Annotated in this window: 68 protein-coding genes and 1 riboswitch; of the genes, 35 read left to right on the top strand and 33 right to left on the bottom strand. The window is 72.4% G+C overall.

All coding sequences use genetic code 11. The annotated features are described in order from the left end of the window. Positions 1-95: 95 nt before the first annotated feature. A complete protein-coding gene (locus ACFWBN_RS26520; protein WP_385179738.1) occupies positions 96-740 on the bottom strand; it encodes a TetR family transcriptional regulator in 645 nt (214 codons plus the stop codon). 184 nt (positions 741-924) lie between these two features. Here ACFWBN_RS26520 and ACFWBN_RS26525 point away from each other — a divergent pair, with 184 nt between their 5' ends. Then, on the top strand, positions 925-2157 hold the full coding sequence (locus ACFWBN_RS26525; RefSeq protein WP_385179916.1) for an acyl-CoA dehydrogenase family protein: 1233 nt from the start codon (positions 925-927) through the stop codon (positions 2155-2157). A 240-nt stretch (positions 2158-2397) separates the two neighbouring features. Here ACFWBN_RS26525 and ACFWBN_RS26530 read toward each other — a convergent pair whose 3' ends face one another. Beyond that, on the bottom strand, positions 2398-3129 hold the full coding sequence (locus ACFWBN_RS26530; RefSeq protein WP_385179741.1) for a hypothetical protein: 732 nt from the start codon (positions 3127-3129) through the stop codon (positions 2398-2400). Positions 3130-3192: 63 nt separating this feature from the next. After that, on the bottom strand, positions 3193-3630 hold the full coding sequence (locus tag ACFWBN_RS26535) for an SRPBCC family protein (RefSeq protein ID WP_385179744.1): 438 nt from the start codon (positions 3628-3630) through the stop codon (positions 3193-3195). A gap of 155 nt (positions 3631-3785) precedes the next feature. Here ACFWBN_RS26535 and ACFWBN_RS26540 point away from each other — a divergent pair, with 155 nt between their 5' ends. Next, positions 3786-3971: a DUF5999 family protein gene (locus ACFWBN_RS26540; RefSeq protein WP_385179745.1), complete on the top strand. Its 186-nt coding sequence runs from the start codon at positions 3786-3788 to the stop codon at positions 3969-3971. A 156-nt stretch (positions 3972-4127) separates the two neighbouring features. Here the strand turns inward: ACFWBN_RS26540 and ACFWBN_RS26545 are convergent, their stop codons facing one another. Both ACFWBN_RS26545 and ACFWBN_RS26550 read right to left on the bottom strand, forming a co-directional pair. Next, on the bottom strand, positions 4128-6224 hold the full coding sequence (locus tag ACFWBN_RS26545) for an ATP-binding protein (RefSeq protein ID WP_385179748.1): 2097 nt from the start codon (positions 6222-6224) through the stop codon (positions 4128-4130). Positions 6225-6286: 62 nt separating this feature from the next. Continuing rightward, positions 6287-7243: a fibronectin type III domain-containing protein gene (locus ACFWBN_RS26550; RefSeq protein ID WP_385179751.1), complete on the bottom strand. Its 957-nt coding sequence runs from the start codon at positions 7241-7243 to the stop codon at positions 6287-6289. A gap of 194 nt (positions 7244-7437) precedes the next feature. Between ACFWBN_RS26550 and ACFWBN_RS26555 the strand changes: the two genes are divergently transcribed. From ACFWBN_RS26555 to ACFWBN_RS26585, 7 genes are all read left to right on the top strand, one after another. Next, entirely contained in the window at positions 7438-9030 is a 1593-nt protein-coding gene (locus tag ACFWBN_RS26555; RefSeq protein ID WP_385179753.1) for an ABC transporter substrate-binding protein, read from the top strand. 50 nt (positions 9031-9080) lie between these two features. Continuing rightward, entirely contained in the window at positions 9081-10046 is a 966-nt protein-coding gene (locus tag ACFWBN_RS26560; RefSeq protein ID WP_385179919.1) for an ABC transporter permease, read from the top strand. Further along, on the top strand, positions 10039-10902 hold the full coding sequence (locus ACFWBN_RS26565) for an ABC transporter permease (RefSeq protein WP_385179755.1): 864 nt from the start codon (positions 10039-10041) through the stop codon (positions 10900-10902). The genes ACFWBN_RS26560 and ACFWBN_RS26565 overlap by 8 nt, the downstream gene beginning before the upstream one ends. Before the next feature lie 47 nt (positions 10903-10949). Continuing rightward, complete coding sequence (locus tag ACFWBN_RS26570) at positions 10950-11840, top strand: ABC transporter ATP-binding protein (protein WP_385179922.1); 891 nt, start codon at positions 10950-10952, stop codon at positions 11838-11840. Further along, positions 11833-12492, top strand: coding sequence for an ABC transporter ATP-binding protein (locus tag ACFWBN_RS26575; protein ID WP_385179758.1), 660 nt, complete (start codon positions 11833-11835; stop codon positions 12490-12492). The genes ACFWBN_RS26570 and ACFWBN_RS26575 overlap by 8 nt, the downstream gene beginning before the upstream one ends. Before the next feature lie 99 nt (positions 12493-12591). Further along, the gene (locus ACFWBN_RS26580; RefSeq protein ID WP_385179762.1) at positions 12592-12786 is read left to right on the top strand and encodes a hypothetical protein; all 195 of its coding nucleotides are present in this window, start codon (positions 12592-12594) and stop codon (positions 12784-12786) included. A 165-nt stretch (positions 12787-12951) separates the two neighbouring features. Beyond that, on the top strand, positions 12952-14529 hold the full coding sequence (locus tag ACFWBN_RS26585; RefSeq protein WP_385179765.1) for a hypothetical protein: 1578 nt from the start codon (positions 12952-12954) through the stop codon (positions 14527-14529). 52 nt (positions 14530-14581) lie between these two features. Here ACFWBN_RS26585 and ACFWBN_RS26590 read toward each other — a convergent pair whose 3' ends face one another. The 9 genes from ACFWBN_RS26590 to ACFWBN_RS26630 all read right to left on the bottom strand — a co-directional run bounded on the left by ACFWBN_RS26590 (position 14582) and on the right by ACFWBN_RS26630 (position 26967). Beyond that, positions 14582-15199, bottom strand: coding sequence for a cytochrome b/b6 domain-containing protein (locus tag ACFWBN_RS26590; protein WP_385179768.1), 618 nt, complete (start codon positions 15197-15199; stop codon positions 14582-14584). Continuing rightward, positions 15183-15836, bottom strand: coding sequence for a molybdopterin-dependent oxidoreductase (locus ACFWBN_RS26595; RefSeq protein ID WP_385179924.1), 654 nt, complete (start codon positions 15834-15836; stop codon positions 15183-15185). Before ACFWBN_RS26595 ends, ACFWBN_RS26590 begins: the two co-directional genes overlap by 17 nt. 145 nt (positions 15837-15981) lie before the next feature. Further along, complete coding sequence (locus tag ACFWBN_RS26600; protein WP_385179772.1) at positions 15982-17112, bottom strand: LLM class flavin-dependent oxidoreductase; 1131 nt, start codon at positions 17110-17112, stop codon at positions 15982-15984. Between the two features lie 11 nt (positions 17113-17123). Continuing rightward, a complete protein-coding gene (locus ACFWBN_RS26605) occupies positions 17124-18170 on the bottom strand; it encodes an LLM class flavin-dependent oxidoreductase (protein WP_385179776.1) in 1047 nt (348 codons plus the stop codon). Further along, positions 18167-19546 carry an NtaA/DmoA family FMN-dependent monooxygenase gene (locus tag ACFWBN_RS26610; RefSeq protein WP_385179779.1) on the bottom strand — a complete coding sequence of 460 codons (1380 nt, stop codon included), beginning with the start codon at positions 19544-19546 and terminating at the stop codon, positions 18167-18169. Before ACFWBN_RS26610 ends, ACFWBN_RS26605 begins: the two co-directional genes overlap by 4 nt. A gap of 53 nt (positions 19547-19599) precedes the next feature. Further along, entirely contained in the window at positions 19600-20787 is a 1188-nt protein-coding gene (locus tag ACFWBN_RS26615) for an LLM class flavin-dependent oxidoreductase (RefSeq protein WP_385179782.1), read from the bottom strand. Between the two features lie 148 nt (positions 20788-20935). Continuing rightward, positions 20936-21952 carry an ABC transporter substrate-binding protein gene (locus tag ACFWBN_RS26620; RefSeq protein WP_385179785.1) on the bottom strand — a complete coding sequence of 339 codons (1017 nt, stop codon included), beginning with the start codon at positions 21950-21952 and terminating at the stop codon, positions 20936-20938. An 83-nt stretch (positions 21953-22035) separates the two neighbouring features. Further along, the gene (locus ACFWBN_RS26625) at positions 22036-23004 is read right to left on the bottom strand and encodes an amino acid ABC transporter permease (RefSeq protein ID WP_385179788.1); all 969 of its coding nucleotides are present in this window, start codon (positions 23002-23004) and stop codon (positions 22036-22038) included. A gap of 165 nt (positions 23005-23169) precedes the next feature. Next, entirely contained in the window at positions 23170-26967 is a 3798-nt protein-coding gene (locus tag ACFWBN_RS26630) for a helix-turn-helix domain-containing protein (RefSeq protein ID WP_385179790.1), read from the bottom strand. Between the two features lie 275 nt (positions 26968-27242). On the opposite strand from ACFWBN_RS26630, the gene ACFWBN_RS26635 reads away from it, so the two are divergent. Continuing rightward, a complete protein-coding gene (locus tag ACFWBN_RS26635; protein ID WP_385179793.1) occupies positions 27243-28307 on the top strand; it encodes a nitrous oxide reductase family maturation protein NosD in 1065 nt (354 codons plus the stop codon). Positions 28308-28342: 35 nt separating this feature from the next. Next, positions 28343-29404 carry a methyltransferase gene (locus tag ACFWBN_RS26640; protein WP_385179796.1) on the top strand — a complete coding sequence of 354 codons (1062 nt, stop codon included), beginning with the start codon at positions 28343-28345 and terminating at the stop codon, positions 29402-29404. Between the two features lie 94 nt (positions 29405-29498). Here ACFWBN_RS26640 and ACFWBN_RS26645 read toward each other — a convergent pair whose 3' ends face one another. Both ACFWBN_RS26645 and ACFWBN_RS26650 read right to left on the bottom strand, forming a co-directional pair. Continuing rightward, a complete protein-coding gene (locus ACFWBN_RS26645; protein WP_385179799.1) occupies positions 29499-29759 on the bottom strand; it encodes an acyl carrier protein in 261 nt (86 codons plus the stop codon). Positions 29760-29772: 13 nt separating this feature from the next. Further along, positions 29773-30891, bottom strand: a complete 1119-nt coding sequence (locus ACFWBN_RS26650; protein ID WP_385179802.1) for a SchA/CurD-like domain-containing protein — start codon at positions 30889-30891, stop codon at positions 29773-29775. Between the two features lie 148 nt (positions 30892-31039). Between ACFWBN_RS26650 and ACFWBN_RS26655 the strand changes: the two genes are divergently transcribed. Both ACFWBN_RS26655 and ACFWBN_RS26660 read left to right on the top strand, forming a co-directional pair. Further along, positions 31040-32734, top strand: coding sequence for an FAD-dependent oxidoreductase (locus ACFWBN_RS26655; protein WP_385179806.1), 1695 nt, complete (start codon positions 31040-31042; stop codon positions 32732-32734). 195 nt (positions 32735-32929) lie between these two features. Further along, on the top strand, positions 32930-33619 hold the full coding sequence (locus ACFWBN_RS26660; RefSeq protein ID WP_385179809.1) for a TetR/AcrR family transcriptional regulator: 690 nt from the start codon (positions 32930-32932) through the stop codon (positions 33617-33619). Here ACFWBN_RS26660 and ACFWBN_RS26665 read toward each other — a convergent pair. Then, positions 33586-34227 carry a TetR/AcrR family transcriptional regulator gene (locus tag ACFWBN_RS26665; protein WP_385179812.1) on the bottom strand — a complete coding sequence of 214 codons (642 nt, stop codon included), beginning with the start codon at positions 34225-34227 and terminating at the stop codon, positions 33586-33588. The two genes, ACFWBN_RS26660 and ACFWBN_RS26665, sit on opposite strands and share 34 nt — an antisense overlap. An 85-nt stretch (positions 34228-34312) precedes the next feature. Next, on the bottom strand, positions 34313-36376 hold the full coding sequence (locus tag ACFWBN_RS26670) for a discoidin domain-containing protein (protein WP_385179815.1): 2064 nt from the start codon (positions 36374-36376) through the stop codon (positions 34313-34315). A gap of 191 nt (positions 36377-36567) precedes the next feature. Here ACFWBN_RS26670 and ACFWBN_RS26675 point away from each other — a divergent pair, with 191 nt between their 5' ends. The 3 genes from ACFWBN_RS26675 (at position 36568) to ACFWBN_RS26685 (ending at position 39575) form a co-directional block, all read left to right on the top strand. Further along, positions 36568-37794, top strand: a complete 1227-nt coding sequence (locus ACFWBN_RS26675) for an MFS transporter (protein WP_385179818.1) — start codon at positions 36568-36570, stop codon at positions 37792-37794. Between the two features lie 115 nt (positions 37795-37909). Then, on the top strand, positions 37910-38158 hold the full coding sequence (locus ACFWBN_RS26680) for a hypothetical protein (protein ID WP_385179821.1): 249 nt from the start codon (positions 37910-37912) through the stop codon (positions 38156-38158). A gap of 28 nt (positions 38159-38186) precedes the next feature. Then, positions 38187-39575: an NADP-dependent succinic semialdehyde dehydrogenase gene (locus ACFWBN_RS26685; RefSeq protein WP_385179824.1), complete on the top strand. Its 1389-nt coding sequence runs from the start codon at positions 38187-38189 to the stop codon at positions 39573-39575. 25 nt (positions 39576-39600) lie between these two features. Here the strand turns inward: ACFWBN_RS26685 and ACFWBN_RS26690 are convergent, their stop codons facing one another. From ACFWBN_RS26690 to ACFWBN_RS26700, 3 genes are all read right to left on the bottom strand, one after another. Beyond that, positions 39601-41256 carry a thiamine pyrophosphate-binding protein gene (locus ACFWBN_RS26690; protein WP_385179827.1) on the bottom strand — a complete coding sequence of 552 codons (1656 nt, stop codon included), beginning with the start codon at positions 41254-41256 and terminating at the stop codon, positions 39601-39603. Positions 41257-41318: 62 nt separating this feature from the next. Next, the gene (locus ACFWBN_RS26695) at positions 41319-42068 is read right to left on the bottom strand and encodes a class II aldolase/adducin family protein (protein WP_385179829.1); all 750 of its coding nucleotides are present in this window, start codon (positions 42066-42068) and stop codon (positions 41319-41321) included. Between the two features lie 14 nt (positions 42069-42082). Beyond that, on the bottom strand, positions 42083-43570 hold the full coding sequence (locus ACFWBN_RS26700) for a sodium:solute symporter (RefSeq protein WP_385179832.1): 1488 nt from the start codon (positions 43568-43570) through the stop codon (positions 42083-42085). A gap of 175 nt (positions 43571-43745) precedes the next feature. Here ACFWBN_RS26700 and ACFWBN_RS26705 point away from each other — a divergent pair, with 175 nt between their 5' ends. The 5 genes from ACFWBN_RS26705 (at position 43746) to ACFWBN_RS26725 (ending at position 49826) form a co-directional block, all read left to right on the top strand. Further along, positions 43746-45350 carry a helix-turn-helix domain-containing protein gene (locus ACFWBN_RS26705; protein ID WP_385179835.1) on the top strand — a complete coding sequence of 535 codons (1605 nt, stop codon included), beginning with the start codon at positions 43746-43748 and terminating at the stop codon, positions 45348-45350. 175 nt (positions 45351-45525) lie between these two features. Beyond that, positions 45526-46509: a hydroxyacid dehydrogenase gene (locus ACFWBN_RS26710; protein ID WP_385179927.1), complete on the top strand. Its 984-nt coding sequence runs from the start codon at positions 45526-45528 to the stop codon at positions 46507-46509. Positions 46510-46627: 118 nt separating this feature from the next. Further along, positions 46628-47935 carry an ABC transporter substrate-binding protein gene (locus ACFWBN_RS26715; RefSeq protein WP_385179839.1) on the top strand — a complete coding sequence of 436 codons (1308 nt, stop codon included), beginning with the start codon at positions 46628-46630 and terminating at the stop codon, positions 47933-47935. Between the two features lie 194 nt (positions 47936-48129). Next, positions 48130-48945: a carbohydrate ABC transporter permease gene (locus ACFWBN_RS26720; protein WP_385179930.1), complete on the top strand. Its 816-nt coding sequence runs from the start codon at positions 48130-48132 to the stop codon at positions 48943-48945. Next, positions 48942-49826: a carbohydrate ABC transporter permease gene (locus ACFWBN_RS26725; protein WP_385179842.1), complete on the top strand. Its 885-nt coding sequence runs from the start codon at positions 48942-48944 to the stop codon at positions 49824-49826. Before ACFWBN_RS26720 ends, ACFWBN_RS26725 begins: the two co-directional genes overlap by 4 nt. Positions 49827-49849: 23 nt before the next feature. Here ACFWBN_RS26725 and ACFWBN_RS26730 read toward each other — a convergent pair whose 3' ends face one another. Together ACFWBN_RS26730 and ACFWBN_RS26735 are read right to left on the bottom strand one after the other, a co-directional pair. Next, positions 49850-52264 carry a polysaccharide lyase 8 family protein gene (locus tag ACFWBN_RS26730; RefSeq protein ID WP_385179844.1) on the bottom strand — a complete coding sequence of 805 codons (2415 nt, stop codon included), beginning with the start codon at positions 52262-52264 and terminating at the stop codon, positions 49850-49852. Positions 52265-52481: 217 nt separating this feature from the next. Next, entirely contained in the window at positions 52482-53585 is a 1104-nt protein-coding gene (locus tag ACFWBN_RS26735; RefSeq protein WP_385179847.1) for a substrate-binding domain-containing protein, read from the bottom strand. A gap of 230 nt (positions 53586-53815) precedes the next feature. On the opposite strand from ACFWBN_RS26735, the gene ctaD reads away from it, so the two are divergent. Together ctaD and ACFWBN_RS26745 are read left to right on the top strand one after the other, a co-directional pair. Further along, positions 53816-55483 (top strand): cytochrome c oxidase subunit I, encoded by a 1668-nt coding sequence (gene ctaD, locus ACFWBN_RS26740; RefSeq protein WP_385179850.1) that lies wholly within the window; start codon positions 53816-53818, stop codon positions 55481-55483. Continuing rightward, on the top strand, positions 55480-55869 hold the full coding sequence (locus tag ACFWBN_RS26745) for a cytochrome c oxidase subunit 4 (RefSeq protein WP_385179853.1): 390 nt from the start codon (positions 55480-55482) through the stop codon (positions 55867-55869). The genes ctaD and ACFWBN_RS26745 overlap by 4 nt, the downstream gene beginning before the upstream one ends. 77 nt (positions 55870-55946) lie before the next feature. Here ACFWBN_RS26745 and ACFWBN_RS26750 read toward each other — a convergent pair whose 3' ends face one another. Continuing rightward, complete coding sequence (locus ACFWBN_RS26750) at positions 55947-57638, bottom strand: cytochrome bc complex cytochrome b subunit (RefSeq protein WP_385179855.1); 1692 nt, start codon at positions 57636-57638, stop codon at positions 55947-55949. A gap of 177 nt (positions 57639-57815) precedes the next feature. Continuing rightward, positions 57816-58916: a hypothetical protein gene (locus tag ACFWBN_RS26755; RefSeq protein WP_385179858.1), complete on the bottom strand. Its 1101-nt coding sequence runs from the start codon at positions 58914-58916 to the stop codon at positions 57816-57818. Positions 58917-59121: 205 nt separating this feature from the next. Between ACFWBN_RS26755 and ACFWBN_RS26760 the strand changes: the two genes are divergently transcribed. Continuing rightward, entirely contained in the window at positions 59122-60567 is a 1446-nt protein-coding gene (locus tag ACFWBN_RS26760; protein ID WP_385179861.1) for a glyceraldehyde-3-phosphate dehydrogenase, read from the top strand. 86 nt (positions 60568-60653) lie between these two features. Here ACFWBN_RS26760 and ACFWBN_RS26765 read toward each other — a convergent pair whose 3' ends face one another. Both ACFWBN_RS26765 and ACFWBN_RS26770 read right to left on the bottom strand, forming a co-directional pair. Continuing rightward, positions 60654-64151 carry an Ig-like domain-containing protein gene (locus ACFWBN_RS26765; protein ID WP_385179864.1) on the bottom strand — a complete coding sequence of 1166 codons (3498 nt, stop codon included), beginning with the start codon at positions 64149-64151 and terminating at the stop codon, positions 60654-60656. Between the two features lie 323 nt (positions 64152-64474). Beyond that, positions 64475-65539 carry a DUF2235 domain-containing protein gene (locus ACFWBN_RS26770; protein WP_385179867.1) on the bottom strand — a complete coding sequence of 355 codons (1065 nt, stop codon included), beginning with the start codon at positions 65537-65539 and terminating at the stop codon, positions 64475-64477. 89 nt (positions 65540-65628) lie between these two features. Here ACFWBN_RS26770 and ACFWBN_RS26775 point away from each other — a divergent pair, with 89 nt between their 5' ends. From ACFWBN_RS26775 to ACFWBN_RS26790, 4 genes are read left to right on the top strand one after another with little or no spacing between them, the layout of a single operon-like run. Beyond that, a complete protein-coding gene (locus ACFWBN_RS26775) occupies positions 65629-66807 on the top strand; it encodes a caspase family protein (protein ID WP_385179870.1) in 1179 nt (392 codons plus the stop codon). Continuing rightward, a complete protein-coding gene (locus tag ACFWBN_RS26780; protein WP_385179872.1) occupies positions 66804-68093 on the top strand; it encodes a hypothetical protein in 1290 nt (429 codons plus the stop codon). The genes ACFWBN_RS26775 and ACFWBN_RS26780 overlap by 4 nt, the downstream gene beginning before the upstream one ends. Next, positions 68093-69133 (top strand): ComEC/Rec2 family competence protein, encoded by a 1041-nt coding sequence (locus ACFWBN_RS26785; RefSeq protein WP_385179875.1) that lies wholly within the window; start codon positions 68093-68095, stop codon positions 69131-69133. Before ACFWBN_RS26780 ends, ACFWBN_RS26785 begins: the two co-directional genes overlap by 1 nt. Positions 69134-69188: 55 nt before the next feature. Further along, positions 69189-71291 (top strand): FUSC family protein, encoded by a 2103-nt coding sequence (locus ACFWBN_RS26790; protein WP_385179878.1) that lies wholly within the window; start codon positions 69189-69191, stop codon positions 71289-71291. Between the two features lie 6 nt (positions 71292-71297). On the opposite strand, the gene ACFWBN_RS26795 is transcribed toward ACFWBN_RS26790, so the two are convergent. Beyond that, on the bottom strand, positions 71298-72251 hold the full coding sequence (locus ACFWBN_RS26795; protein ID WP_385179880.1) for an FAD binding domain-containing protein: 954 nt from the start codon (positions 72249-72251) through the stop codon (positions 71298-71300). Then, positions 72248-74812, bottom strand: a complete 2565-nt coding sequence (locus ACFWBN_RS26800; RefSeq protein ID WP_385179883.1) for a molybdopterin-dependent oxidoreductase — start codon at positions 74810-74812, stop codon at positions 72248-72250. The genes ACFWBN_RS26795 and ACFWBN_RS26800 overlap by 4 nt, the downstream gene beginning before the upstream one ends. Before the next feature lie 262 nt (positions 74813-75074). Between ACFWBN_RS26800 and ACFWBN_RS26805 the strand changes: the two genes are divergently transcribed. Both ACFWBN_RS26805 and ACFWBN_RS26810 read left to right on the top strand, forming a co-directional pair. Then, complete coding sequence (locus ACFWBN_RS26805) at positions 75075-79001, top strand: Pls/PosA family non-ribosomal peptide synthetase (RefSeq protein ID WP_385179886.1); 3927 nt, start codon at positions 75075-75077, stop codon at positions 78999-79001. 101 nt (positions 79002-79102) lie between these two features. After that, on the top strand, positions 79103-80425 hold the full coding sequence (locus tag ACFWBN_RS26810; protein ID WP_385179889.1) for a M1 family metallopeptidase: 1323 nt from the start codon (positions 79103-79105) through the stop codon (positions 80423-80425). Between the two features lie 49 nt (positions 80426-80474). On the opposite strand, the gene ACFWBN_RS26815 is transcribed toward ACFWBN_RS26810, so the two are convergent. The 4 genes from ACFWBN_RS26815 to ACFWBN_RS26830 all read right to left on the bottom strand — a co-directional run bounded on the left by ACFWBN_RS26815 (position 80475) and on the right by ACFWBN_RS26830 (position 85008). Then, positions 80475-81659, bottom strand: coding sequence for a cytochrome P450 (locus tag ACFWBN_RS26815; RefSeq protein WP_385179891.1), 1185 nt, complete (start codon positions 81657-81659; stop codon positions 80475-80477). After that, positions 81649-82356: a tRNA-dependent cyclodipeptide synthase gene (locus tag ACFWBN_RS26820; RefSeq protein WP_385179894.1), complete on the bottom strand. Its 708-nt coding sequence runs from the start codon at positions 82354-82356 to the stop codon at positions 81649-81651. The genes ACFWBN_RS26815 and ACFWBN_RS26820 overlap by 11 nt, the downstream gene beginning before the upstream one ends. A gap of 209 nt (positions 82357-82565) precedes the next feature. Continuing rightward, complete coding sequence (katG, locus tag ACFWBN_RS26825) at positions 82566-84797, bottom strand: catalase/peroxidase HPI (protein ID WP_385179896.1); 2232 nt, start codon at positions 84795-84797, stop codon at positions 82566-82568. Further along, positions 84790-85008, bottom strand: a complete 219-nt coding sequence (locus ACFWBN_RS26830; RefSeq protein ID WP_385179899.1) for a hypothetical protein — start codon at positions 85006-85008, stop codon at positions 84790-84792. Before ACFWBN_RS26830 ends, katG begins: the two co-directional genes overlap by 8 nt. A gap of 128 nt (positions 85009-85136) precedes the next feature. Between ACFWBN_RS26830 and ACFWBN_RS26835 the strand changes: the two genes are divergently transcribed. From ACFWBN_RS26835 to recQ, 5 genes are all read left to right on the top strand, one after another. Next, on the top strand, positions 85137-85547 hold the full coding sequence (locus tag ACFWBN_RS26835; RefSeq protein ID WP_385179902.1) for a Fur family transcriptional regulator: 411 nt from the start codon (positions 85137-85139) through the stop codon (positions 85545-85547). A 44-nt stretch (positions 85548-85591) separates the two neighbouring features. Then, positions 85592-86482: a S41 family peptidase gene (locus ACFWBN_RS26840; protein ID WP_385179904.1), complete on the top strand. Its 891-nt coding sequence runs from the start codon at positions 85592-85594 to the stop codon at positions 86480-86482. A 350-nt stretch (positions 86483-86832) separates the two neighbouring features. Continuing rightward, complete coding sequence (locus tag ACFWBN_RS26845; RefSeq protein WP_385179907.1) at positions 86833-88296, top strand: globin domain-containing protein; 1464 nt, start codon at positions 86833-86835, stop codon at positions 88294-88296. Next, positions 88293-89120, top strand: coding sequence for a pyridoxamine 5'-phosphate oxidase family protein (locus tag ACFWBN_RS26850; RefSeq protein ID WP_385179910.1), 828 nt, complete (start codon positions 88293-88295; stop codon positions 89118-89120). Before ACFWBN_RS26845 ends, ACFWBN_RS26850 begins: the two co-directional genes overlap by 4 nt. 62 nt (positions 89121-89182) lie before the next feature. Then, positions 89183-91261 (top strand): DNA helicase RecQ, encoded by a 2079-nt coding sequence (gene recQ, locus ACFWBN_RS26855; RefSeq protein ID WP_385179913.1) that lies wholly within the window; start codon positions 89183-89185, stop codon positions 91259-91261. A gap of 108 nt (positions 91262-91369) precedes the next feature. Then, positions 91370-91485: riboswitch (cobalamin riboswitch) on the top strand. The last annotated feature ends 188 nt before the right edge of the window (positions 91486-91673 follow it).

The raw sequence follows: 91673 nt of genomic DNA on the forward strand, positions 1-91673 counted from the left end.
GGCGGAGCCCCAGGAACCCGGCTCCGCCGGGCACCGGGCTCCGCCCGGACCCGCGCCTCAAACGCCGGCGAGGCTGACTTTGGCTCCGGCGGGGCTCAGAAGCCCGGGCCGTCCTCGCGGTTGCCGGCGGTGGCCAGGCGGCCCCAGAGGAGGTCGGTGAGGCCGGTGACGAGTTCCGCGCGCTCGCAGGGGCGTTCGCCGAGCCACCAGTCGCCCGCGGCGTGCATCATGCCGACGATGCCGTGGCCCCAGACGCGGGCCAGGCGTTCGCCGCCGGGGCCCAGGTCCACGCGTTCGCCGATGACCTTGGCCAGCTCCTCGCCGAGGCGTCGCAGCAGCGGGGCCGAGTGCAGGCCGACGTCGAAGCCGCGCTCGGCGCTCTGGGAGTCCTCCGCCGGGTGCATCAGGAAGCGGTAGACCTGGGGGCGGGCCTCGATGGCGGCGAGGTAGGTGTCGAGGGTGGACTCCACCCGGCGGCGCCGCTCGGCCGGGGCGTCGAGCGCCGCCCGCAGGGAATCGAGCAGGGCGTCCGTGTGCCGGACGGCGAGGGCCTGGTAGAGGCCGGCCTTGTCCCCGAAGTGGCGGTAGAGGATGGGCTTGGTGATGCCGGCCTCGGCCGCGATGGCGTTCATGGAGGCCTTGGGGCCGTCCCTGAGCACGACCCGGTCGGCCGCTTCGAGCAGCTCCCGCCGCCGGCGCTCGGCCGCTCCCGGCTCGCCTGCGTGCTGCGTGGTCTCCATGATGTGTTTCTCTCCCCGCCCGTGCGATGTGCGTGACGCCCACGCAACGTAACACCCCGCACACCTCGACCAGCGAAACCGGCAGTGCTTGACAGTGCTTACTGACCGGTAACACACTGTGGTCATCGTGCAGGTTACCGCTAGTAACCTGCGCATGGACGAGCACAGAACAGGTGGAGGGGACATGGCGGAGTTCACCATGGAGCTCAACGACGACCAGAAGCAGGTACAGGACTGGATCCACGGCTTCGCCGCCGATGTCATCCGTCCCGCCGCCGCGGAATGGGACGAGCGCGAAGAGACTCCCTGGCCCGTCATCCAGGAAGCGGCCAAGGTCGGCATCTACTCGCTGGACTTCTACGCCCAGCAGTTCTTCGACCCCACGGGCCTCGGCATCCCGATGGCGATGGAGGAGCTCTTCTGGGGCGACGCCGGCATCGCCCTGTCCATCGTCGGCACCGGGCTCGCGGCCATCGGCGTCGTGGCGAACGGCACCGAGGAGCAGATCGGCACCTGGATCCCGCAGATGTACGGCACCCCGGACGACGTGAAGGTCGCCGCCTTCTGCTCCTCCGAGCCGGACGCGGGCTCCGACGTCGGCTCCATGCGTACGCGGGCCGTCTACGACCAGGCCAAGGACGAGTGGGTGCTCAACGGCACCAAGACCTGGGCGACCAACGGCGGTATCGCCAACGTCCACATCGTCGTCGCCGTCGTCGACCCGGAGCTGGGCACCAAGGGCCACGCCTCCTTCATCGTGCCGCCGAACACCCCGGGACTGTCCCAGGGCCAGAAGTTCAAGAAGCACGGCATCCGCGCCTCGCACACCGCCGAGGTGGTGCTGGAGGACGTACGGGTCCCCGGCTCCTGCCTGCTCGGCGGCAAGGAGAAGCTGGACGAGCGGCTGGCGCGGGCCCATGAGCGGGCGCGCAGCGGCGGGGCGGGCGAGCGCGTGAAGAACGCCGCCATGGCCACCTTCGAGGCCTCCCGGCCGGCGGTCGGGGCGATGGCGGTGGGCACCGCGCGCGCGGCGTACGAGGTCGCCCTGGACTACGCGAAGACGCGGACGCAGTTCGGCCGGCCGATCATCGACAACCAGGGCGTGGCCTTCCAGCTCGCCGACATGCGGACGCAGATCGACGCGGCGCGGCTGCTGGTGTGGCGGGCCTCCTGGATGGCGGTCGCGGGCCGGCCGTTCACCTCGGCGGAGGGCTCCATGTCCAAGCTCTTCGCGAGCGAGGTCGCGAAGAAGGTGACCGCGCAGGCGGTCCAGATCCTCGGCGGGAACGGGTTCACCCGGGAGTACCCGGTGGAGCGGATGCACCGCGACAGCGCGATCTACACGATCTTCGAGGGGACGAGCGAGATCCAGCGGCTGGTGATCGCGCGGACGATCTCCGACATGCCGATTCGCTAGGCGCTGTGCCTTGGGGGTTGGGGGTTGGGCCCGGCCCCGGGTTCCGGTGGTTCGGGTGCGGCGCCGTTGCGGGGGCTCCGCCCCCGAGCCCCCGCGCCTCAAACGCCGGCGGGGCTGGATGTGGGCCCCCGCGCCTCAATCGCCGGCGGGGCTGGATGTGGGCCCCCGCGCCTCAAACGCCGGCGGGGCTGGTAGTGGTCCGGGGCGGGGCTGGAGGTGGCTCGGGTGCGGCGCCGCACCTCAGTGCAGGGGTGCGAGGCAGTTCGTGGCGGTGCCGTTCGGGCCGTACTTGAGGTCGGCGTAGTACTCGCCGTCCGCGCAGGTCGTCCCGGGCTGGAGCAGGCGGGTGACGCGGTACTCCGCATCCGCCGAACCGCAGGGCGCGACGACCAGCTGCTGGTCGCTCCAGTCGCCCACGTTGCGTACGCACTGCCCCACCGTCAGCGTCGTCGGCTCGTCGTCACCGGCCACCAGGCCGATCACCAGGAGCGCGGGCAGCGCGAGGAGGACGAGCAGTGCCGGCACGAGGGCGAGCAGGGCCGGGGTCCGGCGCCACAGCGGCTTGCCCGGGTCGAGCGGTGGTCGGAAGCCGCCCACCGGAGGCGCGAGCCTGCGGAAGGCCGCGCGCGGGCCGAGGTTCACCAGCAGGGTCACCGGCGTGATGAACAGGGACAGCGGACCCCACCAGCCCTGCCACAGCGTGTCCGAGGACATGCGGCGGTAGGTGCTGAGTCCGCAGTCGCGGCAGAACGGCCCGCGCAGGCTCAGGAACCGCATCAGCACGATCATGCCCTGGTGGCCGCGCACGGTCGCGGGTGCGGCGGGCCAGGCCCCGCACAGACGGCAGCCGGGCGGCCCCGGCTGCGGGTGGGTGCCGTACGCGCCCTGCTGCGGGACGGGCGGGACCGGCGGGACGGCGTACGGGTTCGGGTACGGGCCGGCGCCCTGCTGCGGCGGTGGCGGAGTGGCCACGGAGATCTCCTCGGTCGCGTAGTGATCACCGGCGCGGCGATCACGGCACCCTAGCCCGCGGCTTCAGGGGGCCAGCAGCCGGGCGACGGCCCGCCCGAAGAGGAACCGTCCCGCCGCGGCGACCGCGGGATCCAGGGCGCGGGGGAGGCCGCGCAGGCGCAGGTCCTCGCGCCAGTGGACCTCCGAGCCGTCCGCCGCGAGGGGGCGGATCTCGATCTCCGCCCAGCCCGTCACCGCGCGGCCTCGTTTCTCCAGGCGGACCAGACCCGGGGTGTCCGGCGCCGGCGGGCGCCAGACGGTGACTTCCATCGGGTCGTCGAATGTGATCCTGCCCACGCCCGTGCGCGCCGTGAAGATCGTCCCGACGCCCGTCGGAGGCGGCGTCGCGATGATCGTCCGCGTGAGGGGGACCTGCGCCCCGTGGCGCTCCCAGTCCGTCAGCCGCAGCCACGCCTCGGGAGCCGGCAGGCGGGTACGGTGAACGATCCGGATAGCGGGCATGAGCGCATGGTAATCGGGCATACACACCCTGAACTGGACCGCGAATATGGGTTCCGTCCGGGGGTGGCGATCAGCAATACTCACCGCCACCGTGGATCGCGGATTCGACCGGGTGACCACCGGCCCTCCCGCCCCACTTTGCGAGGAGGTGCGCCATGTGCTCCCACCAGCCCCCCTGCCCTGCCGCAGAGAGCCCAGACCACGATGCCGCCCGCACCGTGGCCTCCCACCCCGAACAGGGTTGGAGCCTGCTCTGCAACGGTGTGGTGATCTTCGACGACACCGGTGAACTGCTCCCCGAAGGCCGAACGGTGGAACCCCGCCGCCCGGCCCTGGTCTGAGCGAGGAGGCAGCATGCGCCAGCAGCTGATCCGCAAGCCCGTTCCCAAGCCCGCCCCCCGAGACCTGGACCTGCGCACACCGTCGGGCAGACCCCTCCCGTACTGACGGGAGGCCAGGTGTCGGACCAGGAGTTAATGACGTCCACCGGCTGCTGTTCAGCCGGTGGACGAAGCCGCCCCGCCCCGGAACGCCGTCTCGTAGGCGGCGTCGCCGATCGCCGCCCGGGCCTGCCGTTCGCCCTGGTCGCGCAGGGCCGTCAGCGAGGGTGAGCCCATCTGCGGCCGGCCCACCGTGCGCCACCAGGCGTGCCCGGTGCCCAGCAGGCGCGCCGCCAGTTCCCCGTCGCCCAGCGCGGCCACCGCCGCCGCCAGCAGGTCCAGGCCCAGGGCGATCCCGAAGCGGTCCCCGAGCAGCCGCTTCCCCGACAGCATGGCCCGCACGTGCCGGGCCGCCTCCCCGTGCTCGCCCAGGCCCAGCGCGGCCACCGCCAGGACGTAGTCGGCGTAGGCGCGCAGCCAGCGCTCGCCCAGCTCCGCGCAGGTCTCCCGCAGGGCTCGCGCCTCCTCCATCGCCTCCTCGAAGCGCCGCAGGTCGCACAGGGCGTAGGCGGTGGCCAGCTTGCACAGCAGCCAGCCGGGAGCGCTCGTCCGGCCGCCGTGGCCCGCCCGCGCCCGTGGACCCGCCAGCGCGAGGGCCCGTACCGGATCGCCCGGCATCAGCACCGACACGGCCTGCAGATAGGCCGCGCGCAGCTCCCGCTCGGGATCCGCCAGCCGGGCCGCGCCGCGCGTGCACTCCTCGCCGACCCGCCCGGCGGCGGCCATGTCGCCCTGGAGCAGGGCCGTGAGGCCCAGCGCCCACAGGGCCTGGTTGTACGCGGCTCCCGTGGGCGGGGAGGCCCGCAGCGCCCGTTCCAGGAAGCCCCGGCCCTCGTGCACGTGCCCGCACGCGAACCAGTAGAACCACAGCGCCCCGGCCATCTCCAGCGCCACCGCCGGGTCGGAGCCCAGCAGGTGCTCCAGGGCCGTGCGCATCTGCGCGTGCTCGGCGGTCATCCTGCGGTACCAGTCCACCTGCCCCGGCCCCAGCCAGCCCCGGTCGGCGGCCTGGGCGAGCGCGGTGTACCAGTGGGCGTGCCGGTCGGCGACGATCCGTGTCTCGGCGAGCTCGTCGAGCCAGTCGTGCCCGTACTCGCGGATCGTGTCCAGCATCCGGTAGCGGGCCCCGGCGCCCCGCTCCTCGGTGCGGCGGACCACGGACTTCGCGACCAGGCCCGCCAGCACCCGTTCCACCCGGGAGGCGGGCAGCGGGCCGCCCGCGCACACGGCGCGGGCCGCGGCGACGTCGAAGTCCCCGGTGAAGACCGACAGCCGGGCCCACAGCAGCCGTTCCAGCGGCTCGCACAGCTCGTGGCTCCAGCCGATCGTGGTCCGCATCGTCTGGTGCCGGGGCAGCAGGGTGGACCGGGTGTCGGACAGCACGTCGAAGCGCGCGCCGATCCGCTCGGCCATCTGCTCCAGCGACCAGAGCCGCATCCGGGCTCCGGCGAGTTCCAGGGCGAGCGGGATGCCGTCGAGGCGGCGGCACAACTCGGCCGCGACCGAGGTCTGTTCCGGGTCCTCGAAGCAGGCCGCCGCCTGCGGGGTCGCGGCCAGGGCGCTGCTGCGGAAGAGGGCGAGGGCGTCGCTGTCGGGTCCCTCGCAGGGCAGCGGGCGGATCTCGACGACCTCCTCGCCGGGTGAGCCGAGCGGCTCCCTGGAGGTGACCAGGACCGTCAACCCGGGAGCGGACTGGAGGAGTTCACCCACCAGGTGGCGGCATTCGGCCACCATGTGCTCGCAGGTGTCCAGGACGAGGAGGAGGTTCTTGTCGGCCATCCATGCGCACAGCTCCTCGTCGAGGGGGCGCGGGGAGTGGTCGGCGAGACCCACGGTGTGGGCGACGGTCGCGGTCAGCAGGCCGGGGTCGCGCAGCGGCGACAGCTCCACCCACCAGACGCCGTCGGGCCGCGCCTGGCCGGCGGCGGCGACGGCCCGCAGGGCGATCCGGGACTTGCCGACGCCGCCCACGCCGGTGAGCGTGGTCAGCCTCCGGTGGCGCAACAGGTCGTCGAGGTAGGCCAGTTCGTGCTCCCGGCCGATGAATCCGGCCGGTTCTGGCGGCAGGTTTCCCGGCGTGGCGCCGGCGGCCGGCGCGAGGTCGCCGTCCGAGGAATCTGCCTGATTGTTGTTGACCGAGTACTCACCGAACACGGATGTATTGTGCGTGATCTTCTTTCCCGGCAGGGGCGTTCAGGCCAGATCGTTGCGCGGGCTCACGCCACGAGGGTGATCCGGCGCTCCGCCGAGAAGGCCCCCCAGTTGCCGTCGGGCAGGCGTGCGCGCAGTTTGACGGCCCAGACGGTACCGGTGGGCTCGGTCACGGTGAGCCGGTGCTCGGCCCGGCCGCCGGGTACGGCGCCGGCGCCGAACTGGATGACGGTGGTGGCCTTTCCGTTGACGTACAGCTCGTACTCGCTGGTCTCGCGGCCGGTGTCCGGGGCGGTCCAGGCGAGGGTGACCGCGCCGGGGGAGGCGGTGGCCGTGAACTCGGCGGGCGCGGTGTTCGGGCCGTCGCCGGAGGCGGGCGGGGTCGTCACGTCGACCGGCGGGCCGTCGGGGGAGGAGTTGTCCGCGCCGTCGCGGGCCCGCACGGTGAAGGTGTACACGGTGTCCGGCTGGAGGCCGCCCAGCGCGGTGCCGCTCTCGCCGGGGCCTGCGGTGTGGATCCGGACGCCGCCCTGGTAGACGTCGTACGCCGTCACGCCCGTGTCGTCCGTCGCCGCCGACCAGGACACCCAGGCGGACCGGGGTCCGGTCGCCCGGGCGGTGGTGGCGGCAGGGGCGGTGGGGGCCCGGAGGTCCTCCGCCTTGGCCGCGAGGGTGGTGGCCCGGGCGGCGGGGGCGGCCGCGGAGAGGTTCCCGGCGGCGTCCTCGGCCTTGACGGTGAAGGCGTAGCCGGTCTGCGGGGTGAGGCCGGTGATGTCCACCATGGTCTTGTCGGCCGGGAGTTCCCGTACCAGGCGGTCGCCCTCGAAGACCTGGTAGCCGGTCACCCCGTCGCGTTCCGCGGCCGCGTTCCACATGACGTGCACGGTGGAGGCGCTGCCGGCCTGCGCGGTGAGCCCGGCGGGGGCGGGCGGGGGCTCGGTGTCGGGCGCGGTGCAGGCGGCCGGGCCGCCGAGGGCCAGGCAGAGCAGGAGCGTCGGTGCGGTGTGTCGGGCGTGGTGCACGGGGTGCCTTCCTCCGCTTCCGCGTAAAGGTCTAGACATGTATGGCACGAGGGGGCCGGGCCGGGCAAGCCCCGTGCGGCGGGCCCGGGCCGAGGTGCGGGTGATGTGGGCCGGTTCGTCTTCCTATCGGCCTGTCTGGCATTATTGCGAGCTCTTTGCAATAACAGTTGATCATAAACAGGGATGTGCGCAGCATGACGGCCCGGACAGCACGGGGAGTGGCCGCGGCGACGCTGGCGGCCGCACTCATCACGGGCGTGGCGGCCTGCTCGAACCCCCACCCCGCGGGAGGCGGCCCGGCGGATTCCGCCGTCGTCGGCATCGCCACCGAGCCGGAGAGCCTGAGCCCCCTGCTCGGCTACGGCAAGGACGGCAACTCCAAGATCTTCGACGGGCTGCTCGCGCACGACGCCGGCATGAAACTGAAGCCCGCCCTGGCCGAGGCCCTGCCGGAGGTCTCCGCGGACGGGCTCGCGTACACCTACAAGCTGCGCCAGGGCGTGAAGTTCAGCGACGGAGCGCCCTTCTCCGCCAAGGACGTCGTCTTCACCTACCGGACCATCCTGGACGCGAAGACGAACAACGCCTCCAAGACCGAGCTCGACGCGGTCGCGGGCGTCGAGGCGCGCGGCGAGGACACGGTCGTCTTCACCCTGAAGTACCCCTACGCCCCGTTCGCCGAGCGAACCGTGCTGCCCATCGCCCCCGAGCACATCGCCGGCCGGCAGGACGTGAACAGCGGCGACTTCGCCACCCACCCCGTCGGCACCGGCCCGTACGTGCTCACCGGCTGGTCCAAGGGCGAGAAGCTCAGCTTCAAGGCGAACCCCGGCTACTGGGGCGGCGAGCCCGCGGTGAAGAGGTTCACCATGGCCGTCATCAAGGACGACGACGTCCGCGCCACCCGGCTGCGCTCCGGCGAGCTGGACGGCGCCATCCTGCCGCCCAACCTCGCCGAGACCTTCGCGAAGGACGCGGCGCGCGAGGTCCTCGCCGCCAAGACCTTCGACTACCGCAACGTCACGCTGCCGACGCACCACCCCGTCACCGGCGACGTGGCGGTCAGGCGGGCGCTCGACATCGCCGTGGACCGCGAGGCCATGGTCGACAAGCTCCTGGAGGGCGCCGGCAAGGCCGCCTACGGCCCGGTCCCGACGGACAGTCCGTGGTTCACCGCCGGCACCGAGCGCCCGTACGACCTCGACCGGGCGAAGAGGATCCTCGACGACGCCGGCTGGAAGAGCGGCGAGGACGGCATCCGCGTCAAGGACGGGGTCCGCGCCTCCTTCCCGCTCTGGTACACCTCCGGCGACAAGATCCGCCAGGACCACGCGCTCGCCTTCGCCTCCGACGCCAAGAAGGCCGGCATCGAGGTCAAGGCCGAGGCCGGTACCTGGGAGGTCATCGAGCCGCGGATGAAGACCGACGCCGTCCTCGCGGGCGGCGGCTCGCCGGCCGACCCCGACTTCGACCAGTACCAGCTGCTCACCTCCTCGCTCGGCGGCGACGGCTTCAACAACATGGCCCGGTACGAGAACCCGGCCGTCGACGCCGCGCTCCTGGACGGGCGCAAGAGCGGTGACCCGGCGGCGCGCAAGGCCGCCTACGACACCGTGCAGCGCGAGCTCGTGAAGGACCCCGGCTACGTCTTCCTCACCCACATCGACCACCTGTACGTCGTGAACGACAAGTGGGAGGGCCTCACCACCCAGGTCGAGCCGCACGACCACGGCCTCGGCTCCGGCCCGTGGTGGAACGTCGAGAGCTGGAAGCCGAAGCAGAAGTGAGCCGTGTGAGCCGCGTGAGCCGCGTGAGTCGTGTGAGCCGCGCCGGGCCGATGGCGCGCATGGCCGGGCGGCGGGCGCTGTTCGCCGTCCCGGTCCTGCTCACCGTCACCTTCGGGGTGTTCGCCATCGCCGCGCTGTCCCCCTTCGACCCCGTGAAGGCCTACGCCGGCACCGCCGGACTCACCGCCTCGCAGGCCGAGCTCGACCAACTGCGCGCCAACCTCGGCGTGGACCGGCCGCTGGTCACCCGGTGGTGGGACTGGCTCACCTCGGCGCTCACCGGCGACCTCGGGACCTCCTCCGTCCTGCGCGCGCCCGTCGCCGACGTCATCGCCGAGCGGGTGGGCTGGTCGGCGCTGCTCGCCGGCTGCGCCTTCGCGGTCGCCGTGCTCGCGGGCACGGTGCTCGGGGTACTGGCCGCGCGCCGGCCGGGCGGGTGGCTGGACCGGGGCGCGACCTCGCTCGCCTACACCCTGGAGGCCGCCCCCGCCTTCTGGCTCGGGCTGCTCGCCATCTGGTTCTTCTCGGTGCGCCTCGGCGTGCTGCCCGCCGGCGGACTGACCGACGCGGGCAGCGACGTGGTCACCTTCGGGCAGGTCGCCCCGCACCTGGTGCTCCCCGCGCTGGTCCTCGGAGTCTCCCAACTCCCCTGGTTCTTCCTGTACGTGCGCCAGGGCGTGGCCGAAGCGCTGGAGGAGGACCCCGTACGCGGCGCCCGCGCGCGGGGCCTCGCGGAGCGGACCGTCCTGCTCGGGCACGGGCTGCGCTCCGGCATGCTGCCGATGCTGACGCTGATCGGCTCCCGGGTGCCGGAACTGATCACCGGCGCGCTGCTGGTGGAGACCGTCTTCAGCTGGCCCGGCATCGCGGCCGCGACCGTACAGGCCGCCACCTCGGTGGACTTCCCGCTGCTGGCGGCACTGACCGTGCTGGCCACGGCGGCGGTGCTCGCCGGGAACCTGCTGTCCGACCTGCTGTACGGGCTGGCGGACCCGAGGGTGGGTTTCGATGGCTGACACCGTGTGGCGGCCCGCCGGGCGGGCACGGCGCTCGACGCGGACCCTGCGCGTGCGGACCTCGGCGGCCGTCGTGGCGCTGATCGTGCTGGCGGTCCTGCTGGTCCCGCCGCTGGCCCAGCTGGACCAGCAGGCGGTCGACTTGTCGGCAAAACTCCAGCCGCCCTCGTGGGCCCACCCCTTCGGCACCGACGACGTCGGCCGCGACCTGCTGCTGCGCTGCGTGTACGGACTGCGGGTCTCGCTGCTGGTCGGCCTGGTGGCGGCGCTGGTCGCCACCGTCATCGGCACGGCCGTGGGGGCGGCCGCGGGCGCGCTCGGCGGCTGGACGGACCGGGTGGTCATGCGGGCGGTGGACACGCTGTCCTCGATCCCGCACCTGCTGCTCGGCATCTTCATCGTGGCGATGTTCCGCCCGGGCGTCTGGCCGGTGGTGGCCTCCGTGGCCGTCACCCACTGGCTGTCGACGGCCCGGATCGTCCGCGCCGAGGTGCTGTCGCTGCGCGGGCGCCCCTACGTGGACGCGGCCATATCCGGCGGCGCCTCGCGGTGGCGGGTCGCCGTACGCCACCTGGTGCCCGGGATCCTCCCGCAGGCGGGCCTGGCCGCCGTGCTGATGATCCCGCACGCGATGTGGCACGAGTCGGCCCTGTCCTTCCTGGGGCTGGGCCTGCCCGCGCACCAGGCCAGCCTGGGCAACCTCGTCCAGACGGCGCGCGGTTCCCTGCTCGCCGGCGACTGGTGGCCCACCCTCTTCCCCGGGCTGCTCCTGATCGTCCCGACGCTCGCCATCGCCGGCCTCGCGGGCGCCTGGCGCGACCGCATCAACCCCCGCCGCCCGGAGCCGACCCTGTGACCCCCGCCCCCGTCCTGACCGTCGACGGGCTGTCCGTCCGCTTCCGCATGCCGGCGGGCCGGTACGTCGAGGCCGTCACCGACGCCCGCTTCCGCCTTTCTGCGGGCGAGTGCCTCGCCCTCGTCGGCGAGAGCGGCTGCGGCAAGTCCGTGCTCGCCTCCGCCCTGCTCGGCCTGCTCCCCGGCAACGCCCAGACCGCCGGGTCGGCCCGGCTCGCCGACGGGCTGGACCTGCTCGCCGCCGACGAGCGCACCCTCGCCCGGACCGTACGGGGCCGCCGCGTCGGCCTGGTCCCGCAGAGCCCGGCGGCGCACCTCACCCCGGTCCGCACCGTCCGGGCCCACCTGGAGGAGACCGTCCGCGCGCTGACGGGCGTCCGCGGGAGCGGCCTGCGCGAGGCGGCGGAGGCCGCGGCCGAGCGGGCCGCCTTCCCCGCCACCCACCTCGACCACCACCCCCACCAGCTCTCCGGCGGCCTCGCCCAGCGCGCCGCCACCGCCCTCGCCCTCGTCGGCGACGCACCGCTGCTGCTCGCCGACGAGCCGACCACCGGCCTGGACCGGGACCTCGTCCACCGCACCGTCGACGAGCTGCGCGCCCACACCCGCGACGCCGGCCGGGCCCTGCTGCTGATCACCCACGACCTCGCGGCGGCCGAGCGGATCGCCGACACCGTCGCCGTCATGTACGCCGGGCGGATCGTCGAAATCGCCCCGGCCGAGGCCTTCTTCGGCACGCCCGGACCCCGCCACCCCTACGCCCGCGGCCTGCTCGACGCCCTCCCCGAGCGCGCCTTCACCCCCATCCCCGGCGCCCCGCCCGAGCTCGGCGCGCTCCCGGCCGGCTGCGCCTTCGCCGCCCGCTGCGCCTCCGCGGACCGGACCTGCCGCGCCGAGCGGCCCGCGCTCACCGAAGGGGTGGCCTGCCACCATGCTTGAGCTCAAGGACATCACCGCGGGCTACGACCGCCGCGCCCCCGTCGTCCGCGGCGCGCACCTCACCCTGCGGCCCGGCGAGTCCCTCGGCCTGCTGGGGCCCAGCGGCTGCGGCAAGTCCACCCTCGCCCGGGTCGCCGCATTGCTGCACCGTCCCGACCGGGGGACCGTGGCCCTCGACGGCCGCGCCGTGACGGCGTTCGCCCACCGGGCCCCGCGCTCCCTGCGCATCAGCGTCGGCCTCGTCTTCCAACAGCCCCGACTCTCCGCGGACCCCCGCCTCAGGCTGCGCGACCTCGTCGCGGAACCCCTCCGCGCGACGGGCCGCCGTAAGGAAGTGGAAGCCAGGGTCGCCGAGTTGACGGAACGTGTCGGCCTCGGCCGTGATCTGCTCACCCGCCGTCCCCACGAGGTCAGCGACGGCCAGCTGCAACGCGCCTGTCTGGCCCGGGCCCTGGTGCTGCGGCCGCGCTGGCTCGTCTGCGACGAGATGACCGCGATGCTCGACGCCTCCACCACGGCCGCCCTGGTCGGGGTGGTCGAGGAGTACCGCGCCGAGACCGGCGCCGGGCTCCTCGCCGTCGGTCACGATCCGGTCCTGCTCGGCCGCTGGTGCGACCGTACGACCCACTGGGACGAGATCGTCAAGGACTGACCGCCCGTCACGGACGGTCAACACCCGTACGGCGGACACGTCTTTCGCCCGGAGCCACCCCTCCCTGCGCCACCATGGGCGCCGAGTAAGGAGGTTTCGATGGTGATTTCGCTCTCCGTGGTCGTCCTGCTCCTCATCCTCGCCTGGATCTTCGTACGCAGCGGCGGCCTCAAGTTCTCGCACGCCGTCGTCTGCGTGCTGCTCGGCTTCTACCTGGCGAGCAGCAGCATGGCCGCGACCATCCACGACGGCCTGACGGCCACCGCGAACGTGGTCTCGGGACTGAGGCCGTAGGGGGTGCGCCGGGGGTCTCCACCCCCGAAACCTTGATCAACTGTTGCGCCTTCGTGAATCATCCGGCTCTTCCATGGACTCCTCGGGCAGTGCGATCTAGCGTCTGGCGGCGGCGCGATGTCATACGCACTGTCAATACAACTGAAGAGACAGGAGGAAGCCCGGATGTTCCGAAGAGCGCTGAACTGCGCTGTGGTACCGGTCATCGCCGCCTTCACGGTGATCTACGGAGTCTCGCCGGCCCAGGCCGACGAGATACCCAAGGCCCCCGGCCACCGCCTGGTCGGCCACTACGACGGCAGCCCCGCGGCAGCCGCTGCGCTGCCCGGCGAAGCACCGCCGCAGCACCCCTTCCTCGCGCCCAACGGCCGCAGCGGCATGCACTCCGACGCGGCGGGCAGCGCCACCTCGCCCTGGTCCGGGCCGCTCGGCAAGGACCTCCGGGTGACCAGCGAGAAGATCGCCGCGCTCGGCGGCGAATGCGCCACCGCCACCTTCGACACGGCCGGCCGCCTGGTCACGGTGTGCGGCACCTTCTCGGGCTTCAAGGTCAAGCTCCTGGAGCCCCGTACGCTCGCCACGCTCGCGGAATACCAGCTCCCGCAGCGTTCCTCGACGGTCGAGGCGATCACCTCGCTCGACTTCGCGAAGATCTTCAAGGACACCTCGGGCGGCGCCTACTTCTACCTGGACAACCAGGACCGCGCCGTGCTGGCCGACTCCCGCCAGCACATCCTGCGCCTCGCACACTCGTGGACCCCCGATGAATCAGGCGGCAGCTGGAAGTTCACGGTCGACAACGACTGGGACCTCACCGGCCAGGTCCCGCACGACTGCGTCAGCTGGACCAACCTGCGGCCCAGCGGCACCTGCGACCCCGTCACCTCCGTCATGCCCGACTGGAACGGCCGCATCTGGTGGGTCACCCGCCAGGGCCGCGTCGGCACCGTGGACCCGGCGACCTCGCAGATCCGCTCCATCCGGCTGGAGGGCGAGGAGATCCAGAACTCCTTCTCGGTTGCCGAGGACGGGGTCTCCATCGTCTCCGACCACGCGCTCTACAGCTTCCGCGCCGCCGCCGACGGCACCCCCGAGGTGCAGTGGCGCCAGACGTACGACCGCGGCACCGGCACCAAGCCCGGCTCCGTGAACCAGGGTTCGGGCACCACCCCGGACCTCTTCGGCAACGGCTACGTCGCCATCACCGACAACGCCGACGACCGGATGAACGTCCTGGTCTACAAGCGGGGTGCGAGCGTCCCGGCGGACCAGCGGCTCGTGTGCAAGGTGCCCGTCTTCGGCTCCGGCGCCTCGACCACCGACAACTCCCTGATCACGTGGGGCAACAGCATCGTCGTCGAGAACAACTACGGCTACGAGAACCCCACCAGCCTGCTGCTCGGCAAGTCCGTCGTCGGCGGCGTCAGCCGCATCGACGTCCGCGCCGACGGCAGCGGCTGCGACACGGTGTGGGAGAGCGCGATCCGTGCTCCCTCCGTCGTCCCCAAGCTCTCCACCGCGAACGGGCTGCTCTACTTCTACGAGAAGGAGCCCAACCGCTGGGGCATCGACGCCTGGTACCTCACCGCGGTGGACTTCCGCACCGGTGAGCGCCGCTGGCGGCAGCTGACCGGCACGGGCCCGCTGTACGACAACAACTGGGCGCCGATCACCCTCGGCCCCGACGGTACGGCGTACGTCGGCGTCTTCAACGGCATCGTCGCGGTCCGCGACGGCGGCTGATCCCGCCCGCCGCCACCCTCGGGGGGACGAACCCCCGCCGCACGGCGGGGGCTCAGTCCTCGGGCCGCCACAGCGGGTGCTCGCGCTCGGCCCACTCCCGCCGGACCGAGCCGGTGCGCATGCCGCGCCGGGCCTCCGGATCGGCCAGGGCCTTGCCGATGTGCCCGGCGAGCACGATGCCGAGGACCAGGGCGAGCCAGTCGTGGACGAAGGTGGCGGCCGTCCGCCAGACGAGCGGGGCGAGCCCGGTGAACCACATCGGCAGCCCGGTCCCCAGCATCACCAGGACCGCTCCGGCCAGCCAGCCCGCGTACACCTTCTGCCCGGCGTTGAACTTCCCGGCGGGCCGCGGCCCCGTGCGGTCCCGGCGCAGTGCGGCCCGCAGCCACTGCCGGTCGTGCGGCCCGAAGCGGTTCAGCCGCCGCAGGTCGGCGCGGAAGGCGGGGGAGGCGAGGCCCAGCAGGAAGGGGAGCGGCAGCAGCAGCCCGGACCACTCGTGCACGACGACCACCAGGTGCCGGCGGCCCACCAGTTCCGCGAGCGGCGGCAGGTAGAGGCAGGCGGCGCCGGCCAGGCACACCAGGGCGAGCGCGGCCGTGGTCCGGTGGACCAGGCGCTCGGCGCGGCTGAAGCGGCGTACGCGCGCGGCGCGTTCAGACAGTAGGGGCATCGTCGCGTCCGTTCGACCGGCCGACCCAGGCGTCGACGTCATAGCCGAGTTCCTCCCAGTAGCCCGGCTCGACCTTCTCGGTGAGGGTGATCCCGGAGAGCCACTTGGCCGACTTGTAGAAGTACATCGGGGCGACGTACAGCCGGACCGGACCGCCGTGGCTGTGGCCCAGCGGCCGGTCCTGCATCCGCAGCGCCACCAGGACGTCGTCGCGGCGGGCCTGCGGGAGGGTGAGGCTCTCGGTGTACGTGCCGTCGAAGCAGTCGAAGCGGATGGCCCCGGCCTCGGGCCGCACCCCGGCGGCGTCCAGCAGCCGCCACAGCGGGACCCCCTCGAAGGGGGTCCCCGGGACCCGCCAGCCGGTCACGCACTGGACGTCCCGGACCACCCGGGTCTGCGGGAGCGCCCGCAGCGCGTCGAGGGTGTACTCCGCCGGGCGCTCGACGAGCCCGCCGACGGTCAGGCGGTAGTCCTCGGGGCCCCGTTCGGGGACGGAGGAGGCCACCGAGTAGTAGCGGAACCCGCCGCCGTTCGGCAGCAGCCCGCTGAGCCCGGTGGGGTCCTTGTCGGCGACGGCCTCGAAGCCGTGCTGCAGGTAGGGGGCGGTGACCAGCCCGGCCGCGCCGAGGCCGAGCATCCCCAGCACCAGCCGCCGCCCGACCGGGGTGCCCCGCCCGTCGGGGTCCGCACGCTCTTCTGTACTCACCCGCCGATTCGACCACCGCCGGTCCCCGGGCACCAGGGGCCGCGGCGGGACGTCAGACTTCCGTCACATCCGCCGGTCAGCGGCGGCGCTGCCACTCCTCGGCCAGGAGGCGGTACGAGCGCACCCGGTCCGCGTGGTCGTGCGTGATCGTCGTGATCAGCAACTCGTCCGCCCCGGTGGCCTCCTGGAGCCGGTCCAGGTGGTCGGCCACGGTCCGCGCGGAGCCCACGAACTGGGTGTCCACCCGGTCGGCGACGAGCGCCCGGTCCGCGTCCGACCAGGGCAGGGCGCGGGCCTCGGCCGGAGTGGGGTACGGGATGGCGCCCTCGGCGGTGCGGATGCTGCGCACCCACGGCGCGTACCCGGTGGCCAGCTTGCGGGCCGTCTCGTCGTCCTTGGCGACGACCACGTCGGCGGACACCGTCAGATACGGCCGGTCCAGCTCCGCCGACGGCTTGAAGGCGGCCCGGTACCCCTCGGCGGCCTCCAGCACCGAAGCCGGGCTGACGTGGTAGTTGGCCGCGAAGCGCAGCCCGTTGCGGCCGGCCGTCTCCGCGCTCACCCCGCCGCTGCTGCCCAGGATCCACACCTGTACGTCGGCCCCCTCGCCGGGAACGGCGTGCGCCTCCACCCCCTCCGGGGTGCGGTACTCGCCGCGCAGCAGGGCGAGGACGTCGTCGACCTGCTCGGCGTAGTCCTGCGGCTGGGCGCCGGGCAGGTTCAGCAGCTTCTGCTGGAGGGCCACCCGGGGATGGCCCAGCAGGTGCGCGAAGGAGAACCGGTCGGGGATGCGCAGCCCGTTCGGGGTGTATCCGCCGACGACCGGGGTCGCGGGCGGTGCGGGCTCGCCCGAGCGCGGCTGGGGCCGCCCCGCCGAGCGGCCCAGGCCCAGGTCGATGCGGCCGGGGTGCAGGGCGTCGATGAGCCCGAACTCCTCGACCGTCGACAGCGCGGTGCGGTGCCCGAGCTGCACGGCGCCGGAGCCGAGCCGGATGGTGCCGGTCGCGGAGGCCGTCAGGGCCAGGACGACCGCCGGGGAGGTCCCGGCGACCCCCGGATTGAGGTGGTGCTCGGCGAACCAGTAGCGCGCGTAGCCGAACGCCTCGGTCCGCCGGGCGAGGTCGATGCTGTTCCCGAGGGCCTCGGCGGCGGTGGAACCGGACGGGACCGGGACGAGGTCGAGGACCCCGAGGGGGATGCCGGACATGGCCGGGCTCCTTAAAGGTCGGTGAAGGAGGGGTCGGGGATCGCGCGGCGCAGCACCGGGGCGATCTCCGACTGGAACAGTTCGAGGGAGGCGCGGTGCTGCGCGTGCGTGAGCCCGCCCGGCTCGGCCTGGAGGTGCAGCGCGGTGTGGCCGAACTCCTCGTGGTAGCGGTGCACCTTCTCGATCACCTGTTGGGGGCTGCCGATCAGCGCCGAGCTCCGCTCGACGAAGTCCTCCAGGGTCGGGAAGACGGGGTCGACGCCCTGGGCCCGGTGCGCGGCGAGGTACCGGGCGAAGGCCGGCCGGTACGCCGCGACCGCCTGCTGGGAGGTGGGCGCCGCGTGGTAGCCGGCCGTGCCCGCGCCGACGACGGCGTGCGCCGGATCGTGCCCGTAGTGCTCCCAGCGCTCCCGGTAGTGACGGATCAGCGCGGCGTACGGGCCGATCGGATGGGTGACGTTCGCCGAGAAGAGCGGGTCCCCGTAGCGGGCGGCGAGGTCCACGGACTCCCGGCTCGTGGCACTGCCGTGCCAGACGCGGATCCTCGGCTGGAACGGCCTCGGCAGGACCTCGGCTCCGTCCAGCGACGGGCGGAAGCGGGGCTCGGCGCTCACCTTGTCCTCGCGCCAGATCCGCCGGAACAGCTCGTAGCCCTCGGCGTTGCGCTCCCACTGGTCCTCGGGGGTCACGTGGAACAGCTCGCGCTGGGCGGTTCCGTTGCCCTTGCCGATCATCAGCTCCAGACGGCCGTCGGACAGGTGGTCCAGCGTCGCGTAGTCCTCGTACGCCCGTACCGGGTCCAGCAGGCTCAGGGTGGTGACGGCGGTGAACAGCCGGATCCGGCGGGTCAGCGCGGCGATGTGGCCGAGCACCACGGGCGGTGAGGACGACAGGAACGGCCGCTCGTGGCGCTCGCCCACCCCGAAGCCGTCGAAACCGAGCTCCTCCGCCAGCAGCGCGCTGTCGACGACCTCGCGGAACCGGTCACGGGTGGGCGTGTGGGCCCCGGTCACCGGGTCCGGGGAGTCCGTGATCAGGGTGATGGCCAGGAACTTCACGAGCCCGCGGCCTGTCGGGCGGGCGCCGCGCCGGGCACGGCGAGACCGAGGTGGTCGCGCAGGGTGGTGCCCTCGTACTCGGTGCGGAAGACGCCCCGCTCCTGGAGCAGCGGGACGACGGTGTCGGCGAAGGCGTCGAGGCCGCCCGGGGTGATGTGGGGGACGAGGATGAAGCCGTCGGCCGCGTCCGCCTGCACCAGCTCGTTGATCGACCCGGCGACCGTGGCGGCGGAGCCGACGAAGGTCTGGGCGCCGGTGGTGGCGATCACGAGCTCCCGGATCGACAGGTTCTTGGCCTCGGCGAGCTCGCGCCACTGCCGGGCGGTGTCGAGCGGGTCGCGGAACTGGCGGACGCTCGCCCGGCCGAGGGCGATGGTGTTCTCGCCGACCTCGGGATCGATGTCGGGCAGCGGGCCGTCCGGATCGTAGGCGGACAGGTCCCGGTTCCAGACGTGCTCCAGGTACTTGATCGCGGTCTGCCCGCTGACCTGCAGGCGCCGCACCTCGTGGGCGGTCTCGTGCGCCTCGGCGTCGGTGTCGCCGAGGATGAAGGTGGCCGCCGGCAGGATCTTCAGCTGGTCGTGGGTACGGCCGTACGCGGCCAGCCGGCGCTTGACGTCGGCGTAGAACTCCCGGCCCTCGACGAGGGTCCCGTACCGGCCGAAGATCGCGTCGGCGGAGGCCGCGGCGAACTCGCGGCCCTCGTCGGAGTCGCCCGCCTGGAAGATCACCGGCCTGCCCTGCGGGCTGCGCGGCACGTTGAACCGGCCCTCGATGTCGAAGTGCTGCCCCCAGTGGGAGAAGGCCCCGGCGCGGGCGTCGCGCAGGAAGGCGCCCGAAGCGGCATCGGCGAGGATCTCGCCGCCGTCCCAGGAGTCGAAGAGCTCGGTGGCGGTGGCCAGGAACTCCTGGGCGCGGGTGTAGCGGTCCTCGCGCGGCAGGAATCCGCCGCGCCGGAAGTTCTCGCCGGTGAAGGCGTCCCAGGAGGTGACGACGTTCCAGGCGGCGCGGCCTTCGGAGAGGTGGTCGAGGGTGGCGAACTGGCGGGCCACCTCGTAGGGCTCGTTGAAGGTGGAGTTGATGGTGCCGGTCAGGCCCAGGCGCTCGGTGACGGCCGCCAGGGCGGCGAGCACCGTGAACGTGTCGGGACGGCCCACCACGTCCAAGTCGTATATCTGTCCGCCCTGTTCGCGCAGCCGCAGACCCTCGGCGAGGAACAGGAAGTCGAACTTCGCGCGCTCGGCGGTCTGCGCGAAGTGGCGGAACGAGTCGAAGTCGATGTGGCTGCCGGCCGCCGGGTCGCTCCACACGGTGGTGTTGTTGACGCCGGGGAAGTGGGCCGCGAGATGGATCTGCTTGAGCGGCTTGGTGCTCATGGTTCGTCCTTCCGGAAGGTCCGGGGTTCCGGCTTCGGGTCCGGGGGCTCGGGTCAGGCGGCGGGGCGCGCGGCGTAGCGGTTGGCGGGCCGGGCCAGTCCCAGCAGGCCGCGCAGGGTGTCCGCCTCGTACGCCCGGCGGAAGGCACCGCGCCGCTGGAGCTCCGGCACCAGCCCCCGGGTGAGGGCGGGCAGGTCGTGGGCGAGCACGCCCGGCCGCAGCCGGAAGCCCGACAGGCCCGCTTCCCGGCGCTCCTGGAGCAGGTCCGCCAGCTGCGCGGGGGTCCCGGCGAAGACCGCGGTGCCATCGGCGTACGCCGCGTCCGCGTCCGCGTCCGCGCCCGTGCCCGCGAGCGCGTCGAGGCGGCCCAGGCGGTCGCCGGCCGCCGCGTGGTCGTCGTCCAGGAATACGGTCAGCTCCCCGAACAGGTGCAGGGGTTCGGCCGAGAGCCCGGCGGACTCCCTGGCCTGCCGGATCGCCGTGACGGCGGCCCGCGCCTCCCCGGTGTCGCGGGCGGCGACGTATCCGACATCGGCGGACCGGGCGATGAGCCCGTACGCCGCGCCGCCGTCGCCCAGCGCGCTCACCAGCGGCTGCCCCTGCGGCGGGCGCGGGGTGATGGAAGGCCCCCGAACGGCGAAGTGGCGGCCCTCGAAGTCGATGTGGTGCAGCTTGTCGCGGTCGACGAACCGGCCCGTGGCCACGTCGCGGATCTCCGCCTCGTCCTCCCAGCTGTCCCACAGCCGCCGGATCACCTCGACGTGGTCGGCGGCCTCCTCGTACAGCGCTGCCTCGGGGAGGGGGACGGGGCGGCGGCCGAAGTGCCGTGCCTCGTACGGGAGTCCGGAGACCTGGATCCGCAGGCCGGCCCGGCCGCGGCTCACGTGGTCCAGGGTGGCGATGGCCTTGGAGATGTGGAAGGGCTCGGTGTGCGTGGCGGTCACGCTCGGGACCAGCCCGATGTGCCGGGTCAGCGGCGCGACCCGGGCGGCGGTCAGCACCGCGTCCAGCCGCCCGCGGACCCGGTCCGCCCGTCCGTCGGGCCCGTCCGGGGAGGAGGACTGGAGGGCGAGGCCGTCCTCGAAGGTGACGAAGTCGAGCAGGCCGGCCTCGGCCTCGGCGACGAGACCGGCCCAGTAGCGGGCGGTGAACAGTTCGGCGGGCCGGGCACCCGGCTCCCGCCAGGCAGCCGGGTGCGCGCCCGCGCCGTCGAGGGCGACGGCGAGATGGAGTTCGGACACGGCGAAAACCGCCTTCCTGATCGGGCGTGAGGAAAAGGGAAAAGGATGCGGGAACGCGGAAAGGGACCTTTTCGACGACGCTACGCCCGATGGCGGGGCCATACAATGACCGGAATATTAAGGGAATTTGGCGACCGTGTTGCCCGGCTCACGAGTTGGTCGACGGCAGGCCGGGCGGGTTCACCTCGGAGGTGGTGACGGCCTCGTCGGACAGGTTCCAGGCGGCCAGCAGCTTCGCGTACTGGCCGTCCTTGATCAGGTGGTTGATCGCCTCGGCCACCGGCTTGGCCAGCCCGCTGTCCTTCTTGGCGGTCGCCGCGATCAGGCCCTGGAGCGTCTCGCCCGCACCCGAGAAGGAACCGGCGCTGCGGGTCGGGGCGTTGCCGCTCGCGGTCTGGGTGAGGTGGTACGCGATCGACGGGTTGGGGCCGAAGTTGAGGTCGATCTTCTTCCCGCTCAGGGCCAGATAGGTGCTGTTGGCGTCAGGGAAGTACTTGACGGTGATGTCCTTGCCCTCGGCCTGGAGCTTCTTCTGCCACTCCAGCAGGATCTTCTCCTGGTTGGTGCCCGAGCTGACGGCCACCGTCTTGCCCGCGAGGTTGCGGTAGTCGCCCCCGAAGGTCCAGGGGTCGTCCTTCAGCGCCTCGAAGGCCAGGTTGTCCTGCCGGTAGGAGGCGAAGTCGTACTTCTTCTTGCGCTCCTCGGTGACCGTGACGTTGGTGAACGCCACGTCCACCTTGCCGCTGTCGATGCCCACGAAGAGGTTCTCCCAGGTGGAGTTCTTCACCACGGGCTTGAGCCCGAGGGCCGCGGCCACCAGGCGGCCGAGGTCCGGCTCCGCGCCGGTGAGCGTCTTCTGGTCGGTGCCGACGTACGCCAGCGGCGGGAAGCCGGCGGGCAGCGCGCCGACCCCGATGACGAGCTCGCCGCGCTCGCGGACGTCCGCGGGCAGTTGGGCGCGCAGGGACTCGACGACCGGGACGGACAGTTCGGCCTGCTGCGCGGCGCCGTTGGACACCGTGCCGACGGTGACCTTGCCGGAGCCCGGTCCGGTGGCCTCGGCGTCACCGCCGCACGCGGTGAGGCCGGAGGCGAGGGCCACGGTGGCGGTCGCGGCGCCGAGGCCGCGGACAAATCTGGTGCGCAGGGCGGAAGGGCGTCGCATCGTGTTCCTTTTCATGTTCATGTTCGTGTTCGTGTTCACAGGGAGGGGCAGGAGGAGGGAAATGAGCGCGGGGAGGCGGGAGTTCAGGGCGCACGGAGGCGGCCGCGCAGGGTGCGCAGGCCCGCCCGGGCCCGCTGGAAGGGGGTGGGCGGCAGGGTGCGCAGGGCGCCGCGCGCGTAGTACCGCTCCACGTAGAACTGGACGACGGAGACGAGGCTGGTGAGGACCACGTACCAGACGGTGGCCACCAGCAGCAGCGGCACCACGTCGCCGGAGTAGGTACTCGCCAGCCCCTGCACCGAGCCGAACAGGTCGAGCAGGGACACGTAGAAGACCAGCGAGGTGGCCTTGACCAGCCCGATCAGCAGGTTGACGTACGCGGGGACGATCGCCCGCAGTGCCTGCGGGAAGACGATCCGGGCGAACTGGTGCCGCTTGGGCAGGCCCAGCGCGGCCGCTGCCTCGTGCTGGCCCTGGTCGACGGAGAGCACGCCCGCCCGGACCACCTCGGCCGCGTACGCCGCCTCGGCCAGGCTCAGCCCCACGACCGCCACGACCATGTCGGTGGCCAGCCGGGATTCGTCGAAGCTGACGAAGGCCGGGCCGAAGGGGACCCCGATGCTCAGCGTGGGGTAGAGCGCGCTGAGGTTGTAGAGGAAGAGCAGGACGACGATCAGCGGCACGGAGCGCAGCAGCCAGATGTACGTCCAGCACACCCACCGCAGCACCGGGTTGGCGGACAGTCGCCCGAGGGCGAGCAGCACCCCGCCGGCCAGGCCGAGGACCGCGCTGTACGCGGTCACCTGGAGGGTGATCCACAGCCCGTCCAGGATGGCCGGCCGGAGGAACCAGTACGCGAAGCGGTCCCATTGGTAGAAGGGGTTGGTGAACAGCCCGTGCGCGGCCTGGGAGACCAGGACCAGCACGACGGCGCTGCCGATCCACCGTCCGGGCCGGCGGAGCGGGAGGACCCGTTCGGGCGGCCCGGGCGGCCCGGGCGGCCCGGAAGGGCCGGCGGGCGCGGCGAGGGGGAGTGATTCTCTCAGGGACACGGCAGCAGCCTGGATTCGCCGGAGAATCGCTGTCAACGGTCCGGATATCGATATCCGTGCGAGCGTGCGCATTTTCATCCGCCGTACACACAACGCCTCTTGGTGAAATAAAACCGGGCTTTCGTTTACAGCCGGCGAGGAGTTCCGGGCGCCGGGCGAGGCGGCTCAGGTACCGTCCCGCAGCCGGTCGATCGCCGACAGGCGGGCTCCGACGTCCAGGCCCCACAGGCGGACGGTGCCGTCGGTGCTGCTGCTCGCCACCGTGCGGCCGTCGGGGGAGAAGGCCACGCTCCACACCGCGTTCGCGTGGCCCGTCAGCGCGGCCACCGGCCGGCGGGCCGTCACGTCCCACAGCCGCACCGTACGGTCGTTGCCGCTGCTGGCCAGCGTGCGGCCGTCGGGGGAGAAGGCGATGCCCCGCGCGGAGCCGGTGTGGCCGGTCAGCGATGCCTCCGGACGGTGCAGCCGGGCGTCCCACAGGCGGACGGTGCCGTCGTTGCCGCTGCTGGCGAGGGTCCGCCCGTCCGGGCTGAAGGCCACGCCCCGTACCGCACCCGTATGGCCCGTGAGCGCGGCCAGCGGCCGGCGGCCCGCCACGTCCCACAGCCGGACCGTCAGATCGTCGCCGCCGCTGGCGAGGGTGCGGCCGTCGGGGCTGAACACCACGTCGTTCGCGAAGTCCGTGTGGCCGGTCAGCACGGCGAGCTGCCGGCGCGCCGGCACGTCCCACAGCCGGACCGTGCCGTCCGAACCGGCCGAGGCCAGCGTGCGCCCGTCCGGTGAGAAGGCCACCGAGAACACCGTCCCGCCCTGGCCGGTGAGGGTGGCCGCCGGTGCGCGCGCCGCCACGTCCCAGAGCCGGATCGTGCCGTCGGAGCCCGCCGACGCCAGCAGCCGCCCGTCGGGGGCGAAGGCCACCGCGAAGACGGTCTCGGAGTGCCCCGCGAACGCGGCCACGGCCCGGCGCCCGGCGACGTCCCACAGCCGCACCACGTGATCCGCCTCCGCGGTGGCCAGCAGTCCGCCGTCCGGGCTGTAGGCGGCGTGCCAGACCTCGGTGAACGGACGCGACGTCAGCACCGCGCCGCGCAGGTCCCACAGGACCACCGACTGGTCGAAGCCGGCCGTGGCCAGCACCGCGCCGGCGGAGTCCACCGCCACCCCGAGCACGTAGTCGGTGTGCCCGGCGAGCGTCGCCGTCAGCCGGCCGCCGCGCACGTCCCACAGGCGGGTGGTGCCGTCGCCGCTCGCGCTGACGACCGTGGTCCCGTCCGGGGTGTAGGCGACGCCGTTGACGTCGTCGCTGTGGCCCGTCAGGGTCGCGGCCGGCCGCCGCTCCGCCACGTCCCACAGCCGTACGGTCCGGTCGACGCCCCCGGTGGCGACCGTCCGGCCGTCCGGGGCGAACGCGGCTCCCAGCACCTCGTCCGTGTGCCCTTCCAGCACGGCCAGCTGCCGGGCCTCCACGGGGTCCCACAGCCGTACGGTGCGGTCGGCTCCGGCCGAGACCAGCGTCCGGCCGTCCGGGGCGTACGCCAGGGCGTTGACCTTCCCGGCGTGGCCCGTGAGGGTTCCCAGGGCCCGGTGACCGTCCCCGGCCTCCCAGAGCCGGACGGTCCCGTCGGCGGCCGCCACGGCCAGGGCCCGCCCGTCGGGGGCGAAGGCCACGGCCCGGGCGCCGGCGGTGCTCGCCGGGAGGACCCCCGCCGTCCCGTGGCCCACGGTGTCCCACAGCCGCGCCGGGCCGTCCGTGGACACGGCCGCGAGGGTGCGGCCGTCGGGGCTGAAGGCGACCGCCCGCACCCGCCCGGCCAGGGTGAAGGTGGCGAGCGTCCGCCGGTCGGCCACCCGCCGCAGGGTCACGGTCCCGTCCGAACTCGCCGTGGCGAGCGTGCCGTTCCCCGGGGCGAAGGCCACCGCGTTCACCGGTCCGCCGTGCCCGCCGAGCCGGGCGACGAACGGCTGGGCCTGGGTGCTCAGCAGCGCGCCCCGGGCCTCGGTCGTCACGGCCGTCCGGTACGCCTCCCCGGCGAGCAGCATCGACGCCTCCGGCTGGCCCGCGGCCAGCGCCGTGGACTGCAGCGCCAGCGCCCGCGAACGGGCGACACGCTCCTGCCCCAGCGCACCCGCCCGCTGCTGGTACGCCAGCCCGCCGGCGCCCACGGCGAGGACCAGCAGGACGACGAGCGTGGCCAACATCCCCTGCCGCAGCCGCACCTGGCGCCGCGCCTGCCCCGCCCGGGCCGCCTCGCCGGCCCGGCTCGCCCGGAGGAAGGCCGCCTCCAGCGGGGCGAGCCGGCTCCGGCCGCCGAGTCGATCGGTCGCTCCGGTCGCTCCGGTCGCACCGATCGCACCGGCCGCACTGGCTCCATCGGCTCCATCCGCCCCATCGGCCCAGGACAGGGCGGTGTCCAGCCGGGTGCCGCGGTACAGGGCGGAGGGATCGCGGCCCTCGCGCTCCCATTCGGCGGCGGCGTGGGACAGCTGCTGGTGGATCAGGAGGCCAGCCCGGTCGGCGTGGATCCAGCCGCGCAGCCGCGGCCAGGCATGCAGCAGAGCCTCGTGGGTGATCTCGACGGCCTCGCTGTCCATGGTGATCAGCCGGGCCCGCACGAAGGCGTCGAGCGCGGCCGCGGCCCGCTCCGCGTCGGCGAGCTGTTCCATCAGCGCGGTCCGGCTCATCCGGCGGCGGGTGGCGCCCGTACCGTCGGCCACGTGCACCAGCCGGACCAGGATCCGGCGGATCGTCCGCTGCTCGGCCGGGTACAGGCGGGCGAAGACCTCCTCGGCGGTGTGCGCGATCGCGCCCTGGATGCCCCCGGTGTGCTCGTACCCGGCGACCGTCAGGGTCGCCCCCGTGCGCTGCCGCCAGGTGCTCATCAGCGCGTGCGAGACCAGGGGCAGCGCGCCGGAGGGCGTTCCGGCGTCGCGCAGGAGCAGGGGGACCAGGCCCGGTTCGAGGGTGAGCCCGGCGAGCTCCGCCGGGCGCGTGATCGATTCCCGCAGCTCCGCCACGGACATCGGGGGCAGCACGAACAGTCCCTCGGTGAAGACCGAGGCGAGCTCCGGGAGGTCCAGGCAGTTCCCGGAGAAGTCGGCCCGTACGCCGAGCACCACCACTGCCGGGTGGTCGGGCCCGCCGCCCGCCGGGCAGGAGGCGGCCAGCGCCGAGAGCACCCGTACGAAGGCGCGCCGCTCGTCCTCGTCGGAGCAGAGGGTGAACAGCTCCTCGAACTGATCGACGATCAGCACCGGCCGGGCGGGCGGAGACTCCCCGTCCCGCCCCCCGTCCCACAGCCGGCGGACGGCTTCGAGCAGCACCCGGGGCCGCTCCCGCACCTCCCGCACGCCGATGCCGGTATCGCTGCCCAGCACCTTCGCGGTGCAGTCCAGCAGCTCCTCCAGCGGATGCGCCGTGGGGGTGAACCTCACCACCGGCCAGGTGTAGGCGCCCGCCATGGGGAAGCCGCCGGGGCGCCGCAGGGCCGGTACGAGGCCCGCGTTCAGGAGGGAGGACTTGCCGGCGCCGGAGGGGGCCACCACCATCAGCGGGCCGCGCCCGGTCCGTTCGAAGACCCGCTCGACCAGCTCGGCCGTCGCCCGCTCCCGGCCGAAGAACCAGCGGGCGTCCTGCGCCGTGAAGGCCGGCAGACCGCGGTACGGGCACGCGCCCTCCGGCGGCGGCTCCGTCTCGTGTGCCATCCGCAGCAGTTCGCCGCCCGCCCCGAGCACCTCGTCGCAGCGGCGCGCGACATCGGCCGTCACGGGCTTCGCACCGGTCTCGATCTTGCTTAGATAGCCCTTGCTGTAGTGCGTCCGCCGGGCCAGGTCGGCCAGCGACATTCCCCGTTGCACCCGCAGACGCCGCAACTGCGCGGGGAAGGGCGGGACGGTCGTGTCCGCTGATTCGAGCTGGTGATCGGTATTCCGCCGGCGGTCCGGATCCCCCACAGCGTCCCCCATGGCACGGAGCCGCCCGGGCAGCGGGACGGCAGGCCCAGGTTACCGCGAGGGTCGGACGTACGGCCCGGTCTCGGGAGCGGTATGGCGAAAAGAGGAACCTCCGGTGCCGCTGGGGACGACGGCCCCGTTGGAGCCGGTCCACAGCTTTGCGGTCGCACCGCCGGCGACGGCCGTACACTCCGACGGCCCTCAGAATGAGGCCGTTTGCCCACCGGAGGTATCCATCCGCTCACCTAATGTGGCGAGAGGCGGTGATCGCCCATAACTTCGGGATCGTGACGAACCGACAGTTCACGGTCCTCGCATGCATCTCAGTCGTCATGGCCGCAGGCCTCGGCGTGGCAACGCCGCCCGCCGCCGCGGCGGCCAGACACGTGGTGCATCCGGGAGAATCGATCCAGGAAGCGGTGGACGCCGCACAGCCGGGAGACAGCATCACCGTGCTCGCCGGCACCTACCACGAGAGCGTGCACATCACGAAGCCCCTGACCCTGCGCGGGTCCGGAGCCAAGACCGTGATCACGCCGCCGGTCGCGCCCGTGCGCGCCGACAACGCCTGCGCACAGTCGGGCAACGGTATCTGCGTCATAGGGACCGCCGAGAAGACCGTCGACCGGGTGACGATCCGGCAGCTGAAACTGACGGGCTTCAAGAAGAGCGGCATCTGGGCCTCCTACACCGACCGGCTCAGGGTCGAGCGGGTGACCGCCGAGAAGAACGGGACCTGGGGCATCGCCCAGGAGCGCTCCACCCGCGGGGTGTTCCGGCGCAACCTGGCCCGCGACAACGCGGAGTCCGGCATCTTCCTCGCCAACACCATCCAGCGCGAGGGCGGCGCCACCGACACCCTGGGCGCGGTGGTCGACGACAACATGATGACGGGCAACCGGATCGGGGTCACGGTCCGGCGGGTGCGGAACCTCTCCGTCACCGACAACATCCTCACCGGCAACTGCGGCGGGGTGTTCGTCGTCGGCGACGAGGGCGAGCCGGGCGCCGGGGACATGACCATCAGCGGCAACGAGATCCACGAGAACAACAAGTTCTGCAAGGGCAACACCCGCCTCCCCGACATCCAGGGCGTCGGCATCGTCCTCACCGGAGCCGAGGAGACGACCGTCCGTTCGAACTCCATCCGGGGCAACGTGGGCTCCTCGCCGCTCTCGGGCGGAATCCTGCTCTTCAAGAGCTTCGTGGGCGCCACGAACACCGACAACGTCATCCAGGACAACGACGTACGCGACAACCTGCCGGCCGACCTCGCCAACACGGGGACCGGATCCGGCAACAGGTTCCTCGACAACCGGTGCGTGACGTCCCAGCCCGCAGGGATGTGCTGACCCGTGCTCCCCCTCCTCAGGCGAATCGAGGCCGAATGACCACGGTAAGTCCGACCCCCACACCCATCCCCACCCCCACCACCCCGGACGCCCAGCCGGCCATGCGGCTGCGCGAGCTGGTCTTCGGTGCGGCCTGCGCCGCCGCCGTACGAGCGGCGGCCCGCCTCGGCGTGGCCGACGCGCTGGGCGAGTCGCCCGCCACGGCGGACGAGCTCGCGGCGGCGGTGGACTGCGAGCCGCAGCCGATGCGCCGGCTGCTCCGCGCCCTGTCCTGCTACGGGATCTTCGCGGAGACGGCGGACGGAGAGTTCGTCCACACCGAGATGTCACGACTGCTGCGCGAGGACGATCCGCACAGCCTGCGCTACATCTCCCTGTGGTGCACGGAGCCCTGGACCTGGCAGGCCTGGCCCCGGCTCGACGACGCGGTCCGCACCGGCGGAAGCGTGTTCCACGAGCTCTTCGGCAAGGGGTTCTTCGACTACCTGCACCAGGACGCGCACGAATCGGCCCACGTGTTCAACCGGGCCATGACCACGTCCAGCATGCAGTCGGCCCTGGACGTCGCGGAACTCCTCGACCTCACCGGCGTCTCGGTGGTCGCGGACATCGGCGGCGGCCAGGGGCACGTACTGGCGAGCCTGCTGGAGAAGCACCCGGCCGTACGGGGGGTCCTCCTCGACCTGCCGGGAGTGGCGGCCAAGGCCGACCCGCGGCTGCGGGAAGGCGGTCCGCTCGCCGACCGCGCCGTCATCGTGCCCGGGGACTGCCGCGAGGCGATCCCGGTCGAGGCCGATCTGTACATCATCAAGAACATCCTGGAGTGGGACGACGACAGCACCCGCAGGACCCTGCGCAACGTCATCGGGGCGGCCCGCCCCGGGGCCAGGGTCGTCGTCATCGAGAACCTGGTGGACGACACCCCGTCCATGAGGTTCACCACGGCCATGGACCTGATGCTGCTGCTCAACGTGGGCGGCGCGAAGCACACCAAGCACAGCCTGGTCAGCCGGATCGCGGACGCCGGACTGGTGGTCGGCGAGATCCGGCCGGTCAACGCCTACCTGCACGCGTTCGAGTGCGCCGTGCCCGGCTGATCCCGGCGCCCATCACATCGCACGCCGCACGCCGCACGCCGAACGCCCCCGAGACCGGCCCGGAGCCGGTCTCGGGGGCGTTGCGCGGGTGGCGTCAGGTCGTGCCCGTCATGAGGCTGTTGTTGACGAGGTCGAGGAACTCCCGCGGCGACTTGCACCGGTCGGCGTCGGCGGGGAGCGGCCGGCTGTGCCGGGTCTCCAGCTCCCCGACGATGCCGAGGAGCCCGAGGGAGTCGAGGCCCCACTCGTCGAAGCCCGAGTCGGGGCGGCTCGCCATGGCGGCGGGATCGACGGTGATGCCGGCGCCCTTCTTCATCAGGGCGGCCAGTTCTTCCATCGTCAGTCGAGCGGTCATGACGGCCATCTCCTCAGTCTTTCACCGGCGTACGCCGGTCGGTGATCAGACGCATTTCGGAGCGCGCGAGGAACTGCGAGATCTCCAGGTCGGTGGTGGGGACGCCGTCCTTGGCGCTGTCGAGCAGCCGGGCGAGCACGGCCGCCTTGTGGCCGCCCTCGACGCCGAGCGCCAGGGCGGGCCGGGCGGCGAGCGGACCGCGCATGTCGAGCAGCCGGACGACGAAGTCGTCGCGCTGGAAGACGGTGCTGGCCTCGATCGGACTCTCCGGGTCGTCCACGGCCGCCTCGTCCTGGTCGGCCAGCAGCCGGGCGAGCGCCATGCCCGACCCGTCCTTGGCCGGGTAGAAGAGCGCGTGCCGCCGGATGTTCGCGGACTCGGGGCCGCCGGCCGCCACGTGGTGGACGGCGGGGAGCGCCGCGCGGGTGAAGAACAGCCGGGCCGATGCCGGATCGGCCAGGTCCCGGTCCTGCTCCAGGTACGGGTTGATCGCCTCCTCCAGAGCCCTGACCTCGGGCTGTAGGGCCACATGGCGCAGGGCCGCGAGGAGGTCGCCCTCCACCTCGACCGCCCGCACGACGCGGTTGCCGTGCATGAAGAGGGAGGTGCGGCGCAGCCGGGTCTTGTCGTCGACCCGGGCCTGCGGGGAGGTGTAGCCGGCCAGCAGCTCCGCGACGACGGACTCGCTGCCGGGCTTGACGGTGAAGGTGAGGGCGTGGCGTACGACGCCGTCGCCCTGCCGGGGGGCGGGTGCCGGGGCGAGGGAGGCCAGCCGGTCGGGTGCCGGGGTGTTGCCGGTCACCCGCATCACGCTGAACCGAAGCGAGCGGGTGTCGCGCACACAGCCGTGCAACGGCTGGACCGAGGCGACGTGGTCCTCGCTGTTCAGCCACGCGAGGAAGCGGGGGGCGCTCTCCCATTCGCTGGTGATGAGCCACTGCGAGGGGTTCTCGATCGACTGGCACAGCTCGTCGCTGATGTGCCCGGGGACGGACGCCACCTGATTGCGCAGGCGTTCGTACACCTGCAGGAACTGGTTCTGAGCCCCGTCGTACAGGTCCAGCAGCAGTACGACCCGAAGCCTCGAGCCGTCGAAGGCGGACTGGGATATCCGTTCAGACAAGGTTGTCATCGTTCACACTCCTTCGAGACTTCGCGGTCGCCAGGGGGCGACGCCACCCGAACCCGATCGTTGTCCGGTACTGCCATCGGCGCGAGAGGGGAGCACCAAGCGGGTGAACGGGCGAGGGAAGAGCCCTCGTAGAGGGCATGGAAGAGCCATGAAGGAAAACGTCGACCACCGCGTCCCTGTCCTCATCGTGGGCGGCTCGCTGGTGGGCCTGTGCACCTCGCTCTTTCTGGGCCGGCATGGCATCAGGCACATGCTGGTCGAGAAGCATGCGGGCACCTCTTCGCACCCGCGCGGACGCGGTATCAACGTACGGACCATGGAGCTGTTCCGGGTCGCCGGTGTGGAGGCCCGGATCCGTGAGGCCGCCTCGGTCCTGGCGGACAACCACGGAATCATGCAGGGCGGCTCACTGACCGGCGACGACATGGAGTGGCTGTTCGAGGAGATCGACCCCGGGGGCGCGCTCGCCCGCTTCAGCCCGTCGGCGTGGTGCCTGTGCAGCCAGAACGACATCGAGCCGGTCCTGATGTCCGTGACCCCCACCCTCGGGGCGGAGCTGCGGTTCTCCACCGAGCTCCTCTCCTTCGCCCCCGACGACACCGGTGTGACCGCGATCGTGAAGAACCGGGAGACCGGGGAGCACAGCACGGTGCGCGCGGACTACCTCGTCGCCGCCGACGGGCCGCGCAGTCCCGTCCGGGAACAGCTGCGCATCGGCCAGAGCGGCCACGGAGACCTCTTCCACAACGTGAGCATCACCTTCCGGTCCCGCGGCCTCGCGGAGGTGGTCGGCGACCGGCGCTTCATCGTCTGCTACCTGACCAAACCCGACGCGGACGGGGCCCTGCTGCCCGTCGACAACCGTGAGCGGTGGGTCTTCCACGCGCCCTGGCACCCCGACCGGGGCGAGACGATGGAGGACTTCACCGACGAGCGCTGCGTCGCGCACATCCGGCGGGCCGTCGGCGCGCCGGACCTGGACGTCGAGATCACCGGCAAGGCTCCGTGGCACGCCGCGGAGCGGGTCGCCGAGCGGTACGGGGCCGGGCGGGTCTTCCTCGCCGGCGACTCCGCCCACGAGATGTCCCCCACCGGGGCGTTCGGCTCGAACACCGGCATCCAGGACGCGCACAACCTGGCATGGAAGCTGGCCGCGGTGCTGAACGGCACGGCGGGCCCGGGACTGCTGGAGACCTACGAGGCCGAGCGGCTGCCGGTCGCGCGGGCGACGAGCGAGCGCGCCTCGGCCCGCTCGGCGGAGCACAGCCACCCCGGGTACGAGCCCGCCCCCGACCCGGCCGGCGACGCGGCCACCGGCTCGGTCAACGGCTCGGGCAGCGGCTCCGCACCCGCCGCGCGCGGCGGCGGACGGCAGGGCGGGGTGCTGTCCGTGGCCATGGGCTACCGCTACCGGGAGGGCGCCGTCCTGGGCACCGACCCGGAACTGCCCGTCGTCCCCGAACGGATGAGGCTCGTCGGCGATCCGGGCACGCGCGCTCCGCACATGTGGCTCACCGAGGCCGGCGAGCGCAAGTCAACCGTGGACCTCTACGAGCGGTCCTTCGTCGTGCTCAGTGCCGATGGCACCCCCTGGCGGGCGGCGGCGCGGTCCGTCGGCAAGCGGCTGGAGATGGACCTGGGCGCGTACGCGATCGGCACCGGCCCGGAAGCCGACCTGGTGCCGCAGGACGGTGCCGACTGGGCCGAGGTCCACGGCACGACGCCGGCCGGCGCCGTCGTCGTCCGCCCGGACGGCTTCGTGGCCTGGCGCTCGGAGGACGCGGTGGACGATCCGGAAACCGTCCTCCACAAGGTCATGACCACGCTGCTGGCCCGGACCTGACCTGGCCTGCCCCGCCCCTCCTTTCGATCCCCCTGCACCGCCGGAGCGCGGGCGGCGCAGGGGGATCGGCCGTTTACGGCGTCAGGAGGGGCGGTGCACATCACTGAACCGGTTGGTTCAGCTTGTCGACGGAACGGTTCAGTTCATATACTGGCGCCCCTCGCCCGCGACGCAGCAGATTCGAAGGACACCCCCATGGACGCCGAGACGACGAACGCCACGGACGAGTTCGGGATCCCGATCATCCCCGGCCCCTCCGACGCCGCCCAGCGCAAGCGGCAGGCGATCATCGACGCGGCGGTCACCGAGTTCCTGGCCGAGGGCTACTCCGCGGCCTCCATGGACGCCATCACCAGCCGCTCCGGCGTGTCCAAGGCGACGATCTACAAGCACTTCGGCAACAAGGAACGGCTCTTCCTCGCGGTCATCGCGGGCATCCTGCCCCAGACGTACGCGGGCCTGGAGCCCTGCAGCTCCACCCTCGCCGAGGCCCCCGACCTGCGGGAGGCGCTGATCCGGCTGCACACCGACTGGGCCGCGGTGCTGCTGCGCCGCGACATCATGTCCCTGCGCCGCCTGGTCATCGGCGAGACCGAGCGCTTCCCGCAGCTCGGACAACTCTGGTACCGGGTCACGTTCGACATGAACAACGGCCCGCTGACCGAGGCCGTGGTCGAACTCAACGAGCGCGGGCGGCTGGACACCCCCGACCCCGCGCTCGCCGTCCAGCAGCTGGTCGCCTCCACCGTGGGCGTGCTCCAGCTCGTCCACACCTTCGCCCCCGGCTCGGAGGTCGACGAAGCCGAGCTCACCCGCGTCATCTCCTCGGGCGTGGACCTCTTCCTGGCGCGCTACGCCGTCCCGCCCGCGACCTCCGTGCTCTGACGCGCCGGCTCGTCGCCGACGAGGCTCGCGACGTGCTCGGTGATCGTGTCCAGGATGTCCGCCGAGGCCGGGACGGCGTCCTTGCCGAGGACGAGCAGGCTCAGGGTCAGCCCGTCGGTCATGGCCGCCAGATAGCGGGCCAGCGTGGGGGCCGGGACGCGCAGCTCGAAGTCCATGCTCCGGCCCAGCTCCTCGATGAGCCCGGTGTAGGTGTCGGCGTACAGCTCGTACTGGCGCCGCGCGAGGTGCTCGAAGCCCGGCTGGCGCAGCGCGTACTGGGTGAGCTCGTAGGTGAGCATGTGCTCGCCGGGGTGCGCGTGCACGTGGTCCCAGTACGCCTGGAAGCCGGCCCGGACGGTCTCCCGGAGGGTGGCCCGCGGCCGGATCGCCTCCTTCACCACCGTGATGTAGTGCTCCGTGATCGCCTCGATGACCGATTCCAGCAGGACCTGCTTGGAGTCGAAGCAGTAGTGGAAGACGCTCAGGGACACGCCCGCCTCGGCGGCGATGGACCGGGTCGTCGTCCTGGCGACCCCGTCGCGGGTCATCGCGCGGATCGCGGCCTCCGTGAGCTGCCGGCGCCGCTCGGCCAGGGACTGCCGTGCCATGGGGTTCCCTTCGCGGATCGGGGGAGGCGGCCGGGGAAAGCGGCCGGGGGCGGGGAACCTGCCCCCCGCCCCCGGCCGCCCGCGGTCAGCTGCTGTACACGCCGACCTCGTGGAGCGAGTAGCCCCACTGCGTGGCGCGCTGGACCCCCTGGACGCGGACGTAGCGGGCCGACACCCCCGGGAACCGGGCCGTGTCCAGGCCGCCGTCACTGGCCGTCGTGGACCATACGTTCTGCCAGTTGGTGCCGTCGGTGGAGACCTCGATCCGGTACGCCTTCCCGTACGCCTGTTCCCAGTCGAGGGTGATGCGGCCCACCAGGCTCGCGGAACCGAGGTCGACCCGCAGCCACTGGTTGTCGTTCCACTCGCTGGCCCAGCGGCTGCCCGAGTCGCCGTCCACGGCCCGGCCGGGGGAGTAGTCGACGAACGGGTTCCACCACTGGCTGGTGGAGGCCGACGCGGACGAGCCCGTGGCGAGGTTGACCCCGGCCTTGTGCTTCTCGGACTTGCCCCAGGTGGTCAGGTAGGACTCGGCGCCCTTGAACAGGTCGTCCACCACGCCCTGGCCGCCGACGATCCGGATGTCCTCGATCCAGTCCGGGACCAGGCCGTAGTGCGAAGCGCCGTCGGTGTTGAGGTCCCAGGTGCGCGAGCCGGTGGTCTGCTTGTCGATGACCGATCCGCCGTCGGTGCTGCGGAAGGGGTAGCGCACCGGGTTCGGGGTGTCCGCGCCGCGCGGGCCGGGCCAGCCGCCGACGCCGTTCATGTCGGTGCCGTAGCCGTAGCCGACGTTGTACTTCTCGCGCAGGGCGTCCGTGCGCTTGGCCTCGGCGCTGAACCCCTCGGCGCCGCTCATGTAGCTGGCGACGAACCCGCCGAGCTTGTAGACCCGCTCGGTCCAGTCGAGGTCCATCCAGCTGTGCGAGGAGATCACGCCCGGGTACGACTCGGATTCCAGGATGTCGAAGGCCCGGCCCGCGGCCTTGACGCCCATGTGGTCGATCTCCAGCATCATCTTGCGTTTCATCAGGCCGCGCACCGCGTACTCGCCGAGCTCGGTGAGGCCGCGGGAGTTGCACCGCGCGTCCGCGGCGTACGAGGGGACCGACACGCCCTGCGGGAGCTCCTTCTGCGCTTGGGGAGCCGCCGCGAGCCCGATGGGGTTGTCGTGCTGCGGGCCCGTGCACTGCTCGGTCTGCCAGAACGTGCCGGTCGACAGGAACTGGCCCACGTTGATCGCGGTGCCGAGCGCGCCCTCGTCGAAGCGGACCCCGCACAGGGCGTTGTCGAACTTGTGGCACAGGAACATGCTGCGCACGCCCAGGCGGTGCAGTTCGTCCAGGCCCTTGTCGATGTCCGCCTTGCTGCACTGCCCGACGTCCAGGATCTGCTTGCAGCCGAAGGGTTCGGAGGTCTCCACGCCCAGGATGACGGCCAGCTTGCCCTGCTGGATGACGTCGCGGGCCTGCGCGGAGTCGGTGACGATCCGGAACCAGCCCTTGCCGGGGCCGCCGTACATCTTGTCGATGAACGCCTGCATGTCGTACGTCTTCTGCGCCTCCAGGCGGATGGCGGTCATCTCGTCGCAGCTGCGGTCCTTGAAGAAGTAGACCGAGCAGATCACCCCGTTGGTGACGAGGTCGTTGACGAGGACGCGCTGGCCGCCGCGCCAGGCGCGCTCCACCCAGGCGTAGTAGTTCTGCTGGTGGGTGAGCGAGTCGTGGGCGGGCCAGTCCTTGAAGGTGGGCCAGCCGTTGGGGTCGTGCTTGCCGTCACCGCCCTTGGTGATCATGTCGAAGACGGCGAGGGTGCCGTCGGGGTAGTGCTCGGGGCAGTCCTTGAGCGCCTCGGCGACCCCCTGGTCGGAGAACGGCTTGCCGCAGATGAGGCGGCCGCCGAAGCCCTCGTTGGACATGATGTGGTCGTGGGCGTCGACGAAGCCCCGCACCTTGCCCTGGGCGTCGGTCCCCTTGAAGGGCTCGCCGGTGACGTTGATCTGGGAGTCGGGCGCCGGCCGCGCGACCGGGTTCCACCAGCCGGGGTCGGAGGCGGCGGAGCTGGGCACGGGGCCGAGCATCATGGCCACCACGGCGACGAGCAACGACAGGACCGCGAGCGGCTTTCGCCTGCGGTGTGGGGGTCGGGTCATGGTCATCACTCACGTCTTCGGCTGGATTGTCATGGACCGCGCAACTGTGGGACGAGGATGGCTACCGCAGGTAACACAGTCAAGAGTCCGGGACGGTTGACCTGATGGCCCGTCATGCGCCCCTCCTGTGAGCAGTCTCGACATGCGAAACATCTCGTCTCACATGTCGGTGCGCTGACTAGGGTGAGGTCATGAACGAGCAGCGGATACCGCGCAGTTGGCTGATGCTCGCCCTGGGTACCGGCGGGCAGACCGCGAGCACCACGGCGCTCTACGGGATGCCCTTCCTGGTTCCCGCCTTCCAGCGGGAACTCGGGCTCTCGCTCGCCGGCGCCGGCGTCCTCGTCTCCTGCCCCGTCATCGGGATCCTGCTCGGCCTGATCGGCTGGGGCGTGGTCGCCGACCGGTACGGGGAGCAGAAGGCCCTCGCCGTCGGACTGCTCGCCGCCGCCGGGGTGATGGCGGGCGCCGCGGTCGTGCACGGGGTGTGGGTGACGGGCGTGCTGCTCGTCCTGGCCGGGGCCGTCGGATCCTCCGTCCACTCGGCCTCCGGGCGCCTGGTCATCGGCTGGTTCCCGCCCGACCGGCGGGGGATCGCGATGGGTGTCCGACAGGCCTCACAGCCGCTCGGCATCGCAGCGGCCGCCGCGGCCCTGCCGCCGGTCGCCCACCACGCCGGCCTGTCCGCGGCCTTCGGCCTCTGCGCCGCGCTGTGCGGGGCCGCGGGGCTGGCGATCGCCCTGTTCGCCGTCGATCCGCCGCGCCCCGACCGGCCGGCCGGCGGGGTACGGACCCCCGCCCCGTACCGCGGCGGCCACCTGTGGCGGCTGCACGGCGCGGCCGCGGTGCTGTGCGTGCCGCAGTTCGTGGTGACGGGATTCTCCCTGCTCTTCCTCACCGAGGCGCGCGGCTGGTCACCGGGCGCCGCCGGCGGGGTACTGGCCGTGGCCAACCTGGCAGGGGCGGGGGTACGGCTGCTGGCGGGCTGGTGGTCCGACCGCGCGGGAAGCCGGATCCGGCCGATGCGGCTGCTCGCGGCGGCCACGGCGGCGAACCTCGTCCTGCTCACGGCCGGAGCCGCCTGGGACTCGGCCTTCGCCACGGCGGCCCTGCTGCTCGCCTCGGGCCTGACGGTCAGCACCAACGGATTGCACAACACGGCCGTCGCCGAGTACGCGGGCCCCGACTGGGCGGGCCGCGCCCTGGGGGTGCACGGCATGGGCCAGCATGCCGCGGTGGTCCTCGTACCGCCGCTGGCCGGCGCCCTCATCGCCGACCGGGGCTACACCCCGGTCTTCGCGCTGGCCGCGCTGTTCCCCGTACTGGCGGTGGTGCTCCTGCCGGCCGCCGACCGGGCCGCGTACTGGCCGGGGCCGCGCGCCGCGGGCCGTACCCCTCCGGCGGAGGTCCCACGGTGACCGGCCGGGACCTGCCCGGCGGGCGGTCCGCCCCCGATCGCGCCCCTCGGGCCCGCGGCGCGCCGTTCGGACCGTCGATGCGGCGAGTCTCCCCGCGGCGGCCTACCGTCGAGGTATGAGCGGGATCCTCGTGGTGTACGAGCTGTCACGTGACGACGCACGGTCGGTCCTCCGCGTGCACGCGGTCCCCGCCGCCCCGGGAACGACCTCGGTCCCCGGCCCGAGGACCTTCTGCGGCAAGGACACCTTCGCCATGCAAGCCGCCCCGGCCGAGCCGCACGCGGACCCCGGGGCCCCGTGGTACGCCCCGGAGCACGCGAGCCGGATCTGCCCCGCCTGCGACGACGCGGTGGGCAGCGGCTGACCACCCCCCTGCACAGGAAGGCCGCACCATGCCCATCGCCACCGTCAACCCGACGACCGGCCAGACGCTGCGCACCTTCGACGCGCTCGACGCGGCCGGCATCGAGCGGTGCCTGGCGGACGCCGCGCAGACGGCCGCCGCGTACCGGCGCACCACGTTCGCCGAACGGCGCGAGCTCCTGACCCGCGCGGCCGCGCTCCTGGAGGAGGACACGGAGGACATCGCGCGGACCATGACCACCGAGATGGGCAAGCCGCTGGCGGCGGCCCGCGCCGAGGCCGCCAAGTGCGCGAAGTCCATGCGCTGGTACGCCGACCACGCGGAATCCCTCCTCGGCGACGAGCACCCCGGCGCCGCCGACGTGAGCGACGCGGGCGCTTCCGCCGTCCGCGTCACCTACCGGCCGATCGGGGTGGTCCTCGCCGTCATGCCGTGGAACTTCCCGCTCTGGCAGGTCGTCCGGTTCGCCGCGCCCGCCCTGATGGCCGGCAACGTGGGACTCCTCAAGCACGCCTCGAACGTGCCCCAGACCGCCCTGTACCTCGGCGACCTCTTCCACCGGGCCGGCTTCCCCCGCGGCTGCTTCCAGACCCTGCTCATCGGCTCGGCGGCCGTGGAGGGAGTGCTGCGCGACCCCAGGGTGGCGGCGGCCACCCTGACGGGCAGCGAGCCGGCGGGCCGCGCGGTCGCGTCCGTGGCCGGGGACGTGGTCAAGAAGACCGTCCTGGAGCTCGGCGGCAGCGACCCCTTCGTCGTGATGCCGTCGGCCGACATCGCCCAGGCCGCGCGCACCGCGGTCACCGCCCGCGTACAGAACAACGGACAGTCCTGCATCGCCGCCAAGCGCTTCATCGTCCACACCGACGTCCACGACGAGTTCGCCGAACGCTTCACGGCTGGCATGGCGGCGCTCGCGGTGGGCGACCCGATGGAGGAGGCCACCGACGTGGGCCCGCTGGCCACCGAGGCGGGCCGGGCCGACCTGGAGGAGCTGGTCGACGACGCCGTGGAGCACGGCGCGACGGTCCTGTGCGGCGGCCGGCGCCCGCCCGGGTTCGAGCACGGCTGGTTCTACGAGCCGACGGTCCTCGCGGACGTCACCCCGGCCATGCGCATCGACCAGGAGGAGGCCTTCGGCCCCGTCGCCACCCTCTACCGGGTGGGCAGCCTGGACGAGGCCGTCGAGCGTGCCAACGACACGCCCTTCGGCCTCAGTTCCAACGTCTGGACCCGCGACGAGGCGGACATCGCCCGCTTCGCGGAGGACCTTCAGGCCGGCGGCGTCTTCGTCAACGGCATGACCGCCTCACACCCGGCCCTCCCCTTCGGCGGCGTCAAGCGGTCCGGCTACGGCCGCGAGCTGTCCGGCCACGGCATCCGGGAGTTCTGCAACATCACCACGGTCTGGCAGCGCTAGTGCTGTGACCGGCAAACCTTGCCGGTCACAGCGCTAGGCCGCCGGATTCCCGGTCCGCGTCGAGGTGGGTGGGCGCGAACATGCGGAGCACGGCGGGGAGGACCACGACGCTCGGGCCGGGGGAGGCCAGGGCCGCGGCGAGGTCGCGTTCCACGTCGGGAAGGCCGGTCAGCGTGGCCGGGACCCCGAAGGACTCGGCCAGGCGGACGAAGTCCGGGCGGGCGAGTTCGGTGGCGGTGGCCTCGCCGAAGGTGTCGGTCATGTACTCGCGCAGGATGCCGTACCCGCCGTCGTCGACGATCAGCCAGGTGACGTTCAGGCCGAGTTGGCGGGCGGTGGCCAGCTCGGCGATCGAGTACATCGCCCCGCCGTCCCCGGAGACGGCGAGCACCGGGCGGTCCGGGGTGGCGACCGCCGCCCCGAGCGCCGCCGGGAATCCGTAGCCGAGGCCGCCGGCGCCCTGGGCGGAGTGCATCGTGTTCGGTTCGCGGGCGTCGAAGGCGGACCAGGCCCAGTAGCCGAGGATGGTCATGTCGAAGAAGACCGGGGAGCCGTCGGGCAGGGCGCGCCGCAGCGAGGCCAGCAGTTCCCGCTCCGGGTCCAGCCCTTGCCCGTCCAGTCGGGCCCGGACCCGCTTGAGGAGGCCGGCCGCCACTTCCTCGGCGCGGCCGTCGGGTTCCCCGGCCGGGACGGAGTCGTGCAGCGCGGCCAGGGCGAGCCGGGCGTCGGCGTGGATGCCGAAGGCGGGGTGGTTGGACTCCAGCTTGCCGAGGTCCGCCTCGATCTGGATCAGCCGGCCGCGCGGGGCGAACGTGTGGTAGTTGCTGGAGAGTTCACCGAGGCCGGAGCCGACCACCAGCAGTACGTCGGCCTCCTCCAGAAGGTCGGTGGTGTGGCGGTCCTCCATCCAGGACTGCAGGGAGAGCGGGTGCTCCCACGGGAAGGCGCCCTTGGCGCCGTAGGTGGAGGCCACCGGGGCGCGCAGCAGCTCGGCGAGCCGGAGCAGTTCGGCGGTCGCGCCCGAGCGCACCACTCCGCCGCCCGCCAGGATGACCGGCCGCTGGGCCCGCGCCAGGAGCAGGGCCGCCTCGGCGATCAGCTCGGGCCGGGGGGCCAGGGGGCGGGCCTCGGCGCGCAGGCGGGTCACCGGGGGCACGGTGGTGGGGGCGAGCAGGACGTCCTGGGGGACCTCCACCCAGACCGGGCCGAACGGCGCGGTGAGCGCGGACTCCCAGGCCGCGGCCAGGGCGGAGGGGATCTGCGAGGCGGTGCGCGCGGTGTGCACGGACTTCACCACGTCGCGGAAGCTGGCCTGCTGGTCGACGAGTTCGTGCAGGTAGCCGCGGCGGCGGCCGCCGAGCCCGGCCGAGGGGATCTGGCTGGACACGGCGAGCACGGGGACCGAGGCCGCGGCCGCCTCCTGGAGGGCGGCGAGCGAGGTGAGGGCGCCCGGTCCGGTGGAGAGGAACAGGGGGGCGACGGTTCCGGCGGTGCGGGCGTAGCCGTCGGCGGCGAAGCCGGCGTTGTTCTCGACCCGCAGGCCCACGTAGCGCAGCGGGGAGCGGCGCAGCGCGTCGAAGAGGCCCAGGGCGTGCTGGCCGGGGAGGCCGAAGACGGATGCGGCGCCGAGTGAGGAGAGGGATTCGACGACGAGGTCACCGCCGTTGCGGACGTGGGTCACCGGACGCCCTCCGCACGGGGCGTGGCGATCGGGGCGCGTGTTTCGGTACTCATCGGCGTCTCTCAGTTGGCGTAGTCGGGGGCGGTGCGCTCGACGAGGCGGAGCAGGGCGGCCCAGGCCAGCTCGTACGCCAGGTCGTCCTGGAGGTCGGAGCCGTGCCGGTCTCCGGAGAGCTGGCGGGCGGTCAGCTCGCAGACCTCGGGGGCGGGGATCCGCAGGGCCGCGCCGCCCGCCATGGCCGTGGTCTGGATCCGGCAGGCGTTCTCCAGGTAGTGCATGCGCAGGAAGGCCTGGGCCGGGCTCGTGCCGACGGTCAGCAGGCCGTGGTTGCGCAGGATCATCGCGGGGTGCCCGCCCAGGTCGGCGACCAGGCGCTGCTGCTCGTCGAGGTTGAGGGCGACGCCTTCGTAGTCGTGGTAGCCCAGCCGGTCGTGGAACTCCATCGACATCTGGTTCAGCGGCAGCAGCCCGCCCTCCTGGGCGGCGACGGCGCAGCCCGCCTGGGTGTGGGTGTGCAGGACGCAGTGGGCGTCCTCGCGGGCGCGGTGGATCGCGCTGTGGATGACGAAGCCCGCGGGGTTCACGGGATGGGGGCTCGGCTCGACGGCATTGCCGGCCAGGTCGATCTTCACCAGGCTGGAGGCGGTGATCTCCTCGAAGAGCAGCCCGTACGGGTTGATGAGGAAGTGCTGCTCGGGGCCGGGGAGCCGGGCCGAGATGTGGGTGAAGATCAGGTCCGTCATCCTGAAGTGCGCGACCAGGCGGTAGACCGCGGCGAGTTCGCGGCGCAGTTCGCGTTCGGTGGTGTCCACGGAGGGCCGTCCCGTCAGTGGGCGGAGGCCGCGGTGGCGGCGACGGCGGATTCTTCGGCGTGTGCGGTGTCCTGGCCGGCCAGGCGGCGGCGCCACTGTTCCAGGATCCCGGCATCCGTGGGCCGGGTCGCGAGGCTGACCGCCAGGTAGGCGACGAGGCTGACGGCGAGGCCGTAGTAGATGGGCTCGTTGGCCAGGACGCCCTTGGCGACCATCAGGGCGATCACGGTGAGACCGCCCGCGGTCATCGCGGCGAGAGCGCCCTGGAGGTTGCCGCGCCGCCACAGCAGGCCGCCGAGGATCGGCACCAGGAGGCCGCCGACCAGCAGGTTGTAGGCGACGGTCAGGGCGGCGAGGACATCGTCCAGCAGACAGGCGATGACGATCGAGACGATGCCCAGGACCACGATCACCACCCGGTTGGAGCGGACCTCGTCGTGGTCGTCGGCCGGTCCCCGGGCCGCGCGTCCCCCGAGGGCGCGCACCCGGGCCCAGATGTCGTTGTTCGCCACCGTCGCCGACGCGATCAGGGCGCCGCTGGCGGTGGACATCATCGCGGACAGCGCCGCCGCGAGGACCAGGCCCTTGATACCGGTCGGCAGCAGGTTCTTGACGATGGTGGCGAAGGCGCTGTCCGCGCTTTCGAGCGTCGGGTAGAGGGTCTTGGCTGCCATGCCGATGAAGGCGCCGGCCAGGGCGTAGACCAGGCAGTACACACCGGCCACGGTGCCGCCGTAGGAGGCGACCTTGTCGGTGCGGGCGGTGAAGATGCGCTGCCAGATGTCCTGGCCGATCAGCATGCCGAAGGTGTAGATCAGCACGAAGGTGAAGATGGTCTCCCCGCCGATCGAGGTGAAGGAGAAGTAGTCGTCCGGGAGCCTGTCCTTCATCTCCGCGAAGCCGCCGGCCTTGACCACGGCGATCGGCAGGAGCAGCACCAGTACGCCGACGCTCTTCACCACGAACTGCACCATGTCCGTCAGGGTGATGGACCACATGCCGCCCATGGCCGAGTAGCCGACGACGATGGAGCCGCCGATCACCACGGCCGCCCAGCGCGGCACGTCGAACAGCACGTCGAAGACGGTCGCGTAGGCGATGGTGGAGGTGACGACCAGCATCAGCGTGTAGATCCACATCACCAGCCCGGAGATGATGCTCGCGGCGTCGCCGTAGCGCAGCGAGAGCATCTCGGCGACGGTGTAGACCTTGAGCCGGGCGATGCGGGCGGAGAAGAACACGCTCAGGGCGAGCAGGCCCAGGCCGATGGCGAAGACCATCCAGGCGCCGGAGATGCCGTGGGTGTAGCCGAGGCGCACACCTCCGATGGTGGAGGCGCCGCCGAGGACGACGGCCGCCATGGTGCCGGTGTACATCAGGGGGCCGAGACGGCGGCCGGCGACGAGGAAGTCGCTCTTGGACGCGGCGCGTCTCTTGCCCCACCATCCGACGCCGACGATACCCAGCAGGTATCCGATCATCACCACGTAGTCGAACGTCATGAGGGTCCTCCGGTACGGGGGGACAGCGGCCGCCGGCCACGGGGCGCGGCGACGGCGGCACAGCTGGTGAGGCGGGAATGAGGGTGACGGTATTCCGCTTGTGGACTCCAGAGAAGAGCAGGTTTCATCCAATGTGATCGGGCAGAATGGATGAACCATCCAACGGACGGACGGCATGACCACTCCCCACGACCCCGCACCCGGGTCTCCCGCCCTGCCCCTCGCCACGCTCCTCGCCGACCCCGAGCTGGGTCTGGAACAGATCGCGGGCCCCGTCGACGACCGGCTGATCGGCACCGCCGGCACCACCGAGGTCGAGGATCCCGCGCCGTACCTGATCGGCGGCGAACTGCTCCTCACGGCCGGCGTGCGCCTGCCGCAGACCGCCGAGGGCATCGACGCCTACGTCCGCGGCGTGGTCGGCGCGGGAGCCGCCGCGCTGGGATTCGGCGTGGCACCGGTCTACGACGAGGTGCCGCCGGACCTGATCACCGCCTGCGAGCGGCACGCCCTGCCCCTGCTGCGCGTCCCGGTCGCCACCCCGTTCGTCGCCATCGGCCGCTCCCTCTACGGTTCGATGGCCGAGGCCAGCACCCGCGACCTGCGGCAGATCTCGCAGGCGCAGTCGGGCCTCGCCTCCGCCGCGGCCCGCCCCGAGGCGATTCCCGCCGTCCTGCAGCAGCTCTCCACCCACCTCGGCGCCTGGACCGTACTGATCGACGCGCACGGCCGGGAGTTGTTCAGCGCCGGCGCCCGGCCGGACCCGGCCGTCCGGCAGCAGCTGCTCGACCTCGCCGTACGCACCATGGCTCGGTCCCGGCTCACCAAGGCGGGGCGCGCCCAGCCGCCGACCGCCGCCGCCGAACACCATGCGGGCAGCCGGCTCACCGTGCACACGCTCCCCGGCCGGGACGGCCGCGCCGGGCCGCTCGTCGTGGGCATCGCCGCCACCGCGCAGCCGACGGTCGTCCACCGCTCGGTGACCGGCGTCGCCACCGTCCTTCTCTCGCTGCTCACCAGCCCGCGGCACGCCCTCGGCACGGACACGGCCGGCGCCGGCGCGCTGGTCCGCCTGATGCTCGGAGCCCCGCCCGCCGCCGTCGCCCCCGCCCTCCTGCCCCCCGACGCGCCGCGCGGCGGACGCTGGGTCGTCGTCCACGGCCACCGCGCCCGGCCGGAGGCAGGCCCGACAGCCGCGGGCGACGGCGACCCCGTCCAGCTCGCAGCCCTCGGTACCGCCCTGGGCACCTCCTACCTCGACCTGGACGGCGACGCGCTGCGCGCCCTGGTCCCCGGGGGGCGTGCGATCGAGGCCGAAGGGGAGGCCGCGGCCCGGCTGGGCTGGACCCTCGGCTTCAGCGCGCCCGTGGCCACCATCGACCTGCCCGTCGCCGACACCCAGGCCGAACGCGCACTGCGGCGCGCCCTCGCCGCCCGCGAGCCCGTCGTCCACCACCGTGTCGAGGAGCAGAGCGTCCACGGCATCGTCAACGCCGCCGACGCGACGGCCCTCGCCCGCGCCCGCTTCGCCCCGCTCGACAGCGCCCCGCCGCCCGGTCCGGCCGTCCTGCTGGCAACGCTGCGCACCTGGCTTTCCCTGCACTGCAGTTGGGACCAGACGGCCGCGGCACTCCAGGTCCACCGCAACACCGTGCGCCACCGGATCGGCCGCGTGGCCGAGCTCCTCGAAACCGATGTCCAGGACCCCGACGTCCGGATGGAACTCTGGTTCGCGCTCCACTGGCTGCCCGGCGAACGGCTCGGCGGGGCAACGGACTGAGAGCGCCTCCCTGTCGGCCTTCCCGGAGCACATGGCGCGATCGTATCGATCGTATCGAGCTATATGAGTGTTAGATCTTGACGATCGAATTCTTGCTCCATAGAGTCGGCGCGGCCTCACCCAGCCGCAAGGAGCACCCCACATGTCTGTGCGCCGCCCGCGAACCCTGCTCGCGATGGCCCCCGAGCTTCTTCCCCGCCTGCTGGACGACGCCGGCGCACGCCGGCTCCACGAGGTGGCCGCGCTCGACCCGGAATGCGTCGCCGACGACTTCGGCAGACCCGAGGTGGCGGCCGCGCTGGCGGAGGCCGAGGTCCTGCTCACCTTCTGGGGCGCCCCGGCCGTCGACGCGCGGGCGCTCGCGGCCGCACCTCGGCTCAAGGCCGTCGTGCACGCCGCCGGTTCCGTAAAACACCTGGTCACCGACGCCTGTTGGGAGCGCGGCATCGCCGTCTCCTCCGCGGCCCTGGCCAACTCCCTGCCCGTGGCCGAGTACACCGTCGCCATGGTGCTGCTCTCCAACAAGCACGTGCTGGAGCTGCGCGAGGAGTACCGCAGCGTCCGCGGCCTCCACCACGACTGGCACCTGCGGTACGGCCACGCCGGCAACTACCGCAGGACCGTCGGCATCGTCGGCGCCTCCCGGATCGGCCGCCGCGTGATCGAACTCCTGCGCCCGTACGATCTCGAACTCCTCCTGTACGACCCGTACCTGAGCGGGCGACAGGCACAGCGGCTCGGCGCCCGGGGCGTGGGGCTCGACGAACTCTGCCGCACCTGTGACGTGGTCAGCCTGCACGCGCCGGCGCTGCCCGAGACGCGGGCGATGATCGACCGCGGCAGGCTGGCCCTGATGCGCGACGGCGCCACCCTGATCAATACGGCCCGCGGTTCGCTGGTCGACGGAGCCGCCCTCACCGAGGAGTTGGCCACGGGCCGCCTACGGGCGGTCGTCGACGTCACCGAGCCGGAGGTCCTGCCGGCCGACTCCCCCCTGTACGACCTGCCGAACGTGCTGCTCACCCCGCACATCGCGGGTTCCCTGGGCAACGAACTCCACCGGATGGCGGACTCCGCGATCGAGGAGATCGCCCGCTACGCAGCGGGCCTGCCGTTCGTGCACGGCGTCCGTCGCGAGGACCTCGACAGGACGGCTTGAACACCCGTCCCGCGCCCCGAGTTGATCGTATTGATCAATAGTTCACTCGCTCTTGACGTTCAAGATGCATGGGCGAATGATTCGATCCGTTCAGCCCACTCGCCACAGGAGCAGCTCAATGAAGGCTCAGTCCTCGCGTGCCTACGGCGCGTTGGCCGCAGCGGTGTCCCTCGCCCTGCTGACCTCCGCCTGTGCCGGTTCCGATTCCACCGCTTCGTCCGCCGCCGGGGACGAGGGCAAGCCCGTCACCCTCACGTACTGGACCTGGACCGGCGGCGCCGAGGCCGCGGCCGCCGAGTTCAACAGGACGCACACCGACATCCAGGTGCGGTTCTCCCAGATACCGGGCGGCGCCGACGGCTACAGCAAGATCAGCAACGCGATCAAGGCGGGCGACGCGCCGGACGTGGCGACCATCGAGTACAACGTGGTCCCGGAGTTCGCGAGCCAGGGCTTCCTGGAGGACCTCACCGCGTCCTCCGGCGAGCTGGTGAAGAAGAGCTTCCCCACCGGCGTCCAGAACCTGGTGACCTTCGGCGGCAAGACCTGGTCCGTCCCCTTCGACGCCACCCCGCAGATGTACTTCTACCGCAAGGACCTCTTCGAGACGTACGGCGTGAGCGTCCCCACCACCTGGGACGAGTACCGCGCGGCCGCCGAGAAGATCAAGGCCGCCGACCCCAAGGCGCGGATCGGCTCCTTCCCGACCGACGCACCGCTGCAGGCGGCCCTGTCCTGGCAGGCCGGCGCCAAGTGGTTCGAAGTCAAGGGCGACGGCTGGAAGCCCGCGATCAACGACGCCCCCTCCCAGAAGGTCGCCGCCTTCTGGCAGGGGATGCTCAAGGACGACCTGGTCTTCAACTACGGCGCCGGCACCCCGGAGGAGAGCAAGTCCAAGGCCGACGGCACGACCGCCGGCGTCCTGGGCGCCTCCTGGAGCGCGGGCGGCATGATCTCCACCATGCCCGACCTCAAGGGCAAGTGGGGCGTCGCCCCCATCCCCCACTGGGGCACCCCGGCCAGCGGCATGTACGGCGGCACGAGCTTCGCCGTACCCAAGGGCAGCAAGCACGCCAAGGCCGCCGCCGAGTTCATCAAGTGGGTCACCACCGACCCGGCCGCCATGACGGCCCGCATCAGCGCCCTGAAGAACCCGAGCAGCGCCCTGCCCGCGAACCCCGCCATGGCAGAGGTGGCCGCCAAGGCCTTCGACACCTCCTACTTCGGCGGCCAGGACCTCTACAAGCTGACCGGGGACCAGATCGCCACGATCGTCCCCGGATGGACCTGGGGCCCGGTCTGGGGCAGGGTCAACGCCGACTTCAAGGACGAGGCCGCCAAGAACGGCCTGGCCAGCGGCCTGGAGAAGGCCCAGGAGTCGGCCACGGCGGCGATCGGGAGCCGCGGCCTCAAGCTCGCCAAGTGACCCAGTGCGGTCGCCGGGGGTGGCCGCCGAACACCGCGGCCACCCCCTCGCCGTAACCCCGCGCACCGCCAAGGAGCCTTCCCGTGGACTCACCGCCCACCGCCCCGGCACCCGCCGGGGGCACGCTGCGCCGCGGACAACGCGGCGCCGCGGTCCTCTTCCTCTCCCCGTTCTTCGTGCTGTTCGCCGTCGTCATGGTGGCGCCGGTGGCGTACGCGGGCTGGATGAGCCTGTACCGGGAGCAGTCCTCGGGGCTCGGGTTCGGCGGCGTCGAACGCACCTTCACGGGGCTGTCCAACTACACGGCCGTGCTGGCCGATCCGGCGTTCCGCGCATCGTTCCTGCACGTGGCCGCGTACTGCCTCGTGTACATACCCGTGATGATCGGCGGGGCGCTCGCCGCGGCCCTGCTGGTCGACTCGGCCTACGCCCGGGCCAAGCGCTTCTTCCAGCTCGCCCTCTTCCTGCCGCACGCCGTGCCCGGGCTGATCGCCTCGATCGTCTGGATCTACCTCTACACCCCCGGCCTCAGCCCGGTGGTCCGGTGGATCGACGCCGCGGGCGGCAGCTGGAACTTCTTCTCACCCGACCACTCCCTGTCCTCGATGGCCAACATCGCCGTCTGGCAGTGGATCGGCTACAACATGGTGATCTTCTTCGCCGCCCTCCAGGCCGTGCCCCGCGAGATCGTCGAGGCCGCCACGGTCGACGGCGCCGGTGCCTGGCGCATCGCCCTGGGCATCAAGGTGCCGATCATCCGCTCCTCGGTGGTCATGACCCTCCTCTTCACCTGCGTCGGAGCCGTCCAGCTCTTCACCGAGCCCAAGCTGCTCTCCGACCAGGCCCAGACCCTCGGCAACGACTGGTCGCCCACCATGTACATCGTCAGCAAGGCGTTCGTCGACCACGACTACGCGAGCGCGGCAGCCGCCTCGCTGCTGCTGGCCCTCGTGGCCGGCGCGCTGTCCTTCGCGGTCACCAGGATCGGAAAGCGGTGGCAGGAAGCATGAGCACGCACACCGCCCCCCGCCGCTCCGCACGAGCCCCCCGCGGCCGCCGCGCCTGGGCCTCCAAGAGCGCCGTCAACACGGTCCTGCTCATCCTCGCGGTCTACACGCTGATGCCGATCAGCTGGCTGCTGATCGCCGCCACCAAGAACCGCCGCGACCTCTTCGGCACCAACGGCTTCGCCTTCGGGGAGTTCAACCTCTTCTCCAACATCCACGAGGTCTTCACCCACAACGACGGCATCTACGGCCGCTGGCTGCTCAACACGCTCGTCTACGCCGTCGTCGGCTCCGCCCTCTCCTCGCTGATCTCGGTCGCGGCGGGCTACGCCTTCGACAAGTACGGATTCGCGGGCAAGGAGAAGCTCTTCGGCGTGGTCCTGGCGGGTGTGCTGGTCCCCGGAGCGGTCCTGACCCTCCCGATGTACCTGCTGGCCTCCAAGGCCGGGATCACCAACACCTACTGGGCGCTGCTGATCCCCTCGCTGGTCAATCCGTTCGGCGTCTACCTCGCCCGGGTCTTCTCCGAGGGCTACGTCCCGTACGAGGTGATCGAGGCGGCCCGGGTGGACGGCGCGGGCGAGGTGCGGACCTTCCGCTCCGTCGTCCTGCCGATGCTCGCCCCGGGCTTCACCACGCTGTTCCTGTTCTCCTTCACCGCGAGCTGGAACAACTTCTACGGCGCGCTCGTCATGCTGAACGACAAGAACCTGTACCCCGTCAACCTCGGCCTCTACATGTGGAACGTCTCGACCACCGAGAGCCCCGAGATGTACTCGCTGGCCATCACCGGCTCGCTCATCGCCGTGATCCCGCTGGTGATCGCCTTCCTCGGCCTCCAGCGCTTCTGGCGCTCGGGCCTGACCGCCGGCGCGGTGAAGTAGCCGTGAAGTAGCCGCCGCCCGGGTCAGCCCAGCGCGACCTCGATCCGCTGGGTGGCGCCGGCCAGTCCGGTCAGGTTCCCGAAGGTGAGGGTGAGGGCGGACCCCGTGGCGGCCGAGGTCACCGTGGCCGGCTTGGAGAGTACGGAGGCCACGGGCCGGTGCCAGGTGACCGTGAGCCCGGTCTGCATCCGCATCGGGTCGCAGACGCAGAGGGTGGCCGTGCCGTCGCCGTGCTCCCGTACGAGGACGCAGGCCGGCTTGTCGGCGGTGAGGCCGCCGACGGTCCCGGCGAACCAGAAGTTGACGGCGGTGACGCCCAGCGAGGGAACCGCGATCCCCTGCCGGTCGTTGTCGTTGGCGAGGACGGTCAGCCAGCCGGTGTCGGCGGCGCGCGCGGCGGTGGCGGTCGTACCGGCGCCGGGCATCAGGATGTAGGAGCAGGCCGCGCCGGAGGGGTCGACGCCGTGGTCGAACCAGAGGGTCAGATAGCGGCGGGTGATCGGGTCCGTGGTCCCGCCGGTGTTGATGTCGTGCCAGGACCCGGTCCGGGCCTCGCGCAGCGCCTTGACGGTGGCCCCGCCGGGGAACACGTACCCGCCGTGTCCCGCGATCTGCGCCCACGTGGCCCCGGTGAGGGTGGCCGACCAGCCGAGGGCGGTGGACTGGGCGGCGCCGTTCACGGTGAGGGCCTGGCTGCCGCTCGCGCCGAGGTTGCGGTTCTCGACCACGGTCTCGACCGCGGTGCCGTCGGTGCTCCGCACGGAGCCCGCCAGGCAGACGATCGAGTCGGCCAGGCAGAACCAGGACTTCTTGGCGTACAGCGTGCTCGACAGCCCCCGTACGTACTGCCCCAGCGCGGCGTACTCCCCGTCCGTGGCACCGCCGACCCAGTTCACGTCCGGTCTCGGCAGCCCCCAGGCGCCGCCCTCGGCGTCGGCGAGCACCTTGCGGGAGACCGTGGTGCCCGGCAGCCGGTACGGGTCGACGGTCGGCCAGAAGGCGTCGGTGTACTGGCCGTTGCCGTAGGTGTCCCCCCACCACTGGAGCATGCCGGCCCCGGCGTGCCAGCCGCGGAGGTTCTCGCCGTTGCCCGTCTCGTAGAGGCCCATCCGCTTGGAGGCCATGCTGAGGGAAGCCGCCCAGCCGGGCCGGCGGTGGACCGCCCGGTCCATGCTCGGGAAGAGCCGGTGGGAGGTGGGCTCGGCGAGGGCGCTGACAGCGTTGTCGTCCCGTACCGCCTTGAGCCGGGCCAGCGCCGCGACGCCAAGGTCGGTGTCGGTGAGCACGGGGCTGTAGTAGTCCCGCTGTATCCAGCCCTTGACCAGGCCGCGCCAGCGCTGGTTCTCCGTACCGCTCGCGGCCGTGCCGAGCAGGGCCATGGAGGACATGACGCCGTGGCCGCGGCCGTGGTCGCCGCCCTGGAAGCCGTAGGAGTTGGTCCGCGGGTTGCCGCGGCTGGTGGAGCGGCCGGAGACCGCGTCCATCATCAGGCCGTTGAAGAGGAACGGTGCGAAGGAGGCCTCCACCGAGTCGAGCACGATCTGCCGGTTGGCGTCGGTGACCGCCCAGGCCGATCCGTTCAACAGCGAGAAGAGAGAGGCCAGTCCGCCGAGCAGCACCGCACCGTACGAGCCCGTGTAGGAGAGGTAGGTGTGCTGGACGAAGGAGCCGTCGGCGTAGAAGCCGTCTCCGCCGGTGACGAACGGGAAGACGGGGGAGAGGGCGTCGCGGGCGAGCGCGATCTTGGCCGCGTTCCGGCCGAGGATGCCGCGCAGGGCCAGCGAGCGGCAGAGGTCCACCCGGTTGGCGCCCGTACTGGTGCCGGTGTAGGCGGCGACCGAGGAGTCCGGGACGAACGCGTCCACGGCGGCGAGGTGGTTGGCGAGCTGGGCCGCGGACAGCTGGTCGTGCAGGACCGTGCTGATGTCCAACAGGAGCTGGGGCGAGCCGATCTGGAAGTCCCACCAGTTGCCGAACCGGCTCTTCGCCGGGTTGTAGGCCTGCTGGTAGAGGTGGTCGAGGCCGGCCTTGGTCGCGGCGAGCAGTGCGGTGTCGCCGGTCAGACCCGTACCGGGCTGGGCGTACGCCTGGGCCATGGTGGCCAGCCGGGAGTAGCTGCCGGTGATCGAGCTGGAGACCGTCAGCGGCAGGTCCGGCCAGAGGGAGCCGCCGACCGCCGCCATGGTCGAGCGGTGTTCGGCGGCCTGAGCGCCCGTCAGAGCCAGCTTCGCGCCGAAGGGCGCGGCCGCCGGGTCGAAGCCGCTGCCCAGCACCATCTCGCGCCACTTGAGGCGCAGGGTGTCGTACGCGTCGCCGGCGGGGACGGCGGCGACGGCGGAACAGGCCGGCGAGACGGCGGCCACGGAGGAGGTGCCGGCGAGCAGCGCGGCGCCGCCGGAGAGGCGCAGGAACGAACGGCGGGACCATGGACCGGACATGGAGCCTCCAGAGCTGGGCGCGACCGGCTCGCCGGACGGCGGTCCGCGCCCTGCACGCATGCGTGCGCGGGCAGCGGCAGGCGACCGCTCGGCATCGAGGCGGCTGTACGCGTGGGGGCGGGGGTGGGAGGAAGCCCCGCCGAACGTTTCTAGCACGCGTTCGAAATGACGCTCAAGAGGCGCGTAAAGATCAATACGCTCGAACGATCGGATCGCCTCACATGTGCTGCGCGCCGCCGCCGCAGGACTCGCGGACGCGCAGCCGGGGCAGCAGCTCGATGTGCCGGCGGGGCCGGTCCTCCCCGTCCGCGAGCCGGTCCAGCAGCAGCCCGGCCGCCTGGGCGCCCACCGCGCGCCTGGGCGGGGCCACGGCGGTGAGGGGCAGTCCGGACAGGCCCGCCACCTCGTCGTCGTAGACCACCAGCGCGAGGTCCTGCGGGACGCGGATCCCGAGGTCCTGGAGGCGCGGCACCAGCACGACGGCGTCGGCGTCGCTGTGGACGAAGGCGGCGGTGATCCCGTCCTCGCGCACGCCGCGGCGCAGGAACTCCAGGGTGAGGTCGTAGCGTTCGGCCTCGGAGGCGGACCGGTCCGGGGCGAAGCCGGGGGAGGGCGCCCCGGGCAGTCCGAGGGCCGTCAGGGCGTCCTCGAAGCCGGCCCTCAGCTGCCGGCCGTGCGGACTGGGCTGGAGCGCGAGCGCGATCCGGCGGTGGCCCAGCCCGGCCAGGTGGTGGACGGCGGTGCCCGCACCGTAGGCGGAGTCCGAACGCACCCGGTCGAGGCCGTGGGAGGGGTCGCCGGGCCCGGTCCACCGCTCGACCAGCACCGTGGGCACCGGTGCCGCCAGGACGGGCTCGGCCGCACCGGATCCGGGCATGCCCTCCTCCCAACTGGGCGTCAGCAGAAGGCCGCTCACGCCGGAGGCGACGAACCGCTCGACCTGGCTCCGGTCCTCCTCGATCAGGTAGCCGGACAGGCTGAGCACGAGCCGCGCCCCGCGCCGCGCCAGCACCGTGCGGGCGCCCTGGACGATCTCGGAGAACGAGTGGTCCATGGTGGGCACGATCATGCCGATCACGGTTCCCTCCTTGGCCGGCGCCGCCGCGGCGACCGGCGGGAGCGCCGCCCGCCCGGTCCCCGGCCAGACCAGCGAGCCGTGCACCCGGCCGAGCCGGCCCTCGGAGACGAGCAGGGCCGCGTCCCGGCGCACGGTGACCATGGAGATGCCCAGCGCGGCGGCGACCTCGGCGATGCCGAGACTGCCGTGCTCGCGGACGATCTCCACCATGCGCTCGTGGCGCGCACGGACATGTACTCGCACGGTGTCCCCCAGTTGCCTGCCGCTGCTCCTGAAGCCGCACCCTACGCCGTCCCGCAAGCGCTCAGGTGATTGTTTTGATCGATCGCTCCATTCACCCGCGCGCCCGCCGGGACCGGCCGGAACGGGCGGGGAAGGAGGCCGTTCGGGTGGCACCCGGATCCGATGCCGAGGCGCGAGCGCCGTGGCTCCGCGCAGCCCCGTAGTTTCGCTGCGGAACTCTTGGAGGCCCCATGGTGTCCGTCGACAAGGCCGGCGAAGCATCGCGCGCGGTGGTCCACGACCCCGTCACCGACCGGCGCGTGGCGTCCGGCTCCACCGTGCTGCGGATCCTGTCGACCACCGATCACAAAGTGATCGGCAACATGTACCTCGCCACCGCCTTCGCGTTCTTCCTCTTCGCGGGCGTACTGGCCCTGCTGATGCGCGCCGAGCTCGCCCGGCCCGGCCTCCAGATCTTCTCCAACGAGCAGTACAACCAGCTCTTCACGGTGCACGGCACGATCATGATGCTGCTCTTCGCCACCCCGACCTTCACGGGCTTCGCCAACGCGGTGATGCCCTTGCAGATCGGCGCACCGGATGTGGCGTTCCCCCGCCTGAACGCCTTCACCTACTGGGTCTACCTGTTCGGCGGCCTGATGGTGGTCAGCGGCTTCCTGACGGCGAACGGCTCCGCCGCATTCGGCTGGTTCGCCTACGCCCCGCTCAACGGCGCCGTCTACTCGCCCGGGGTGGGCGCGGACCTGTGGGTCATGGGCCTGGCCGTCTCGGGGCTGAGCACCATCCTGGGCTCGGTCAACTTCATCACCACGATCGTCTGCCTGCGCGCGCCCGGCATGACCCTCTTCAGAATGCCGATCTTCACCTGGAACGTGCTGTTCACCTCGATCCTGGCGCTGCTCGCCTTCCCCGTCCTCACCGCGGCACTGCTCGTTCTGGAGGCGGACCGGAAGTTCGGGGCCCACGTCTTCGACGCGGCGAACGGCGGGGCGCTGCTGTGGCAGCACCTGTTCTGGTTCTTCGGCCACCCGGAGGTGTACATCGTCGCGCTGCCGTTCTTCGGGATCGTCAGCGAGATCCTGCCGGTCTTCAGCCGCAAACCGATCTTCGGATACGTGGCCCTGGTCGGCGCGACGATGGCCATCACGGGCCTGTCCGCCACCGTGTGGGCCCATCACATGTTCGCCACCGGCGCCGTGCTGCTGCCGTTCTTCTCCCTCCTGTCCTTCCTCATCGCCGTCCCGACCGGGGTGAAGTTCTTCAACTGGATCGGGACGATGTGGAACGGCTCCCTGTCCTTCGAGACGCCGATGCTGTGGTGCATCGGCTTCCTGGTGACCTTCCTGCTGGGCGGGCTCACGGGTGTCCTGATCGCCTCGCCGCCCATGGACTTCCACCTCACCGACAGCTACTTCATCGTGGCGCACCTGCACTACGTGCTCTTCGGCACCATCGTCTTCGCCACCTTCGCGGGGTTCTACTTCTGGTGGCCGAAGCTCACCGGGAAGCTCCTCGACGAACGCCTCGGGAAGATCCACTTCTGGACCCTGTTCACCGGCTTCCAGCTCACCTTCCTCGTCCACCACTGGCTCGGCGAGCAGGGGATGCCCCGCCGGTACGCCGACTATCTGGCCGCGGACGGCTTCACCCTCCTCAACACCCTGTCCACCATCGGCTCCTTCCTCCTCGGCCTGTCCACGCTGCCCTTCCTGTACAACGTGGCGCGGACCGTCCGGTACGGCACGCCCGTGGGCGTCGACGACCCCTGGGGCTGGGGCCGTTCGCTCGAATGGGCCACGAGCTGCCCGCCCCCTCGGCACAACTTCGACGCCCTGCCGCGCATCCGGTCGGATTCGCCGGCCTTCGACCTGCACCACCCGGAGGTGAAGTCGCCATGAGGGCCGAGGCGTGGCTGTTCAGCGGGGTCGCCGTCTTCTTCGCGGTCACCGGCGGCGTCTACCTGCGGTACTCGAGCGATCCGGCCGGCATCGCCGCCCTCGCGGTGTCGTTCCTGATGTCGGCGCTCATCGCCGCGTTCCTGTGGCGGCAGTTCCACCGTGACGGCTACCGGCCCGAGGACCGCAAGGGCGCACGGGTGGCGGAGGCCGGGGGCCGGCGGTTCTCCTTCCCCGCCCGGAGCTACGCCCCCGTGACCGCGGCCGTCGGGACGGCCCTGATCGGCCTGGGCGTGGTGCAGGGGCTGTGGCTGGCCCTCATCGGCTTCGGCGTGCTCGTCCCGGGCATCTTCGGGTTCGTCTTCCGGACCGGCGACGAGTTCTCCTGACGGCGGACGGACGGACGGACGGGCGGACGGACGGGCGGGCGGGCGGACGGACAGGCGGACCCGGGCGGCCGACCCGGTCAGTCCCCGGTCCCGGGCTGCCCGTCCTCCCCGTCCTCCCCGGTCCGCCGCGGAGCCGCCAGGATCTCGGCGACCCGCTCGCGGTGCGTCTGCGTCATCGGCGGCACCAGCCGGTCCCGGTAGTACCACCGGCTCAGCGCCACCCGCAGCCGCCCGGCCGCGTGCCGCACCCCGCGAGCCCGGGCGGCGGGCTCCGCCCCGACCGGCTCCGGACGCACGGGCTCCGGGACCGCGTGCACGAGCAGTACGTGCCGCTGCGCGCCGTTCAGCGGCCGGTGCGACGGGCGGAAGCCGCCCTCGACCGTCTGCCGCACCTCGTCGGTCTCCACCCCGTGCTCCAGCAGCTCGATGTCCCCGCGTTGCAGGGCCAGGCAGACGCGCCGGGTGAGCCAGAAGGCGCCGAGGGGCACGAGGACCAGCGCGCACCGCAGGATCCACGTGAGGGCCTGGACGCTGATCTCGGAGATGAAGGCGAGCAGGTCCTGCGCGCCCGCCAGGAGCAGTACCGCGTAACCGGCGAGCACCGCCACACCGAGCGCCGTACGGACCGGCCGGTGCCGCGGCCGGTCGCACAGGTGCTGCTCCCCCTTGTCCGGACTGATCCAGCGCTCGAAGAAGGGGTAGGCGTACAGGCCCGTGAACAGCACACCGGGCAGTACGACACCGGGCACGAGCGGGTTCCACATCAGCGTGTGGCCCCACAGCCGGGTCTCGACCCCGGGCATCAGCCGCAGCGCCCCCTCCAGGAAGCCGACGTACCAGTCGGGCTGCGCTCCCGTGGAGACCACGTCCGTGCGGTAGGGCCCGTACGCCCAGACCGGGTTGATCTGCGCCAGCGCCCCGAGCACGCCGAGCACTCCGGCGACCATGAAGAACAGGCCGGCCGACTTGGCCGCGTACTGCGCGAAGAACGGCTTGCCGACCGCGTTGCGGCCGGCCCGTCCCGGGCCGGGCCACTGGGTGTGCTTCAGGTGGACGACCAGCAGCAGGTGGAGCGTCACCAGTCCGAGCAGCAGCCCCGGGACGAGGAGGATGTGCACCGGGTACAGCCGGGACACGATGTCCTCGCCCGGGTACTCGCCGCCGAAGGCGAAGAAGCTCAGATAGGTGCCGACCACGGGCAGCGACAGCATGATCCCCTGCGCCGTGCGCAGCCCGGTCCCCGACAGCAGGTCGTCGGGGAGCGAATAGCCCGCGAAGCCCTCGATCAGGGCGAGCAGGAACATCGTCAGCCCGACCATCCAGTTGATCTCGCGCGGCCGGCGGAAGGCCCCGGTGAAGAAGATCCGCAGCAGGTGCACCCCGATGGCGCCCACGAACACGAGCGCCGCCCAGTGGTGCATCTGGCGCAGCAGCAGACCGCCCCGGACGTCGAAGCTGATCCGCAGCGTGCTGGCGTAGGCCTCCGAGACCCACAGGCCGCGCACCGGTCCGTACGAGCCCCGGTAGAGCACGTCACCCATCGACGGCTGGAAGAAGAAGGCCAGCCAGGTGCCCGTCAGCAGCAGCACGATCAGGCTGTAGAGCGCGATCTCCCCGAGCAGGAAGGACCAGTGGTCCGGGAACGCCTTCCTGACGCCGCCCCGCGCCATCTCCCCGAGCGGCAGCCGGGCGTCGAGCGCGACGGCCGCGCGGCGCACCCGGTCCGCCGTGCGCGAGGTCTCCTTCGCCGTGTCCTTCGCCGGTGGCACCTCTGCACGCCTTCCCGCCGCGGGTCGCCGGCTCTCCCGGGTACGGGGCCCACGAGCATCCGGCCTGTGCGACCGAGCATGCCGCGCGCGGCGGCCGCCGCCGGGTAGGCGCGCAGCGGGGGAGCGGCAGCCCCACCGGCGTGGAGCCGCGGGGCAGGGCGCCGGCTCCCGCCGAGGTCATTCGGGGACGGTGTAGCGCAGGAGCACGGCGACGCCGTCCTCCAGGGGCAGTACGTCCTCGGGTACGGCGATCAGTTCGGCCTGGGTGCCGGCCGCCGCCCGGATCAGGGCGGCCCCGGGGGCGGGCTCCTCCCAGTAGTAGTTCAGGCCGAAGGCGCTCAGGTCCTCGCCGGACAGGGCCAGCTGGGTGGGCGCCGCGCCGACCCACAGGTGCCGGGACATCCGCACCGGCCGGTTCAGGATCAGCGTCCGGGCCTGCCCGCGCTGGAAGGCGGCGACCGTGGCGGCGAGCCCCTCGACGTACTCCGGGTGCCGGGCGTGCTGGCCGAGGTAGGCGTCGAGCTGGTGCCTGTCGTGGTCGGAGAGCCTGCCCTCGAACAGGAGGCCGAGCTCCTCCTCCATGAGGGCCCGGCCGGGCTCCGGCCGCCGGTAGCGGCCGTCCTTGAGCTTGACGAAGTTGCCGAGCAGCTTCTTCGGCGCCGACCGCACCAGGCTGTTCACGGACCACGGGTCGCCGGCCAGCACGACCAGCTCGATGCCGGCGGCGCTCACGGCGGCCACCAGCTCGGCGAGCAGCCGCTCCGCCTCCTCGGGCCAGCCGTCCACCGGTATCCGGCGGTGGACGTGGGCGCCCGGGGCGACCCGGCTCATCGGCCAGCGGCCGGTCTCGAAGTCGAGCTGGAGCTCCTCCTCGCCGCCGGCGGCCTCGGCGAGGTGCACCCGGCGGATGGCGACGGCCGCGTACGGAATGTCCGGGCCGCGCTGGAGGGCGAGCGGCAGGGCGTCGGGCAGCATCCCGTAGCGGGCGCTGTCGCGGTCCGGCGGATCGGGGAGCCGCTCCGCCAGGACGAGGCTCCCGTGGGCGGCGAAGAGCGCCCGGCCGTGTCGTCCGGCCACCTCGCGGTCGGTGCCGACCGCGGCGTCGAGCGCTCCGACGGTGGCCTCGTCGGCCTCGTGCGCGAGCAGGGTCCGGCGCAGCTTGTGCCAGCGCAGGTCGATGGCGCGGTCGGGATCGTCCTGGTCCCGGGAGGTGTCCAGGCAGACCGAGGCGACGGGGCCGGGATGGGCGTAGAGCGGGCCCAGGAACTGCAGTTTCACGGCGTCCTCCCGGGGGCGGGCCGGGACCTCTCGCTGACCCCCTGCCCGCTCCGGACCGGCCGAACCACGGACGGATCCGAGGGGCCGCTCCGGTCCGCGAGCGCTGGCGGCGTACGGAGGTCGCCGGGCATCCTGCCCCCCGCTGGAGGGGCCAGAGAGGCGGCGGGTTAGCATATGAGCACCGCCTAGCTCGAAAGATAAACCTGTGACTGTCAACGAGGACTCGTTCACCAGCTGGAAAAACCGCGAGGAGATCGCGGAGTCGATGATCCCCATCATCGGGAAGCTGCACAGGGAGCGGGACGTCACGGTCCTCCTCCACAGCCGTTCCCTGGTGAACAAGTCGGTGGTCAGCCTCCTCAAGACCCACCGATTCGCCCGGCAGATCGACGGTGAGGAGCTCTCGGTCACCGAGACGCTGCCGTTCCTGCAGGCGCTCACCACGCTCGATCTCGGCCCGTCCCAGATCGACATCGGCATGCTCGCCGCGACGTACAAGACCGACGACCGCGGCCTCTCGGTGGAGGAGTTCACCGCCCTCGCCGTCGCCGGCGCCACCGGTGCCAACAAGATCGAGTGCCGCGACGGGCGCGACGTCGTCCTCTACGGCTTCGGCCGCATCGGCCGCCTCGTCGCCCGCCTCCTGATCGAGAAGGCCGGCTCCGGCAACGGCCTGCGGCTGCGCGCCATCGTCGTCCGCGGCGGCGGCGAGCAGGACCTCGTCAAGCGCGCCTCGCTGCTGCGCCGCGACTCGATCCACGGCCAGTTCCAGGGCACGATCACCGTCGACGAGGCGTCCAGCACGATCCTCGCCAACGGCAACGCGATCAAGGTGATCTACGCCAACGACCCGTCCGAGGTCGACTACACGGCGTACGGCATCAAGGACGCCATCCTCATCGACAACACGGGCAAGTGGCGCGACCGCGAGGGCCTCTCCAAGCACCTGCGCCCCGGCATCGACAAGGTCGTCCTGACCGCGCCCGGCAAGGGCGACGTCCCGAACATCGTGCACGGCGTCAACCACGACACGATCAAGCCGGACGAGCAGATCCTCTCCTGCGCGTCCTGCACCACCAACGCGATCGTCCCGCCGCTGAAGGCGATGGCGGACGAGTACGGCGTGCTGCGCGGCCACGTGGAGACCGTCCACTCGTTCACCAACGACCAGAACCTGCTGGACAACTACCACAAGGCCGACCGCCGCGGCCGCTCGGCGCCGCTCAACATGGTGATCACCGAGACCGGTGCCGCCTCGGCCGTCGCCAAGGCGCTGCCCGAGCTCAAGGCGCCGATCACCGGCAGCTCGATCCGCGTCCCCGTCCCGGACGTCTCGATCGCGATCCTCAGCCTGCGCCTCGGGCGCGAGACCACGCGCGAGGAGGTCCTCGACTACCTCCGCAACGTGTCGCTGCACTCGCCGCTGAAGCGCCAGATCGACTTCACCACCGCGCCCGACGCCGTCTCCATGGACTTCGTCGGCTCGCGCCACTCCTCGATCGTCGACGCCGGCGCCACCAAGGTCGACGGCGACAACGCGATCCTGTACCTCTGGTACGACAACGAGTTCGGCTACTCCTGCCAGGTCATCCGCGTCGTCCAGCACGTCTCCGGGGTGGAGTACCCGACCTTCCCCGTGCCGGCGGTCTGATCCCCGCGCACTGACGACACGCACAGCGCCGCGCCCCGCCCCGGATCACCGGGGCGGGGCGCGGCGCTTCGTCGCACTACGGGCCGCTACCTCCTGGGCCCGGCCGCGGTCCCGGTCTTCGCCGGGGCCTTGGTCTTGGTCTTCTTGGCCTTGGCCTTGGGGTGATCGCCCTTGCCGTGGTCCTTCCCGTGGTCCTGGCCCTCTTCACCGTTGTCGAGCGTGGTGCCCTCGATGTCGGTGAAGTCGATGCGCGTCTTGGCCTGGGTCGTCTTCGGGTACTTGACGAAGACGGAACCCTTGCCCGTCTTCTCGCCGTACTCCTCGAACAGCACCGCCCACGGCGAGCCGCCGCGCACGATCAGCTCGTCGCCCTTGGCCGGATGGACCATGGACGGGGGACCCCCGTCCACCCACAGCTGGGCGCTGACCGTGTCCAGGACGGTGAGGTCCACCGTGTCCTGGCCACCGCGTGAGAGGACACCGATCCGCTCGGTCTCCCCGGTGGCGATCCGCAGGCCGAGCAGCGGCGACAGCGCCGGGTCCGGGAACCGCAGCATCGGCAGCGCCTCGACCCGGAGCGTGGTGAACAGGTCCACGGTGCCGCGGATCCTGTCCTGGCGCGTGGTGCCCACGATGGTGACCTCGTCGTCGCCGCCGTCGGGGCTGACCAGCACGTCGCCCACCACGTGGGAGAAGTTCAGCACCTGGGCGGAGTTCGACCGGGTCAGGCGTCCGCTGTCCGCGCCGGTCGGGGTGAAGGTCAGCTGCTCGTCGGCCGTCCCGCCCTGCACGCTCGCGCCGTGGCCGTTCGCGTCGAGGTTCACCACGGGGATACCGCGGATTCCGACGAAACCGCCCGGGATGCCGGGGTAGCCCGTGACCGTCTCCTGGCCCACGTGGACGAGGAGGTCCGCGGTCGCGCCCGTGAGGGTGAGCGAGTGCTGGGCGATGGTCACCGCGAGGGAGGGCGAGGCCGGGCTCACATTGCCGGCGAGGTCCTCCAGCAGCACGGCGAAGTCGTACGTCCCGTCGTCGAGCGCCGAGCTGGTCACCTCGTACTCGCCGCCCGAGGTGACGGTGTCCTTTCCGACCACGGCCGGGCCGGCGGCTCCCGCCGGGTCGGCGGTCAGCCGCACCAGCGCGTTGGGCTCGACCTGCGCACCCTGGAAGGCGGGCTTGGGGATGGTCGTGATGTTGTCGATGTCGTTGCCGCCGGTGTCGCTCGACGACACCAGGTCCGGAGCGGCTGCGCGGGCCGGCGCCGTCGTGTCGAGCGTGATCAGCAGCCGGTGCGCGCTCTCCGCACCCGCACCGACGACGTGCAGCACGTCGGCGAGCCCCGGGTCGTCGGACGGGTCGACGATCACCACCTCGGCGGTGATGTGGTTCTCCCCCTCCACCAGCACGGGGTCGAGGACGATCCGGTACAGCCCCGGCTTGGTGACCGGATTCACCGGCTGGGCGAAGCCGACGCGCTCCCCGTCCCGCTTGACCGCCACCTTGAAGCCCGGGGCGTCGTCCGCGAGCGTGGCCGTGGCGTTCTGCGGCGACAGCTGGATGCCGGCGGCCCGCAGCTCCGCGTCGTCGACCCGGAGGAAGAGTTCCGGTCCGGCGACCCTGGTGACGTCGTCGGTGTCGGAGCGGCCCGAGTCGGACTCGCGCTTGAGGTCGAGGCCGAAGGGTTCGGGCGCGGCCCGGTTGACGACGGTGAGGTCGTAGGTGGCCTGCGGCGGGTCGGTGGGCGAGGCGTCGCCCGGGCTGGTCGGGTCGGCGATGCCGGCGTCGCTGATCGCGACGAAGTACGGCTCGTCCTTGACGACCGGGATCGCGAGCCGGCTCGTCGAACTGCCCGGCCTGGTCGTGGCGGTGGTCCCGGTGGCGACCTTGTTGCCGAACTTGTCGTACGCGCGCACCTGGAGCCCGGAGATCACCTCGTTGAAGGCGATCTCGGCCTGCAGGTGCCCGGTGTGGCGCGGCTCGATCCGGAAGAAGTCGACGTCGGTCGCGCTGTGCAGGGTCAGCCGCGGCTTGGTGACCCTGTTGTTCGCGCCGATCGCGGCGGCGACGGCGGTGTCGATCGACTCGTTCGGTTCGAAGGCGTCGGGGAAGGCCCCGAGCAGCGAGAACGTGTCGTAGTAGGTGCTCTGCGCCCCCTGGGCCGGGGTCGTGGGGGTCGGCGGGGTGGCGTTGCCGGTCCAGCTCGCGTAGCCGATCCCGTCGACCGCCCACACGCCGTTGTACTCGCCGATGCGCAGGGTCTGCTGCGGGGACGCCGTCACGGTGCCGCAGTTCGGGTTGTTCCCGAAACGGCACCGGGCGTTGAGGTCGGGGTCGAAGGGGGCGTCACTGATCCGGAAGTCCTGCGCCCAGGTCGCGCCGCCGTCCCGGCTCGCCGTCCCGTAGAGGTCGAGCAGGAAGTTGTTGCCCGCGTTCCGCGCGCCGCCGCGGGTGTCGTACCAGTGGGCGACGAGGGTGCCGTCCTGGTCGATGTGCGCGGTGGGCATCACGGCGAGGGTCTGCCCCGGCCCGTGGTCGACGCGGGTGGGCGCGGCGAAGGTGGCGCCGTTGTCCGTGGAGCGGGCGATGCGGACGTCGCCGTCGTCGCCGTTCCCGAAGTTGTCGTTGGGGTCGTCGTTGGCGACGACGTAGACGTTCCCGGGCCGGCCCGGGTCGGGCAGCACCCAGGGCTGCATCGAGCCCTGGAGCCAGAAGTCGGTCCCCGGGATGTCACCGGCGCCGTCCTGCACGTTGCAGGTGACGGTCGCCTGTCCCGCCGCGAACGCCGTGGTCCGCTGCTGGACGGTGCCGCCGGCGAAGTCGGCCCCGCCGGAGCCGTCGCGCAGGACCTGCACGGTGCCCTGGTTGGCCGCTCCGTCGGTGCCCTCGTTGCAGATGTTGGCGTGGTAGGCGATGTAGAGGTCGCCGTTCGCGCCGACGGCGGCGTGGGAGGGCCAGGGGTTTCCGTCCGCGGCCACGGAAAGGACGCTCGGTGTCGACCAGTTCACGCCGCCGTTCACGGAGCGGGAGTACTGGATCTCCCACGACGGTGCGCCGAGGTGCGTCCAGACGACGTAGAGGTTGTCCCGGTAGGGGCTGGTGGGGTTGGCGTCGGCCACCAGCCAGGGCTTGTCGTGGTTGTTCGGGCTGTTCCCGCTCACCTGGACGGGGGTGTAGGTCTGGTTCCCCGTCGTCGTGAGGTCGTTGATCCGGGCGACGCCCACCCCGAAGCGGTTGGCGGTGGTGTTGAAGCTCGACGAGAGGTGGGTGACGAACAGGCGGCCCTGCGAGTCGAAGGCGAGGGTCGGGTCGCCGAAGCACGGGACCGTCGTCGTTCGCGTGATCGGGAAGGCGTCCTTGCCGAAGTTGTTGTCGATGCGGACCGTGCATCCCCGCATGACGGCGACCTGTGAGGGTCTGCGGGGGTTGGCCACGGCGTTGTGCGGTTCGAAGCCGGTGTTGTCGACGACCCGGTCATCGCCCGCCCAGGCGGGTGTCGCCGCCTGGACGAACACAAGTGACTGCAGTACGAGGAGAATACTGCCGACGATGGTGAGGGCGCGCTGGTGAATTCGGTGGTTCAGCATGCACCCCCCTCTCGGATTCCGCTCATCCCTCTCCTTCTGGCCCGGCCGCCCGCAGGTGCACCCTGACGGCCTGCTCATCTCGCGAGAGGACTGTGGCAGCGCGCCACCCCTTCACCCGGGGAACCCATGACCGAATCACGGGAATTCATCAGGATTCCCGCCAGAACCACCCGTCCGGAGGACCGCTGCGCAGGGACACCGTCCGCGCGGCCGCCGCACGCGCGAACGCCGAGGTCGATCACGACCTCGGCGTGGAACACCGCCCCCGCCCCTGTGTGCCGGAACTGCCGGAACGTCTCTGCGCGGCCCGGGCCCGACCCCGGTCAGCCCGCGCTCGGGTGCGGGGTCAGCCAGTCCTTGTCCGCCCAGACCACCCCGGCCGGGATCCGCTGCCCGTACCCGGCGTCGTCCTCGATGCGCAGCCGTACGCTCTCGTGCACCCGGGCGCCGTCGGGGACGCGGCGGCGCCGGTAGGTGAGCAGGGCCCAGACGGCGCCCATCCGGTGGACCGCGCCGAGCGCGTGAGCGGGGCCGAGCGCGAGGTGGTCCGCGTACGCCCCGTCCTTGAGCAGCAGCCCGGAGTCGAGGGCGCCGTCCACGATCCACTTGAGGGCGACGGAGGGCAGCCTCGGATCGTCCTCGAAGGTGCCGCCGACGTCGGAGTGGACCCCGGCGAACCAGACCTCCTCGATCACCGGGCCCGGTGCCCCCGGTTCCTCCGGCGGCACCACGAGGTACTCCTCGTACGGCCGGCGCTTCTCGTCGATGGAGACGGCGTGGCGGACCCGGGCGACGTTGGGGATCCGCCGGGTGAAGAGCCACCGCAGGTTCCAGCGCAGCAAACCGGCGGCCTTCACCGAGTCCCACACCCCCATGAAGTGGACCGGGATGCCGGTCCGTTCGTCGACCTTCCTGCTGAACGCACCCGCGAACCGGTGCAGTTGGTCCCAGTCGTCATCACTGAAGTCCCGGTTCTTCGCGTAGGCGGCGATGGCGTACGGGACGAGGTTCTCCGAGCCGGGGCGGAGCAGGCCGACCGCCTTGAGCAGCCCCGCGAGGGCGCGGGCGGTGTACGCGCCCCGGCTGAAGCCGAAGAGGAGGATCCGGTCGCCCGGTTCGTAATGGTGCATCAGATACGTGTAGGCCTCGGCGAGGTTCGCCTTGAGCCCCGAGCCGAAGGCCAGCCCGAACAGCTTGGAGAGCTTGCGGGACGGGAGCGACCAGGCGCCGGCGGCGGAGAAGGTGCCGACGCCGGGGTCGTAGTAGGCGATCTGCGCGGTGGGGTCGCGGAGGTCGAGCATCTCGTAGAGCTTGACGACGTTGGTGTTGCCGCGGGCCTTGAGCTGATTGCCCGTCCCGTCCAGGCACACCACGATGTTCTTACCCATCACGGTCTCCGAGGGACAGTTGCCGCATTCATTCCTATAATAGGAGCAAAGCCTCCCACCGGCCTGCCGGTGCGTCATGCGGAGGTCCCATGGCCGGTTTCACGGTGCACCTCGACGAGAACGCGGGGCCCGCGTCCACGCACGCGCTCGTCATCGGGGTCGGGGCGTATTCCCATCTGAGCGGAGGCCCGTCCGAGACGGACCACCCGGGTGCCGTGGGGATGCGACAGCTGACCTCACCCCCCATCTCGGCGCGCGCGTTCGCGGCCTGGATGATCGACGGGTACCACGACAAGGGCAGACCGCTGGGGAGTCTGGCACTCCTGCTGAGCGAGGCGGATCCCAGCCGCTTCGTCCACCCGCAGACCGGATTCGAGAGTGACGTGGCGACGGCGACCATCGACAACATCGTGGCCGCCGTCCTTGAGTGGAAGGACCGGGGCGACCACGACGAGGCACGGCTGGTCTTCTACTTCTCCGGCCACGGAGTCTCCCTCGGGGTCGACACGTCGCTGCTGGCGGCGGACATGTTCGCGGACCGGAACAGCCCGCTGAAAGGCGCACTGCACTTCGAGGCGCTGAAGATGGGACTCAGCACCTGCCGGGCGGCCCAGCAGGTCTTCTTCGTCGATGCCTGCCGCGCCGGTTCCGACAAGTTCAGGAAGCTGGTGAGCGGGGCGGTCCTCGGGCAGGTCCCGATCGACGGGAACGAAAGACCCGACGGGTTCGTGCCGCGCGAGCACGCCACCATCTTCGCGACCCTGCACGGCGAGGAAGCCTTCGCCCGCGCGGGGCGGGTCAGCCTGTTCACCGACGCGTTGCTGCGGAGCTTCGAAGGCGCCGGGAGCCTGAACACCCAGGACCGCGTGTGGCAGGTGACCACCGACACCTTGAAGCACGCGATCACCCGCTTCATGAAGGAGCCTTCGTTCAAGGGCTCCCTCACGACAGCGGGGACGCCGGCCAGCCCCGAGTCGCACGACTTCGACTTCCATGAGCTGAGGGGGGACCCGATCGTCCCGGTGTACATCGGCTGCAGGCCCCCGGAGGACAATGCCCGTGCCGAATTCAGCTGCCGGCACCCCGAGCAGGTGCCGCAGCGGCGCCCGCCGCCCGCCCCCGGGGACGAACCCGACGTCCGCGAGTGGGCCCTGTTCCTGCCGTTCGGCCAGTACGAGGTCGAGGCCGACCTCGGGCCCGGAGACCTGCGCAGAGGGGCATTCGACGCCCGCCCGCCCTTCTTCCGTGTCGGATTGGCCAAGCCGTGAACACCACGCTCGCCGTCAGGCTCCTCATCTCCTCCACGGGGGAGTCCACCGACTCGGTGATCGTCGGTGACATCCTCTCGGCCGACCTCACGGGCGACAGCCTGCGCGACATCCTGATTCCCTGCGGGAGTGCGCCCAGCCCCAGGACGTATCCGGTGGTGCCCGGCCGCTACCTCGTATCGGCGACCCTGCCCTCCGGGCTGGTGCTGACGGAGAACGCCCTGGCGGAGGAGGGCAAGGAGACTGCGGTGGACTTCGTGATGACGGACTCGCCCTACGAGACGCACTCCTGGCAGTACCTCATGGGCAACATCGAGCCGGGCGCGGTCTACCACAGCCCGGCCGAGGCCCCGCTCGCCGAGTCCGTCGCCTCGCGGTCCATGGTCGCCCCCGCCGCAGCGCCGGACGATGCCGCCCCCGAGGCCCCCGTGGACCTGACTGCGCTCGCCACCTGGATCGGCGACGCCACGCCCGCGAACTGCGCCTTCGCGTCGATGCTGGCCCTGGGGGACGGCCCACCGGAGGCCCCGGTCGCCGAGAAGCTGGCCGCCCCGGGCAAGCCCCGTGTCCTTTCGGCGCCCGACGTGCCCGGGGACGCGGTCACGCCGCTCTACCGCTTCGGCCCCGACGGGCCCGTCGGGGCCCCCGACGAGCCCCCCGGCGCCCGGCAGTTCCTGGTCATCGAGGCCGCCGGATCCGTACGGCTGGTCACGCTCCCGTTGCCCTGGGGCACCAGCGAGGTCGAGGTCCTGGTCAACCTGCGGCAGAGCCCGACCGGCAGTGCCGTCTCCGTGGCCGTCCGCGATCCGGAAGTCGGCGCGGGGCTCGCGTACATGGCCCAGGGCGCCTTGGACATGGCCGCCCGGCTCTTCACCGACGTCGGGTCGATGCTCCACTCCAAGTTCCAGAACCCGCTCGCGGCGGCAGCCGGCGCCTACGTCCTCATCGGCACCGATCACACGCAGGGCGAGACGTACTGGGACCCGTGGCTGGAGACGCTGGCCGACTCCTTCCCCTGGATTCCCGACGGGGCGATCCTGCGGTCGGTGCGGCTGCTGCGCCGCGCCTCGCCGGACCGGGAAGGGGCCCGCAAGGGGCTGATCGAGGCCTTCGACCGCGGCATCCCCTTCTACACCCTCGGGCTGGTCTGGCTCGTCGAGGGGCTCTCCGCCTTCCCCGACGATCCGGAGTGCGTGGAACGCCTCGACCAGGCACGCCGGCTGTCCTGGCTGGCCGACATGCGCGAGCCGTTCCTGATCCTCGACCTGCGGCAAGGGAGTGAGTGATGATCCGGCTCAGGATGCTGCCCGCGGAGGACGGCGACTGCCTCCTCCTCGAATACGGCGACGACGACTTCGTCCGGCGGATCCTCTTCGACGGCGGACGGCACGGCACCTACGAGCGGATCAAGCCGGTGCTCGCCGAACTGGACGGGCTGGTCGACGTACTGGTGGTGACCCACGTCGACCAGGACCACATCCTCGGCGTACTGGCGCTGCTCGAAGACCCCGACCGGACGGTGGAGTTCGGGGACGTGTGGTTCAACGGCTTCCACCACCTCCAGGACAGCGAGGCCTTCGGCCCAGTGGAGGGGGAGAAGCTCACCACCGCGCTCATCACCCAACAGTTGCCCTGGAATGAGGCCTTCGATGGGCGAAGCATCGAAGTCGGCCGTCCGCTCACCTGGTTCGACGACGGATCGACGATGGAGGTGCTCGCACCGGACCGCCCGCTGCTGGAGTCACTGATCCCCACCTGGAAGACGAAGTGCGAGCAGGCCGGGCTGATCCCGGGCGTGGACCCCATGGAGAGGGAGCTCGCACCCGGCATCGAGCACTTCGGCGCGATCGACGTCGACGGGCTGGCCGCCACGCCGTTCAAGCGGGACGGCTCCCCGACGAACCCGACCAGCATCGGCCTGCTGTTCGAGTTCGAGGGCACCCGGATCGTCTTCACCGGGGACGCGGACGACCCCCGCCTGGTGGCCTCGATCCGCCCGCGCGCCGAAGCCGAGGGCGGACGGCTGCGGATCGACGCCCTGAAGGTCGCCCACCACGGCAGCTCCAAGAACATCTCGAACAACCTCCTCGGCCTCCTCGACTGCGGCCGCTACCTCATCTCCACCAACGGAAAGATCCACGGCCATCCGGACGACGTGGCCATCGCCCGGATCCTCAAGAACGGCGGGGCGGACAAGGACCTCGTCTTCAACTACCGGGAGCGGGCGGCGAACTGGGACCTCGGCAGCCTGAAGCAGGAGTTCGGCTACCGCGTGCTGGCCCCCGCACCGGCCGACGAGGACGGCTTTGTCACCGTCGAGTTCTGACCGCCGGCCCGGACGCCGGATCCCCGCGGCCTACCTGGCCACGGGGCGCCGCGCGGTGCGGGTGACGCTCGTCGCCTCGGCCGGCTTCTACCTGTTCCTCTACGGATTCGACTCGACCGTCGGCGCGACGTACGCGCTGTTCGGCACCGTGGCCCTGGCCGGGCTCTCGCGGATCCCCGGCACGGGACCGCAGCGGGCCACCCTGGTGCTGCGCCTGATTCCGGCGTGCTGGCTGCTGGTCGTGATCGGCACGTACCTGTCCGTCCGGACCTGGAGCGCGGTGGCCGGCATGCTCGTCGTCGGCTTCGTGCTGGCCTTCGCCGCCGTGGGCGGACCGCGACCGGCCGGAGCCGGACCGGGGCTGCAACTGCTGTACATCCTGCCCTCCTTCCCGCCGTACGATCCGGACTCCCTCGGCGAGCGGCTGATCGGCACGACCGTCGGACTCGTCCTGCTCGTCCTGGCCGAGCGCTACGTGTTCCCCGAACCGCCGACGACCCCCTACCGGGAGCTGGCCGCGCGCGCCGCGGAGACCGCCGGGCGCTGCGCACGGGAGCTGACCGGGCCGCCGTACGCACCCTCGGGCGCCGTGCTCGGGGCGGCGCGCGAGGCGAGTACGAGCCTGCGGCTCCCGATGGTGCCGGAGGCCGACCGCCCGGCGGGGCCCGGCGTGCGCGAGCGGGCGCTGGCGCACACGGGCCTGGCCGCACGGACCCTGCTGAGCCGGCTGGTGCGGCTCCCCGGTGCGCCCGGGGGCGGCGGACCGGACATCCTGCGCGGGGTGGAGCGGCTCGCGGAGCGGACCGCCGAAGGCCTGCGACGGCGGGCCACGGAGCCCGGGGAGGCGTACGAGGGCCTGGTCGCGGCCCGCGCGCAGCTGGCCGGGATGTCCGCGGAACCCGCCGCTCCCGCGGTTTTGCGCCACCACGCGGCGGTCCTGGAGGTGGCGGACGCCGCCCTGGCGATGGCGACGGCCGCCGACATCGCCGTACGGGGCCGGGCCGCGGCGGGGGACGTCGAGCCGGGGCGGTTCTGGTACGCGCGGATGCGGGCGCCGCAGTTGTGGTGGCACCGGATCGAGGGGCACGCGGGACAGCGGTCGGTGTTCTTCCAGAACGCGGTGCGGATCAGCCTCGCCCTGACGGCGGCCCGGCTGGTCGCCGGGCTGGACACGCTGCCGCACGGGTTCTGGGCGATGCTGGCGACCCTGACGATCACGCGCACCACCGCGGTCGAGACCTGGAGCACGGTCCGGGTGGCGCTGGCGGGCACCTTCCTGGGCGCGCTGTTCACAGCGGTAATGCTGACCCTGGCGGGCAACGACACCGCGGTGTACGCGGCCGTGCTGCCGGTGTGGATGCTCTTCGCCTTCACGGTCGGGCCGGTCAGGGGGGTGGGGTGGGCGCAGGGGCTGTTCACGGTGCTGGTGGCGCTGGTGTTCGTCCAGTTGGCGCCGGCGACCTGGAAGCTGGCCGAGCTCCGCCTGCTGGACGTGCTGATCGGCAGCACGATCGGCGCCGTGTTCGGAATCCTGGCCTGGCCCCGGGGAGCCCACGACGAGATGGGACGCGCGGCGGCGGGGCTGCTGCGCAGGGCGGCGGAGATCGTGGTCGCGACGAGCACCGCGATGGCGGCCGGCGGGGTACGGGAGCAGTCCGCCGGCAACCCGGGCCAGCGGTCGCTCCGGCACGCGCTGGTCATGGCCGAGTCGGCGTACGCGCAGTTCCAGAGCGAGCCGACCCGCTCCGGGGACGGGGACAGGGCACCGCCGGACAGCGCCGGGCAGCGCCACGGGGCCGACTGGCAGTCGGTCCTGATGGTGGGTCACCACACGCTGTGGGGCTCGGACCGGCTGCTGGCGGCGCCCCCGCCGGTGCCGGGGGAGCCGGGTCGGGTCGTCGTACCTCCCCTGGGCGCAGAGGCGGCCGCGGCGGTGACCCGGCTCGGGGACCGGGTGGCCGGGCGGATGCTGCTGGTGTCGGCGCGGCTGGACCCGGGCGGGGACACCCCGGCGGCGCCGGTTCCGCTGCGGGACCCGGAGTTCGACGGATTCGCGGCGGAACCGGAGGGCGCGCGGCGGCCGTACTACGCGACGGTCTCGTGGCTGGACGCGCTGATGACCGACCTGGAGCGGATCACGGCCGCGGACACCCGCTAGGGGGTGTCAGGCCGGCCCGACGGCCCGTTCCAGGACTTCGAGGACGGTGTCGCGGAACAGGCCGGCCTTGTAGCCGGTCTGCGGCAGGGGACGGCAGCGGTCGAGCACGGTCGCGGCCGCCTCGGCGAGGACCTCGGAGGTGGCCTTGCGGCCGGTCAGGGCCGCCTCCACCTCCGGCAGGCGCAGCGGGACGCGCGCCACCCCGCCCGCCGCCACGGCGACGCGGGTGACGGTGGTGCCGTCGAGCACGACCCGGGCAGTGGCCTCGACGAGGGGCCATTCGGCGTGGGACCGGCTGGTGGCCCGGTGGTAGGCGGCGCGTTCACCGGGCAGGGCGGCGGGCAGCCGGACCGCGGTGAGGACGCGGTGCGGCGGCAGCAGGTGGTCGGCCCGGTGGAGCAGATCGCCGTCCCCGTACAAGTCGGCGACGCTGCGAGGGGATTCGCCGTGGATCTCGGCCTCGGCGTCGTAGACGAGCAGGGCCATGGCCAGGGTGGACGGGTGCGGGGTGACGCACGGGCCGGCTCCGCTGACCACGCCGAAGTGGTGGTCGCCCGCGCGCGCGGGACAGTCGTCGCCGCCCTTCTGGAAGCAGCCGACGTGCGGATTGCGGTAGTACCAACAGCGGTTGCGCTGCAGCAGGTTGCCGCCCAGGGTGCCCGCGGCGCGGATCTGCGGGGTGGCCGCCGCCCCGGCCGAGAGCGCCAGGGCCGGCCAGCCGGCGCGCACCTGCGGGTCGGAGGCCAGCACGGCGAGCGAGGTCAGCGCGCCGATCCGCAGCCGGCCGCCGGGCAGGGGGCTGCTGCCGCGCAGGTGGGCGGCCCCGTCCAGGTCGGTGAACGGCCCCGGGGAGATGCCGCTGCGCTGCCGGGCGGTGGTGTCGGTGCCACCGGCGCGCAGCTCCCCGCCGCGGGCCAGGACGGCGGCCGACAGGTCGGTGAGGGCGGGCTCGGTGCTCAACGGCGCAGTCCTTCCAGGAGCCGGTCGGGGCGGATGGGCATGTCGTACGGGCGCCAGCCGGTCGCGTCGTGGACCGCGTTGGCCAGGCACGCCGCGGTGGGCAGCGTCGCGACCTCGCCGAGGCCGACACCGCCGCCGGGCACGTGCTCGAAGCCCTCCTGGTGGAAGTGGACGGTGATCTCGGGGGTGTCGCCGATGCCGGGGACCCGGTAGTCCTCCAGGTTCTCCGTCAGCACCCGCCCGGTGGCCGGGTCGGTGCGCCGCTCCTCGAACAGCGCGTAGCCGACACCCTGGACGACGGCGCCCTCGCACTGGCTGCGGGCCAGCCGGTCCTCGTGGATGCGGCCCGCGGAGACGCCGCTCCACACGCGCAGCGGCCGGATCCGGCCCAGCCGCGTGTCCACCTCGACCTCGGCGACCTGCACCGATCCCGTGAAGCCGCGGCCGATGGCGATGCCGCCCAGGGTGAAGGGGGTGACGTAGCCCCGGCGGTCGCGGGGGCGCCGGCCGGTCACCCGTACGCCGTGCGCCGCGTCCAGCCGGGCGGCGACGTCACCGCCGCCGAGCGCGTCCCGCAGCCGGGCGGCGGCGTCCGCCGCGGCGGGCACGAGGGAGGGCGTGGTGCGGCTGCCGCCGGAGGTGGGACCGTGGACGGCATCGCTGTGGCCGACCTCGGCGCGCACCCGCCCCTCCGGCACGCCGAGCCCGTCCGCGACGGCCCGGCGCAGCACGGTCCGCGAGCCCGTGCCCATGTCCTGCACGGCGCAGCGGGCGACGACGATCCCGTCCTCGACGGTGAGCTCGACCTCGGTGACGGGATCGAGGAAGTACATCCAGTTGGCCGCCGCGACGCCGACGCCGCGCCGGAACCGCCCGGTGCCGCCGCGGGGGCCCGACCAGACCGGAAGCGCGGCCGCCCAGTCGTACAGGGCGTGCCGCTTGGAGTTGCCGTCCCAGCGGCGGCGCAGCGCGATCGGGTCCTCGCCGAGCCGGTGCGCCATCTCGTCGACGGCCTGCTCCAGGGCCCAGCACATCGTGGGTCCCCCCGGGCCCCGGAAGGGGGCGCCCGGAGGCCGGTGGGTGACCGTGTCGAAGTCGCGGAGCCGGCGCGGGGCCTTGCCGTACATGAAGCGGGCCAGGGCCGCCACGGAGCCGCCCACCGAGACCCCGCCGTCGCTGTCCGCGTCCATGGCCAGCGCACTCAGCTCGCCGGCCGCGTCCGCGACCATCGCCAGCCGGATCCGGGTGCCCGGCCGGTATCCGCCGTCGGTGAGCTCCTCGTCCCGGGACAGCACCACCCGCACCGGCCTGCCGTGCAGCCGGGCCAGCTCCACCGCGGCGACGACATCGGAGGTCAGCCCCATCTTGCAGCCGAAACCGCCGCCCACGTGGACGGCCCTCGCCACCACCCGTTCCACGGGCACGCCGAACCGCTCGGCGGCCAGCTCGGCCACGCGCTTCACCGACTGCGTGGACACCTCCAGGTGGAGGGCGCCGTCGACCCAGTGGGCCAGGCAGGCGTGCGGTTCGAGCGGGGTATGGGTCTGCGCGGCGGTGGTGAACACGCCCTCGACCACCCGCTCGGGGTTGCGGACGCGGGCCTCGGTGATGCGGCGCACGGCCGTGGCGGGGCGCTTGCTCATGGCGGACGGGCCCCGCAGGTTGCCGCGCCAGCGGGCGGGCAGCAGCTGGGGTGTCTCGCCGGACCCCGGTGCCCGCTTGCGCGCCGCCTTGTCCTCGTAGACCACCGGGCCCTCCCCGGACCGGGCCTGCCGCGCGTCGAGGGCCGCCGGCAGCACCTCGTAGTCCACCCTGACCTGCTCCGCGGCCGCCCGTGCGGCGGCCAGGTCCGGCGCCGCGACCGCGGCCACCGGCTGCCCGACGTACCGCACCACGCCGTCGGGAGGCAGCAGCGGCACCAGCGGGAGGTCTCCGGCCTCCAGGGAGCGTACGACCGCGTGCGCGTGCGGAGAGCGGATGATCACGCCCTCCAGCAGCCCCTCGGGCCGCAGGTCCGTGGTGTACCGGGCGGAGCCGTCGGCCTTCTCCGGGGCCTCGGTGCGCGGGACCGGCGGTGCGTCCGAACCGGTCGGCGCCCCGTCGTAGTCGCCCGCGCAGGCCGCGGCCACCGCGCTGAAGATCCGCTCGTACGCGCCGCAGCGGCACAGGTGGCCCGCCAGCGCGTCCGCGATCTGCTCCCGCCCCGGCGGTGTGCGGCCGTGCGCGGCCCGCCACCGCTCGAAGAACGCCGCCGCCTCGACGACGAACCCCGGCGTGCAGTAGCCGCACTGCAGGGCGTCCTCGCCGGCGAAGGCACGCGCCACCGGGTGTCCGGCCAGGCCCTCCACGGTGGTCACCCGCCGTCCGCCCAGCACGACCGCGGGCGTCAGGCACGACACCCGGGGTTCACCGTCGACCTGGATGGTGCAGGCCCCGCACACCCCGCCCGAGCAGACCAGCTTGGTGCCGGTCAGACCCAGCCGGTCGCGCACCACCTCCACGGCGGCGGGGTCGTCGTCCACGTCCACCGTGCGCTGCGCGCCATTGACCTCGAAGTCCACGCGACGTACTCCTCAACCGTGGGTGGCGACCGCCCGGGGCTCGCGCTCACCTTCTCGGTCCTTGATATCCCGCCCCCGGGGTCGGCGCAGTTCGGCGCGCGGCTCACTACCGCTCCTTACCGGCCATGCGCAAGGCTTCAACGAGAAAAAGCTTCATGACCCATTAGGCTGGTGGGTTGTTTGGCGCTGGACCGGAACAACCTGGGCAGACCTGGGCTCCACCGGCGCCCCGGACCGTTCCGGGAGCGACACGCGAGGGCCGATGGCAGCCACACCAGAGCACGGTGAACTCACTCTGCTCGACGACGACGGGACCGTGCCCGACGGCGGGCAGGGGCGTGAGGAGTCCGGCAAGTCCGCCCGCTTCTCCGCCGGGCCCGCCGCCCCGTCGCGCACCCTCGTCGACATCTTCGAGGCCTCCGTACGGGACTACCCCGACGAACTCGCCCTGGACGACGGCACCGAGCCGCTGACCTACCGGGCGCTGGCCGCCGAGGTCGAGCGCCGGCGGCGGGCCCTCGCGGCCGCCGGCGTGGGACTCGGCGACCGGGTCGGCATCCGCGTGCCCTCCGGGACCAACGAGCTGTACGCGTCCATCCTCGCCGTGCTCGCCGCGGGCGCCGCCTACGTGCCGGTCGACGCCGAGGACCCCGACGAGCGGGCCGAGCTGGTCTTCGGCGAGGCCGGGGTGCGGGCGGTGCTGGGCGCCGGACGCCGCATCGACGCCGCCGACCCCGCCGGCGGCGCGGCGCCCGCCGCACGGCCGGGCCCCGGGCACGACGCGTGGATCATCTTCACCTCCGGTTCCACCGGCAAGCCCAAGGGCGTCGCCGTCACCCACCGCAGCGCCGCCGCCTTCGTGGACGCCGAGGCCGCGCTGTTCCTCGCCGAGGAGCCGATCGGCCCCGGCGACCGGGTCATGGCCGGGCTGTCCGTCGCCTTCGACGCCTCCTGCGAGGAGATGTGGCTGGCCTGGCGCTACGGCGCCTGCCTGGTGCCCGTACCCCGCTCCCAGGTGCGCAGCGGCGCGGACCTCGGCCCCTGGCTGGTGGACCAGGAGATCACCGTGGTCTCCACCGTGCCGACGCTGGCCGCGCTCTGGGATCCCGAGGACCTCGGCGAGGTCCGACTGCTGATCTTCGGCGGCGAGGCCTGCCCGCCCGAGCTGACCCAGCGCCTGGTCACCGAGGGCCGCGAGGTCTGGAACACCTACGGCCCCACCGAGGCCACCGTCGTCGCCTGCGCCTCCCTCCTCACCGGCGAGGAGCCGATCCGCATCGGCCTCCCGCTGAACGGCTGGGAACTGGCCGTGGTCGACGAGTCCGGCGAGCCGGTGCCGATGGGCGGCAGCGGCCAGCTCGTCATCGGCGGCGTGGGCCTGGCCCGCTACCTCGACCCGGCGAAGGACTCCGAGAAGTACGCCCCGCTGGAATCCCTCGGCTGGGAGCGCGCCTACCGCAGCGGCGACCTCGTCCGCGCCGAACCGGAGGGGCTGGTCTTCCTCGGCCGAGGCGACGAGCAGATCAAGCTCGGCGGCCGCCGGATCGAGCTCGGCGAGGTGGACGCCGCCCTCCAGGCCCTGCCCGGTGTCGCGGGCGCGGCCGCCGCCGTCCGCACCGCGCGCAGCGGCAACCAGCTGCTCGTCGGCTACCTGGTCACCCAGGAGGGCTGGGACCACGCGTCGGCCGTCGAGCGGCTGCGCGCCGAACTGCCCGCGGCCCTCGTACCGCTGCTCGCGCCCGTCGACGAGCTGCCGACCCGCACCTCCGGCAAGGTCGACCGCGACGCCCTGCCCTGGCCCCTGCCCGACCTGGAGACCACCGGCCCCACCGAGCAGCTGTACGGCACCGAGGCCTGGCTCGCCGAGCAGTGGAGCGAGACCCTCGGCGTGGCCGTCACCGGCGCCGCCGACGACTTCTTCGCGATCGGCGGCAGCAGCCTCGCCGCCGCCCAGCTCACCACCCGCCTGCGCACCCGCTACCCGAGCGCGGCCGTCCTCGACATCTACCAGCAGCCCACCCTGCGCAAGCTGGCCCGGCATCTGGAGAAGTCCGCACAGGACGACGGCGCGGCCCGGACCGTCGCCCCGGTCCCCTTCCGGTCCAAGGCGATCCAGTCGCTCCTGCTGCTCCCGCTGTTCACCCTGGTCGGCCTGCGCTGGACGGTGGCGCTGCTGGCCCTGGGCAACCTGCTGCACCTGGTCGGCTCCTATCCGTGGGCGCCGACCGCCTCCTGGTGGCTCGTCGCCGCCGGGGCGGTGCTGCTCTTCAGCCCGCCCGGCCGCCTCGCGATCGCGGCCGGCGGCGCCCGCCTGCTGCTGCGCGGGGTGAAGGCGGGCCGCCACCCGCGCGGCGGCAGCGTGCACCTGAGGCTGTGGACCGCCGAGCGGCTGGCCGAGTACGTCGGCGCGACCTCGCTCACCGGCTCCTGGCTGGAGCGCTACGCCCGGGCCCTCGGCGCCAAGGTCGGCCCCGAGGTGGACCTGCACTCCCTGCCCCCGGTCACGGGCATGCTCAAGCTCGGCCGGGGCTGCGCCGTCGAGTCCGAAGTGGACCTCTCCGGGCACTGGCTGGACGGCGACCGGCTGGAGATCGGCCCCGTCAAGGTCGGCGCGGGCGCGGTGGTCGGCACCCGCAGCATGCTCTTCCCCGGCGCCCGGGTCGGAAAGCGGGCCGAGGTGGCCCCCGGCTCCGCCGTCGCCGGACAGGTCCCGACCGGCCAGCGCTGGGCCGGCGCGCCCGCCGTCAAACTCGGCAAGGCCAAGCGCAACTGGCCCAAGGAGCGCCCGCCGCGCGGGCTCTACTGGCGCGCCATGTACGGGGCGACCGGCTTCTGCCTCACGGCCCTGCCCGTGCTCGCGACCCTGCCTGCCCTGCTCGTGGTGAGCCGGTTCGTGTCCGCAGACGCCGGATTGGGCCAGGCGCTGAGCGGGGCACTGCTCGCCGTGGTGCCCGGGGCGCTGGCCTACGGGTTCGCGTACGCGCTGCTCCTGCTGGTCTCCGTACGCCTGCTCAGCCTGGGACTGCGTACGGGAGTCCATCCCACGCACAGCCGGGTCGGCTGGCAGGCCTGGACGGTCACCCAGCTGATGGACCTGTCCCGGGAGACGCTCTTCCCCCTGTACGCCGGGCTGATCACCCCGGTGTGGCTGCGGCTGCTCGGCATGAAGATCGGCCGGGGCGCCGAGGTGTCCACGGTGCTCGCCCTGCCGAGCCTCACCACCGTCGGCGAGGGCGCCTTCCTCGCCGACGACACCCTGACCGCCCCCTACGAACTGGGCGGCGGCTGGATAAGGATCGGGCACTCCGAGATCGGCCGCCGGGCCTTCCTCGGGAACTCCGGAATGACCGCGCCGGGCCGCACCGTGCCCGACGACGGGCTGGTCGGCGTCCTGTCCGCCACCCCGAAGAAGGCCAAGAAGGGCAGCTCCTACCTGGGGCTGCCGCCGGTCCGGCTGCCGCGGTCCGCCGCGAACTCCGACGCGAGCCGGACGTACGACCCGCCCGCGCACCTGCTGTGGGCGCGCGGACTGGTGGAGCTGTGCCGGCTCGTCCCGGTGTTCTGCTCGGCCGCCCTGGCCGTACTGACCGTGGCCGCGCTCTGCGCGCTGATCACGGCGAGCGGACTGGGGACCTCGGGCACCGCGCTGCTGTCCGGAGCGGTCCTGCTCGCCGTCGGCGCGACCGCGTGCGTGGTCTCGGTCGCCGCGAAGTGGCTGCTGGTGGGCCGGCACCGGGCGGGGGAGCACCCGCTGTGGAGCGGGTTCGTATGGCGCAACGAGCTGGCCGACACCTTCGTCGAGGTACTGGCCGTGCCGTGGCTGATCGGCTCGGTGCCCGGTACGCCGGTGCTGTCCCTGTGGCTGCGCGGGCTCGGGGCCCGGATCGGCCGGGGCGTGTGGTGCGAGAGCTACTGGCTGCCCGAGACGGACCTGGTGGTGCTGGGCGACGCGGTCAGCGTGAACCGGGGCTGTGTGTTGCAGACCCACCTCTTCCACGACCGGATCTTGAGGACGGATACTGTGGTCCTCCGCGAGGGCGCCACCCTGGGCCCGGGCGGAATCGTCCTGCCCGGGAGCACGGTCGGGGCACGCAGCACACTGGGTCCCGCCTCCCTCGTGATGGCCGGGGAATCCGTCCCCGCCGACACCCGCTGGCTGGGCAATCCGATCGAGGCATGGCGGTCCTGAAGGGGCCGTCCCCGGCATCACCAGCACCACCGGCACCATCGGCATCACCAGTACGCCGTACGAGCACGGCACAGAGCACGGCGCAGGGAGCGGAAGCGGCAGTGAACGGCCAGAAGACAGCGGCATCGGACCCGTACTTTCCGGCCAACGGCGACCCCCGTTACCGTGTGCACCGGTACGAACTCGCTCTGGAATACCGTCCCGGCCCCAACCGGCTGGCCGGGACGGCCCGGCTCAGCGCCATCGCCGGGCGGGCGGCGCTCGCCGAGTTCCACCTGAACCTCGCCGAGTTCAAAATAGGCCGGGTCCTGGTGAACGGCCGGGCCCCGCACTACGCCCACCGGGGCGGCAAGCTCCGCATCCGGCCGGCCAAGCCGCTGCCCGCCGGCGCCGCCTTCACCGTCGAGGTGCACTGGGCCGGCAACCCCAAGCCGGTGCGCAGCCCCTGGGGCGGCCTCGGCTGGGAGGAGCTGACCGACGGCGCGCTGGTGGCCAGCCAGCCGATCGGCGCACCCTCCTGGTACCCGTGCAACGACCGGCCCGCCGACAAGGCCTCCTACCAGATCTCGGTCAACACGCCCTCCGCCTACACGGTGGTGGCCGGCGGCCGGCTGCTCACCAGGACGACCAAGGCCAGCACGACCACCTGGGTGTACGAGCAGCCCGCGCCGACCTCCAGCTACCTGGTCGGCCTGTCCATCGGCATGCACCAGACGGTGCTGCTCGGCGACCCAGGGCTCGGCGGCGTTCCGCAGAGCGCCCACGTGCCGGCGCACCTGCTGCCCGAGTTCTCCCGGGACTTCGCGCGGCAGCCCGCCATGATGCAGCTGTTCGAGGAGCTGTTCGGGCCCTATCCCTTCGCCGAGTACGCGGTGGTCGTCGCCGACGAGGAGCTGGACGTCCCGGTGGAGGCCCAGGGCCTCTCCCTGTTCGGCGCCAACCACGTCGACGGCGCACGCGGCTCGGAGCGGCTCGTCGCGCACGAGCTGGCGCACCAGTGGTTCGGCAACAGCGTGACCATCGCCGACTGGCGGCACATCTGGCTGAACGAGGGCTTCGCCAAGTACGCGGAATGGCTGTGGTCGGAGCGCTCCGGAGGCCGCACCGCGCAGGAAATGGCGGCCGCCGCGCACCGGCTGCTCGCCTCGCAGCCGCAGGACCTGCGGCTGGCCGACCCGGGCCGCAAGCTGATGTTCGACGACCGCCTCTACGAGCGCGGGGGGCTCGCGGTGCACGCGATCCGCCGGGCCCTGGGCGACGCCGCGTTCTTCGCGATGCTGCGTGACTGGGCCACGGTGCACCGCCACGGGGTGGTCACCACCGCCGGCTTCTTCAGCCATGCCGCCCGCTACGCGGCCGAGCCGCTGGACGACCTGTTCTCCGCCTGGCTGTACCAGCCGACGCTCCCGCCGCTGCCCGCGTAGCGGGGTGGAGCCCCCGGCCGGACGGCCCCGGCCGGGAACAGCGGTGTGACTACCAGAGCACGGGAAGGCGTTCCGGCAGGCGCTTCATGAAGCGGGTGCGCCAGACGAGCTGCTCGATCGGCACGGCGAGCTGGAGGTCGGGCATCTTCTCCAGGAGCACCTCGATGGCGATCTCGGTGTGCCTCTTCCCGAGGGCGGTGGCCGGGCAGTAGTGCGCTCCGCCGCCGAAGGAGAGGTGCGTACCGGCGTTGGCCCGGTCGATGTCCACGACGTGGGGGTCGGGGAACACGGCCGGGTCGGTGTTCGCGGCCTCGACCAGGACGAGCAGCAGCTCGCCCTTCTTCACCTCGACGTCCCCGAGGGTGACGTCCTCGAGGGCGAGCCGGGGCAGGCCGTCGCCGATGGACAGGTTGATGCGCAGGAGTTCGTCCACGGCGGCCGGGATCTTCTCCGGCTCCTTGCGCAACTGCTCCCACACCTCGGGGTGCTGGATGAGCGAGACGAGCGCCATCGTCAGGAAGCCCATGGTGGAGATGACCCCGGCACCGAACAGCGTGACGCCGACGGTGGCCAGCATCTCGTCCGTGAGGTGCGCGTAGTCGGGGTCCTCGCGCAGGGCGGCGAGTTCGGCGATGAGCCCGGTGGTGGCCGGGTCGTCGAGGCGCTCCACCATGTAGGCGATGTCCCGGTCCCAGTTGAGCTTGGCGCCGGTGATGGGGCAGGCCGAGTTCATGAACGCGATGTCGAGGCTGGCGGCCAGCCGCGGGGCGTCGGCCTCGGGGATGCCGAGGATCCGGCAGTGGAGGTGCTCGGCGTAGGGGTTGGTGAACTGGCCGCGGAGGTCGACCGGGGCCCCGTGGGCCAGGAGGCCGTCGACGAGGGCGGAGGCGTGGTCGCGCATCCAGTCGGTGAGGCCGTCGGTCTTGGGGTTGATCGCCTTGAGGACGGCCTTGCGGAGTCCGGCGCCGGTGATGTTGCCCATGTTGTTGACGACCTCCGGAGGGATCGTCAGCGCGTACTGGCGGGGCACACCGGGAGCGGAGGTGTCCTTGAGGCTGAACCTGGGGTCTTCGAGGACTTGCTTGCACAGCTCATAGGAGGAGACGAGCCAGGCTTCGTCCCCGGCGATCGTGCGCACCCGCTTGACCGGTTCGCCGCGCAGCTCCTCGACCTCGCGGGGGAGCTGGTCGCCGCGGGCGGAGAACGGGAAGTCGAGAAGGGTCTCAGTGGACATCGGATGCTCCTTCGGCGGGGGTGATGACGGCGTGGCCCTGGTTGCGCGAGGCGCGCAGGCCCGAGCCGCGTGAGTAGAGCAGTTCCGCCATCGGCAGGAGCTGGTGGTAGCAGTTGAGGGAGGACGGCACGCCGAGGATGGCCGGGGTGTCGAGGAAGAGCGGCGCTTCCGCGCAGACGTACTCGAGGCAGACGTCGCGCTGCCGGGTGGTGGCGGCCTTCCCGTCCAGGACCTTGGAGGAGAGGAACGCGTCGACCAGGGAGTTGCAGGTGGTGCGGAACTCCGGGTCGTTGTCGAGCAGTCCGGTCAGGTGGGAGTGGATCGCGCGGTAGGCCGGGATGTCGGTGAGGGACGACATCGGGCGGGCGCGCAACCGGGTGCCGGCGGGGTCGGCTTCGGCGGCGGCGTTGTTGACCTTGGCGCGGACGCCGCGCAGGTTCTTCACCGCCTTGCGCCGTGCTTCGTCAGGGGCGTAGCCGAGGGCCTCGTACATGTCGGCTACGTGCAGGTCGGTGTAGATGATGTCCACCTGCCGGAAGTTGCGCATGCCCCACTGCGCGAGGTCGATGACGCGGCGGGCGGAGAAGTAGCTGTTCCCCGGAGAGATGCCGATGACGGCGTGATCGCCTTCGGTGTGGATCACCTCGCAGTGCGGGGTGTAGGGACGGACTGTGAAGACTTCGGTTGCTGTCGTCAACAGGGTGTCGGGTCCTTCGCGCCGCTAGTCCCAAGGGGCCCTGTGCCCAAGGTGTGGCGGCGACGTGAAGGAAGCTACACGAACGGTGTGTACCGTTCCATGTCTTCTGGGTGACAACTCACCTGTTGGACATCACAGTTGCCCCGGACGGCCCCCGCGGGCCGTCCGGACCGGCCGGGTACGGGCCCGGCCGGCCTGGACGTAAACGATCAGACGAGGTCGAACCGGTCGAGGTTCATGACCTTGTCCCACGCCGCCACGAAGTCCTTCACGAACTTCTCCTTCGCGTCGTCGCTCGCGTAGACCTCCGCGAGCGCGCGCAGCTCCGAGTTCGACCCGAAGACGAGGTCGGCCCGGGTGCCGGTCCACTTGACCCGGCCCGTGGAGGCGTCGCGGCCCTCGAAGGTGTTCGCGTCCTCGGAGGTCGCCGTCCACGTCGTGCCCAGGTCGAGCAGGTTGGCGAAGAAGTCGTTGGTCAGCGACCCGGGGGTCGCGGTGAGGACGCCGTGCCGCGACTGCTGGTGGTTCGCGCCCAGGACGCGCAGGCCGCCGACGAGGACCGTCAGCTCGGGGGCGCTCAGGGTCAGCAGGTTCGCCCGGTCGAGCAGCAGGTACTCGGCGGGCAGCCGGTTGCCCTTCCCGAGGTAGTTGCGGAACCCGTCGGCGGTCGGCTCCAGAGCGGCGAACGACTCCACGTCGGTCTGCTCCTGCGAGGCGTCCGAGCGGCCCGGCGTGAAGGGGACCTCGACGGCGAAGCCGCCGTCCTTGGCGGCCTGTTCGACGGCGGCCGCGCCGGCCAGCACGACCAGGTCGGCGAGCGAGATCCGCTTGCCGCCGCTCTGGGCGGCGTTGAAGGCCTCCTGGATCCCGGTCAGGGTGCGCAGTACGGTCGCCAGCTGGTCGGGTTCGTTGACCTCCCATCCGCTCTGCGGCTGGAGGCGGACGCGGCCGCCGTTGGCACCGCCGCGCTTGTCGCTGCCGCGGAAGGACGAGGCGGCCGCCCATGCGGCGGACACGAGCTGGGACACCGTCAGGTCGGAGGCGAGGACCTGCTGCTTGAGGGCGGCGACATCGGCGGCGTCGACCAGCTCGTGCGTCACCGGGGGCAGCGGGTCCTGCCACAGCAGCGACTCGGCCGGCACCTCGGGGCCGAGGTAGCGCACGATCGGGCCCATGTCGCGGTGGGTCAGCTTGAACCACGCGCGGGCGAAGGCGTCCGCGAACTCCGCGGGGTTCTCCAGGAACCGGCGCGAGATCTGCTCGTAGGCCGGGTCGATCCGCAGCGAGAGGTCGGTCGTCAGCATCGTCGGGGCGTGGCTCTTCGACGGGTCGTGCGCGTCGGGCACGGTACCCGCCGCGGCGCCCTCCTTCGGCCGCCACTGGTGCGCCCCGGCGGGGCTCTTGAACAGCTCCCACTCGTAGCCGAAGAGGATCTCGAAGAAGCTGTTGTCCCAGGCTATCGGGGTGTTGGTCCAGGTGCCTTCGAGGCCGCTGGTGATGGTGTCGCCGCCCTTGCCGGTCCCGTAGGAGTTGCTCCAGCCGAGGCCCTGCGCCTCCAGCGGGGCGGCCTCGGGGTCGGCACCCACGCTCTCGGCCGGGCCCGCGCCGTGGGTCTTGCCGAAGGTGTGGCCGCCCGCGATCAGGGCGACCGTCTCCTCGTCGTTCATCGCCATCCGGCGGAACGTCTCGCGGATGTCGCGCGCCGCGGCGAGCGGGTCCGGAGTGCCGTTCGGGCCCTCGGGGTTGACGTAGATGAGGCCCATCTGGACCGCGCCGAGGGGGCTTTCCAGCTCGCGGTCGCCGGTGTAGCGCTCGTCGTCGAGCCAGGTGGTCTCGGGACCCCAGTACACGTCCTCGTCGGGCTCCCAGACGTCCGCGCGGCCGCCGCCGAAGCCGAAGGTCTCGAAGCCCATGTGCTCCAGGGCGACGTTGCCGGTGAGGATCATGAGGTCGGCCCACGAGAGGCTCTGGCCGTACTTCTTCTTCACCGGCCACAGCAGGCGGCGGGCCTTGTCGAGATTGCCGTTGTCCGGCCAGCTGTTGAGGGGGGCGAAGCGCTGCTGGCCCGCCCCGGCGCCGCCGCGGCCGTCGCTGATCCGGTAGGTGCCCGCGCTGTGCCAGGCCATCCGGATCATGAACGGGCCGTAGTGGCCGAAGTCGGCGGGCCACCAGTCCTGCGAGGTGGTCAGCACCTCCTCGATGTCCCGCTTGACCGCCGGCAGGTCGAGGGTGTTGAACGCGGCGGCGTAGTCGAACTCCGCACCGAGGGGGTTGGCCACGGCGGGGTTCTTGGCGAGGATCTTCAGGTTCAGGCGCTCGGGCCACCACTGGCGGTTTCCGCCGCCCTGGGTCGGGTGCGCGGCGCGGCCGTGATCGACGGGGCAGCCACCTCCGCCCTCGGCCTTGGAGTCGGTGACGATTGCGTCGTGGTTCTCAGACATGGGAATCCTTCCGGACCAAACGGATCACGGTGCTCAGGAACTGCATGCTGTGGAACTGTCGGGGCCCAGGCCCCCAGTCATCGGTCTCGGCCTCGTCGGTCGCCTCGATGCCGAGGTGGTCACCGTCCCGGACGGTCTGGCGCAACGGGACGAGAGCGGCCAACACCCGTGTGCCGGCTGCCGCTCTGGAGTCTTCCTGCCCCTTGGCCATCTACGGAAGCGATCCTACGATGGACGGAATCCAAGTCAAGAAGTACACCAAGCCCCTATCCCATCGGATTCCGGACGTCCACCCGTACCATCTCGGGGTATCCCGCCGACCTGAATAGGTGAGCCGATATGAGTGACCTGCTGCAGCGACTGCGAGGGCGCGGCTGGCGGTTGACGTCCCAGCGGCGGGTCGTCGCGGAGGTCCTCGACGGGGATCACACCCACCTCACGGCCGACGAGGTGCACGCCCGTGCGGTGGAGCGGCTGCCCGAGATCTCCCGGGCGACGGTCTACAACGCCCTCGGCGAGCTGGTCTCCCTCGGCGAGGTCGCGGAGGTCTCCACCGACGGCCGCGCGAAGCGCTACGACCCCAACGCGCACCAGCCGCACCAGCACCTCCTGTGCTCCGGCTGCGGTCTCATCCGCGACGTCCACCCGGCCGGCGACCCGCTGGCCGACCTGCCGGAGGCCGGACGTTTCGGCTTCACGGTCTCCGAGGTCGAGGTCACCTACCGCGGGCTGTGCCCGGCCTGCGCCTGAAAGTCGCTGGTCACTCGGGTGTTGGCCCTCTAACGTGACCCGTCATGACTACAAACGAACACATGGTGGAACTGGCACTTGAGCGGATCGGCGAGGGCTACGTCTTCCCCGAGAAGACCGCTGCCATCGAGACGGCGATACGGGGCCGGCTCGCGGCCGGCGCGTACGAAGGCCTGGACGGCCCCGCGCTCTGCGAGACGGTGACGGCGGACCTCCAGGAGGTGTGCCCGGACAAGCACCTGCGGCTGCTCTGGACGGACGAGCCGCAGTCGACGGCGCCCGTGGACGACGACGGGGGCGAGGCCGCGTTCCGCGCGCTGCTCCGGGAGGAGAACCAGGGGATCCGCCGCGTCGAGCGGCTGGAAGGGAACGTCGGGCTCATCGAGCTCCGGCTCATCGCGACCGCCGCCGAGGGCGCGAGCGCGATCGGCGCGGCCATGCAGCTGGTCGCGCACAGCTCCGCGCTCGTCCTGGACCTGCGGGGGTGCCGCGGCGGGTCCCCGGAGGGGGCGGCGATGTGGTGCAGCTACTTCTTCCCCGACGACCAGGTGCACCTGAACGACATCTACGACCGGTGCACCGACAGCACCCGCCAGTTCTGGACGGTCGCGCACCTTCCCGCGCCGCGCTACGTGGACCGCCCGGTCCACGTGCTCACGAGCGAGGTCACGTTCTCCGGCGGCGAGGACGTCGCGTACACCCTGCAGGCGCACGGCCGCGCCGTCGTCGTCGGCGGGACCACGCGGGGCGGCGCCCATCCGACGGCCCGCCACGCGGTCGCCGAGCACGTCCTCGTGACGGTGCCGACAGCACGGAGCATCAACACGGTCACGGGTACCAACTGGGAGGGCGTGGGGGTCGTCCCCGACCTCCCGGTCCCGGCGGACCAGGCGCTCGAAGAGGCCCTCAAGGCCATATCGCGGCGCACGATGTGAAGACCCTGCGTGCATGGTGTGGGGAAGATCGGGTCGCCCCGCAGGTATTTCGTCAGGGAATTCGCATAACTTCGCGGCGAACGGCTTGTCGCATCGTTCGAACTCGTCGGTAACTCGTGACGAAACCTGAGCTCCTGGCCGTTGCGGGGCGCTGACCAGCCATAACTCGGCGCCCTGTGATGCCTCCACACCACATTCGTGGATTCGTGCGCGACGGGTATGGTCGAGCCCGTTCGCACGCCGGTGGATGGGTGTGCATCACCGGGAATTCCGTTGGGGGAGGGAAATCGGGGCACACTCGGGCCCGCGTGCGACGACCGACCGGAAGACGTTCGAGGCGAGGCAAACGGATGGATGCTCCGACGACCACGTCGGCTGATGGCGACAGATCCGGTGGCAACGGCCGGGACGGGGGCTGGTTCGGGCGGAGCCCGGGCGCGACGACGGCGACCAGGACCGGGAGCGGGACCGGGGAGCAGTCCCAGGACGCGCACCGGGACGAGGGGGGCCGCATACCCAGCCGGCCCGTCACGCCGATACGCCCGGTGGGCAGCGGCGCCGAAAGGAGCCGTACGGCGACCGAGGCGCCCGCCCCTGCCGCCCCCGCTCCTGCCTCCGCCCCCTCGGGGTCCGCGCCCGTTCCCGCCGCGGACCCCGAAGGGGAGCGGATCGCGGCGGCGCCCGAGGACACCTCCGACGGCGGTCTCCTGCGCCGCACGATGGCCGAGATCGAGCCCATCGCCGACAAGGTCACCTCGCACTTCTACGCCCTGCTCTTCCTGCGCCACCCCGACCTGCGGGCCCTGTTCCCCGCGGCGATGGACACCCAGCGGGACCGCCTCTTCAAGGCGCTGCTCACCGCCGCGACCCATGTCGAGAACACCGCCGTCCTGACCGCGTACCTGACCGACCTCGGCCGCGGGCACCGGAAGTACGGCACCCTTCCCGAGCACTATCCGGCCGTCGGCGAAGCCCTCATCGGCGCCCTCTCCCGCTACGCCACGCAGAGCTGGGGGCCGAGGACCGAGGCCGCCTGGGTGGGCGCGTACACCGCGATCTCGCAGATCATGATCGACGCGGCGGCCAAGGACGAGCTGCGCGCCCCCGCCTGGTGGCAGGCCGAGGTGGTCTCCCACGACATGCGGACGCGGGACGTCGCCGTCGTGACGCTGCGGCCCGACGCGCCCTACCCCTTCCTCGCCGGCCAGTACGCCGCCGTGGAGACCTCCTGGTGGCCGCGCGTCTGGCGGAACTACTCCTTCGCCTCCGCGCCCCGCTCCGACGGGCTGCTCTCCTTCCACGTCAAGGCCGTCCCGGCGGGCTGGGTCTCCAACGCCCTCGTGCACCGCGCCCGCCCCGGCGACGTGATCCGCATCGGTCCCCCCACCGGATCCATGACGGTGGACCACACCACCGACAACGGGCTGCTGTGCCTGGGCGGCGGCACCGGTATCGCGCCCATCAAGGCCCTGGTCGAGGACGTGGCCCGGCACGGCCGCCGCCGCTCCGTGCAGGTGTTCTACGGAGCCCGCCGCGACCACGACCTGTACGACATCGACACCATGCTCCGCATGCAGCAGTCGCACCCCTGGCTCTCGGTCCGCCCGGTCGTCGACGACGGCCCCGGCGGCGACCTGTGCGGCCGGCTCCCGGACGCCGTGTGCGAATACGGCCCGTGGCACACCTACGACGCCTACCTGTCCGGCCCGCCCGGCATGATCCGCCGCGGCGTCGACACCCTGGTGGGCATCGGCATCCCCACCCACCGCATACGGCACGACTCCATCGAGGAACTGGTCGGGGCAAGGAATTGAGCACATCCGAACGGACCGGGAACCGGCAGGCGGCGCCGGCCCGCACCGCACGCCCGGGCAGCGACGGCGAACACCTGGTGCAGCAGCGCACGGGCACCACCGAGCGCGCCGACAGGTTCTACGCCGAGCAGGTCCTCGACCGCCTCAACACCCGGATGCGGGAGTTCGTGGCCCGCCAGGAGATGTTCTTCCTGGCCACCGCCGACCGCCACGGCGAGTGCGACAACACCTTCCGCGCCGGCCCGCCCGGCTTCCTCCACGTCCTGGACGAACGGACCCTCGCCTACCCCGAGTACCGGGGCAACGGCGTGCAGGCCAGCCTCGGCAACATCGAGGAGAACCCGCACGTGGGCATCCTCATGATGGACTTCCTCCGGGACCGCATCGGGCTCCACGTCAACGGCCGGGCACGCGTCGTCGCCGCTGACGACATGCGCCGCGAACGCCCGGGGCTCGCGGCCGCCGACCCGGCGCCCGGACGCCGCGCCCAGCTGTGGGTGGAGATCGACGTCGACGAGGCGTACATCCACTGCGCCAAGCACATCCCGCACCTGCAGAAGGTGCCGCTGCACGGCGCCGGCCGCGCGTGGGGAACGGACGACTTCAAGCGCAAGGGCGGCGACTTCTTCGCCGCCGCAGCCGAGGCGCCGGGGCGGGGTCCGTTCCTGCCCCCGCCCCGCGCGGGCGCGGCGACCTGGCAGGCGGAGGCGAGGCGGGTGCTGGAGCAGGCCGAGCACCGGGCGGCCGAAGACGAGGATCCGGCGTTCAACGGCTGGTTCCACCGGGACCTGCCCGTCGAGCACGGGCACGACCCGGGCCGGTGAGGTTGTCCACAGGTTGCCGCGGTCGGGTCCGGGGCGTCGGCGGGTGCCGTTACGCTTCGTGAATGGCCCTTTCGGACGCTTCCCCCGAGATCTCCGATGCTCTGCAGGTGCTCCACCGCGTCTTCGGTTACAGCTCCTTCCGCGGTGAGCAGCAGGAGATCATCGAGCAGGTCGTCGGCGGCGGTGACGCCCTCGTGCTCATGCCGACCGGCGGCGGCAAATCGCTTTGCTACCAGATCCCGGCGCTCGTCAGAGAGGGCACGGGCGTCGTGATCTCGCCGCTCATCGCGCTGATGCAGGACCAGGTGGACGCGCTCACCGCCCTCGGGGTCCGGGCCGGGTTCCTCAATTCCACCCAGGACCCGCACGAGCGGCAGGTGGTCGAGCAGACCTTCCTCGCCGGCGAGCTGGACCTGCTCTACCTGGCTCCCGAGCGGCTGCGCACCGAGAGCACGCAGCGGCTGCTCGACCGGGGCACGGTGGCCCTCTTCGCGATCGACGAGGCGCACTGCGTCGCCCAGTGGGGCCACGACTTCCGGCCCGACTACCTCGCCCTGTCCATGCTGCACGAGCGCTGGCCCAAGGTGCCGCGGATCGCGCTGACCGCGACGGCCACCGAGGCCACCCACGCCGAGATCGCCAAGCGGCTCGGCCTGGAGGACGCCCGGCACTTCGTCGCCGGCTTCGACCGGCCGAACATCCAGTACCGCATCGTCGCGAAGAACAACCCGCTCAAGCAGCTGCTGGAGCTGATCCGGACCGAGCACGACGGCGACGCCGGAGTCGTCTACTGCCTCTCGCGGTCCTCGGTGGAGAAGACGGCGGCCTTCCTGGTCGAGCAGGGCATCGACGCCGTGCCGTACCACGCCGGAATGGACGCCCGCGCCCGAGCGGCGAACCAGTCGCGCTTCCTGCGGGAGGACGGGGTCGTGGTGGTGGCCACGATCGCCTTCGGCATGGGCATCGACAAGCCGGACGTCCGCTTCGTCGCCCACCTCGACCTGCCGAAGTCGGTCGAGGGCTACTACCAGGAGACCGGCCGCGCCGGCCGCGACGGCGAGCCGGCCACGGCATGGCTGGCGTACGGCCTGCAGGACGTGGTCCAGCAGCGCAAGATGATCGACGGCTCCGAGGGCGACGAGGCGCACCGCCGGTCGCTGGCCATGCACCTGGACGCCATGCTCGCGCTGTGCGAGACGGTCGACTGCCGTCGGGAGCGGCTGCTGGAGTACTTCGGGCAGCTGGGCGGCCCCTGCGGCAACTGCGACACCTGTCTGACGCCGGCCGAGTCCTGGGACGGGACGGTCGCGGCGCAGAAGCTGCTGTCCACGGTGTGGCGGCTGGCGAAGGAACGGCGCCAGAAGTTCGGCGCCGGCCAGATCATCGACATCCTCCAGGGCAAGAAGACGGCCAAGGTCATCCAGTTCGACCACGACGGGCTCTCGGTCTTCGGTGTCGGGGCGGATCTGAGCACCGCCGAGTGGCGGGGGGTCGTACGGCAGCTGCTGGCGCAGGGGCTGCTGACGGTCGAGGGCGACTACGGGACGCTCGTGCTGACGGACGGCAGCGGCGAGGTGCTGGGAGGCCGCCGCACCGTCCTGATGCGGAAGGAGAAGGCGCCGGCCGCCCCGTCCCGCAAGGAGTCCCGCTCCGGCAGGGCCGCCCGCGTGCCGGTCGACCTGCCGGCGGCCGCCGTGCCGGTCTTCGAGGCGCTCCGGGCCTGGCGGGCCGCGACGGCGCGCGAGCAGGGCGTACCGGCGTACGTCGTCTTCCACGACGCGACGCTGCGGGACATCGCGACGCGGCTCCCCGCCACGGTCGAGGAGCTGGCCACGGTCGGCGGCGTCGGCGAGGCCAAGCTCACCAAGTACGCCGAGGGCGTCCTCGACACCCTGGCGGAGTGCGGCGCCGCCGAACCCGCCGCGGAGCCGGCCCCCGCGGCCCTCGTCCCCGCCTCCGTCCCCGCCCCCGTCCCCGCTCCCGCCGCCGCGGTCCCGGCCCAGTCCGCCCCGCCGGCCCCCGCCCCGGCCGAGCCGGTGCTCACGGCGCCCGTGCCGGCGGCCCGGCCCGCGGCGCCGTATGACGAGGAGCAGCCCTTCGACCTCGACGAGATGGACCCGCCGTGGGACGACTGGCAGTAGCCGTTGGAACGATGTCCGGGTGAAGGCGACCTGATCGCCGGTCCCAACCGCACCCGGACAGGGGTGAGTTGCCCTGGGGGGTGGACTTACTAGGACGTCCAACTATATGTTCGTGAGCACGTCCGCGGTGCAGGGAAGCCGGTGTGAATCCGGCGCGGTCCCGCCACTGTGACCAGGGTGCATGCCTCGGGAGTCAGATACCGGCCGCGGAATGTATTTCGTGTTGTCCACGAGGATGGAGCAGACACGCATGGCACCGGTCCGTACCCACGACCCTGGTGATCCGGCGGAGCGGCACACGCGACACACCGCGCGTCCCTAGTGCTGTGACCGGGAAGGTTCACCGGGTCGCGGCGCTCCCCCAGCTACCGCTGGGAGGTACCCCCAGGCACGGCACCTCGCCGCGTTGTCG

It is taken from the genome of Streptomyces sp. NPDC059989, from assembly GCF_042736975.1.
Classification (GTDB): domain Bacteria; phylum Actinomycetota; class Actinomycetes; order Streptomycetales; family Streptomycetaceae; genus Streptomyces.

Coding starts and splice junctions, on each gene's coding strand:
- ACFWBN_RS26520 (WP_385179738.1), bottom strand. CDS start 740: ATGGAGACCACGCAGCACGCAGGCGAGCCGGGAGCGGCCGAGCGCCGG.
- ACFWBN_RS26525 (WP_385179916.1), top strand. CDS start 925: ATGGCGGAGTTCACCATGGAGCTCAACGACGACCAGAAGCAGGTACAG.
- ACFWBN_RS26535 (WP_385179744.1), bottom strand. CDS start 3,630: ATGCCCGCTATCCGGATCGTTCACCGTACCCGCCTGCCGGCTCCCGAG.
- ACFWBN_RS26540 (WP_385179745.1), top strand. CDS start 3,786: ATGTGCTCCCACCAGCCCCCCTGCCCTGCCGCAGAGAGCCCAGACCAC.
- ACFWBN_RS26555 (WP_385179753.1), top strand. CDS start 7,438: ATGACGGCCCGGACAGCACGGGGAGTGGCCGCGGCGACGCTGGCGGCC.
- ACFWBN_RS26560 (WP_385179919.1), top strand. CDS start 9,081: ATGGCGCGCATGGCCGGGCGGCGGGCGCTGTTCGCCGTCCCGGTCCTG.
- ACFWBN_RS26565 (WP_385179755.1), top strand. CDS start 10,039: ATGGCTGACACCGTGTGGCGGCCCGCCGGGCGGGCACGGCGCTCGACG.
- ACFWBN_RS26570 (WP_385179922.1), top strand. CDS start 10,950: ATGCCGGCGGGCCGGTACGTCGAGGCCGTCACCGACGCCCGCTTCCGC.
- ACFWBN_RS26575 (WP_385179758.1), top strand. CDS start 11,833: ATGCTTGAGCTCAAGGACATCACCGCGGGCTACGACCGCCGCGCCCCC.
- ACFWBN_RS26580 (WP_385179762.1), top strand. CDS start 12,592: ATGGTGATTTCGCTCTCCGTGGTCGTCCTGCTCCTCATCCTCGCCTGG.
- ACFWBN_RS26585 (WP_385179765.1), top strand. CDS start 12,952: ATGTTCCGAAGAGCGCTGAACTGCGCTGTGGTACCGGTCATCGCCGCC.
- ACFWBN_RS26590 (WP_385179768.1), bottom strand. CDS start 15,199: ATGCCCCTACTGTCTGAACGCGCCGCGCGCGTACGCCGCTTCAGCCGC.
- ACFWBN_RS26595 (WP_385179924.1), bottom strand. CDS start 15,836: ATGCTCGGCCTCGGCGCGGCCGGGCTGGTCACCGCCCCCTACCTGCAG.
- ACFWBN_RS26600 (WP_385179772.1), bottom strand. CDS start 17,112: ATGTCCGGCATCCCCCTCGGGGTCCTCGACCTCGTCCCGGTCCCGTCC.
- ACFWBN_RS26610 (WP_385179779.1), bottom strand. CDS start 19,546: ATGAGCACCAAGCCGCTCAAGCAGATCCATCTCGCGGCCCACTTCCCC.
- ACFWBN_RS26620 (WP_385179785.1), bottom strand. CDS start 21,952: ATGCGACGCCCTTCCGCCCTGCGCACCAGATTTGTCCGCGGCCTCGGC.
- ACFWBN_RS26630 (WP_385179790.1), bottom strand. CDS start 26,967: ATGGGGGACGCTGTGGGGGATCCGGACCGCCGGCGGAATACCGATCAC.
- ACFWBN_RS26640 (WP_385179796.1), top strand. CDS start 28,343: ATGACCACGGTAAGTCCGACCCCCACACCCATCCCCACCCCCACCACC.
- ACFWBN_RS26645 (WP_385179799.1), bottom strand. CDS start 29,759: ATGACCGCTCGACTGACGATGGAAGAACTGGCCGCCCTGATGAAGAAG.
- ACFWBN_RS26650 (WP_385179802.1), bottom strand. CDS start 30,891: ATGACAACCTTGTCTGAACGGATATCCCAGTCCGCCTTCGACGGCTCG.
- ACFWBN_RS26655 (WP_385179806.1), top strand. CDS start 31,040: ATGAAGGAAAACGTCGACCACCGCGTCCCTGTCCTCATCGTGGGCGGC.
- ACFWBN_RS26660 (WP_385179809.1), top strand. CDS start 32,930: ATGGACGCCGAGACGACGAACGCCACGGACGAGTTCGGGATCCCGATC.
- ACFWBN_RS26665 (WP_385179812.1), bottom strand. CDS start 34,227: ATGGCACGGCAGTCCCTGGCCGAGCGGCGCCGGCAGCTCACGGAGGCC.
- ACFWBN_RS26670 (WP_385179815.1), bottom strand. CDS start 36,376: ATGACCCGACCCCCACACCGCAGGCGAAAGCCGCTCGCGGTCCTGTCG.
- ACFWBN_RS26675 (WP_385179818.1), top strand. CDS start 36,568: ATGAACGAGCAGCGGATACCGCGCAGTTGGCTGATGCTCGCCCTGGGT.
- ACFWBN_RS26680 (WP_385179821.1), top strand. CDS start 37,910: ATGAGCGGGATCCTCGTGGTGTACGAGCTGTCACGTGACGACGCACGG.
- ACFWBN_RS26685 (WP_385179824.1), top strand. CDS start 38,187: ATGCCCATCGCCACCGTCAACCCGACGACCGGCCAGACGCTGCGCACC.
- ACFWBN_RS26700 (WP_385179832.1), bottom strand. CDS start 43,570: ATGACGTTCGACTACGTGGTGATGATCGGATACCTGCTGGGTATCGTC.
- ACFWBN_RS26705 (WP_385179835.1), top strand. CDS start 43,746: ATGACCACTCCCCACGACCCCGCACCCGGGTCTCCCGCCCTGCCCCTC.
- ACFWBN_RS26710 (WP_385179927.1), top strand. CDS start 45,526: ATGGCCCCCGAGCTTCTTCCCCGCCTGCTGGACGACGCCGGCGCACGC.
- ACFWBN_RS26715 (WP_385179839.1), top strand. CDS start 46,628: ATGAAGGCTCAGTCCTCGCGTGCCTACGGCGCGTTGGCCGCAGCGGTG.
- ACFWBN_RS26720 (WP_385179930.1), top strand. CDS start 48,130: ATGGTGGCGCCGGTGGCGTACGCGGGCTGGATGAGCCTGTACCGGGAG.
- ACFWBN_RS26725 (WP_385179842.1), top strand. CDS start 48,942: ATGAGCACGCACACCGCCCCCCGCCGCTCCGCACGAGCCCCCCGCGGC.
- ACFWBN_RS26730 (WP_385179844.1), bottom strand. CDS start 52,264: ATGTCCGGTCCATGGTCCCGCCGTTCGTTCCTGCGCCTCTCCGGCGGC.
- ctaD (WP_385179850.1), top strand. CDS start 53,816: ATGGTGTCCGTCGACAAGGCCGGCGAAGCATCGCGCGCGGTGGTCCAC.
- ACFWBN_RS26745 (WP_385179853.1), top strand. CDS start 55,480: ATGAGGGCCGAGGCGTGGCTGTTCAGCGGGGTCGCCGTCTTCTTCGCG.
- ACFWBN_RS26765 (WP_385179864.1), bottom strand. CDS start 64,151: ATGCTGAACCACCGAATTCACCAGCGCGCCCTCACCATCGTCGGCAGT.
- ACFWBN_RS26770 (WP_385179867.1), bottom strand. CDS start 65,539: ATGGGTAAGAACATCGTGGTGTGCCTGGACGGGACGGGCAATCAGCTC.
- ACFWBN_RS26775 (WP_385179870.1), top strand. CDS start 65,629: ATGGCCGGTTTCACGGTGCACCTCGACGAGAACGCGGGGCCCGCGTCC.
- ACFWBN_RS26785 (WP_385179875.1), top strand. CDS start 68,093: ATGATCCGGCTCAGGATGCTGCCCGCGGAGGACGGCGACTGCCTCCTC.
- ACFWBN_RS26805 (WP_385179886.1), top strand. CDS start 75,075: ATGGCAGCCACACCAGAGCACGGTGAACTCACTCTGCTCGACGACGAC.
- ACFWBN_RS26815 (WP_385179891.1), bottom strand. CDS start 81,659: ATGTCCACTGAGACCCTTCTCGACTTCCCGTTCTCCGCCCGCGGCGAC.
- katG (WP_385179896.1), bottom strand. CDS start 84,797: ATGTCTGAGAACCACGACGCAATCGTCACCGACTCCAAGGCCGAGGGC.
- ACFWBN_RS26830 (WP_385179899.1), bottom strand. CDS start 85,008: ATGGCCAAGGGGCAGGAAGACTCCAGAGCGGCAGCCGGCACACGGGTG.
- ACFWBN_RS26835 (WP_385179902.1), top strand. CDS start 85,137: ATGAGTGACCTGCTGCAGCGACTGCGAGGGCGCGGCTGGCGGTTGACG.
- ACFWBN_RS26840 (WP_385179904.1), top strand. CDS start 85,592: ATGACTACAAACGAACACATGGTGGAACTGGCACTTGAGCGGATCGGC.
- ACFWBN_RS26845 (WP_385179907.1), top strand. CDS start 86,833: ATGGATGCTCCGACGACCACGTCGGCTGATGGCGACAGATCCGGTGGC.
- recQ (WP_385179913.1), top strand. CDS start 89,183: ATGGCCCTTTCGGACGCTTCCCCCGAGATCTCCGATGCTCTGCAGGTG.